Source organism: Lacisediminihabitans profunda (assembly GCF_008040105.1).
GTDB classification, from domain to species: Bacteria; Actinomycetota; Actinomycetes; order Actinomycetales; family Microbacteriaceae; genus Lacisediminihabitans; species Lacisediminihabitans profunda.
This window is the reverse complement of record NZ_VRMG01000004.1, coordinates 1-115343: the sequence shown is the minus strand read 5'-3', so window position 1 is coordinate 115343 and position 115343 is coordinate 1. Positions and strand designations below refer to the sequence as shown.

General features: G+C 67.2%; 110 protein-coding genes and 1 tRNA gene (1 of these 111 running past the window's edge). 55 read left to right on the top strand and 56 right to left on the bottom strand.

Annotated elements, in window-relative coordinates:
* Positions 1-2930, bottom strand: the 5' portion of a protein-coding gene (locus tag FVP33_RS03125; RefSeq protein WP_222706606.1) for a glucodextranase DOMON-like domain-containing protein. 388 nt of this gene lie to the left of the window's left edge; the window shows 2930 of its 3318 coding nt (coding positions 1-2930); it begins with the start codon at positions 2928-2930; the stop codon falls past the left edge of the window.
* A 517-nt stretch (positions 2931-3447) separates the two neighbouring features.
* Here FVP33_RS03125 and FVP33_RS03120 point away from each other — a divergent pair.
* Positions 3448-5091 (top strand): DUF222 domain-containing protein, encoded by a 1644-nt coding sequence (locus tag FVP33_RS03120; RefSeq protein WP_147782177.1) that lies wholly within the window; start codon positions 3448-3450, stop codon positions 5089-5091.
* Positions 5092-5511: 420 nt separating this feature from the next.
* On the opposite strand, the gene FVP33_RS03115 is transcribed toward FVP33_RS03120, so the two are convergent.
* A complete protein-coding gene (locus FVP33_RS03115; protein WP_187270561.1) occupies positions 5512-7620 on the bottom strand; it encodes a transglycosylase domain-containing protein in 2109 nt (702 codons plus the stop codon).
* 54 nt (positions 7621-7674) lie between these two features.
* Entirely contained in the window at positions 7675-8364 is a 690-nt protein-coding gene (locus FVP33_RS03110; protein ID WP_147782175.1) for a phosphoribosyltransferase, read from the bottom strand.
* Between the two features lie 99 nt (positions 8365-8463).
* On the opposite strand from FVP33_RS03110, the gene FVP33_RS03105 reads away from it, so the two are divergent.
* The 4 genes from FVP33_RS03105 (at position 8464) to FVP33_RS03090 (ending at position 14281) form a co-directional block, all read left to right on the top strand.
* Positions 8464-8655, top strand: coding sequence for a DUF1918 domain-containing protein (locus tag FVP33_RS03105; RefSeq protein ID WP_147782174.1), 192 nt, complete (start codon positions 8464-8466; stop codon positions 8653-8655).
* Between the two features lie 38 nt (positions 8656-8693).
* Entirely contained in the window at positions 8694-9719 is a 1026-nt protein-coding gene (gene mgrA / locus FVP33_RS03100) for an L-glyceraldehyde 3-phosphate reductase (protein WP_147782173.1), read from the top strand.
* A gap of 144 nt (positions 9720-9863) precedes the next feature.
* Positions 9864-13286 (top strand): TM0106 family RecB-like putative nuclease, encoded by a 3423-nt coding sequence (locus tag FVP33_RS03095; protein ID WP_147782172.1) that lies wholly within the window; start codon positions 9864-9866, stop codon positions 13284-13286.
* Between the two features lie 68 nt (positions 13287-13354).
* Positions 13355-14281, top strand: a complete 927-nt coding sequence (locus FVP33_RS03090; RefSeq protein ID WP_147782171.1) for an AAA family ATPase — start codon at positions 13355-13357, stop codon at positions 14279-14281.
* A 12-nt stretch (positions 14282-14293) separates the two neighbouring features.
* On the opposite strand, the gene FVP33_RS03085 is transcribed toward FVP33_RS03090, so the two are convergent.
* From FVP33_RS03085 to FVP33_RS03070, 4 genes are read right to left on the bottom strand one after another with little or no spacing between them, the layout of a single operon-like run.
* Complete coding sequence (locus FVP33_RS03085; RefSeq protein ID WP_147782170.1) at positions 14294-15118, bottom strand: carbohydrate ABC transporter permease; 825 nt, start codon at positions 15116-15118, stop codon at positions 14294-14296.
* Positions 15115-16050 carry a carbohydrate ABC transporter permease gene (locus FVP33_RS03080; RefSeq protein ID WP_147782169.1) on the bottom strand — a complete coding sequence of 312 codons (936 nt, stop codon included), beginning with the start codon at positions 16048-16050 and terminating at the stop codon, positions 15115-15117. Before FVP33_RS03080 ends, FVP33_RS03085 begins: the two co-directional genes overlap by 4 nt.
* Position 16051: 1 nt before the next feature.
* A complete protein-coding gene (locus FVP33_RS03075; RefSeq protein WP_147782168.1) occupies positions 16052-17404 on the bottom strand; it encodes an extracellular solute-binding protein in 1353 nt (450 codons plus the stop codon).
* Positions 17401-18504, bottom strand: a complete 1104-nt coding sequence (locus FVP33_RS03070) for a carbohydrate kinase family protein (RefSeq protein ID WP_187270560.1) — start codon at positions 18502-18504, stop codon at positions 17401-17403. Before FVP33_RS03070 ends, FVP33_RS03075 begins: the two co-directional genes overlap by 4 nt.
* Positions 18505-18659: 155 nt before the next feature.
* Between FVP33_RS03070 and FVP33_RS03065 the strand changes: the two genes are divergently transcribed.
* The gene (locus tag FVP33_RS03065) at positions 18660-19436 is read left to right on the top strand and encodes a DeoR/GlpR family DNA-binding transcription regulator (RefSeq protein WP_147782166.1); all 777 of its coding nucleotides are present in this window, start codon (positions 18660-18662) and stop codon (positions 19434-19436) included.
* The gene (locus tag FVP33_RS03060) at positions 19433-20791 is read left to right on the top strand and encodes a 6-phospho-beta-glucosidase (RefSeq protein ID WP_147782165.1); all 1359 of its coding nucleotides are present in this window, start codon (positions 19433-19435) and stop codon (positions 20789-20791) included. The genes FVP33_RS03065 and FVP33_RS03060 overlap by 4 nt, the downstream gene beginning before the upstream one ends.
* On the opposite strand, the gene FVP33_RS03055 is transcribed toward FVP33_RS03060, so the two are convergent.
* Positions 20781-21326 carry a flavodoxin domain-containing protein gene (locus FVP33_RS03055; RefSeq protein WP_147782164.1) on the bottom strand — a complete coding sequence of 182 codons (546 nt, stop codon included), beginning with the start codon at positions 21324-21326 and terminating at the stop codon, positions 20781-20783. The genes FVP33_RS03060 and FVP33_RS03055 overlap by 11 nt on opposite strands.
* Positions 21327-21471: 145 nt before the next feature.
* Between FVP33_RS03055 and FVP33_RS03050 the strand changes: the two genes are divergently transcribed.
* The 4 genes from FVP33_RS03050 (at position 21472) to FVP33_RS03040 (ending at position 24726) form a co-directional block, all read left to right on the top strand.
* Positions 21472-23238, top strand: coding sequence for a DUF2207 domain-containing protein (locus FVP33_RS03050; RefSeq protein WP_147782163.1), 1767 nt, complete (start codon positions 21472-21474; stop codon positions 23236-23238).
* A gap of 148 nt (positions 23239-23386) precedes the next feature.
* The gene (locus FVP33_RS19405) at positions 23387-23542 is read left to right on the top strand and encodes a hypothetical protein (protein WP_187270559.1); all 156 of its coding nucleotides are present in this window, start codon (positions 23387-23389) and stop codon (positions 23540-23542) included.
* Between the two features lie 41 nt (positions 23543-23583).
* Entirely contained in the window at positions 23584-23991 is a 408-nt protein-coding gene (locus FVP33_RS03045; protein WP_281289363.1) for a DUF6264 family protein, read from the top strand.
* A 294-nt stretch (positions 23992-24285) separates the two neighbouring features.
* Positions 24286-24726 carry a hypothetical protein gene (locus FVP33_RS03040; protein WP_147782161.1) on the top strand — a complete coding sequence of 147 codons (441 nt, stop codon included), beginning with the start codon at positions 24286-24288 and terminating at the stop codon, positions 24724-24726.
* A 115-nt stretch (positions 24727-24841) separates the two neighbouring features.
* Here FVP33_RS03040 and FVP33_RS03035 read toward each other — a convergent pair whose 3' ends face one another.
* Together FVP33_RS03035 and FVP33_RS03030 are read right to left on the bottom strand one after the other, a co-directional pair.
* Positions 24842-25324 (bottom strand): glutathione peroxidase, encoded by a 483-nt coding sequence (locus tag FVP33_RS03035; RefSeq protein ID WP_147782160.1) that lies wholly within the window; start codon positions 25322-25324, stop codon positions 24842-24844.
* A 106-nt stretch (positions 25325-25430) separates the two neighbouring features.
* A complete protein-coding gene (locus tag FVP33_RS03030; RefSeq protein WP_147782159.1) occupies positions 25431-25781 on the bottom strand; it encodes a hypothetical protein in 351 nt (116 codons plus the stop codon).
* A 461-nt stretch (positions 25782-26242) separates the two neighbouring features.
* Here FVP33_RS03030 and FVP33_RS03025 point away from each other — a divergent pair, with 461 nt between their 5' ends.
* On the top strand, positions 26243-27196 hold the full coding sequence (locus FVP33_RS03025; RefSeq protein ID WP_147782158.1) for a J domain-containing protein: 954 nt from the start codon (positions 26243-26245) through the stop codon (positions 27194-27196).
* Positions 27197-27512: 316 nt separating this feature from the next.
* Positions 27513-27998 carry a MarR family winged helix-turn-helix transcriptional regulator gene (locus tag FVP33_RS03020; RefSeq protein ID WP_147782157.1) on the top strand — a complete coding sequence of 162 codons (486 nt, stop codon included), beginning with the start codon at positions 27513-27515 and terminating at the stop codon, positions 27996-27998.
* Positions 27999-28004: 6 nt separating this feature from the next.
* Here FVP33_RS03020 and FVP33_RS19400 read toward each other — a convergent pair whose 3' ends face one another.
* Positions 28005-29360 carry a DUF2510 domain-containing protein gene (locus FVP33_RS19400; protein WP_187270558.1) on the bottom strand — a complete coding sequence of 452 codons (1356 nt, stop codon included), beginning with the start codon at positions 29358-29360 and terminating at the stop codon, positions 28005-28007.
* 164 nt (positions 29361-29524) lie between these two features.
* Positions 29525-29809, bottom strand: coding sequence for a hypothetical protein (locus FVP33_RS03010; RefSeq protein WP_147782156.1), 285 nt, complete (start codon positions 29807-29809; stop codon positions 29525-29527).
* 218 nt (positions 29810-30027) lie between these two features.
* On the opposite strand from FVP33_RS03010, the gene FVP33_RS03005 reads away from it, so the two are divergent.
* Positions 30028-30876, top strand: a complete 849-nt coding sequence (locus FVP33_RS03005) for an alpha/beta hydrolase (protein WP_246142149.1) — start codon at positions 30028-30030, stop codon at positions 30874-30876.
* Between the two features lie 18 nt (positions 30877-30894).
* Here the strand turns inward: FVP33_RS03005 and FVP33_RS03000 are convergent, their stop codons facing one another.
* A complete protein-coding gene (locus tag FVP33_RS03000; protein ID WP_187270557.1) occupies positions 30895-32367 on the bottom strand; it encodes an SPFH domain-containing protein in 1473 nt (490 codons plus the stop codon).
* Between the two features lie 181 nt (positions 32368-32548).
* Here FVP33_RS03000 and FVP33_RS02995 point away from each other — a divergent pair, with 181 nt between their 5' ends.
* On the top strand, positions 32549-34939 hold the full coding sequence (locus FVP33_RS02995) for an ATP-binding cassette domain-containing protein (protein ID WP_147782154.1): 2391 nt from the start codon (positions 32549-32551) through the stop codon (positions 34937-34939).
* Between the two features lie 31 nt (positions 34940-34970).
* Here the strand turns inward: FVP33_RS02995 and FVP33_RS02990 are convergent, their stop codons facing one another.
* Entirely contained in the window at positions 34971-36284 is a 1314-nt protein-coding gene (locus tag FVP33_RS02990) for an NAD(P)-binding domain-containing protein (RefSeq protein ID WP_147782153.1), read from the bottom strand.
* Positions 36285-36376: 92 nt separating this feature from the next.
* Here FVP33_RS02990 and FVP33_RS02985 point away from each other — a divergent pair, with 92 nt between their 5' ends.
* On the top strand, positions 36377-36727 hold the full coding sequence (locus tag FVP33_RS02985) for an ArsR/SmtB family transcription factor (RefSeq protein ID WP_147782152.1): 351 nt from the start codon (positions 36377-36379) through the stop codon (positions 36725-36727).
* A gap of 29 nt (positions 36728-36756) precedes the next feature.
* On the opposite strand, the gene FVP33_RS02980 is transcribed toward FVP33_RS02985, so the two are convergent.
* Complete coding sequence (locus tag FVP33_RS02980) at positions 36757-37350, bottom strand: cation efflux transmembrane domain-containing protein (protein WP_147782151.1); 594 nt, start codon at positions 37348-37350, stop codon at positions 36757-36759.
* Positions 37351-37430: 80 nt separating this feature from the next.
* Between FVP33_RS02980 and FVP33_RS02975 the strand changes: the two genes are divergently transcribed.
* The 4 genes from FVP33_RS02975 (at position 37431) to FVP33_RS02960 (ending at position 40326) form a co-directional block, all read left to right on the top strand.
* The gene (locus tag FVP33_RS02975) at positions 37431-37952 is read left to right on the top strand and encodes a DUF2127 domain-containing protein (protein WP_147782150.1); all 522 of its coding nucleotides are present in this window, start codon (positions 37431-37433) and stop codon (positions 37950-37952) included.
* A gap of 47 nt (positions 37953-37999) precedes the next feature.
* On the top strand, positions 38000-39238 hold the full coding sequence (locus FVP33_RS02970; protein WP_246142148.1) for a serine/threonine-protein kinase: 1239 nt from the start codon (positions 38000-38002) through the stop codon (positions 39236-39238).
* Positions 39235-39624, top strand: coding sequence for a hypothetical protein (locus FVP33_RS02965; RefSeq protein WP_147782149.1), 390 nt, complete (start codon positions 39235-39237; stop codon positions 39622-39624). Before FVP33_RS02970 ends, FVP33_RS02965 begins: the two co-directional genes overlap by 4 nt.
* Positions 39625-39768: 144 nt before the next feature.
* Entirely contained in the window at positions 39769-40326 is a 558-nt protein-coding gene (locus FVP33_RS02960; protein ID WP_147782148.1) for a hypothetical protein, read from the top strand.
* Between the two features lie 6 nt (positions 40327-40332).
* Here FVP33_RS02960 and FVP33_RS02955 read toward each other — a convergent pair whose 3' ends face one another.
* The 5 genes from FVP33_RS02955 to FVP33_RS02935 form a co-directional block, all read right to left on the bottom strand.
* Positions 40333-40788, bottom strand: coding sequence for a GyrI-like domain-containing protein (locus tag FVP33_RS02955; protein ID WP_147782147.1), 456 nt, complete (start codon positions 40786-40788; stop codon positions 40333-40335).
* Positions 40789-40915: 127 nt separating this feature from the next.
* Positions 40916-41824: a GAF domain-containing protein gene (locus FVP33_RS02950; protein WP_187270556.1), complete on the bottom strand. Its 909-nt coding sequence runs from the start codon at positions 41822-41824 to the stop codon at positions 40916-40918.
* Between the two features lie 330 nt (positions 41825-42154).
* Positions 42155-42838, bottom strand: a complete 684-nt coding sequence (locus FVP33_RS02945) for a BON domain-containing protein (protein WP_147782145.1) — start codon at positions 42836-42838, stop codon at positions 42155-42157.
* 75 nt (positions 42839-42913) lie between these two features.
* The gene (locus FVP33_RS02940) at positions 42914-43330 is read right to left on the bottom strand and encodes a hypothetical protein (protein ID WP_147782144.1); all 417 of its coding nucleotides are present in this window, start codon (positions 43328-43330) and stop codon (positions 42914-42916) included.
* Positions 43331-43396: 66 nt separating this feature from the next.
* Complete coding sequence (locus FVP33_RS02935) at positions 43397-43990, bottom strand: hypothetical protein (RefSeq protein ID WP_147782143.1); 594 nt, start codon at positions 43988-43990, stop codon at positions 43397-43399.
* 244 nt (positions 43991-44234) lie between these two features.
* On the opposite strand from FVP33_RS02935, the gene FVP33_RS02930 reads away from it, so the two are divergent.
* From FVP33_RS02930 to FVP33_RS02920, 3 genes are all read left to right on the top strand, one after another.
* Complete coding sequence (locus FVP33_RS02930) at positions 44235-44525, top strand: hypothetical protein (RefSeq protein ID WP_147782142.1); 291 nt, start codon at positions 44235-44237, stop codon at positions 44523-44525.
* A gap of 507 nt (positions 44526-45032) precedes the next feature.
* Complete coding sequence (locus tag FVP33_RS02925; RefSeq protein WP_147782141.1) at positions 45033-45299, top strand: hypothetical protein; 267 nt, start codon at positions 45033-45035, stop codon at positions 45297-45299.
* Between the two features lie 24 nt (positions 45300-45323).
* The gene (locus FVP33_RS02920; protein ID WP_147782140.1) at positions 45324-46394 is read left to right on the top strand and encodes a lysylphosphatidylglycerol synthase transmembrane domain-containing protein; all 1071 of its coding nucleotides are present in this window, start codon (positions 45324-45326) and stop codon (positions 46392-46394) included.
* On the opposite strand, the gene ftsH is transcribed toward FVP33_RS02920, so the two are convergent.
* From ftsH to FVP33_RS02860, 12 genes are all read right to left on the bottom strand, one after another.
* Entirely contained in the window at positions 46336-48213 is a 1878-nt protein-coding gene (gene ftsH / locus FVP33_RS02915) for an ATP-dependent zinc metalloprotease FtsH (RefSeq protein ID WP_147782139.1), read from the bottom strand. The genes FVP33_RS02920 and ftsH overlap by 59 nt on opposite strands.
* Positions 48214-48890: 677 nt before the next feature.
* On the bottom strand, positions 48891-49217 hold the full coding sequence (locus FVP33_RS02910) for an antibiotic biosynthesis monooxygenase family protein (RefSeq protein WP_147782138.1): 327 nt from the start codon (positions 49215-49217) through the stop codon (positions 48891-48893).
* Between the two features lie 508 nt (positions 49218-49725).
* Complete coding sequence (locus tag FVP33_RS02905; protein WP_187270555.1) at positions 49726-50937, bottom strand: ABC transporter permease; 1212 nt, start codon at positions 50935-50937, stop codon at positions 49726-49728.
* Between the two features lie 5 nt (positions 50938-50942).
* Positions 50943-51626, bottom strand: a complete 684-nt coding sequence (locus FVP33_RS02900) for an ABC transporter ATP-binding protein (RefSeq protein WP_147782136.1) — start codon at positions 51624-51626, stop codon at positions 50943-50945.
* Between the two features lie 135 nt (positions 51627-51761).
* Positions 51762-53273 carry an APC family permease gene (locus FVP33_RS02895; RefSeq protein WP_246142147.1) on the bottom strand — a complete coding sequence of 504 codons (1512 nt, stop codon included), beginning with the start codon at positions 53271-53273 and terminating at the stop codon, positions 51762-51764.
* Positions 53274-53387: 114 nt separating this feature from the next.
* On the bottom strand, positions 53388-54758 hold the full coding sequence (locus FVP33_RS02890; RefSeq protein WP_147782135.1) for an alpha/beta hydrolase: 1371 nt from the start codon (positions 54756-54758) through the stop codon (positions 53388-53390).
* 215 nt (positions 54759-54973) lie between these two features.
* Positions 54974-56137 (bottom strand): acyl-CoA dehydrogenase family protein, encoded by a 1164-nt coding sequence (locus FVP33_RS02885; protein ID WP_147782134.1) that lies wholly within the window; start codon positions 56135-56137, stop codon positions 54974-54976.
* A gap of 146 nt (positions 56138-56283) precedes the next feature.
* Positions 56284-57420, bottom strand: coding sequence for an FAD-dependent oxidoreductase (locus tag FVP33_RS02880; protein ID WP_281289358.1), 1137 nt, complete (start codon positions 57418-57420; stop codon positions 56284-56286).
* Positions 57421-57502: 82 nt separating this feature from the next.
* A complete protein-coding gene (locus FVP33_RS02875; protein ID WP_246142146.1) occupies positions 57503-58957 on the bottom strand; it encodes an NtaA/DmoA family FMN-dependent monooxygenase in 1455 nt (484 codons plus the stop codon).
* A 210-nt stretch (positions 58958-59167) separates the two neighbouring features.
* A complete protein-coding gene (locus tag FVP33_RS02870; protein WP_147782133.1) occupies positions 59168-60508 on the bottom strand; it encodes an alpha/beta hydrolase in 1341 nt (446 codons plus the stop codon).
* A 210-nt stretch (positions 60509-60718) separates the two neighbouring features.
* A complete protein-coding gene (locus FVP33_RS02865; RefSeq protein WP_147782132.1) occupies positions 60719-61117 on the bottom strand; it encodes a nuclear transport factor 2 family protein in 399 nt (132 codons plus the stop codon).
* Positions 61114-62649: a purine-cytosine permease family protein gene (locus tag FVP33_RS02860; protein WP_222706605.1), complete on the bottom strand. Its 1536-nt coding sequence runs from the start codon at positions 62647-62649 to the stop codon at positions 61114-61116. The genes FVP33_RS02865 and FVP33_RS02860 overlap by 4 nt, the downstream gene beginning before the upstream one ends.
* 122 nt (positions 62650-62771) lie before the next feature.
* Here FVP33_RS02860 and FVP33_RS02855 point away from each other — a divergent pair, with 122 nt between their 5' ends.
* The 4 genes from FVP33_RS02855 to FVP33_RS02840 all read left to right on the top strand — a co-directional run bounded on the left by FVP33_RS02855 (position 62772) and on the right by FVP33_RS02840 (position 66288).
* Complete coding sequence (locus FVP33_RS02855) at positions 62772-63440, top strand: cyclase family protein (protein WP_147782130.1); 669 nt, start codon at positions 62772-62774, stop codon at positions 63438-63440.
* 46 nt (positions 63441-63486) lie between these two features.
* The gene (speB, locus tag FVP33_RS02850; RefSeq protein WP_147782129.1) at positions 63487-64449 is read left to right on the top strand and encodes an agmatinase; all 963 of its coding nucleotides are present in this window, start codon (positions 63487-63489) and stop codon (positions 64447-64449) included.
* 114 nt (positions 64450-64563) lie between these two features.
* Positions 64564-65148 (top strand): helix-turn-helix domain-containing protein, encoded by a 585-nt coding sequence (locus FVP33_RS02845; protein ID WP_147782128.1) that lies wholly within the window; start codon positions 64564-64566, stop codon positions 65146-65148.
* 51 nt (positions 65149-65199) lie between these two features.
* Positions 65200-66288, top strand: coding sequence for an acyltransferase family protein (locus tag FVP33_RS02840; RefSeq protein ID WP_147782127.1), 1089 nt, complete (start codon positions 65200-65202; stop codon positions 66286-66288).
* Between the two features lie 40 nt (positions 66289-66328).
* Here FVP33_RS02840 and FVP33_RS02835 read toward each other — a convergent pair whose 3' ends face one another.
* Both FVP33_RS02835 and FVP33_RS02830 read right to left on the bottom strand, forming a co-directional pair.
* Positions 66329-67231, bottom strand: a complete 903-nt coding sequence (locus FVP33_RS02835; RefSeq protein ID WP_222706604.1) for an alpha/beta hydrolase — start codon at positions 67229-67231, stop codon at positions 66329-66331.
* A 13-nt stretch (positions 67232-67244) separates the two neighbouring features.
* Complete coding sequence (locus FVP33_RS02830) at positions 67245-67775, bottom strand: beta-class carbonic anhydrase (protein ID WP_147782126.1); 531 nt, start codon at positions 67773-67775, stop codon at positions 67245-67247.
* Between the two features lie 220 nt (positions 67776-67995).
* On the opposite strand from FVP33_RS02830, the gene FVP33_RS02825 reads away from it, so the two are divergent.
* A complete protein-coding gene (locus FVP33_RS02825; protein WP_147782125.1) occupies positions 67996-68610 on the top strand; it encodes a GNAT family N-acetyltransferase in 615 nt (204 codons plus the stop codon).
* A 19-nt stretch (positions 68611-68629) separates the two neighbouring features.
* Here FVP33_RS02825 and FVP33_RS02820 read toward each other — a convergent pair whose 3' ends face one another.
* The 4 genes from FVP33_RS02820 to FVP33_RS02805 form a co-directional block, all read right to left on the bottom strand.
* Positions 68630-70531 (bottom strand): APC family permease, encoded by a 1902-nt coding sequence (locus FVP33_RS02820; RefSeq protein WP_147782441.1) that lies wholly within the window; start codon positions 70529-70531, stop codon positions 68630-68632.
* Positions 70532-70639: 108 nt separating this feature from the next.
* Positions 70640-72775, bottom strand: coding sequence for an ABC transporter permease subunit (locus FVP33_RS19395; protein WP_187270553.1), 2136 nt, complete (start codon positions 72773-72775; stop codon positions 70640-70642).
* Positions 72776-72854: 79 nt separating this feature from the next.
* Positions 72855-74123 (bottom strand): sugar ABC transporter substrate-binding protein, encoded by a 1269-nt coding sequence (locus FVP33_RS02810; RefSeq protein WP_147782124.1) that lies wholly within the window; start codon positions 74121-74123, stop codon positions 72855-72857.
* 151 nt (positions 74124-74274) lie between these two features.
* The gene (locus FVP33_RS02805) at positions 74275-75300 is read right to left on the bottom strand and encodes a PrsW family intramembrane metalloprotease (protein WP_147782123.1); all 1026 of its coding nucleotides are present in this window, start codon (positions 75298-75300) and stop codon (positions 74275-74277) included.
* A gap of 324 nt (positions 75301-75624) precedes the next feature.
* Here FVP33_RS02805 and FVP33_RS02800 point away from each other — a divergent pair, with 324 nt between their 5' ends.
* Entirely contained in the window at positions 75625-76203 is a 579-nt protein-coding gene (locus FVP33_RS02800) for a uracil-DNA glycosylase family protein (RefSeq protein WP_147782122.1), read from the top strand.
* 48 nt (positions 76204-76251) lie between these two features.
* On the opposite strand, the gene FVP33_RS02795 is transcribed toward FVP33_RS02800, so the two are convergent.
* Complete coding sequence (locus tag FVP33_RS02795) at positions 76252-77010, bottom strand: succinate dehydrogenase iron-sulfur subunit (RefSeq protein WP_222706603.1); 759 nt, start codon at positions 77008-77010, stop codon at positions 76252-76254.
* A gap of 157 nt (positions 77011-77167) precedes the next feature.
* Positions 77168-77800 (bottom strand): TetR/AcrR family transcriptional regulator, encoded by a 633-nt coding sequence (locus tag FVP33_RS02790; RefSeq protein ID WP_147782121.1) that lies wholly within the window; start codon positions 77798-77800, stop codon positions 77168-77170.
* 131 nt (positions 77801-77931) lie between these two features.
* Between FVP33_RS02790 and pdhA the strand changes: the two genes are divergently transcribed.
* The 3 genes from pdhA to FVP33_RS02775 are packed head-to-tail and all read left to right on the top strand — an operon-like array spanning position 77932 to position 81373.
* Positions 77932-79050, top strand: a complete 1119-nt coding sequence (gene pdhA / locus FVP33_RS02785) for a pyruvate dehydrogenase (acetyl-transferring) E1 component subunit alpha (RefSeq protein WP_147782120.1) — start codon at positions 77932-77934, stop codon at positions 79048-79050.
* Positions 79047-80045: an alpha-ketoacid dehydrogenase subunit beta gene (locus FVP33_RS02780; protein WP_147782119.1), complete on the top strand. Its 999-nt coding sequence runs from the start codon at positions 79047-79049 to the stop codon at positions 80043-80045. Before pdhA ends, FVP33_RS02780 begins: the two co-directional genes overlap by 4 nt.
* 17 nt (positions 80046-80062) lie before the next feature.
* On the top strand, positions 80063-81373 hold the full coding sequence (locus tag FVP33_RS02775; RefSeq protein WP_147782118.1) for a dihydrolipoamide acetyltransferase family protein: 1311 nt from the start codon (positions 80063-80065) through the stop codon (positions 81371-81373).
* 193 nt (positions 81374-81566) lie between these two features.
* Here FVP33_RS02775 and FVP33_RS19740 read toward each other — a convergent pair whose 3' ends face one another.
* On the bottom strand, positions 81567-82091 hold the full coding sequence (locus tag FVP33_RS19740) for a DUF3761 domain-containing protein (RefSeq protein ID WP_246142145.1): 525 nt from the start codon (positions 82089-82091) through the stop codon (positions 81567-81569).
* A 580-nt stretch (positions 82092-82671) separates the two neighbouring features.
* Here FVP33_RS19740 and FVP33_RS02765 point away from each other — a divergent pair.
* Positions 82672-83421 carry a potassium channel family protein gene (locus FVP33_RS02765; protein ID WP_147782117.1) on the top strand — a complete coding sequence of 250 codons (750 nt, stop codon included), beginning with the start codon at positions 82672-82674 and terminating at the stop codon, positions 83419-83421.
* A 137-nt stretch (positions 83422-83558) separates the two neighbouring features.
* Here FVP33_RS02765 and arr read toward each other — a convergent pair whose 3' ends face one another.
* From arr to FVP33_RS02745, 4 genes are all read right to left on the bottom strand, one after another.
* Complete coding sequence (gene arr / locus FVP33_RS02760; RefSeq protein WP_147782116.1) at positions 83559-83981, bottom strand: NAD(+)--rifampin ADP-ribosyltransferase; 423 nt, start codon at positions 83979-83981, stop codon at positions 83559-83561.
* A 229-nt stretch (positions 83982-84210) separates the two neighbouring features.
* Complete coding sequence (locus FVP33_RS02755) at positions 84211-84585, bottom strand: VOC family protein (RefSeq protein ID WP_147782115.1); 375 nt, start codon at positions 84583-84585, stop codon at positions 84211-84213.
* Positions 84586-85155: 570 nt separating this feature from the next.
* A tRNA-Leu gene (locus FVP33_RS02750) sits at positions 85156-85240 on the bottom strand.
* Between the two features lie 86 nt (positions 85241-85326).
* Positions 85327-85803, bottom strand: a complete 477-nt coding sequence (locus FVP33_RS02745; protein ID WP_147782114.1) for a nucleoside deaminase — start codon at positions 85801-85803, stop codon at positions 85327-85329.
* A gap of 108 nt (positions 85804-85911) precedes the next feature.
* Here FVP33_RS02745 and FVP33_RS02740 point away from each other — a divergent pair, with 108 nt between their 5' ends.
* From FVP33_RS02740 to mshC, 5 genes are all read left to right on the top strand, one after another.
* On the top strand, positions 85912-87225 hold the full coding sequence (locus FVP33_RS02740) for a M20/M25/M40 family metallo-hydrolase (protein ID WP_147782113.1): 1314 nt from the start codon (positions 85912-85914) through the stop codon (positions 87223-87225).
* A gap of 22 nt (positions 87226-87247) precedes the next feature.
* Positions 87248-88081: an undecaprenyl-diphosphate phosphatase gene (locus FVP33_RS02735; protein WP_147782112.1), complete on the top strand. Its 834-nt coding sequence runs from the start codon at positions 87248-87250 to the stop codon at positions 88079-88081.
* Between the two features lie 106 nt (positions 88082-88187).
* Positions 88188-88883, top strand: a complete 696-nt coding sequence (locus FVP33_RS02730) for a GAF and ANTAR domain-containing protein (protein ID WP_246142144.1) — start codon at positions 88188-88190, stop codon at positions 88881-88883.
* A gap of 30 nt (positions 88884-88913) precedes the next feature.
* On the top strand, positions 88914-89627 hold the full coding sequence (locus FVP33_RS02725) for a GAF and ANTAR domain-containing protein (RefSeq protein ID WP_147782111.1): 714 nt from the start codon (positions 88914-88916) through the stop codon (positions 89625-89627).
* A gap of 54 nt (positions 89628-89681) precedes the next feature.
* Positions 89682-90971, top strand: coding sequence for a cysteine--1-D-myo-inosityl 2-amino-2-deoxy-alpha-D-glucopyranoside ligase (gene mshC, locus FVP33_RS02720; protein ID WP_147782110.1), 1290 nt, complete (start codon positions 89682-89684; stop codon positions 90969-90971).
* 214 nt (positions 90972-91185) lie between these two features.
* On the opposite strand, the gene FVP33_RS02715 is transcribed toward mshC, so the two are convergent.
* Both FVP33_RS02715 and FVP33_RS02710 read right to left on the bottom strand, forming a co-directional pair.
* A complete protein-coding gene (locus FVP33_RS02715) occupies positions 91186-91479 on the bottom strand; it encodes a hypothetical protein (protein ID WP_147782109.1) in 294 nt (97 codons plus the stop codon).
* Positions 91480-91500: 21 nt separating this feature from the next.
* Entirely contained in the window at positions 91501-92460 is a 960-nt protein-coding gene (locus FVP33_RS02710; RefSeq protein ID WP_147782108.1) for a proteasome assembly chaperone family protein, read from the bottom strand.
* Positions 92461-92546: 86 nt separating this feature from the next.
* Between FVP33_RS02710 and FVP33_RS02705 the strand changes: the two genes are divergently transcribed.
* From FVP33_RS02705 to FVP33_RS02655, 11 genes are all read left to right on the top strand, one after another.
* Complete coding sequence (locus FVP33_RS02705; RefSeq protein ID WP_281289356.1) at positions 92547-93221, top strand: HAD family hydrolase; 675 nt, start codon at positions 92547-92549, stop codon at positions 93219-93221.
* Entirely contained in the window at positions 93218-94210 is a 993-nt protein-coding gene (locus tag FVP33_RS02700; protein ID WP_147782107.1) for a tRNA (adenine-N1)-methyltransferase, read from the top strand. Before FVP33_RS02705 ends, FVP33_RS02700 begins: the two co-directional genes overlap by 4 nt.
* Positions 94211-94265: 55 nt before the next feature.
* Positions 94266-95213 carry an FKBP-type peptidyl-prolyl cis-trans isomerase gene (locus tag FVP33_RS02695; RefSeq protein WP_147782106.1) on the top strand — a complete coding sequence of 316 codons (948 nt, stop codon included), beginning with the start codon at positions 94266-94268 and terminating at the stop codon, positions 95211-95213.
* Between the two features lie 63 nt (positions 95214-95276).
* Complete coding sequence (locus tag FVP33_RS02690; RefSeq protein ID WP_147782105.1) at positions 95277-96296, top strand: helix-turn-helix transcriptional regulator; 1020 nt, start codon at positions 95277-95279, stop codon at positions 96294-96296.
* Positions 96289-97269 carry a helix-turn-helix transcriptional regulator gene (locus tag FVP33_RS02685; protein WP_147782104.1) on the top strand — a complete coding sequence of 327 codons (981 nt, stop codon included), beginning with the start codon at positions 96289-96291 and terminating at the stop codon, positions 97267-97269. The genes FVP33_RS02690 and FVP33_RS02685 overlap by 8 nt, the downstream gene beginning before the upstream one ends.
* A complete protein-coding gene (locus tag FVP33_RS02680) occupies positions 97269-97616 on the top strand; it encodes a hypothetical protein (protein ID WP_147782103.1) in 348 nt (115 codons plus the stop codon). Before FVP33_RS02685 ends, FVP33_RS02680 begins: the two co-directional genes overlap by 1 nt.
* A gap of 67 nt (positions 97617-97683) precedes the next feature.
* Positions 97684-97920, top strand: a complete 237-nt coding sequence (gene tatA, locus FVP33_RS02675; RefSeq protein ID WP_147782102.1) for a twin-arginine translocase TatA/TatE family subunit — start codon at positions 97684-97686, stop codon at positions 97918-97920.
* A gap of 61 nt (positions 97921-97981) precedes the next feature.
* Positions 97982-98740 carry a twin-arginine translocase subunit TatC gene (gene tatC, locus FVP33_RS02670; protein ID WP_147782436.1) on the top strand — a complete coding sequence of 253 codons (759 nt, stop codon included), beginning with the start codon at positions 97982-97984 and terminating at the stop codon, positions 98738-98740.
* Positions 98737-101172 carry a DEAD/DEAH box helicase gene (locus FVP33_RS02665; protein ID WP_147782101.1) on the top strand — a complete coding sequence of 812 codons (2436 nt, stop codon included), beginning with the start codon at positions 98737-98739 and terminating at the stop codon, positions 101170-101172. The genes tatC and FVP33_RS02665 overlap by 4 nt, the downstream gene beginning before the upstream one ends.
* Before the next feature lie 72 nt (positions 101173-101244).
* Entirely contained in the window at positions 101245-102792 is a 1548-nt protein-coding gene (gene lnt / locus FVP33_RS02660) for an apolipoprotein N-acyltransferase (RefSeq protein WP_147782100.1), read from the top strand.
* Positions 102785-103510, top strand: coding sequence for a polyprenol monophosphomannose synthase (locus FVP33_RS02655; RefSeq protein ID WP_147782099.1), 726 nt, complete (start codon positions 102785-102787; stop codon positions 103508-103510). The genes lnt and FVP33_RS02655 overlap by 8 nt, the downstream gene beginning before the upstream one ends.
* Before the next feature lie 66 nt (positions 103511-103576).
* Here the strand turns inward: FVP33_RS02655 and FVP33_RS02650 are convergent, their stop codons facing one another.
* From FVP33_RS02650 to FVP33_RS02635, 4 genes are all read right to left on the bottom strand, one after another.
* Complete coding sequence (locus FVP33_RS02650; RefSeq protein ID WP_147782098.1) at positions 103577-103942, bottom strand: RNA polymerase-binding protein RbpA; 366 nt, start codon at positions 103940-103942, stop codon at positions 103577-103579.
* A gap of 93 nt (positions 103943-104035) precedes the next feature.
* Complete coding sequence (locus FVP33_RS02645) at positions 104036-104848, bottom strand: glycerophosphodiester phosphodiesterase family protein (protein WP_147782097.1); 813 nt, start codon at positions 104846-104848, stop codon at positions 104036-104038.
* Positions 104826-105743, bottom strand: a complete 918-nt coding sequence (locus FVP33_RS02640) for an SPFH domain-containing protein (protein ID WP_425460929.1) — start codon at positions 105741-105743, stop codon at positions 104826-104828. The genes FVP33_RS02645 and FVP33_RS02640 overlap by 23 nt, the downstream gene beginning before the upstream one ends.
* Complete coding sequence (locus FVP33_RS02635) at positions 105740-106216, bottom strand: NfeD family protein (RefSeq protein WP_147782095.1); 477 nt, start codon at positions 106214-106216, stop codon at positions 105740-105742. The genes FVP33_RS02640 and FVP33_RS02635 overlap by 4 nt, the downstream gene beginning before the upstream one ends.
* Before the next feature lie 133 nt (positions 106217-106349).
* Between FVP33_RS02635 and FVP33_RS02630 the strand changes: the two genes are divergently transcribed.
* The 4 genes from FVP33_RS02630 to FVP33_RS02615 all read left to right on the top strand — a co-directional run bounded on the left by FVP33_RS02630 (position 106350) and on the right by FVP33_RS02615 (position 110171).
* Positions 106350-107114 (top strand): SDR family oxidoreductase, encoded by a 765-nt coding sequence (locus FVP33_RS02630; RefSeq protein ID WP_147782094.1) that lies wholly within the window; start codon positions 106350-106352, stop codon positions 107112-107114.
* Positions 107115-107182: 68 nt separating this feature from the next.
* A complete protein-coding gene (locus FVP33_RS02625; protein ID WP_147782093.1) occupies positions 107183-109204 on the top strand; it encodes a S9 family peptidase in 2022 nt (673 codons plus the stop codon).
* A 9-nt stretch (positions 109205-109213) separates the two neighbouring features.
* Positions 109214-109666 carry an NUDIX hydrolase gene (locus FVP33_RS02620; RefSeq protein WP_246142143.1) on the top strand — a complete coding sequence of 151 codons (453 nt, stop codon included), beginning with the start codon at positions 109214-109216 and terminating at the stop codon, positions 109664-109666.
* A gap of 22 nt (positions 109667-109688) precedes the next feature.
* Positions 109689-110171 carry a heme-degrading domain-containing protein gene (locus tag FVP33_RS02615; RefSeq protein WP_147782092.1) on the top strand — a complete coding sequence of 161 codons (483 nt, stop codon included), beginning with the start codon at positions 109689-109691 and terminating at the stop codon, positions 110169-110171.
* A 308-nt stretch (positions 110172-110479) separates the two neighbouring features.
* On the opposite strand, the gene FVP33_RS02610 is transcribed toward FVP33_RS02615, so the two are convergent.
* The 3 genes from FVP33_RS02610 to FVP33_RS02600 all read right to left on the bottom strand — a co-directional run bounded on the left by FVP33_RS02610 (position 110480) and on the right by FVP33_RS02600 (position 112498).
* Positions 110480-111370, bottom strand: a complete 891-nt coding sequence (locus tag FVP33_RS02610) for a patatin-like phospholipase family protein (RefSeq protein WP_147782434.1) — start codon at positions 111368-111370, stop codon at positions 110480-110482.
* 346 nt (positions 111371-111716) lie between these two features.
* Positions 111717-112034, bottom strand: coding sequence for an ArsR/SmtB family transcription factor (locus FVP33_RS02605; protein WP_147782091.1), 318 nt, complete (start codon positions 112032-112034; stop codon positions 111717-111719).
* Positions 112031-112498 (bottom strand): SRPBCC family protein, encoded by a 468-nt coding sequence (locus tag FVP33_RS02600; RefSeq protein ID WP_147782090.1) that lies wholly within the window; start codon positions 112496-112498, stop codon positions 112031-112033. Before FVP33_RS02600 ends, FVP33_RS02605 begins: the two co-directional genes overlap by 4 nt.
* Positions 112499-112662: 164 nt before the next feature.
* On the opposite strand from FVP33_RS02600, the gene FVP33_RS02595 reads away from it, so the two are divergent.
* On the top strand, positions 112663-113070 hold the full coding sequence (locus tag FVP33_RS02595) for a YchJ family protein (RefSeq protein ID WP_187270552.1): 408 nt from the start codon (positions 112663-112665) through the stop codon (positions 113068-113070).
* 10 nt (positions 113071-113080) lie between these two features.
* Here FVP33_RS02595 and FVP33_RS02590 read toward each other — a convergent pair whose 3' ends face one another.
* Together FVP33_RS02590 and dhaM are read right to left on the bottom strand one after the other, a co-directional pair.
* The gene (locus tag FVP33_RS02590) at positions 113081-113461 is read right to left on the bottom strand and encodes a TraR/DksA family transcriptional regulator (protein WP_246142141.1); all 381 of its coding nucleotides are present in this window, start codon (positions 113459-113461) and stop codon (positions 113081-113083) included.
* 10 nt (positions 113462-113471) lie between these two features.
* Positions 113472-114173 (bottom strand): dihydroxyacetone kinase phosphoryl donor subunit DhaM, encoded by a 702-nt coding sequence (gene dhaM / locus FVP33_RS02585; protein ID WP_147782089.1) that lies wholly within the window; start codon positions 114171-114173, stop codon positions 113472-113474.
* 250 nt (positions 114174-114423) lie between these two features.
* Between dhaM and FVP33_RS02580 the strand changes: the two genes are divergently transcribed.
* On the top strand, positions 114424-115182 hold the full coding sequence (locus FVP33_RS02580) for an MIP/aquaporin family protein (protein WP_147782088.1): 759 nt from the start codon (positions 114424-114426) through the stop codon (positions 115180-115182).
* Positions 115183-115343: the final 161 nt, after the last annotated feature.

Sequence of the window (115343 nt, the reverse complement as noted above, 5' to 3'; positions counted from 1 at the left end):
CCCTGCGCCTCGATGAGTCTGCTCCACGGCGACACGGCGTACTTCATGCCGTCGTACGACGAGGCTGTCGACGTGGGCGACGCACCGGGAGCGTGCACATAGACGTCAACGAGCTGGGCCCCGTTCGACGAGCCGAATGTGGGGGTGAGGTCACGGGTCTGCACGCGGAACGTCACCGTCGAGCCGGTGTCGTAGACCTGGAACTTCGTGAGATCGAAGGCACCGGCGTGGAAGTCACCGGCGGTGGGATAGGCGTAGTTGCCCGGCCCGTTGTCGTCGCCGGTCGGGTCGTCCGCGCTGAAGATGAGCGTGCCGTTGACGACGTCGTTCACGACGGAGCGAACGAGTTGCGCGGTGCCGTCCTTGGTCGTGCTCGAAACGACGAACACATTGGTGCCCGCCGCCGATGTCACGTCCACGCTGAACGAGCCGTCCGCGGCGGCGGCGGTCTTCGTAAGCGTCGTGGCGCTGTTGGCGTCGGTCGCGACGTCCGCGATGTCGATGGTCGCCCCGGGCGCCGCAGTGCCCGCCACGGTGGTGGTGGCGCCGGTCGCCGAACCGTCGACGGGGGAGGTGACGGTGAGCGGAGTCGCGCCCTGCGTGTGCGTCACGTAGCGGTCGCGTACCTGGGCCGGCTGCTCGAGGCTGCGGCCGGCCGCGAGGTCAGCGGTGAGCCGCACCTGAGACGCCGAGCCCCAGGTGAGAGGCGAGGCCGAGCCGTCCGCCTTGCCGTTGACGAAGCCGATGGAGGCCGTCGCCGGGTCCGACCCGTAGGGCGAGGCCGGCACATCCGCTCGGTCCCAGACCTGTTCGGGAACGAGCCCCGGGCCCGAGTTCATCCGGTTGATCGACAGCAGAACACCGGAGGCCGCGCTCGCCTGGCCCTGCGCGAGGTACTGCTGGGCACGTTCGGCGCCGAGCACCGGCCACGGGTGCCCGAGGCCCGAGAAATTGTTGGTCCAAGGCGCCCCGGTCACCGCACAGCTCGTGCCCGCCCCGACGAGGCAGTCGCCGTAGCCGTCGCCGTTGTACCGCAGCCAGCCCGCCCCGCTGTCGGTCGGCCGCTGGATGGTGGCATCGGTGACGGTGAGCGAATTGAGCACCACAGGATCGGTCGCGGGAAGTATTCCGAGACGCACATATTCGAGGAAACCGGCATCCGCCACCGCCCGCTGGTCGAGGGTGGGGCCGCCGTTGCCCACGTTGTAGCTGATCGCCGCGTTCGGGTCGCCGGTCTTGGAGAGCCGGATGAAGTACGGATCGGCCGAGAGCGGGCCGTTCGTCGTGACGCCCCAGGCCTTGATCGTGCGCTGGTACTGGTCCGCCGTGGCGCGCCAGACGCGGGCGCTGGCCGGGTCACTGTGCTGATCGGCGATGGTGGCGGCGGCGACGAGACCGGCGATCTCCGCGGCGATCGTCGAGGGGGAGTACCCGGTCTGCTCCTCCCAGCGCTCCACTCCGAAGCTCGGCCCGTGGCTGATCAGGAAGTTCGCGGCGGACCTCACCTTCGGCCAGAGCGCGTTATCGCCGGCGAGGCCCGACTGAAGCGCCATCAGGATGGGATAGGCCGTCTCGTCCAGCTGGTCGTTGAACGCGTCGGCGGCCTTCGTGCCGTCGAGAAGGGAGTTGCGCGGCTGCGACCCGTTCGCCTGCTGGCTCTTCAGAAGCAGGTAGCGCACGGTGTCCCGCGCGGTCTGGGTGTCGCCGTCGGTGTAGAGCGCGGTCCACGCCTCGTAGAGGTCGCGCGCGAACACCTCCTTGTAGCCGCCGACGAACAGGTTGTTGGGGTCGTTGGCCGGGATGGACTGGCCCCACGGGGCATCCAGACCGGCGACGATGGCTCCCGGATACTTCTTGTCCTCGGATGCCTTCACCACATTCGCCGACTGGTAGTAGTTCTTGATGGCGGTGAGACGCTGCGTGCCCGTGAGACCCTTCGCCGTGAGGATCGGGGGAGTGAGGGCCGCGTCGTATCGCGCCCAGCCGGAGAGGTAGCCCGCGGTCAGGCGAGCGACCGAGGTCTTCGCCGTGTCGCTCGCGGTCTTCACCGCATCGACCTGGCTCGTGCCGAAACCGAGGGCGATCGTCGCCCGGCCGTCGCGGTCCAGCCGCACACCCGCCGTTTGTTCGACGTTGCCGTCGGTCGCCGTCGTCGCCACCGGCCCGAGCGCGTGGGCGGAATCGAGCTGGGTGAGACCGTCGCTCGAGGTGCCGACGAATCCGCTGCCGACCGTGTCGAATGGCCGATCGGCCTTCAGCGCGAGATAGGACGGCACGGCGTAGGCGGTGCGGTTGGCCTGGCTCGTGGTCTTCGTGTCGAACGAGACGGGCACCGCGGATCCGGTGGACATGTCGACGACGGCGGTATCCGCCCCGCCGTTCGCCGACCCTCCACCGCCATTGCCGCCGGCATTCGCATCCAGCCGCACGAAGAGCTTGAAGTCTTTCGACCCCTGGGCGAGCCCGACGAGCCTCGTGCTCACCACCACGCTGTTGCGGGAGGGGTCGGTGAGGTAGGTGTTCACCAGCCTGTACTTGCCACTCTTCGCCGTCGACGTCACGGTGCAGACCATGCCCGTCGGATCGGATGACACGGTGTACGTCATGTCTCGGGCCTGCAGATCGGTGAATGTCGACCCGTCGGTGACGAGGAATTGCATCGTCTCCACGTTCGTGGCATCGACCGTCGGGGCGTAGACGTCGGAGAGGATGCCGTTCGCCACGGTGAACCAGATCCTGGATTCGGTGTTGCGGGCGGTGCCCACGCAGTCCTTGCGCGACTGGCCCTGATGACCCACGACGCCGGGGGATCCGACGGCTTCCGTTCCTGCCGCACCGGGCAGCGCCGTGGCAGTGGATGTGCCGAGGGACACTGCCGCAAGGGCGAAGGCGACAATGGCTGCCGGCACAACGAATCCGCGTCGAATCACGATGTCTCCTCTGTGAGAATCCCGTCTTCAAGAACGTACCGAGCCTGCCCGCGACTCACCCTTCGAACCCTACGACTAGCCACAGCACTGGTCAACACCCGATCGGTCTACCCGCGGAGGGGGTACACGTATAGGCACGCTCGCGTGGGGCGGCGTTCCCGGATGGCGCGCCTGTCGGGGTGCGTCGTTCCCGGGTGACGCACCTGTCGTCGTGCGGCGTTGCCGGGTGGCGCACCTGTCGTGGTGCGCCGCTCGCGGGTTGCGCACCCGTAGTGCTGCGCCGCTCCCGGGTTGCGCACCCGTCGTGCTGCGCCGCTCGCGTGCGGGTCCGACTCTCCTGGGTCTCTGGCTTCGCGCCCTCTCGCTGGCGTCCTGCGTTGCCCGTCCTGTGTTGCCCGTCCTGTGTTGCCCGTCCTGCTCTCGCGCCTCCTCTCCTTTCCCGATCTGTGGATAAGACTTCTCCACAGATTTGGGGCGGTCTCGTCGAATCTATGTTCGAATGTGAGAAAATTGGTTCATGGAATTCTCCTCCTCCCACCTGGTTCGAGCGGCCGCCAGCGTCGCCGAGTTGGGGTGGCGCCCGGAGGACTTCGTGGCACTCGACGACGTCACCCTTCTCGAGGTGCAGCGTCGGCACAGCGCGCTGAAACATCAGGTTGATCTCCACGGCGCCTGGATCGCGGGGGAGTTGGCGCGGCGATCCTCACACGGACTCGGCTACCTCGGACTGGCCCAGAAGCAGGGCTTCTTCAGCCCTGAGGAGCTCATCCAGTCCCTGTCCGGGTCGTCGCGCTCCGAGGCGTCAAAGCTGGTCAAGGTGGGTCTGCTGATGGCGGAGAGCCAGGCGGCAGAGGAAGCCGAGGGATCCGCGACCAAACCTGTTCCTGAGCAGGCGGAGCCATCGGGGCCGTCCTGGCACTCGCCGATCGCCCGTGCGGTCTCGGACAGCGCGCTTGCGCTCGACGTCGCGGAAGCCATCCGCACGACACTCGCTGAGATCGCCGATCGCGTTCCTAACTCGGTCGTGAGGGAGGCCTGCGAACGGCTCATCTCGGACGCCGCCACCCGCAACGCCGACCAGATGTTCCGGCGTGCTCGACAGGTCCGCGACCAGATCGACGAGGCAGGCATTTCCGAGCGCGAAGCGCGGCAATATGGCGAGCGCTCCCTGCGGGTATGGAGGCGCCGAGACGGGATGATCCAGACCAGCCTGGTCGCCCATCCCGAAGAGGGCGAACCTCTGCTCGCCTGGTACCACGACGCGCTCGGGCCGCGCCGGGGCGGGCCGCGATTCACCGATCCTGCTGCCCAGCGCGAGGCGACGGCCCTGCTCGCGGACTCACGCACCAACGAACAGATTGCAGCCGACGCCTTCTTCGATCTCTTTCGAAGCGCGCTCGACATCAACCCGGCCACAATGGTCGGTCACCGTCGCCCCAGCGTACGGATCATCGTGACCGACCACGCCGTTCGCGCGGCGGCGGACGATCCTGCGAGGGGCGCGGAGCACACCACGCGGATCTCGCCTTCATCCCCGCAACCGGGCCACGGCCGAATCGAGGGAGTGCTGGATCCGGTTTCGATCGCGACCGTCGAACGGTACCTGTGCGACACGGGCGCGGTCCCCGTCGCGTTCGATGACGAGGGTCAGTGCGTGAATGTCGGGCGTGACCAGCGTCTGTTCACCAGCCGGCAGCGCATAGCTCTAGCCGTGCGCGACGGAGGTTGCCTGTTCCCGAACTGCGGCAGGCCTCCCTCGTTCTGCGAGGCCCACCACATCAACTTCTGGGCTCGAGATCGCGGCAACACCAATGTCGCTGACGGCGTGCTGCTCTGCCGCCGACATCATCTCCTCCTGCACAACAACGGTTGGGAAATAGTTCGTGAGCACGGAAGCTACTGGCTCGTGCCGCCTCGCAGTGTCGACCCACTTCAGGTGAGGATTCCGCTCCCCAGCAAGAATCCCGACCTGTGGGATCTGCCCTCCCGCGCTGCCCAGTCGCGTGCTGTCGACCCACCGGCGGGTCGGGCCGAGGAACGAGGTTTCCGGTCGAGCCAGTCCGGCACAGGCCAATTCGGCGCAGGCCAATCCGGTGCAAGACCCTCCGGCGCAGGCCCATCGTTCTCCACCGAGACATCGCCGGCCGCGGGTGGAGGGTAGGGGTCGGCGGCTGGGCAGTGGCTCGGTCATCGGCTCGACAGGGTCTTGGGCAGGGTCTTGGGCAGGGTCTCGGGCAGGCGCTCGAGAGGGGCCAGGCAGGCTTCTCACCTGGACCGGCACGAGACGTGCCCGGTACTGCCGACCAGCGGATTCGACCACAGCGCCCGCCGCCGGCGCCTACAACTCTCAGGGACTCAACCGGTCCGCTGCAACGTTCTCGGCAAGGCGCGGCGGGGCGTCGCGGGACATTACGGAGGCCGAACACCGTCTCCGAGGGCTGAGCTGATGGCGGCGACCCGAGACCGCCAAGAATCGACCGACTACCGATTGACGACGGTCGAAAGACCCCCGAACACAGGGGGCCTCGGCCCCCTGCCCTAAGTCACTCCACGAGGACGAAGCGCGGACCCGCGAAGACGACTACCGCACAAGAGCGGGATCCGGCCCGGGGAATGCCCCTCCCCGGTATTCCGGGTTCGTATCGAGCGAACGCATAGTGGTGCGGAAAATATTGAACTTGGTGTTGTAGCCGTTGGTGCCCGCGAGAGTGATGTGCCTCAGGTTGCGTTGCCCGCCATCGGTGTTGCCCACCCACACCGCGAGTGCCACCTTGGTGGTGGTGCCGATCAGCCAGTTCTGGTCCGCGTAGTTGGTCGTGCCGGTCTTGCCCACGATCGGTACACCATCCTCCGGGTTTCCTGCCCGCCCGGTCCCGACCTTCATCACCCCGGACAGCGCGTAGGCGACCGTGCTGGCGATGTTCGGCTCCATGGCCTTCGAGCACTGCCGGGGCTGCCCCGAGGCCTCCTTGCCGTCGGGTCCGACGACCTTGTCGACGATCGTCGGCGCGCAGTACGTGCCGTTCGCGCCGATTGTGGCGATCGCCCCCGCCATCGAGAGCGGTGCGATCTCGTTGGTGCCGATCGTCGCCGACGGGTACACGTCGAGTGGCCGCCCGTCGGCGCGATGGACTCCCATCGCCATGGCCGCGGCGCGGATGCGGCACAGGTCGAGCTTCTGGGCCATGGTAATGAAGGCGACGTTGACCGATGCGTTGGTCGCCGCGGCGATCGTCCACGGCCCACCCTCGCCCGGCGAGTCGTTCTTCGGCGAGTACGGCTTGCCCGAGAACCGTGCACAGGAGGCCTTGAAACTCTGCATGGGGAACGGCCGGACCGTGCCATCCACCACCTCGCTGAGGGTGTGCCCCTGCTGGAACCACTCGGTGAGGGTGAAGATCTTGTAGGTCGATCCGGTCGCAAACCCAGACGACCCTCCGAAGTTCCTGTCGGTGTTGTAGTTCACCGCCGTCGCCGTGGAGCCGCTTCCCGCGCCCGAATTGTCGAATTCCTTGTTCTCCGCCATCACCAGGATGCGTCCGGTGCCCGGTTGCACCGAGACGGCGGACGCCCCGAGGGCGAATCGTGTCTCGGTTGCCGGCGCGCTGGCATTCAGGGCCTGCTGGGCGACATCCTGCTGGTTGAGGTCGATGCTCAGGTAGATCTTGTACGCGCCTCTCGCCCAGGCCACCTTGCGAACGGCCTCGGTCGGGCCGAGCGCATCGAGAGTGGGCACCAGCCGTTGCGCGTAATCGCAAGCGAACTTGGCGTCGCTGGCGTAGAGGCAGCCATTGCTCGGCCCCTGCAGCTTGGGTTGGATCGGCGTCGCCACCGCTTCACGGAACTGGGTGGTCGTGATGTACCCCAGGTCACGCATGTCGCCCAGGATGAAGTCCCGCCGCACCTTGTTTGCGGCGTACAGGGTCGGGCTGCTGAGGTTGCGGAGGTTCGGCTGCTGCACCATCGCAATCAGGCTTGCCGCCTGTGGCAGAGTCACGTCTTTCGCGCTCACGCTGAAGTACTTCTGCGCTGCGGCCTCCACTCCATAGGTGGTCCCGCCGAAGCCGGCAATGTTGAGATAGCCGAGCAGGATCTCCTTTTTCGAGTAGCGCTTCTCGAGTCCGATCGCGAGCTTCATTTCCCGGATTTTGCGGTTGAGCGTGTCGTCGATCGCCGCCTGATAGGCGATCTTCTTGATGCGAGGGTCCTCGATCTGCAGGGCCCGCTGGATGAGAGTGTTCTTCACCAATTGCATCGCGATGGTGGAACTGCCGCTCGTGATCCCCTTGTGAACGATGTTGCCGACGGCCGCCCTGACGACCGACTTCAGGTCCACCCCACCGTGCTGGTAGAAGCGACGGTCCTCGCCGGCGACCGTCGCATCCTTGATGTACTGGGAGATCGCGTCCCACCCCACCACCTCGCGGTTCTGGTCGTAGATGCTGGCGATCGGCACCGGCTGGCCATCACGATTGGCGTAGATGGTGTTGCGCTGGGATTGCTGGTCGAGGGTGAGGTAGTCAGGCAGGGAGTCGAAGTAGCCGACGGTGAAATTGGCCCCTCGACTCACCACGATGATGGACGGCACGGCGAGCGAGGCCACGAGCAGACCCGCCAACAGGCTGAAGAACAGGAAGCCCAGCGCGGAGCCGAACACGCCGATCCGCGAGTCGAAGTCGGTGACGGACACCGTCCCGATCGAGGGGGGCAACCGTGAGGGAAGGGCAGGCGCGCTCATCTGATCTCACCGCAACTCGAGGTGCGAGTTCGCTGTCATCTGAGCCCCCGGGGTGTGCTGTTCACCGTGTCCGTATGCTGATTCGCACTGTACGCGCAAGTTGGCCACAGCGGCACTGGCTCGCCCGGATTCTGGCCCGGCGGCCACCAGGCAGGCCGCCACTTCGGCATCCGTGACAGGGTCGAAGCGCGTGTACCACTGGCCAACCGACCAAAACGGATGCGGGGTGGCGACCGCCACGAAGGCATCGGCTTCGCCCGCGAGCATACGAGTCCACTCGGGCGGAGCGACCGGTACGGCGAGCACGACCTCGAGGGCGCCGAGTCGGCGCGCAGTGCGGCAGGCTCGCCGCGCGGTCGCGCCGGTTGCCACGCCATCGTCCACGATGATCACCCGCGCGCCCGTGAGGTCCCGAGCACCGGGGAGGTCCCGAGCACCGGGCAGATCCGGCCCGGCAGCGGGGTCCCGGTGCGGCCCCTCGCCGGGCGTCGGTGTCGCGGTGGACTCCGACGAGCGACGCGGTCCGCGCGTGCCGATGATGTCGAGGGGTGCCCCGAGCGCATCCGCGACACGGCGCGCCACCGGCACCCCACCGCGGGGAATCGCGAGCACGACCGTGTCGGAACCGCGATAGTCCGCCAGGGCGCTGGCAAGACGTGCCCCGGCGTCGGAGCGGTCCTCGAAAATGGCGGCCATGACCCAAGTTTGTGCCTGCGCCGCACGGCCGCAAAGGTCGAAAGGCCCTGTGGATTCGGCCGTCCATCGGCGTACCCTGACAGTCTGGAGGTGTTGGCAATGCAGGCAAAAACAGGTGACCGAATCGTCATTCGCGGACGCACGGTCGAATCACCGGATCGCCACGGCGAGGTCATCGAGGTCCGGGGCGAGGGCGGTGGGCCACCGTATGTGATCCGATTCGACGACGGCCACGAGAGCGTGATCCAGCCCGGGTCGGACTTCGAGATCGCGCACGACCAGCACACCTAGGACGCGCGGCCCGGTCATCGGTCAGGCAGTATGGACTGGTGACCTATCTCGCATCCGACTCCCGCTATGACTTCATGCCGTACCGCCGCACCGGACGAAGCGGGCTTCAGTTGCCCGCCGTGTCGCTCGGGCTCTGGCAGAACTTCGGCCACGACGTTCCGATGGAGCGCCAGCAACAGATCCTGCGTCGCGCCTTCGACCTCGGCGTGACCCACATCGACCTCGCGAACAACTACGGGCCGCCCTACGGCAGCGCCGAGGCCAACTTCGGCGAGCACCTGCGGCGTGACTTCGCGCCCTACCGCGACGAGCTGGTCATCTCCAGCAAGGCGGGCTATGACATGTGGCCTGGTCCGTACGGCAACTTCGGGTCGCGCAAGTACCTCACCGCGAGCCTCGACCAGTCGCTGGCGCGCCTGGGGATCGACTACGTGGACATCTTCTACTCGCACCGCGCCGACCCGAACACCCCGCTCGAAGAGACGATGGGCGCGCTGCACTCCGCCGTGGTCTCGGGCAAGGCGCTCTACGCCGGCATCTCCTCGTACTCGCCGGCGCGTACCAGGGAGGCGGCCGCGATCCTCGCCGAACTCGGCACGCCCCTGCTCATCCACCAGCCCTCCTATTCGATGTTCAACCGTTGGATCGAGGATGACCTGCTCGACACCCTCGGCGAGCTCGGCGTCGGCTGCATCGCGTTCTCGCCGCTCGCGCAGGGCCTGCTCACCGACCGTTACCTCGCGGGAATTCCGCAGAACGCCCGGGCCGCGCGCGCGGGTTCGATGCAGAAGAGCATGATCAACGAAGACACCCTGGCCGCCATCCGGGCCCTCACCGACATCGCCGCGGGCCGCGGCCAGACCCTGGCCCAACTCGCCATCGCCTGGACTCTGCGCAACACCGGCGTGACATCGGCGCTCGTCGGCGCGTCGTCCGTGCAGCAGCTCGAGGCCAATCTCGCGGCCGTGAGCAACCTGGCCTTCACCGCCGAGGAGCTCGCCGCCATCGATGAGCACGCCGTGGACATGGGCATCAACCTGTGGGCGGAGTCGAGCGCGGTGTAGTCGCCCGCACAGCCTCGGTCGGGGGCGCCAGCGGTCGCCCGGCCGGGCGTCGGACCCTCGGGCTAGTCTTCATCCACGGACCTGCTGCAACCACCGCAGCGGCCCGCGCACCGGGCACTCGCTCGACACCAGGGGAGTCTGCGCATGTTCCTGCTCGATGGCACCGTGGTCACGAGCGCGAGCGATCTCACCTCGGCCTCCAGCTGCGAGTTCGCCTTCGCCCGGGCGATCGATGTGCGTCTCGGCCGCATCGAGGCGGCCGAGGTCGAGCCGGATGCGATGCTCGCCCGCACGTCTCGTCTGGGCGACGCGCACGAGCTGCGAGTCCTGGAGGCGTACCGCGAGAGATTCGGTGCGGGAGTCGTCGAGGTGGAGCGACCGGACCTGCGGGACCCCGGGTCGCTCGAGGCTGCGGTCGCCGCCACCGGTGCGGCCTTCGCGAGTGGGGCCGCCGTCGTCTTCCAGGCGACGTTCTTCGACGGCAGCTTCGTCGGGTTCGCGGACTTCATCGTGCGCACAGCCGACGGTCGATACCGTGTGCAGGACACCAAGCTCGCCCGGCACGCCAAGGTCACCGCGCTGTTGCAGCTCGCCGCCTACGCCGAGCAACTTGACCGAATCGGAGTGCGGGTGAGCGACACCGTGGAGCTCCTCCTCGGCGACGGAAGCGTGAGCGAGCACCGGTTGGGCGACATCCTGCCGGTGTATCGCCGTCGCCGCGGGCTTCTCGGCGCGATCATCGAGGAACGCCTCGCCGCCCACGAACCCGTGCGCTGGGGCGACCCGCGCTACGCGGCGTGCGGGCGATGCGACGCCTGCGAGGCCGAGGTGCAGTCGACCCGGGACGTGCTGCTGGTCGCCGGGCTGCGCGTGAGCCAGCGGGCGAGGCTGCGCGCCGCTGGCGTGACCACGATCGACGCGCTGGCCGCGGCATCCGGCGCCGTGGACGGAATCTCGGATTCGACGCTCGCCGCCCTGAGGCAGCAGGCGACGCTGCAGCTCGACACGCACTCGGGTGCCGGGCCCGCCTGGACGGTGATCAACCCGCTCGCCCTCGCGGCGCTTCCCGCGCCGGACGACGGCGACATCTTCTTCGACTTCGAGGGCGACCCGCTCCACCAGGACGGCCCGGTGTGGGGCCTCGACTACCTGTTCGGACTCGTGGAAACCGACACCACCTTCCGCGCGTTCTGGGCGCACGACCTCGCCGAGGAGCGCCGTGCCCTCGACGAATTCCTCGCCTATGTGACCGCGCGGCGGGCCGCTCACCCCGGGATGCACGTCTACCACTACGCCGCCTACGAGCGCACCCACCTGCTCTCGCTCGCCGCGCGCCACGGCGTGGGCGAGGAGGTCGTGGACGACCTGCTTCGCAATAACGTGCTCGTCGACCTCTACCCGGTGGTCAAGCAGTCGCTGAGGATCGGCAGCCGCAGCTATTCGCTCAAGAAGCTCGAGCCCCTCTACATGGACCAAGCCCGTCAAGGTGTTGACAATGCCGCGGACTCGATTGCGGAATACGTGCACTATCAGGAGCTTCGGGATGCGGGCGAGCCGGCAGAGGCCGCCGTCGTTCTCGACGACATAGCCCGCTACAACGCGTATGACTGCGTCTCGACGCTTCGGCTGCGGGACTGGCTTCTCGCCCGCGCCACCGAGAACGCCGTGCCGCTCGCGACCCCTCGCGACCTCGAGTTGGACGTTCCTGCCCGCGAGCCCGACCCGGTGTATCTCGAACTCGTCGAATTGCTCGCCGACACGTCCCCGGTCGACCGCACGACGGATCAGACCGCCCTCGCCCTCGCCTCTGCCGCGATCGACTACCACCGGCGCGAACTCAAGAGCTTCTGGTGGGATCACTTCAACCGCCTGGCCACTCCCGTCGAGGACTGGGCCGACACTCGTGACGTCTTCGTCGTTTCGTCGGCCGGCATCGAACGGGACTGGTATCGCGAGGGCAGGCAGCTCTCCGACCGTCGCCTCCTTCGCCTCACCGGCACGCTCGCTCCTGGCAGCTCCCTCGGGATCGGCGGCAAGCCCTTTCTGCTCTACGACGCGCCCTACCCGCCGATCGCCCGGAGTTCGGCGCCCGGGTCCCGCACGGCCCACAACCGTGCGATCGTCGTCGATGACCTTGGCGGGAGCGGGTTCCTCGTCGAGGAACGGCTCGAGAAGGGCGCACCGCGCTACTCCGAGCTGCCCATGGCTCTCACCCCGGCGACGCCGCCCGACCCCGGCAGCCAGGTCGGCGCCATCTCCGAGTGGGGTCGCGAGGTGCTCGACGCTCTCCCGCGGGCGCTGCCGGATGCAGCGCTCGACATCCTGAGGCGCGTACCGCCCCGAGGCGCGCTCCTTCCCGTCACGGACGGCGACACGGCCTCCGCGATCCGGGACACCCTGCTCGGGCTCGACCGGTCGTACCTCGCCGTGCAGGGGCCGCCGGGCACCGGCAAGACGTTCACCGGGTCGAGGGTCATCGCGGATCTGGTGGCCAACCACGGCTGGCGCGTCGGCGTGGTCGCGCAGTCGCACGCGTCGGTGCAGAACATGCTCGAGGGCGTGGTGAAGGCCGGCCTCGACCCCGAGCTGATCGGCAAGAAGCCCAAGGGCGGCGACGAGCAGGTCGAGGTGCCGTGGACCGGCCCGACCGACGGAACGACCGCCGGCTTCGGCCGCCAGTCCGGCGGCTTCGTGCTCGGCGGCACGGCCTGGACCTTCAGCAACGCCGGCTCGGTGCCGCGCGGCTCGCTGGACCTGCTCGTGGTCGACGAGGCCGGGCAGTATTCGCTGGCCAGCACGATCGCCGCGGCCGTATCCGCGCAGCGTCTTCTGCTGCTCGGCGACCCGCAGCAGCTTCCGCAGGTGAGCCAGGGCACGCATCCAGAACCCGTCGACGTGTCGGCGCTCGGCTGGCTCGCCGACGGTCATCAGGTGCTGCCGCCCGACCTCGGCTACTTCCTCGACACGAGTTGGCGCATGCATCCCGCGGTGTGCGCGCCGGTGTCTGCGCTCTCCTACGAGGGCAAGCTCTTTTCCCACCCGTCTGACCGCCGCCTCCACGGCGTCGAGCCCGGCCTGCACCCGGTGGCCGTGCCCCACGTCGACAACTCGACCTCGTCGACCGAGGAGGCGGATGCCGTGGTCGCTCTCGTGCGGGACGTGATCGGCAGGCCGTGGGCGAGCGGTGGCACGACGGCGCCGCTCGCCCAGGACGACGTGATCGTCGTCGCGCCGTACAACGCCCAGGTAGCGCTCCTGCGAACGGCCCTGACGGCGGCCGGCCTCGGCAAGGTGGCGGTCGGCACTGTCGACCGGTTCCAGGGCAAGGAGGCCGCGGTCTCGATCGTTTCCCTCGCCGCGTCGTCCGCGGACGACGTGCCCCGCGGTCTCGAGTTCCTGCTGCTCGCGAACCGGCTCAACGTGGCCATCTCGCGCGCGCAGTGGGCCGCCTACCTCGTCTATTCGCCGGCGCTCACCGAGTACCTTCCGCCCACGCCGGAGGGCGTGGCCCGACTGAGCGCGTTCATCACCCTCGTGGAGCTGCCGGCCGCGCCGCGGACGGAGTAGCCCGCCGCGCGGGCCGGGACGTGCTCCGCCACCGAGCGGAGGAACCCGGCTCGGCGATACCATCGGGCATGGCTTACCTCACGGACTATGGGCAGACCATCGCCGCCGTCACCGCCGGCATCGCGGACATCATCGCCGGCACGACGGCACCGGCAGAGGTCACGGCCCGCATGCCGGTCACCGCCCGCGCCGGCCAGTCCGGGGCATCCGTCAACCTCTTCCTCTACGAGGACGCTCCCACCCGCTATCGCGTCGGCGGCGAGCCCGCGAGTCCCGGCAGCGTCATCGGCACCGAACTTCGCTACCTGGTCACCGCGTATCCGGCGCATAAGACCGATCCGGACGCCTCGAGCCAGGTACTCTACGGGGCGTCGCGGGGCGCCGTAGAGAACAACCCGGTGATGTCGGTGACCCTGCCGTCGGGGATGGTTCGGCAGGTACGCCTCAGCACCACGTCCCTCGGAATCGTCGAGCACACCGCGCTCTGGATCGCCTCCGACGCGCCCATGCGCCTCTCGTTCGTGATAATCGCGACCGTCGATCTCAGCACGGTCGGTGTGCGGGCTGCCACGGCGTCGATCGCCGACCTCACCGCAGTCGCCGGGCCGGGGGTGATAGCCGTGCTCTCCGGCGCGGATGCCGCAGCCAAGCCGGCGGCGGCAGCCGCGATCGCGACCACTCTCGGGCGCCCACTGCTCGACGTGGATCTGGGCCAGGTCGTGAGCAAGTACATCGGCGAGACGGAGCACAACCTCGCCGGGCTGTTCGAGCGCGCGGATCGGGGCGGCGCCATCCTGTTCTTCGACGAGGCGGATGCCGTCTTCGGCCGGCGGTCTGAGGTGCGGGACGCGCACGACCGTTACGCCGACGCCAACCCCGCCCGAATCCTGGACCTGCTCCGCCGGGCGCCCGGACCCGTGCTGGTGTCGGTCACCGTGGCGGGCGAGGCCCTGCTCGCGCGCCAGGCTATCGATGTGCCGTTCCCGCCGGGCTGACGCCGGTCGGGATCAGCGGCTCGAGATCCCGTTGAGCATGCCGGAGATGAACCGGCGCTGCAGGAAGAAGTAGAGCAGCACGATCGGCAATGCCACGATGGTTCCCGCCGCGGCGAGCAGAGAGTATTCGGTGATGTGCTGACCCTGGAAGAAGGCGAGCCCGAGGGGCGCGGTGCGCAAGTTCTCGCTCGAGACCATGATGAGCGGGATCAGGAACTCATTCCACGTCCACATCGCCACGAGCAGGCACATCGTCGTGATCGCCGGCACCGACGGCGGAACCACGATGCGCCAGAGCACGCGCAGGTCGCTCGCGCCATCCATCTTTCCGGCCTCCATGATCTCGCCGGGGAAGGTGCGGAACTGGTTGCGCATCCAGAACACTCCGAAGGCGAGCGACTGGGCGGTCTGCGGGAGGATCAGTGCCCAGTAGCTGTCGGTGAGGCCGGCCCCGCGCAGGTCGTAGTAGAGCGGGATGATGAACGCCTCGGCGGGGAGCATCAGCCCGGCGAGCAGCAGGAAGAACAGCACGTTCTTGCCCGGGAAGTGCAGGCGGGCGAAGGCGAAGCCGGCGAAGATGCTCAGGATGCTCGTGAGGATCACGACGGAGATCGTCACGGTGAGGCTCGAGCGGAGGTAGGTCGAGAATTGGCCGCGGTTCCACGCCTCGACGAAGTTGCCCAGGTCGAAGCTCGAGGGCAGGTGGAAGCCGGCCTGCGGATCGGTGGTCGGGGTGACCGCCGACAGCAGCACGCCGACCATCGGCACGACGGCGAAGAGGCTGAAGACACCGAGTACGAGGTAGTTGAGCGCGGCCTCCCGCCGGGCGATTCTCATTCGACATCCTCCGGCTGGATCTTCTGGATGACGGCGGTGATCACGAGGATGAGCACGCTCAGCCCGATCGCCACGGCCGCCGCCGAGCCGACCTGCCCGGTGGTGAATGCCCGGTTGTAGGCCTCGAAGGCGGGCAGCGATGTGCTGTTTCCCGGTCCGCCCCTGGTGGTCACGTAGACGAGGTCGAAGGTCTTGAGGGCCGCGACCACGGTGAGCGTGAGAGCCACGGCGATCTGGCCACGCAGAGCGGGGAGGGTGATGCCGAAGAACTCGCGAAGGGCGCCAGCGCCGTCCATGCGTGCGGCCTCGAACAGTTCCCGGGGGATGTTGGCGACGCCGCTCAGAAACAGCACCAGGCACAGCCCGATGCCGAGCCAGCTGCCGATGAGGCCGATCGCCGGCAGCGCGGTGTCGAAGTCGCCGAGCCACGCCCGGGTGATCGAGCCGAGGCCGATGGCGCGCAGCACCTGGTTGGCGAGACCCTCGGGGGAGTAGATCGAGATCCACGTCGTGGCAACCACGACCGAGGAGACCACCTGGGGCAGGAAGAGCAGGGTGCGGAATACGGACATGCCCCGCAGGTGGGCGGCGCGGGAGATGACGGCGGTGAGCACGAGCGCCAGGGTGACCGGCACGACCGAGTAGAAGAAGATCATCACCCCGGCGTGCAGGAAGGAGTCCCGCAACTTCACGTCGGTGAAGAGAGCGACGTAGTTCTGCAGGCCCACCCAGGTGGATGGCCCGATTCCGTTCCACTCGAAGAGCGAATACTGCGCCGTCTGCACGACGGGGATGCCGAGGAAGACCGCGAACACGACGAAGGCCGGCAGCACGTAGAGGTAGGCCTTCCACTGCACGCGCGGTCGACGGCCCGACCGGGCGCGAGTGGTGCTCGCGCCCGGTATGGTGCGGTTCGTGGTCGCCAGGCGCATGTCAGCGACCGGTGAATGCCGCGTAGTCGGCCTGGAGCGTCGTGGCAAACTGCTGCGGCGTCGCCTTCCCGGCGGTGAGCTCCTGCACGGCGGCGGTCAGCGTGTCGTAGAAGGTGGGCGTGGAGTAGTCGAGATACGGCACCAGGCCGGAGCTCGCATTGACGCGCTTCCACTCGCTCGCGACGTCCGCCGCGAGGGTGCCCTTGGCGGGCGCCCAGTCGGCCGGCGGCACTGTGGGGAGGTTCCCGGTGTCGACGAGAACCTGGCTGGCCTTCGCGTTGCTGACGAAGTCGATGTACGCGGCGGCGACATCCGGATGCTTCGTCGCCGAGGTCATCGCCCAGGCCAGGCCCTCGCCTCCCGTGGTCACGGGAGTGGTCGAGCCGTTCGGCCCGAGCGCGAGGAAGCCGGCGTCGGCCCCGAGCCCCTCGGTCACTGTCTGAAGCTGCCAGGTTCCCGTGATGGTGAACGCTGCCTTGCCCGCCATGAAGGCGGCGAGGGCGTCGTCGCGCGAGATCCCGTTGGCGTCCGGCGTGAGGTAGCCCTTGTCGACCCAGTTCGTGAGAATCGTGGCCGCCTCGACCGAACTCGTGTCGGTCCACGCGCCGCTCTTGGCGCGCACGAGGTTGTTCACGGCCTTCGAGCCGGCGATCGCGGCCTGCACGACCCCGTAGAGGTGGATGCCCGGGCTCTTCTCCACGTCGCCGTAGGCGATCGGCAGAATGCCGGCCTTCTTCACCGCGGCGAGGTCGGTCTCGAAATCGCCGATCGTCTTCGGCGGGGTGAGGCCGAGCGAGGAGAGGATCTTCTTGTTGTAGTACACGCCCACGATCTCGCCGGTCTGAGAGACCCCGTAGAGGTGGCCGGTCTGCCAATCCTTGCCGTTGGCGGAGAAGGTGTTGAGGTCGAGAAGTTGCTTCGGAAAGTACTTGTCCCAGCCATAGAGGGTCGAGTAGTCGTCCACCGGGCGCAGCAGCCCGCCGCCGACGAACGCGCCCATGTCCGGGTAACCCTGGTTCGCCTGCACGACGTCCGGGGCATCCTTCGAGGTCAGCGCGAGCTTGAGGGTGGTCTTGAGGTCGGCGAAGGAGCGGCTCACCCGGTCGATCGTCACGTTCGGGTACTTCTTCTCGAACTGGGCGTTGAGCTTCTTCTGGGCCACGTCGATGCCACCGTCGGTGTTCTGGTCCCACACCGTGATCGACACCTTTCCGGCACCCGCGACGTCCTTCGAGACCGGGCCGGTCGAGCCGGTCGTGGTCGCGGAACTCCCTGGGGCGCACGCGCTCAGGGTGAGAGCGATGGCGACTGCTGCCGCCAGCGCGACCGTCAGTTTCTTCGGATGGCGGATCATAGGTTCTCCTCGGGGGTGTGAATGGGTCCGGCATGGTGAGTGGAGTGGTGGAGCTCGGGGGAGGGCGATTGCACGGATGCCGCCGACACGTCGGCCGCGGCCTCGGCCCACCGGCGGATCATCGACCAGTCGCCGACCGGAGCCTCGGCGTCGAGGAAGCGCAGTATCTCGGCCGGGCGGGGCGCACTGGCCGCGCCACCGAGTGTGCGCACCGAGAGCGAGGCGCAGAGGCAGGCGAGCCTGAGTCGCACGTCGAGCGGCCAACCGAACCGTTCGGTCGCCATGAGCGAGGCCACGAAGACGTCACCGGCCCCGGTCGGGTCGATCGTGTCGACCACGATCGTGTCCACCTCGGTGAGCGTGCCGGTCGCGCGTTCGAAGGCGACCACGCCTCGGGCGCCTCGGGTGACGACGGCCAGGTCGACGTACTCGCCGAGCGCCCGTGCCGCATCCTCGGCGCTGTCGGTCTGGGTGTACCGCATCGCCTCGAGGTCGTTGGGCACGAAGACGTCGATCTCCCGCAGCCTTCGCAGCACAGACGGCGACCACTCACCGCTCGAATCCCAGCCGACGCCGCCGAAGACGACGGTTCCCTCCGCCCGGATCCGCCGCACCCAGGCGGGAAGCTCCGCCTGCACTCCCACGTGGGTCGCACCCACGGTGGGCCCGTCCTCCGGCCAGTCGAGCGGCAGCGCATCCTCCTCGTAGGTGATGAAGCTGCGCTCGTGCTGCCCGGTGAGCGACACCGAGACCGGGCTCTGGAATCCGGGGACCCTTCTCAGCCAGGTGAGGTCGAGTTCCGGCTCGGCGGAGAGGATGTCATCGACCCGGCTGCCGAGGGCGTCGTCGCCGAGTTGCGAGAGCAGGGCGGTGGATGCTCCGAGCCGGGAGGCGGCGACGGCCCGGTTGGCAGTGCCGCCCGGGGTGAGCATGAACGCGTCGGCGAACACCTCCGCCCCTGGCTCCGGCAACGGCACACCGGCGAAGACGAGATCGCAGAAGACCGACCCTGCGAAGAGCAGGTCGAGGTGTGGCGTCGCGGCGGTTGCCGAGTCTTCACTGAGCACGAGACTCCAGAGGTATGAGATCGGCGCAATCATCGGTGATCGAGTTTGCGCAGGTTTTATCCAGTCTGCGGATCTGATGTGACGATCGTACGTCGAAACTGCGTCAAGTTTGTAAAGTTTGACCATCTTGGCCCAGAAACTCGATCATGAACGAGCAAACTCCTTCATCCGTCCCGTAGGCTGATCCCATGATCGGCAAACAGCGGCAGGACCGGATTGTCAAGGCGCTTCGCTCCGGCGGCGGTGCCTCGGTGAGTGAACTCGCCCGCGCGCTCGATGTGAGCGAATCCACCATCCGCCGCGATCTCGACATGCTGGACCGCAACGGCGAACTCACCCGCACCTACGGCGGAGCGGTGCTGCGCCCGGGCGAGACCGTGCGCGAACCGGGGGAGGACCCGCTCGAGGGCACCTTCGCGATCGACACCGACCTCCAGCTCAAGAAGGCGATCGCCCGGGAGGCGGCGGCCCTCGTCGAAGACGAGAGCGTCATCATCCTGGATATCGGAACCACCACGCCGCTCGTCGCGCGTGAGCTGCGCGGTCGGCCGGTCACCATCATCACCAGCAACCTCGCCGTTCTCGACGAGTTGAGGGACGACACGACCGTGAGACTCGTGATGCTCGGGGGTGTTCTCCGACGCAACTATCGCTCCTTCGTGGGCTCTCTCACGGAACTCGCCCTCGCCCAGGTGAGCGCGGACATCGTGTTCCTCAGCTGCACCGGCGTGCGGGCCTCCGGCCATGTCGTCGACAACATGGCGGTCGAGGCACCGATCAAACACTTGATGATCAAATCGGCCGACAAGGTCGTCCTGCTCGCCTCCGAAGCCAAGTTCCCGGGCAACGGCGCCCTTCGGCTGTGCTCCCTTGCCGACGTCGACGTGGTCATCACCACCGCCGGCGCGAACGAGCAGACCCTGAACAAATGCCGCGAAGCCGGTGGAAAGGTGATCATCGCATGAAACTGTGCATCCTCGGCGGCGGAGGTTTCCGCACCCCGTACGTCTACCAGGCCCTGCTTCGCGACCGCGGCTTTCCGCGGGTGACCGAGGTGGCGCTCTACGATGTCGACGAGCACCGGCTCCGGTCGATGACGGCGATCCTCGAACAGTTCGCGGCCGGATTCGAGGACGCCCCGCGGCTCGTCCCCACGCTGTCGCTCGAGAAAGCGATCGAGGGCAGCGACTTCGTCTTCGCCGCGATCCGGGTCGGGGGACTCGAGGCCCGCCGCTGCGACGAGCACGTCGCACTCGATCTCAACCTGCTCGGTCAGGAGACGACGGGACCGGGCGGACTCGCCTACGCGATCCGCACCATCCCGGTCATGATGAACATCGCCCGGGTCGTGCGCGAGCTCGCGCCGAACGCCTACGTGATGAACTTCACCAACCCGGCCGGCATCATCACCGAGGCCATGCAGTCGGTGCTGGGCGACCGGGTACTCGGCATCTGCGACACGCCATCCGGGCTCGGCCGCCGCGTCGCCGGGCTCCTCGGCCTCGACCACACCCGTGTGCAGATGGACTACGTGGGCCTCAACCACCTCGGCTGGATGCGCCGCGTGATGTACAACGGCGAGGACGTGCTGCCCGGACTGCTCGCCGATGACGCCAAACTCGGTCTGATGGAAGAGGGGCACGTCTTCGGCACGGACTGGATCCGCAGCCTGGGCGCGATCCCCAACGAATACCTGTACTACTACTACTTCAACCGCGACGCCGTGCGGAACATCGTGGACTCGAAGATCACGCGCGGAGACTTCCTGGCGAAGACCCAGGGCGAATTCTTCGACCGCGCCATCGCGGCGGGCAACGGGGCGGCTGAGCTGTGGCGGGAGACCGTCGAGACGCGCAGTGCCAGTTACATGGCCGAGGCGAAGGGCGGCGTGCAGGGCGCACCGACGAGCTCGCGCGAACACGAGACGGACCCCAGCCACCAGGGCTACGCGGGCGTGGCGCTCGGCGTGATGGCCGCGATCACCCGCAACGAGCGGGCGACCATGATCCTCAACGTGCGCAACGGCACGACCATCCAGGGGCTTCCGGCGGATGCCGTGATCGAGGTGCCGACGACGGTGGACGCCAACGGCGTGCATCCGCAGACCACCGCGCAGCCGGAACTCGCCCAGATCGGTCTCATGCAGCAGGTGAAGGCGGTCGAGCGGCACACGATCTCCGCCGCCATCACGGGGTCGTGTGATGAGGCCCTCAAGGCCTTCGCCCTGCACCCGCTGGTGGACTCCGTGACGGTGGCGCGAAGCCTGCTCGCCGGCTACATCGACCGCATCCCCGAGGTCGCCGCAGTGCTCACTCGGTAGACGACGGTGTGGACCGGGCGAGCTCGTCGGCGATCGAGGTCGCCCATGCATCCACCTCGTCCCAGTTGCGGAAGTCGCCCTCGGGCAGGATCTCTCGCACGGGCGGCAACCGCCGCATGAGCCGGTCCCGCCCCGCGAGCTTCTCTGGATCGAGCACGCCGAAGAAGACGTGCGATCCCCGCGGGGAGATCTCGCTCTCGAACTCATCGATCTCCTTGGGCCTGGCCTCGACCTCGAGGTCCTTGCCGTTGATGTCCGTGGTTTCCGTGCCGAGCGGCCCGCTGCTGAACAGCCAGACGGGGCGAGCGGACAGGGTCGCGCGGTTGTGCCGCACGAAGTCGGTGGCTTCCTTGCGCCAGGAGCCCAGATAGACCGCGCTGCCGACGATGATCGCGTCGTAGGCGGTCGGGTCGCCGGCCGCCTCGGCGGGCACGGCGAGCGCGTTCTGGCCGAGATCGCAGAGCTTCCCCGCGATGCGCTCGGCGATCTCCGCCGTCGAACCGTACTTGCTCGCGTAGGCGATGAGAACTGACATTGCTCCTCCTCAGGCTCGGTGCACGGGCCGCTCGACCCTTCCCTACCCTGACAGCGCCCGGCACCGCGTCGTGGGCCGAAAGTCACCCGTGGATCATGAGCCGTAAGGCCTGTCGCCGTCCGCGAACGCCGTTACGCTGGCAGCCATGAAGCGACTCATTGTCACGGCGATGCTCGCGGCGGCGATCCTGCTCGGGGTCGCGGCCCCCGCCTCCGCCGGAGTCGACGACTTCTCGTTCTCGAGCTTCGATGGCCAGTACACACTCGGTCGGGACGACGCTGGACGCTCGGTGCTCACTGTCGTCGAGACCCTCGTGGCGGTCTTCCCGCAGACCGATCAGAACCACGGCATCCGCCGGGAGCTCGTCGACACCTACGACGGGCACCCCACCGACCTCGCGATCGCGTCGGTGACCGACGGCAACGGCAGGCCGCGCGGCTTCACGACGAAGAGCAACAACGAGTTCCTCGACGTGACGATCGCCGCCGACTCATTCGTGCACGGCTCGCAGACCTATGTGATCACCTACACCCAGCACAACGTGACCCGCTACTTCGCCGACACCAAGGCCGACGAGTTCTACTGGGACACCAACGGTACCGGCTGGGCACAGCCGTTCGGGGAGGTCACCGCCACGGTGCACCTGGCGCCGTCGCTCCTGCCCAGACTCACGGGCAAGGCGGATGCCGCCTCCGGCGTCGCGGGCGCAACCGGCCCGGCGACGATCGCCAGGACCGACGACGGATTCGCCTTCACGGCGAAGAACCTCGGACCGCGGCAGAATCTCACCTTCGCAATCGGCTTCGCCCCCGGCACCTTCACCCCGCGTGACAGCGGGTTCTTCGCCGCCCCCTGGCCGAGCCTGTCGCTGCTGGGCGCCCTCGGTGCGATCGCTGCGGCGATCGGGGCCATCGTGCTGAGGCTCACCCGCCTGCGCGATGCACCCGGCCGGGGCATCATCATTCCCGAGTACCTTCCGCCGAAGGGAGTGCCGCTGCTTCTGTCTTCCACGATCGCGGGCAAGGCGGCGAAGGCGAACCCGGCCCAGATCCTCGACCTCGCGGTGTCTGGCAGGCTGCGCGTGCTGGAGGTGGAGCCCACCGGCTTCAGTAGCAAGCCGGGATTCGCGCTCGAGTTCATCACTGCCAAGGGGGCCAACCCCGACGAGACGGAATTCCTGCATGCGCTCTTCGGGGATTCGCTCACCCCGGGCGAGCAGCGAACTCTGAAGAAGCCCGACCAGCGGGCTGTGAAACGCATCACGGCCCTCATGCGCAGGGTGCGTTCGGATGCGACATCCGACGGGTACCGTCGACGACTCCCCGCCGCGCGCATGTTCCTGGTCGTCGCGGCCTCCGTCGCCGCTGGCGCCGTCAGCTTCCTCTTCGGTGCCCTGGCCCTCGGCGACGCCGTGGGAGGCATCGCGCCCGGCGTGTTCATCGGCGTCGGCATCCTCGGTTTCGTCGTCACGGTCGTCGCCGTCTCCCACGTTCCGCTCGAGCCGCGAGGCGCGGAACTGCGCGAGTACCTCAAGGGCCTGGACATGTACATCTCGCTCGCCGAGGCCGACCGGCTGCGCTACCTCCAGTCCCCGCAGGGCGCAGAGCGGGCGCCGATAGCCACCGACGACAAGGCCCAGCTCGTGAAGCTCAACGAGAGGCTGCTTCCCTATGCCGTCCTGTTCGGCAACGAGAAGGAGTGGGCCAGGGAGCTCGGCCGCTACTACGAGGAGCTCGGCCAGCAGCCCACCTGGTACGCGGGCCGAAGCGCCTTCAACGCCGCGCTCTTCGCCAACAGCATCGGCTCGGTTTCGGTGAGCGCCTCATCCGCCTACAGTGCGTCGAGCGGCGGATCGGGTGGCGGTGCGGTGTCTGGCGGCGGGGGAGGCGGCGGGGGCGGAGGCGGCGTCTGAGCCGGTCTTGGTAGCACCGAATCCCCTCCGAATTCACCCCGTGTTCATGTGACAACCGTTGCGGCAACAGGGCCCAGTGGCGCAGGGTGCAATGACCAGCAGAATTGTTGCCGCCGAGAGCGGTCAACCCCAGTGAGAGACGAGAGCCATGGGCAAGCATTTCGACGACGCTCCGACGCCGCTCCTCCAGGTGCCGACGACGACGGCACAATTCGAGGCGATCGTGGGCGCGTACGTGCCGGACGGGGCCCTGGAATCGGAGGATCGCGAGGCGGACGATCCCTCTTGGTACTCCACGGACTGATCCGACGACGCCTGTCGTAGGGTGGAGCATCCGGCCGCCAGATCCGACCGGCACCGTCGAGCGGAAGTGAGCGTCAACCAGAAGTGAGTGTCATCGTTCCCGCCCTGCGTCGCCCCATCATCGTCTGGGACCTCGTGCTGTCGATCCTGCTCACGCTGCTCGGGCTCGGGATCGGCGCGCTCGTCTCGCTGTCGTCGATCTTCCTCGTGATGGCCGCCGACTCGTGCGGAGGCAGCAGGGAGTGCAACCTGCCGCAGCTCACCGGCGGCTGGCTCATCGCCATGATCGGGCCGAGCGTCGTCATGCTCGTCACCCTCGTGCTCACGGTCGTTCGCCTGGTGCGACGACGGATGACCTGGTGGCTGCCCCTGACCGGCATCGTGGTCGAGCTGCTCGTCTGGTGGGGCGCCGTGTCCCTCGTCTTCGCGAGCGTCCCCGGCCCGAACTGACCGAGCGCCCGGCGACGGACGGGATCGCCTCGCGCCCGCACCGGGGGCGCCGCGGTCGTCGCCCTCGTCACCCACGCCTCATCCGTCGGACGCGACGACGCGAGGAAGCTCTCCGCCCCGCTCCGCTGCCGCTCAAACGCACGACGCTGCTGACGCTTCGCGACGGGAATCAGATCGACGGTCCTCGGCTGCGTGCAGGCGGCCTCCTCCTCCCAGTTACGCTTTGGGCGCTGCCCGTGCACCGATCCCGCCCGGGAGCCTCCGCCGTGTCACCGCGGCGACCATCATTGCGCCATGAAGCCACCGACCTACAACGAGTCGCTCCTGCAGCCGCTCACCACCGACGCCCTTGTCGAGCAGAGGGTCTCCGCTCTCGTGGGGCGCGCCTGCCGGAGGCAGCTCTGGTTCCTCTTCCTCGACGAGCATCAGGTCCAACTGCCGCTCATCATCCCCGTCGGAGATCCGCCGACTCGTCCGGACGCATCGGTCAGCACCCTCGCTGAGGGCATCTCCGCCGCCATGGAGTCTGTGGCCGCGTCCTCGGTCATCGTCGTGATCGAGCGGTTCGCCGACCAGGCCGTCACCCCGGCCGACACGGCGTGGGCACGGGCCATCGACGAACAATTCGGCGAAACGGGCGTGCGGGTGCGCGGCTTCCTTCTCAGCCATCGCCGCGGTGTGCGCTGGCTGGCACCCGATGACTACAGGTTTCCGGTGCGGGGGAGCGACCGATGATCGGGCGTGCGCGTCCGTGACTTGACACACCTTGTGCGGGGTCCCCCCGCCGCTCCGCGCGAGCGCAGGGACAGCCCGGCTCGCTACTGAGCCCGGCTCGCTACAGCCCGGCTCGCTACTGAGGGAGCGATTCCTCGATCAGTCCCACGATGGCCGGGTCGTCCGGCTCCGTGGCCGAACGGAAGCGGTGCACGTCCCCGGACGGGGTAACGACGAACTTCTCGAAATTCCACTTGACCTTGCCCGCGTGGCCGTCAGCATCCGCGGTCTTGACGAGTTCCGCGTAAAGCGGGTGCTGCGAGCGGCCGTTCACCTTGATTTTTTCGAACATCGGGAAGGTGACACCCCACGTGGTGGAGCAATACTCCTTGATGGCGTCCTCGCTGCTCAGCTCCTGCAGGAACTGGTTGCTGGGGAAGCCCAGCACGGTGAAACCCTTCTCGCCATACTTCTTCTGCAAGGCCTCGAGCTTCTCGTACTGCGGGGCAAGCCCGCACCGGGAGGCGACGTTCACGATGAGCAACACCTTGTCCTGATAGGCGCCAAGCGAGGTGGTCTGTCCGTCGATGGTGGTGATGGGGATGTCGTTGATGGCCATGCGATAGCGAACGGCCGCGCCTCGGCCGGTATTCCCAGAATTCGAGATATCCGAGTGTTCGGGAGATGCCGGTCTGACGCGGCCGTTCGGCCGTGCGACCCTTCGGTCAGGCGATCTCGAGTGCGCGGAGGCGACGTATCGCCCTCACCGCGGCGACGGACTGCCACACCACGAACACTTCAACTACGAGGGAGAGAAGTCCGAGCGGCTCGAGCCAGTTGCCGATGTCGTCCGTCGCGCCCGGCATCCCGACCGTGCGATTGATCACGAATGCCACGATGACCGCGGCCGCGAGGGCCCCGGCCGCGAGGTAGTCGAGCTTCGTCGCGACGGTGAACAGCCGTTCCGCGATCACGAGCGCCGCCACAATGAGAACAATGTAGAGGTACCCGAGGTACGGCGTTTCCTTGAGCTTGCCCGGAAGGTCGAGAACGTGGATCGCCGCTATCGCGGCCACCCCGATCCCCATCGCCGCGCGCCGACTTTCCAATTGGAGGCGAAGCGCTCTGGCGTGCAGTTGCGTGGTTACGTGCTCGCTCGATGCTTCCTGTGCCGATAAGGTTTCGGCGGTCGTTCGTTCTGCGGTTTCAGTACTCGATGTCATTGTTTCCCCTGACTCAGCGAATCTCTGTACATTCCGATGTGGTTACTTACCCTTTCGACGCTAATCGCACGCCCGGGGGCAGGAAAAGGGCACGCGCCATTCGTGTGAGGACTCCAATGTTGAGGATGCTTTCTCTCGGGTAACTGTGATATCCCCGTGAGCGGTTCGGAACTATGATCCGGTCGCGCGGGCGGGGAGACCGCAATCGAATGCCCTACGCTGGGACCGCTCCCCGCCATCCGGGTCACAGGGTCGGTTCGATATTCTCGACAGCGTTCCCGGCGCGACCGACGCGCCCCGGCCAGAAAGAACCCATGCCAGACAGCCCAATCTCGGCAACGCCGTACGAGGTGCTCGGGGTGAGCCCCTCCGCGAGCGAGGACGACCTCCGGCGCGCGTATCGAAGGCTGCTGCGGGAGTCCCACCCGGACACCGGGGGGAGTACGGCACGCTTCGTCGCCGTACAGCTGGCCTGGGAGCGGATCGGCACGCCGGCCGATCGCGAGGCCTACGATCGCGGCGGCTTCTCACGAACCACGACGGTCGACCAGGACGCGGAGGGGGACGGCTCGTTCACCTGGGCACCCCGATCTGCACCGAAGCAGCGGGACACCCGTCCGCGTGCTCGCGCCTACGGACATCCCGGGGGCTGGCGACGCGAACGCTACCTTGCCCTCATGCGCGAATGGGTGGGCCGCGGCGAAGAACTCGCGAACCCCTACGACCCGGCCCTCGTCAGGGGCGCGCCGCGAGAGATCCGCCACATTCTCGCCGACGCTCTCGCCGAGGAGGCCACGGCCCGCACTCTCTCGTTGCTCGGTATCGGCTATACGATCTGGCACGACGTGGCCACCGGCGACCCGGAGAACAAGATCGATCACGTCGTGCTGGGCCCGACAGGGCTCTTCGCGATCCTCTCCGAGGACTACGGCGCCCCGGTGCGCGTGCGGCGCGGCGAGCTGGTCGGCGCCGTCGACACCTTCGACCTCACCGAGGATCGCCCCATGCACCAGCTCGGCCTTCGAGCCAAGGCCCTCGTCCGCGCTGTTCGTGTGCGCTTCACCGCCCTTGTGATTGTGCTCCCCGACGACGAACTGGACGCGCCGATCGTCTCCCTGGGCAATGTGCGCGGGGCCGCGGGGGTCGCCGTGCAGCGGTCGTACCTCTCGGCGCTCCTCCGCGATGGCCTGCCTGGTCGCGCACTCGCCGGGGGAGCCGAATTGTTCGAGGTCCGCGCCAAGCTCCAGGAGAAGATCCGCTTCGTCTGAGCCGCCACACCGTCGAAGACGTTCAGTCGGCCAACGCTTCTCCGGAGGTCTTGCGTCGAATGCGGGATTCTGGGCCGAAACGGCTCAATGGAACGTGCAAGTCGAGCTCGGGATGCGAAACCTCCGGAGAAAACGATGGCCAGAGAAACGATGGCCAGACAAACGATGGCCGGAGAAACGATGGCCGGAGAAACGATGGCCGGACAAACGAGGGCCGGAGAAACGAGGGCCGGAGAAGCGAGGGGCCGGACGAACGGGGCGCACCAGTGTGCTCCAGTTTAGTTGTAGCGTCAAGTGATTCCGCTAGGATGGGCAGATGGAAGACACCGTCTGGCTCACCGCCCCCCAGCTCGACGCGTGGAGGAAGTTCATCTCCGTTGTCGAGCTGCTTCCCGGAGCGCTCGATTCTCAGCTGCAGCGGGACGCCGAACTGAGCCACTTTGAGTACTTCGTGCTCGCGATGCTCTCCGAGGCACCCGGGCGAACGCTCCGGATGACGCAGCTGGCCGGCGAGACGAACGCGACCCTGCCGCGCCTGTCGCACGTCGTCTCGCGACTCGAGACCCGCGGTTACCTCGACCGCGTCCCATGTCCGGAGGACCGTCGCGCGACGAACGCCGTGCTCTCGGAGGCGGGTTGGGAGAAGGTGGTCGCCACGGCCCCCGGCCACGTGCGCACCGTGCGCGAAAACGTGATCGACGTTCTCGATGACGACGACGTGGCGGATCTCGACCGCATCATGGCGAGGATGCTCGCCCGTCTCGACCCGGACAATCGGTTCGGGTCGGTCTCGGGCAGGTAGCCGCCGTCACGCCCCGGTCGAGGGCGACGGCGTGAAGCGGTAGGCGAACCTGCCGTTCGCGCCAATGATCTTCACCGATACCGTGCCGACCGTTCCCGCGGCGTCGGAGGCGACGCAATCGAACGTCGAGCCGACCACGAAAATGGTCAAGGACGCCGGGCAGACCACCGAATAGTTGTGGCCCTGGGCGTGGAGTGCGCCCTCGGTCTGCTGTTCTATCGCCGCGGTGCCCCGGGCGGCGACGCTCGCCCCGAGGCCGACGCCCGCGCCGACAGCGAGCGCCGAGATGAGCACCGAATTGATGATGAACAGCCACAGCGGGAACGACCCCCGGCGAACCCGCTGGTGGACCCGAACCGTGCGAGCGATGAGGTAGGCGAGCGGGCCGAGAAAGAGCCAGCCCAGGCTTGCCCGCGCCTCGTAGCCCCACACGTCCAGCTTGTTGCGGTCCCGCAACGCGAAGGCGATCGACCAGAGCAGTGGCAGAAGCGCGGCTCCGATGAGCCACCACCACGCTCCGGAGCCCAGAAGGGTGAGCACAACAAGACCCACCGAGGCCATCAGGCCCACCCACGGAGTGAAGCCGACAGCGATGGCGCCCGGGGTATTCCACCTGGTCGGTGCCGTCACGATCGGCGGCACGTGGGCCTGCCAGGAGCGGTGGTCGCCGAACGGCACGTAGGCGTGGGTCAGATCCTGGGGGAGCGTTTCGATCTCGGGCGCGCGGGGGCGGAAGGCCGTGGCGGGCGATTCGGCAGCGACCGGCTCGGCAGCGACCGGCTCGGCAGCGACCGGCTCGGCCGGTTTCGGCGCCGTGTGCTCGGTCCACTCGATTCCATTCCACCATCGGTTCAATTCGAGACCCGTCGGGTCGTCGTACCAGCCCGCCGGGACACTCAGCGGGCGTCGCTCGAGGGGCGGTACCTCCGGATCGGGCGGCGTGGGAGGCCGCGACTCATCAGTGGGAGGAACCGGCCCCTGCGGACCGGTCGCCTCCGGCTCTTCCGCCGACTCCGTGGTGAGTGGACCGTTCTTCTCCCGCAGTTGCCGACGGCTGAGAAATACCCCCGCCCCGGCTATGGCGTCCGGTACGGCGTCCGGCAGATCCTCGTGCACGGCGGCCGGTACGGCCTCCTGCGAGGTCTCGGGCGGGGTCTCGGGCTCGGCATCCGGCACGATCCTTGACGGATCCACCGGCACGGCGTCCGGCCGAGTCTCCGGCGCGGCCTCAGGAATCGCCACCGCCGCCGCGATGACGTCGGCCGTCCAGGCGGCGCCGTTCCACCAGCGCAGCCGACCGACGTCCTCGGGGTCGGCGTACCAGCCAGCCGACACCGCCTCGGACTGCACATTCGTTGACACGCTGACATCCCCCGATAACAAAGCCCCATACGGACCCTTTCAGGAGTTTACGGGCATTGCTCATGGCACAGCGATGCCCGTCTTACCCCAGAACGCGGGACTCTGCCGCCCCCTCGTCGAGCCGCTCACGGGCAGCGAACGACCATCGTGCAGACACGGCGGTGTCAGTCCTGCCGGTCTTTGCGCTCCTTCTCGCCCTCGCGAGTCTCCGATTCCGTGTAGCTGCCCATGTCGGGCTCGGTCTGCTCTTCGCGAGTGCGGGAGCCATCCCGCAACTCTTCGTCGGTGTAGGCCCCGCGCTCGTCGGTGGAGGTGCTGCGCGATCCATCGGGCAGCTGTTCGTCGGTGTACATGCCTTCTCCACCGGATGAGGTCGAGCGGGTTCCGTCGGGCAATTGCTCGTCCTGGTACCCGCCCTTGGCGTCGCGTTCGCCAGTGCTTTCAGCCATCAGCTTCTTCTCCTGCTCTCGTCGTCGAGTTGTCGGCAGTCGAACTCCGCACCTCGGTTCGGGCCGCTATTCGTCACGATAGACGCCTCGGGGGCGGTAAGGAACCCCCGGGCGGGCACGTCGGGCCGGCTCCGGATCTGCGACGCAGCAGACATCCTTGACCCGGAGGCCCCGGTGCGAGGACGATCGAGGTATCCCATTCGTTTGGAGGTGTGGCCGTGGCGACGATCACCGACCAGGAACTGAAACAGATCGACCGAGCGAATTCGACGGGACTCACTCCCGTGGTCTTCGTTCACGGCCTCTGGCTCCTGCCGAGCAGTTGGGACGAGTGGCGCGCGCTCTTCGAAGAGAACGGCTTCGCCACGATCGCTCCCGGGTGGCCGGACGACCCGGAGACCGTGGGGGAGGCCCGCGAGCATCCGGAGGTCTTCGCCAGGAAGTCGATCGGCGCCGTCACCAGCCACTATCTCGAGGCCATCGCGAAGCTCAACTCCAAGCCGGCGATCGTGGGCCACTCGTTCGGCGGGGTGATCGCCCAGAAACTCGCCGGTGACGGCGCATCGCGCGCCACCGTCGCTATCGACCCCGCCCCGTTCCAGGGGGTGCTTCCGCTGCCGGTGTCCTCCCTCAGGTCATCGTCCGCGGTGCTGGCCAATCCGGCCAACTTCGACCGGGCGGTCACCCTCACCTTCGAGCAATTCGCCTACGGCTGGGCCAACGCGCTCGAGGAGGACGAGGCGAGGGAGATCTACGAGCGGTACCACGTCGCCGCCCCCGGCCGCCCCCTCTTCTCGGCCGCCACCGCCAACTTCAACCCGTGGTCCGACGACAAGGTGGACACCACCAACCCCGACCGCGGGCCGCTTCTTCTCATCTCTGGCGCCGACGACCACACCGTGCCGTGGGCGATCGTCAACGCCTCGTACAACCGGCAGAAGCGAAGCGTGGGAGTGACGGAGATCGTCTCCGTCCCGCACCGCGGCCACTCGCTCACTATCGACAGCGGATGGGAAGAGGTCGCCAAGATCGCCCTCGACTTCGTGAACGAACACACCGCCGGGTAGCGGTCGGGCCCAGGGCGTCTACTCCTCCACAGAGGTGGTCGGCACCGCCAGGGCCGACTCGAGCCGAATCTTCGGCAGTTCCACGCTCACCTCGCTCGGAATGGTGACCGTTGCGGTGGGCCGCGCGGCGTGGGCCGCGACCGTGCCGGCCGCCGCCCCGCCGACGAAGCTCCCGAGGAGGCTCCGGATGTCGAGTCCCGTGGTCGACTTCAACACCGCGTCGATCTCGGAGAATCCGCCGGCCACGTTCTTGCTGAGTTGGCTCGCGCCGTCCGTGGACACGACCGTCAGCTGGTCGATATTGCCCAGCGGCGCGGCGAGCTCGTGCGCGATCTGCGGGAGCATTTCGACCAGGCGAAGCTGGATGAGCGCCTCCGAACGCTGCGCGACGGCGGCCGCCGCAAGCTTGGTCGCCTCTGCCTCGGCCGTGCCCTTGGCGAGAATCGCGTCGGCGGTCGCCTGGCCTTCGGCGCGGATGGCGTCGGCGTTCGCAATGCGGCTGTCGCGCTCGGCGTTGGCCGCGATGACGCGCGCCTGAGCCTCTGCGGTTGCCGCCACCTTCACCTTGTATGCGTCGGCGTCGGCCACCGCGTTGACCTCGGACGCGAGTTCCGCGGTGCGGAGCTTGGCGGCCGCCTGCGCGGTGACCTCCTGCTCGTGCACGATGTTCTGCCGCGTCTTGGCCTCGGCCAGCGGCTTTGCTCCCGCGGCCTCCGCCGTGGCCTTGTCCGTGTCAAGCTGGAGTGCGGCACGCTTGAGGGCCAACGTGTTCTGGGCGATGGCCACGGCCTGCTCGGCGGCGATCGCCGCCTCCTGGGACGCCTGCCCGGCCTGGGCCTCCGCCACCTCGGCTGCCCTCAACACCGCGGCCTGCTCGGCGCGCCCCATGTTGCGGATGTAGTCGTTGTCGTCGGAGATGCCCTTGATTTCGAAGGAGTCGACGTCGAGTCCCTGGCTGAGCAGCGACTCGCGGGCGGTGGAGAGAACCGCGGCGCCGAGTTCGTCCCGCTTCTGGATGATGGTCTGCACGTCCGTGCCGCCGATCGACGAGCGAAGAGATCCGGACAGCACCTCGAGGGCGAAGCCATCGATGTTCTTGTCGTTGCCGATGAAGCGCTGGCCGGCCGCGAGGATCGCGGAGTGAGTGTCGCCGACCTTCACGATGGCGACGGCCTCGACCGTGAGGGTGATCCCGCGGGCATCCTGCGCGACGGCGGCGAGCTCGATGGCCCGTGAGCGGAGGCTGATCTTGAAGGCCTTCTGAAAGAACGGCGTGATGAACACGCCCGAGCCCACGACGATGCGGATGCCGGACTCCTCGGTAGCGACACCGCCGACGGTCTTCACCTTCGAGCGCTTTCCGGTGATCAGGATCGCCTCGTCCGGGCCGGCGTTTTTGTAGACGGACTTCGCGTAGATGAGAACGACGAAGAAGAGGACGATGACACCGAGAATGATCGCCGGCACGGGGGAGAACAGAAAGTCGAACACGGATTGCCCTTCGTGCGCACGCGGCGCGGCTTCGGCGGAGCGTGTTCCGGCGCATCCACCGGGCGTAGAGCTGATCCCTCGCGCCCCCAGCTTAAGCGCGGAATGAGGATCCTTCGTTACCGCGATTGTCGAGCAGGCGGGGAGAAGCGCCGGCCCGTGCCCAAGGCTTAGCCTGAAGACCATGAGCATGACCTCCGGCACGACCACGAGGGCGCAGGCGCAGAGGCCCGCCGACAGCCACGATCTGATCCGCGTTCAGGGCGCTCGCGCCAACAACCTCAAGGACATCACGGTCGAGCTTCCGAAGCGGCGGTTGACGGCGTTCACCGGCGTCTCCGGATCCGGCAAGAGTTCGCTGGTGTTCGGCACGATCGCGGCGGAGTCGCAGCGCCTGATCAACGAGACCTACAGCGCATTCGTGCAGGGCTTCATGCCGACGCTGGCGCGGCCCGAGGTGGACGTGCTGGACGGGCTGACCACGGCGATCATCGTCGACCAGGAGCGGATGGGTGCCAATCCGCGCTCCACCGTCGGCACCGTCACCGACGCGTATGCGATGCTCCGGATCGTGTTCAGCCGCCTCGGCCGCCCGCACATCGGCTCGCCCCAGGCGTTCTCCTTCAACGTCGCGTCGGCGAGCGGGGCGGGTGCCGTCACCCTCGAGCGTCACGGACAGACCGTCAGGGAACGTCGCACCTTCAGCGTCACCGGGGGAATGTGTCCACGCTGCGAGGGGATGGGCAGTGTCACCGACCTCGATCTGACCCAGCTCTATGACGACAGCAAGTCCCTCAACGACGGCGCCCTCACCATCCCCGGCTACAGCATGGATGGCTGGTTCGGGCGAATCTTCAGTGGCGCTGGCTTCTTCGACCCGGACAAGCCGATCAGTTCCTTCACCAAGCGAGAACTCCACGACCTGTTGTACAAGGAGCCGACCAAGATCAAGGTCGACAACATCAACCTGACCTATGAGGGCCTGATCCCGAAGATCCAGAAGTCGATGCTCTCCAAGGACAGGGAGGCGATGCAGCCGCACATCCGTGCCTTCGTCGACCGGGCCGTCACCTTCACCACCTGCCCGGAATGCGGCGGGACCAGGCTCAACGAGGCCGCGCGCTCGTCCAAGATCGCCGGCATCAGCATCGCGGATGCCTCGGCAATGCAGATCAGCGACCTGGCCGGATGGGTGCGTGGCCTCGACGAGCCGACCGTGGCACCGCTTCTCGAGGCACTGCAGCAGACCCTCGAGTCGTTCGTGGAGATCGGCCTGGGCTACCTCTCACTCGACCGACCGACCGGCACGCTCTCGGGCGGCGAGGCTCAGCGCACCAAGATGATCCGCCACCTCAGCTCTCCTCTCACCGACATCACCTACGTCTTCGACGAGCCAACCGTCGGGCTGCATCCGCACGACATCGACCGCATGAACACGCTTCTGCTGAAGCTTCGGGACAAGGGAAACACGGTTCTCGTCGTGGAGCACAAGCCGCAGACGATTGCGATCGCCGATCATGTGGTGGACCTCGGCCCGGGTGCCGGCACCGCGGGCGGTGAAGTCTGCTTCGAGGGCACGTTCGAGGGGCTGCGGGCCAGCGACACCCTGACCGGTCGCCACCTCGACGACCGTGCCTCCCTCAAGAACGCGGTGCGCCCGGCGACGGGAACGCTGGAGATCCGCGGCGCATCGGAACACAATCTGCGGAGCGTGGATGTCGACATCCCGCTGGGCATGCTGGTCGTCGTCACCGGGGTGGCCGGCTCGGGCAAGAGCTCGCTGATCCACGGTTCGGTGTCGGGGCTGGGCGGCGTCGTCACGGTCGATCAGAGCGCCATTCGCGGCTCGCGCCGGAGCAACCCGGCCACCTACAGCGGGCTTCTCGACCCGATCCGCAAGGCTTTCGCGAAGGCGAACGGCGTGAAGCCGGCCCTGTTCAGCGCCAACTCGGAGGGCGCCTGCCCCAATTGCAACGGCGCGGGAGTCATCTTCACCGACCTGGCGATGATGGCCGGCGTCGCCACCACCTGCGAGGTGTGCGAGGGCAAGCGGTTCGAAGCGTCGGTGCTCGAGTACCGACTCGGCGGACGCGACATCAGCCAGGTGCTCGCGATGCCGGTGAGCGAGGCCAGGGAATTCTTCGGCGCGGGCGAGGCACACACGCCCGCCGCCCGTGTCGTGCTCGACCGGCTCGCCGACGTCGGGCTCGGCTACCTCAGCCTCGGCCAGCCGCTCACCACCCTCTCCGGCGGCGAGCGCCAACGACTCAAACTGGCCATCCACATGGGCGAGAAGGGCGAGGTCTACGTTCTCGACGAGCCCACGAACGGTCTCCACCTCGCCGACGTCGAACAGCTCCTCGGACTGCTCGATCGGCTGGTCGACTCCGGCAAGTCGGTGATCGTCGTCGAGCACCACCAGTCGGTCATGGCGCACGCCGACTGGATCATCGACCTCGGCCCCGGTGCCGGCCACGACGGTGGGCGGGTCGTCTTCGCCGGCACACCAGCCGACCTCGTCGCCGCGCGCTCCACGCTCACCGGCCAGTACCTTGCGTCCTACGTGGGGGCGTGACCCCCGCTCTGGCGCTCCGCCGGCGGCTCCACTAGCAGCAGGACTGCGAGCTCGCGTCTCCGGTGGAGCACACACCCGTCGCGGGGAGCACGAGCTTCACCGCGGATGCGCCGGCGAAGTCTCCATCGAGCCAGGCCACGATCGAGCGCACCTGTTCGTACCCCGTCGCGAGAAGGAAGGTTGGCGCCCTGCCGTAGCTCTTCATTCCGGCGATGAAGAAGTTGGGCTCCGGGTGCTGAAGCTCGGCGAAGCCGTGCGGCTCGACCGTGCCGCAACTATGCACGTTGGGGTCGATCAGTGGGGCGAGGCGTCGAGGTGCCTCCACGATGTCGTCGAGGTCGAGACGGATCTCGCTCAGCATCCCGAGGTCGGGCCTGAAGCCCGTCGCCGCGACAATCTCGTCCGCCTCCACCGTGGCGGTCGTACCGTGGCGACTGCCCCCGATGGCGACTCCGCGCGGTGTGCGGGCGACCCGATCGATCTCGAAGCCGTCGACCACACCGATCGCGCCCGCGTCGATGAGGCGTCGCACCCGATCGGCCAGTGAGGCGCGTCCGGGGAGCTCATCGCCTACGGTGGCCGACACGCGCGCGGCCGTGTCGTTGCGAATGAGCCAGGTGATGGTCGTGCCGTCTTCCTCTCGGGCGAGTTTGGCGAGGGCGATGAGCGTGTTCGCCGCTGAGTGCCCGGCACCGACCACAACGGTGTGGCGGCCGGCAAAGCGCGCGCGGTCCCGACCGAGCACATCGGGGAGGGCGGAACTGATCCAATCGGCGACGTCGACGAGCCCGAGCGGGGCGAGTCCGTTCGAGCCGAGCGGTTTCGGCGTCGAGTAAGTCCCTGATGCGTCGATCACGGCGCGCGCGAGGACCTCGGAGGCCTCCCCGGAGTCGTGCTGCAGCCGAAGCGCGAAGGGCACCGACGATCGCCCGGCCGAACGCGTGCGATCCATTCCCTGCCTGGTCACCGCCTGCACCCTCGACCCGAAGCGAATCCGCGACCGGATCTCGGGCAGGGCCGCCAGGGGGGCGAGGTACAGGTCAATGAGCTGGGCGGCGTACGGAGCGACGTCGGGATCGGGTTCTGTCCATCCCGTGGCGCCCAGCAGCCGACGCGCTGCCGGGTCGATGAGGTGCCGCCAGGGCGAGAAGAGGCGGATGTGGCCCCACGCGGCGAGGCTGCTCGCGGCCGCGCCCCCGGCCTCGTAGACCACGAAGTCGATCCCGCGTTCGACGAGGTTCGCTGCCGCGGCCAGCCCGATCGGACCGGAGCCGATGATGGCCACGGGAAGGCCATCCAGACGCGGCGAGCGCAGCACGGTGGGGGAGAGGTCTATCAGAGTCATCGGGGTGCAATCCATCCTTGTATCGATGATGGTCGATATTCGAGTATGCGCGACTATATCGACCTCTGTCAATATAAGGCTAGGATTGCTGCGTGACCACGACAACCCTGCTCCCCGTCGTCGACGTGACGGCGTGCTGTTCGCCCCTCACCCGGCAGACTCTTCCTGCCGAGAACGCGGAAGACCTCGCCCGGTCGCTCAAGGCACTCGCCGATCCCACGAGACTGCGACTCATCTCGATCGTCGCCGCTTCCGAGGGGCAGGAGGCATGCGCGTGCGACCTCACCGCGCCGGTCGGACTGAGCCAGCCCACCGTGTCGCACCACCTCAAGGTGCTCACCGATGCGGGCTTTCTCAGCCGCACCCAGCGCGGCACGTGGGCGTATTTCGCCCTCGTGCCCGGCGCACTCGACTCGGTCGCCCGGCTGCTCGTGAGCGCCTAGTTCGCCCTGTCCGCTGCCCTCCGGATACCTCAGCGCAGCAGGTGGGCCGCCTCGCGCAGCGCGTAGAAGACGATCACGAGCCCGGCGGCCGGATCGGCCCACCACCATCCGGCGAGTTGGTTGAGCGCGAGGCCCACGAGCACGGCGACCGCCAGCAGCCCGTCGATGAAGGTGACCGAGCCCTCGCTCACGAGCACCGGATTGCCCAGGGCCAGGCCCGTGCGTCGCTTGGCGAAGGCCAGAGTGAACATGACCACCGCGGTCACCCCGGTCCAGGCGATTCCGCCCACGCTGGGTGTCGCGTGGTGCCGGGCCAGGATGGCGACAAGCGACTGCACCAGCAGATAGGCGGCCAGGCAGACGAAGGCGATGCCGATGATGCGCAGGGCCCGGCGCTGTCGAGCCTCCCCGGTTCCCCTGAGCTCCCAGATCACGACGGTGCTCGCGCCGATCTCGATCAGGCTGTCGAGCCCGAACCCGGCCAGCGCCACCGACGAGGCGCGAATGGCCAGCACCGCGAGCACCGCAAGACCGACGACGTTCCAGGCCAGCGTCGCCCATTCCAGCCCGAGGCCGCGACGGCGCAGCGCGCTCGTCGTCACGGTCGGGCTGGAGTCTCGCATCCGCCGATTCTGCCAGCTTCACGACCCGCCCGGTCACCGCTTCCTCGCGCCGAGCCGCAAGGAGCGTTAGTGTCACTGCCATGATGGCCAACCGCACCCGGCGATTCATCGATGCCGCCTACACGATCGGCGTCATCGTCAAGGGAATCGACGGCGCGATTGAATTCGTGGTGGGGACCCTGTTGCTGGTGGCGCCCGGCCTCGTCCATTCCGCCCTGTCTGCGGTGGCATCCGAGGCGAGAGAGGGCAGCTCGGCAACCACCGCCCTCGTCAGCGACTACGTGGCCAGACTCGATGCGCAGCTGGCCCGCAGCGGCCTGGCGTTCCTCATCGCGTTTCTCCTCATCCACGGGGTCGTGAAGCTCGTGCTCGTCTACTGCCTGCTTCGCAAATTCCATCGGGTGTATCCGATCGCGATCGGCGTGCTCGGGGTGTTCCTCGTCTATCAGGCCTATGCGTTCGTGACCGCGCCGAGCATCGGGCTGGCCCTCTTCACGGTCCTCGACGCACTGATCATCTTCTTCGTCTACCGGGAGTACCGCCAGATCAGGCCGCCGAAGCGCCGCACCGGATCGGAGCCCACCGCCCGGCCCGTGAATTAGCATGGGGGCGGCGACGACTCGCAGTGAGATCGTCGCGAAGGAGCAGTGTGCCAGAGAACCACGGACGAGACGCGGCCCTCCGAGGCACCCTCGTCGGCGATCGCTATCGCATCGAGGGCCTGATCGGCCGCGGTGGAATGGCGTCGGTCTACCGGGCGCGGGACGAGTCGCTCGGTCGCACGGTAGCGCTCAAACTCTTCGACAGCAATGCCACGGATGCCGAGGCCCTCAGGCGGGAGACCTCCGAAATCCGGCTGCTCGCCTCGCTGAACCACCACGCCCTGGTCACGCTGTTCGACGCCAACGTCGAAGATGACAGGTCGGACCAACGTGCCTACCTGGCGATGGAACTTGTGGACGGACCGACCCTCCAGGCGAGGATCGAACGTGGCCCGGTTGCCGAATCGGATGTCGCGGCCATGGCCGCGGACCTCGCCGAAGCGTTGCACGTCGTTCACGCTCGGGGCGTCGTTCACCGGGACATCAAGCCGGCCAACATCCTCCTCGCCCCGTCCCCGGTGTCGAACCGGGAATTCCGGGCAAAGCTCGCGGACTTCGGCATCGCCCACCTCATCGACTCGACGCGGCTCACGACCCCGGGCACCGTCGTGGGCACGGCGGCGTACGTCAGCCCGGAGCAGGCCAAGGGAGAGGCGCCCGGCGCCCCCACCGACATCTACGCCCTCGGTCTGGTGCTGCTCGAGACGCTCACGGGTACCCGCGAGTTCCCCGGCTCCATGGTCGAGTCGCTCGGTGCTCGGCTGGCCAGGGATCCGGTGGTACCGGCGAGCCTCGGAACCGACTGGGTTCAGCTGCTCACGGCAATGACGGCCCAGAGCCCGGCGGAGCGCCCTTCCGCGCTCGAGGTCGCCGAGTCGGCCCATGCCATCGAGCGCAGCGCGGGATCCCAGCTCGACCGCAGCGACACCGTGGCCTTCGCCACGCCCGATGACGGCCAGGACAACGCACCGACAGCACTGATGACGGATGCGCCGACCGCCGTTCTCGGCGGCCACACCGCGCCGGCGGCCGCCGTCCGACCCTCCGGCGACACCGGCCAGCGCACCGAGGTCTTCGGTCACGAAGAGATGCCGCGCCCTCGACGACGCCTCCCTCGACGCGTCCTGGCGGTGGGGCTCACCGTGCTCGCGCTGGCGGCCGTCGTGGTCGTGCTCGTGCTGTTCGCCCACGGCAATCCCGCTCCGGCTCCGACCGCCTCCCTGCCCTCGGTGGGCGGCCAACTCGACGCGCACCTTCGCCAGCTTCTCGCGAGCGTGACCAAGTGATGGGCCCCCGCCGCACGCGGATCCCGGTTCTCGCGGCGGTGATCACCGTCGGCGTGATGCTCGCCGGATGTGCGCCGACCACCGATCTGAGCAGGGACGCCGCGACGTCCCTCCAGAGTTCCGTGCGTCTCGTGGCCGAGCAAGCCGCCTCGAGGGACTACTCGGCCGCCCTGGCATCGCTCGATTCGCTTCAGAGCCAACTCGAGGGGGACATGGCGGCCGGACTCGTGAGCCGCGATCGCGGCGCGCGCATCCAGGCCGCCATCGATCTGGTGCGTTCGGACCTCGGGCCGAAGGCCACCCCCACACCGACCCCCACTCCGACTCCCTCGCCCACTCCGACCAAGCCCAAGGGGAGAGACAAGGGACACGGCAAAGACGGGTAACGCCGCATTCGGCGGGGGACCTATGGCACTGTCAGCACGCCACGGTGGTGCCACGGTGGCCCCATGGAGTTCATTGCCGCGGTCCAGGACTGGCCACCGGCATCCCGTCAGCGGGCACCGAAAGAATTGCGGTCACGTTCCCGGATGCTCAAGGTTTTCGCCACCCGACTCGCCTCCTGTAACGCCTCGGCTCTGCGGCAGGCGGCAGCCCAGATCTTCCTGCTCGAGAGCGACATGGCCCGGAATGTGGAGGGGGCTCTGCGCGTCGACGGGGAGGCCATCGAGGCAGTCGACGTCCACCCCCTCGGGCGAGTGATGATCGTCGCAGGACCCGAGGTCGCCGCGCTGCGAATCGCCCTGCACGTTGCGGCCTGCGCCGCCGCGGGCAACTCGGTCTCGCTTGCGCTCACGACCACTCCGAACGAGCAGACCCGGGAACTGATCGACAACCTCCGAGCCCTCGGCTTCGACGCCCTCGACTGGGCGAGCCCGGATGCCGACGGGCGGTGGACGGCGCTCCCGGACGACCTGCAGGTGGCGATCCTCACGAGCACCCATCTGACGGTCGAGAACCAGCGACCGGTGAGCTGCCCGGGGGACTGCGCAGAGTCTCATTCGCGCGCCGCCTTGATTCGCCTGTACAGCGGCTTGCTCAGCTACCGGGTGCCCATCATCGTGTGCGCGCCGGCCGACTGCTCGTGACCGCCGTCAGGCCAGCGGGAACACGATTCGGGTGCGCCAGTTCGCCGGATCGGATTCGCCATCCGGACCCACCAGATACTCCTCGAACATGTCCTCGGCGGGAGTGAGTTTCTGATCCGCGATCCACGCGCTGATCTCGCCGTACGTCTCTGCGAGGGTGTCGTACGGTCCGGCATGCGTGGCCTCCACCGCGCTGCCGCCGGGCAGGGTCGCCACGACGACTCTGCCGGCCGGAGCCACCGCCCGCGAGACCGGGAAGCCGGCGGTCACGTCGATCGTGTCTGTCGGCATCCCGTGGTACAGGGCGACGGGAGGCCCGCCGGGGAATGCGCCCTGCTTGCCCATTTCGGCGGCTGCCTCGGCGAGGGCGCGGCCGAAGAAGTCGGTCAGCTCACTCATCGGAATGACCTCGTGCACCCCGTAGATTGTGCGCGGCTCAAGCTCGACTCGTTGGACGTTCATGGTGATGCTCCGCTTCTCGGTCACCCGCGGCACGGCATCGATCGACGCCGATGCCCTCAAACCTAGGCCGTTCGGCCGGGAACCACGAGGGACCTTCGGCCCCGGAACTGCCGGCTCGAGTGTCTGCTCAGAGGGCCGCGTGCGGTGTCGCGAGCGCGAGTGCCACCGTGGCAAGCTCGGCGAAGTCGGCCGTCATCTCGAGATCGGTACCGCCGAACGGTGGCGCCCCGGATGAACGCGCCACCAGCAGGATCGACACCGCCCGACTGGGAGCAGTGAGTGGTATCACCATGCCCGGCCCGAGCGCACCCTCCCGCAGGATGCTGAGTCCGACCTCCACACAATCGTCGATCAGGATCGGATGCCGACCCTCGAAGATGCCGCGCGCCCGTGTGCCGGGCACCGCGAGCACCGCCGCATCCAGGTCCTCCTCTTCGAGCCCGCGAACGGCGCTCACCACGAGCGAACCGGTGACCTGGCTCACCTGGAGCAACGCCACGAAGTCCGCGCCGGTCAGGCCGAGCAGCCGGTCGGTGAACAGGTCCATCGCCTCGCTGTCCGTACTCGTCACGAGGGCGGACGCCACCTCCGCCGAGATCGCCGTCCAGTCACGTCGGCGACGCACCTCCGCGAGCACGCGACCATGGTCAGCGGCGAGTGCGGCGGCCAGTGCCCATTCCTCGAGAATCCTCTCGTCGCGGTCGCTGAACAGACCGGACTCGTGGTTGCAGAGGTACAGACAGCCGAGAACCTCGTCGCCCACCGCGACCGGCACCCCCAAGATGCTCTCGACGGTGCGAAGCTCGGGGACGCTGCCTGACGCGTTGCCCGGCACGCTGAGCCTGATCGGCCGTGGATTGTCGAGAACGAGGTCCACGATGCCGAGCGGCGAGTCGAGAGTGCCGGTTGTATCAACCTGCTCGGGTCGGCCGACAGACACGAAGTTGGTGACAGCACCCTTCGGCGAAAACAGCGCGAGGGCACCGGAATCTGCGCCCCCTGCATCCACCGCAGCGGTCACGAGTCGTCTCAGCACGACGTGCAACGGAGCACCATCATCCGATGCAGCATCGATCCTCGTCGAATCGAACCGCCTGGCATCGGCAGCCGCAATAGCAGCAGCTCCAACGGCGGATCGACGACGCGCTCTGTCATCGGTCAGGGCCAACTGGTTAGACACGACTACTCCCGCCACTGGGCACACGGCGCCCCCGACGGTTCGGAGCCACCGGGGTCTTGGGTTACTCCCTTCCAGAGTACGTCCCACCTTGGGGAGACACCAGTGCCACATTTTGGCCCCGCTTCGAATTCACCTCGACCTTACGATTCCAGTGAGGCAGAAGCGATGTGCCTGCGCGGACTTCTCTCAGTAGCTCGGCTTGACCTTGATCTCGTTGTGAACGGACGTGACATGCGGCGACCGCCAGGCGGAGAGCGACGCCTGCCTCTTCTCCGCCCAGGACCTCACCTCCCCGGTGATCGTGGCCACCGTTCCGTCGATCGAGACGTGGATGTGGCTGGCGTCCAATTGAGCGTTGCGCACGATGGCACGGCGGATGCGTTCCTCCGTGTCGGATGCCGACGGCCGTCTGCTCAGCTCGATGCGGCTGTCGAGAAAGCGCACACCCGGCAGGTGTTCGACGTCTCGCCGCGCGCCTTCCCGCTGGTGATTCCACTCGACCTCGCCCTTGAGAGTGACGGTGCCGTCCCGCACCTCGACGGTGATCGCTCCCGCGGGGATCGCGGTGTCCCGTGCGAGCGCGTCCAACACGGCGTGAGCGACGTGCGTGTCGCTCTGCGCCGCCTCGTCCGCGAGATCCACGGTGAGGTCGTCAGCCACGCTCAGGACCCCACGGACCGCCATCGCGGCCTCGGTGGCCGCGATTCTCTCGGCAAATGTGCGCACCTCGCCGGTGAGAGTCACTACGCCGTCGTGCACGGAGACGCCGATACGGGCGGGATCCACCTCCGGATTCCACAACAGTTCCTCTTCGACCTCCTCTTTCACCGTGAGATCGTCGTTGCTCGGGGAGTTGGGTGATGTATTCATGCCGCAATGATGCGCGCGACCGGGCAGGCGGCGTAGGGAACAAAGACCCAAGCTTCCCGCTTCACCGGTAGGGGATCATCGCCGGTTTCGCTCGAGCGACCCAACCAGTCGCACGATGTAGAGCACCCCGCCGGCCAGGGTGCTGAGAACGCCGAGGCGGTAGACCCAGAGCAGCCCGAGGATTACCCCAGAGACCGGCGACGCCACGGTGCCCCCTACAGCCGGCTGAGGGCGCGCGGTCACGGCGAGGACAATGGTGAGAGCGCCGACGGCCACCGTGGCGATGATGGAGATCCAGGCCAGTCGAGGAACGCGAACCTTCGAGAGGAGACGCACGGCGACGCCGAGCACGACCACGCCCACCAGGGCGAGGCCGCCCTCGAGCGGGTCGATCAACCCGAGCACCAGAAGGGGAATGGCCACGGCCGCGAGCACCAAGGCGATGATTATCCGTGATCTGCTGGTCGAGGACGCGCTCGTCGGTGGGGTCATCTGCCAAGACTCGCACCCGCCAGGAGAGCCCCGGAGAGTCGAAGGTCCCGCCCCTGAGATGCGGGATCAGGAGCGGGGTGGCGCGATGGACCGCACCTCCGGATGCTCCTCGGGGAGGGCATGGCGTTCGCCGCCCCTCAGCAACGCCAGGTTTCGGGCCTCCCAGTCGCGAAGAGTCCGGCGTTGCGGCTCGACCGCCTTCCATTCCGCGCAGGTCGCCGTGGTCTTGCCGCAGGTGCACGAGTTGCCTCCGCTGTCCGCGTCCCGGTGCAGGCGTTCGACCCGCCAGAGCGCGGCCATGATCCGATCGTTCTGGCGCTGGGCGAGTTCGGTCTTTCTTTCGGACCGCCTGATGACCTCGGTCTCGACAAGATTGCGCGCGCCGCCGAGGTCTGAGCCCTCGAACGAGTCGGCAACGGATCGGGTGAGTTCGGCCACCCGCGCTCGGAGCTCTGCAATCGTGGCCTCGGCGGTACGCAGCTCGGAGGTTGTCTCGGCGACGTACCCAGCGTGTTGCTCCATCGCCTCGCCGTAAAGCTCGGACCACATCGCCAGGTGATCCGCATCGCGCTTTTCCGCCTTGTCCCCGCCGACGTGCCGCGCACAGAAGGCGCAGACGACCTGGTCGGTCGGCGAGGCGAACCTGAAGGGCTGAACCATGCGGCAGCAGCGACACTCCGCGTCGATTGCCACATGGAGTGGGTAGGGATGAGGCACATGGGCTCCTGCCGGCGTGGGTCGCTGGGAGAAGCGTATCGAGCGCGGGGGACGAGTGCCTCACGTCCTGGGGCCGCGCCGGCTCGACTGGCCGGACCAAAGTCCCGGAGGGCATCCCCCCTGTGGTCATACGGTGTGACTGAGCCGGCGCGTCGCGTCGCCTTCTCGACCCGAGACGGGAGTGGCGATGACTGCCGTGGCCGGCGAATGGATGCTCGAGGGTGTTGCCGTCGTCGAGGTCTCGAACATCCTCTGGAACATCCATGATCTGCACGGAACGGCCGACGCGCCACGCCAGCTGATGGGGAACGTCCGCAAGATCGGCAACCTCTACGGCGCGAACTCGGTCCGTTTCCCGTCCGAGCGCCCATACTTTGACGACTTCGACAGTGCGATCCGCTATGTTGTGCGGCTCGCCTCACTCGACGTCACCGTGCTGGAGGACGCTGGGCCGGATTCCGCCACCGCTCGTGCCTAGCCGTGTGAGCCATGCGCCCTCCGCCGGTGGGTCAACGGATGCGGCACGAGGCGAGCGTTCTGGAGAGAGCGCTGTATCTGATCGATGAGCTGCGAGGAGACCACGCGGAGCGTGGGCGCCGACAGGGCCGGCACGGGGGCAAACGGATACTCTGGATCGGGCAATTCGGCACTTCCCGGTGAAAAGACGTCGGGTTCGTCTCTCATGGTCACTGACCTCCTTATCGGAAATTCGTCAACGTGTGACGGCCATCGTGCCACCGGGGTCGGTCCTGCGACAGGGACTTAGGACACCGTGCCGGGCCGAGCGGGCCGCCGACCCGAACGACGCCGGCCGGCCGCGGAACCACCGTCGGTTCGCCCCCGTCCCCTTCGAGGGGGACCTAAGCCCCTAATCGGCCGGAGGATGTCCGGCAGGATCGAAGGTGCACGGCGGAGTGAGCATTTGCGTCCGCTCGGCCACATCTCCCCAGACACTCGGAGTGGAGCGAACCATGGACGTGGACTCGTGATCGGCTTGGCAGCAGCGACGCTCGGCGACACAGTACAGGAGCGCACCCCGGCGACCAGGAACACCCGGCCCGTCTGCATCCATCACGGCGGACGCAAGTTCGTCGCCTCAGCGGAGATGGCGGGGATCTTCTTGCATCACGCCCAACGGCTCATCGACGACGGTGACGCGCAACTCGTGCCGCTGTTGCATCGTGAGGGCGTTGAATTGCTCTTGATCACGGCCACCACTCCGCTCTCCGTTCATTTCGCCTCGCCGAGATAGCCCTGCCGCCGCCGAGAGTCCGCGATGAGGATACCGTCGGTTCGACTGGCAGCGCGGCAAGGTCAGGGCAGGTTACGGATTCCGATCTGGCTGCGGATCGGTGCTCCGACGGTGCTGCTGGTGATCGTCGTCTGGTTCATCGTCGTGCCGCAGTTCATCGCCGCGGAAGGCGCTCTGGACTCGCTAGCGCACGTCTCCCTGCCGCTCTCCGCGACCGCCGTGACGCTCGAACTCGCCTCGCTGCTGGTCTATAGTGCCCTCACCTCGTCCCTGCTCGGTGCGGAATCACCTCGCTACTTCACCCTGCTTCGCATCGACGTGACGGCGCTCGGTGTGAACCATGTCCTGCCCGGCGGCAGCGCCACTTCGGCGGCGACGCGGTTTCGGCTTCTCGGCAAGGCGGGAGTGCGCCCGGCAGACGCCCTCACCGCTGCCACGATCGAGACGACCGGCTCGAACATCGTGCTCGGTGTTGTGTTCGCGACCGGGATCGCGTTGTCCCTGAGGGAATTCGCCGAAAACGACTACTACGTCGCGGCCGCCTCCACCGTGCTCGCGCTCCTTGTCGCGGCGGCAATCGCGGTGTGGGCGCTCACGAGGCACACCGATCGATCAGTCCTCGCCGCGCGGTGGGTCGCCCGACGGATGCCGATCGTCACCGAGGATGCCGCGGAGCGATTTGTGCGCACGATGGCCCGCCGGGTGCGCGAACTGCTCACCGACCCAAGGCGGATGGCCGTCGTTCTCTCACTGGCGGTGGCCAATTGGCTCCTCGACGCCGCCGCGCTGGGGGTGCTTTTCGTGGCATTCGGGCATCCGCTCGGGCTCGGGCCTCTGCTCACGGTGTACGGGGTCGGCAGCATTCTCGCCCTGTTGCCCATCACACCCGGCGGGCTGGGGATCGTCGAGGGGGTACTCGTTCCGGCGACGGTCGCGTTCGGTGCCCCGCGTTCAACGGCTCTCCTCGCAGTGATCGGATGGCGCCTGCTCCAGTACTGGCTTCCGATCCCGCTGTCCTTTCTTGCCTACCTCTCGCTCACGCTCGACGGCGCTGGTCGCCGGCGCCGGTCACGGTCGAGCTCTCCGCCGCAATGAGGTCGTAGACGACGCTGCCGTCGACCGTTTCGCGCTCGACGAGCAGAGACGACAGCAGGTCGAGAACCCGGCGATGGTCGGTGATGAGCTGGATCGCGCGGGCCTCGGCCTCCCGCAGCAGTCGGGCCACCTCGCTGTCGACGGTTGCCTGCGTCTCATCGGAATACGGCCGGTCGAAGACCGAACCGCTTCCGTTGTCGGCTCGTGAGTAGCTCACCGGACCAAGGCGCGGTGACAGGCCGAACTCCCGCACCATCCTCGTCGCCAGGGCAGTCGCCCCCAGCAGGTCGTTGCTCGCGCCGGACGAGCCCTGGCCGAAGGCCACAATCTCCGCGGCCCGACCGCCGAGCCGCACGGCCAGGTCGTCGGCGAGGTAGTCCTGACCGTAGAGGTGGCGCTCGACCTCGGGCAACTGATGCGTGGCGCCCAGGCTCTCGCCGGCCGGCAGGATGGTGATCTTGGAGACGGGGTCGGCCCGGGGGCACAGCGCGGCCACGAGGGCGTGTCCGGACTCGTGAACGGCGATGGCCTCCTTCTCCTCGGGAAGCAGCACCGTCGAGTTGTCCCGGCGTCCCAACACCAAACGATCGCGGGCGGCGTCGAAATCGGCCTGGGTGATGCTGTCGCGGGAGTTTCGCACGGCCTCAATCGCAGCCTCGTTCGCGAGATTGGCCAGGTCGGCACCCGAGAAGCCGGGAGTGCCGCGCGCGATCACGTCGAAGTCCACGCCCGTCTCGATCGGCTTGCCCAGGCAGTGGACCAGGAGGATGGCGCGCCGTTCGGAGACCATCGGAAGCGGCACGCTGATCCTGCGGTCGAAGCGCCCCGGGCGCAGGAGGGCGGCATCGAGCAGATCCGGCCGGTTCGTGGCGGCGAGCACCACGACGCCGCTGGCGGCGTCGAAGCCATCCATCTCGGCCAACAGTTGGTTGAGCGTCTGCTCGCGCTCGTCGTTCGACACGAACGACGTCGTGCCGGATCGCCGCTGACCGATGGAGTCGATCTCGTCGATGAAGACGATTGCCGGAGCCCGGCTGCGCGCCTCCTTGAACAGGTCGCGAACGCGTGAGGCCCCGACGCCGACGAACATCTCGACGAAACTCGATCCGTCGACCGAGAAGAACGGCACTCCCGCTTCGCCGGCCACCGCGCGCGCCAGCAGCGTCTTGCCGGTGCCCGGCGGACCGACCATGAGGGCACCGCGGGGGATCTTCGCCCCCAGTCTGCGAAAACGATCGGGCGTCCGGAGAAAATCGACGATCTCCGTAACCTCGGCCTTCACCCCCTCGTATCCCGCGACATCCGCGAAAGTGGTCCTCGGTCCGGTCGATTCGAACAGCTTGCCCTTCGAGCGGGCGAACCCGAACAGTCCCTGGGCGTCTCCCTGTGCCCTGGACATGCGCCACCACAGCCAACCGAGCAGCACAAAGGGAAGCAGCGTGAAGGCCCAACCGGCGAGGGTCGACCAGATCGACGAGGTCGCGGCCGGAACGGCGGTCACATCCACCTTCTGCGCCTTGAGCGTCTCGAGTAGGGGCTCGTCGATGACCGGGATTGCAGTGGTGAACAACGTGCCGGACACGTATTTGCCCGCGGCCGCGCCGTCCGTCGAGATCGACACCTCGGAAACCTTGCCTGCCTCGACGGCCGTGATGAACTTGGAGTAGCTCAGGTTCTCGGCGGAGGACCCGGGCAGAGCGATCGAGAAAAGGTAGACACCGGCGGCGATCAACAATACGGAGAGCGCCACCCAGCGGATCCACTGGTGCCTGCCGAAGAAGCCCGGCTTTCGCTGGTCATTCGAGTCGGGGGCATCCATTGTTCAAGACTGGCGGCAGGCGTGCGACGGCGTACGGTCCAAAGTCCCTCGAATGCGCCGGACCGCGCACGCTGCCAGCGGAAGAATTCTCCGCGCGGTCCGTCGTCACCGAGCGTGCATTCGATGCCCCGGGCGCCCTCCTCGACCGTCCACCAACACGCGTTTCTCCGGAGGTTCGGTTCACGGCGGCCCGAATTGCCGCCTACAAGCCCGAATCCGGCCGGCCGAGCGCCGAAGCTCCGGAGAAGCGCGTGGGCAGCACGCGGGGCGCAGGGTGGGCGCGACGGGGCGCGCGGTGCGACCACGGCACCCGGCTCCGCCGCGCGCGGAAGCCCCCCGCGGACGCATCCAACACGCGTTTCTCCGGAGGTTCGGTTCACGGCGGCCCGAATTGCCGCCTAAAAGCCCGATTCCGGCCGGCCGAGCACCGAAGCTCCGGAGAAGCGCGTGGGGCGCGACGGGGCGCGCGGTGCGACCACGGCACCCGGCTCCGCCGCGCGCGGAAGCCCCCCGCGGACGCATCCAACACGCGTTTCTCCGGAGGTTCGGTTCACCGCGGCCCCGAATTGCCGCCTACAAGCCCGATTCCGGCCTGCAGAACGTGGATGCTCCGGAGCAGCGCGTGGGCAGCACGGGGCCGCCGCGGGGCGCGAGGGGCGCGGGGCGCGACCGGGACGTCAGCGCGATGTGCCGCCGGCGGTCTCGTACGACCACAGTTCGCTGCTGACGCCGACGTGCGCCGGAGCCGACCCGCCGGATCGCTCGGCCTCGCTGCGATGACCGTGGCCGAACGCGGGCGAATTCACCCAGGACTGGAACGATTCCTCGTCCGACCAGCGAGTCACGACCAGCCAGGTGGTCCGGTCGTCGGTGGGCTTGAGGAGTTCGAAGCCCTCGAAGCCCGGTTGATCGTCGACCGCGCCGGCACGGGCGGCGAACCGTTGCGCCAACTCGTCGCCGCTGTCGCTGGGAACCGTTATGGCGTTGATCTTGATGACAGTCATGGGGCTTCTTTCTTGCGTCGGTTCGGGGTGTTAGACCACTCTGGCATCGCCCGCTGCGAGTTTGGTGGCGACGACCGCCTCCATTGGGCCCTGTCCATTGACAATTGGTCGGGTTCAGCGCGATACTCAGCAGTATTCGGGGGAGGGGGTTTCCTCCGGACCGCGCCCACCACTGTCGCGACCGCACGTCCGTCGCGACGCCGCAGCATCCGTTTGCCATTGGTAGTGAAGGGGATCACTGTGCAGGCTGCATTCTTCGGGGAGACCGGGCCCATTCGCACGCCGGTGCGAGGCGGGGTCCGGGACGCGGATGCCCAGCCGACCGACGACGAGGGAATTCCCGCACACGCGGAGGCTCGAATGCGGGCTCGGTCAGTGACCGAGCCCGCACCCGTCCTCCACGAGGACACGCCGTGACAGACCCGAACTGGCTCGGCGTGCACCAGTATTCAGCATCTGTTCACCTCCACGCAACCACCGCGTGACGTCTTCCGCCGAACGGCGGTAATCAGGTGCCCCAGATCGCGTCGAGGATCTTCATCCGCATCGCCCGCACCGCCGGGATCAACACCGAAACGACGGCAACGGCGACGAGCACGCCCATGTTCCTGGCGGCCTCCTGGGCATCCAGAACGAGGGTGACCGGTCCATTGGGGAACTGGAACGGGTGGCTCTGCACGAATGGCGTGAGGGCGAACACGAACACCGCGAGGCCGACGAGGGTGCCGACGATCGCGTTCACGACGGTCTTGATCACGTAGCTGCCGACCATCGCCGTGGCGGTGATCCCGATGGCCCGTTCGATGCCGATCTGCCTCCGCCGATTGACGAGATCGACATAGGTGATGATGAAGACGGTGATGGCGGCGACAAGGAGAGACATCGCTCTCATAATGTTGTTGATCAGGTCGAAGGTGTCGATCTGATCCTGGATGGCCGCCGTCAGTTGCTCGGGAGTCTGGAGGTTCACCCCGGTTCTCAGCGGCTCGAGGCGCACCTTCAGCGCGCCGGACGAGACCCCGGCGTCGGCCTTCACGTAGATCGCCGTCGCACGATCCGGCGCTCCCGGAAGGATCGCCGCCGCCGCGGCATCGCTGATGAACGCCCCCTGGTCCGAAAGCGGGAACCGGTTCTGGTAAATGCCCCGCACGGTGAACGGGCGGGTCACCCCGCCCGCGAGGGTGACGGTCACGACGTCGCCAGCGTGCACGGTCTTGAGGGAACGCGAGTACGTGCGCTCGTGAGTCCTGTCTGCGCCCGCGACATCCACCCCGAGCACGATGCCGGTCGTGTCGGCGCTGCGGAGGAAGGAGCCCTCGATGAGGTGGCCGGGAGTTGTGAATACACGGCGATAGCTGGACGGGTCGATCGCATCGACCGACCACGCGTTCGACTCGCTGCCGTGGCTGATCTGGGTGCCCACCCGCGTCGTGGCCGTCGCCGCTCGCACGCCATTCGTCCGCTCGATTTCGGCGAGCAGCGCTCCCGGATTGTCGATGGTGCCGGCTCCCGCAGAGGCCGTGATCACGAGGTCGCTCGTGACGGTGTTGATCACCTGGTCGTCGATGGTGCGCACCGCGCCCCGGATGAGCGCGGGCAGAAAGAGCACGTCGACGAAGATGAGGGCCATCAACAGGATCGTCATGGCCGTGACACCGAAATTGCCGCGAATGAGTCCCTTGAACGCCAGGAAGACGGCAACCCTGAGGGAACGCCCCACCCGCGTCATCCGGCCGGCTCCGGCTCGTCCACGAGCTCGCCGTCACGCAGGTGGATCATCCGCGACGCGTACTGGCCGTCGTCCGGATCGTGGGACACGAAGAGGATGGTGACGCCCAGTTCGGCGTTCAGTCTCGTGAGAGTCTGCATGACCTCCTGCCCGGAGAACGAGTCGAGGTTCGCCGTCGGCTCGTCCGCGTAGATCGCCGACGGCTCGTTCACGAGTGCTCTCGCGATGGCGACGCGTTGCTGTTCGCCGCCGGACAGCTCCTTCGGACGGTGGGCGACGCGCGCATCCAGGCCGACGAGCTCGAGCAGACTGCGCGCTCGGGCGTGATAGTCCCGGGACCTGCCCCCGCGCATCATCGCCGGGAGAAAGACGTTCTCCTCGGCAGTGAGCTCCGGGATGAGGGCGTACTCCTGGAACACGTAGCCGAGGCGGTCGAGACGAAGCGCGGATCGTCGCGACTCGGAGAGCGACACCACATCAAGACCGTCGAAGATCACGCGACCGGCGGTCGGCTTGTCGATCAGGCTGAGTTGGCGCAGGAGCGTGCTCTTGCCCGACCCGCTCCGACCGCTGATGCACACCATCTCGCCGTCGTCCACGGCGAACGAGACGTCTCGCAGGGCGGTCACCTTCACCGTGCCGAGGGTATAGATCTTCGAGACGTTCTCGACTCGAATCATCTCTCATCCCCTCACGCCGGCCGCGGCGGGATCCCCTGAGCGACGCCCGATGCCGCTAGGTTACGAGCGCGCGGCGCTGGCTGCCCAGTGCCGAAAGTCCCCGCCGGGTGGCGCGAGCGAGTCGCCCGACCGGGCCTAGTCGCCCTCCACCACGGGGATGCTGCCGGTCAGTTCGTCCGGCAGTTCGAGAGGCCGTCGGCTGAAGTACCGGCTGCCCTTGCGCCAGAACACGATGATGGGCACGATGCCCAGGGCGAGAGCGCCGAGACCGATGACGATGACGATCGTGGGCAAGGAGGGAATCGAGACCCCGAAGATCCAGGCCATGAAGAGGGCACCGATCGCGGGCCACAGTCCGATGAAGATGAAGTTCTTCACCGACTTGAAGATCACGTTGCGGTAGGCGACCACGACCGCGATTCCGGCCAGGGCGTAGTAGAAGGCGATCTGCAGCCCGATGGAGCTGATCGCGTCGCTGAGGATCGTGCCGATGCTGCCGAGGAAGTTCGAGCCGATGAACAGGATGAGCGACACCCCCGTCACCACGACAGTGGCGAACGCCGGGGTGCGCCAGGTCTTGTGGGACCGGCCGAATGCCTTCGGGATCGTGTGGTCGCGGCCCATCGCGAACAGGGTGCGGGTGACCTGGATGAGCGTCGTCTCCAGCGTCGCAATGGTCGACAGCATGACCGCGAGGATGAGGAGTTTGCCCCCGATGCCCGGCCAGATCTCGTCCCCGAGCACGCCGAGCACGTTGCCGCTGTTGGCCTGGATCGTCTTCGCCGGGAGCACCTCGAGGATCGCGACGGTGAAGACCTCGAAGAGCAGGAAGACGATGATCACGCCGACGATGCCGCCGACGCCAGAACTCTTGTGGCCGTTCTTCGTTTCCTCACCCAGGTTGGAGCTCACGTCCCAGCCCCAGTAATAGAACGCCGCGATCAGGGCGGCCGCCACGAAGGCCCCCGTGCCCTGGAAGTGGCCGAATCCGAGCCAGCTCCAGGAGAAGGAGGGACCGGCATGCGAGCCGGTGGCGGCGTGCACGATCGCGACCACGGCGAAGATCGCGAGAATCGCCACCTCCACGGTCGACATGATCCACTGGGCCCTGGCTGTGATCCGCACCCCTACGAGCACGCACGCGGCCATGATGAGGAACCAGATCGCGCCCACCCCGGTGACCAGGGGCACATTGCTGGTGCTCTCCGGGCTGAACAGGGAGACTGTCGCCGCACCGGCGGGCAGGGCGCCCGCCACCATGAAGATCGTCGCTGATACCACGACCGCCCAGCCGGAAAGAAAGCCGAGAATCGGGTGCAGTGCACGACCAACCCACGAATACGCCGCGCCGGCGTGCACGTCCGCCCTGCCCAGATAGGCGAACGCCCAGGCGATGCCGAGCATTGGCAGTCCGCACCACAGCAGCGCGGCCGGACTCGCAAGACCGGCCGCCGCCACAAGGGCGGCGGTGGTCGCCGCGATGGAGTACGCCGGGGCACTCCCCGCGACTGCCATCACAATTGAACCGGCTGCGGAAACTCCGTCGGCCAGAAGGGTGTGCTCCGGGGTGTGCTCCGGTTCGGCCACCTCAGTGGGGCTGTTCTTCGTCATGTGATTCTCCGTCACGTCGTCGGGATTGAGATCCATCGTGAGGAGACGATATCAGGCCTAATGCGCACCGACGGGGACGTTCGACCTCCAAAAAAGCAAGCCTGTGAGGGCTCTCAGAAAGGCGCCGGGTTTGGGAAGAAGGCCCAGCATTCACTGGGTCTGAGGCGGGACCACCACCGGTTCGAGCCCCCATCGCGGGTAGAGCAGCGGCAACGCCATCGGCAGGCCATAGATGATGGCATCCGACCGGTGGCCGATCCCCTGTCCGACGAAACGTGCTGTCGTCATCCCGGCCGTCTTCGCCGCCGCTTCGGCCGTCGCGCCCTCCGGCCCGTAGTAGGAGTCGGCCGACCCGTCGGTGAATACGGCGAGAGTGTCTGTGTAGTGGTTCGCCTTCATGATGGTGAGCGGTTGTTCAGCGGTGTACGCCGCCGCATCGCCGCCGAAGCCCAGGCGGATCGTCGTGGCCACTCCGCCGAGCGATGGGCCGATCTCACCGGAGATATCGACGATGGATCCGAAGACGTCGGGATGCTTCGCCCCGAAAGAGAGAGCACACTCGCCTCCGTTGGAGTAGCCGCCGACCGCCCAATTGACTCGGCCGCTCGCCACGTGGAGGGTTGAGCGAACGTAGTCCACCACGTCGGTCATGACGTAGGTGTGCACCTTTCCCGCCGGAGAGTCGATGCACAACGGATTCTTGGTGGGACTGCCGATCTGGTCGATGGTGAGAACGATCGGGCCGAGTCCGTGGTGGGCGGCGGCGAACTGGTTGAGGGTCGGGAGATAGCGGGTGCTGCTGTCCGGGCCGCCTGGTTGCCCCATCATCAGGATGAGTACGGGAAGCGGCGGGGGATTGGCGACGAGCGCCGCGGGCGGCAGGTAGAGGTAGGCCGGGCGGGCGACGAATCCGGAGGCAGTGGCCGGAATCACCACTGTGCCCATCTTGCCGACGGCCGGCATGTCGGCCGGCGCCCGCCAGATCTGCCACAGGAATTTCGGTGGACCGGGCGTCACGGATGCCCGAGGCGTCGGCGCAGAACTGGGCACCGCGAGGGCGGGTGCCGTCTGCACCCCGAGCAGGGATGCGAGCGTCGGGTTGAGCCCGTAACCCGCGTTGATCCCCACGGCGGCGGTCACCATGAACAGGGCGATGGAGCAGCCCGCGATCACCTTCCGCCACCATCGCCCCCTGCCGAAGTTGACGACCGCGACGCCGATCCCGGCGAAGGCCCCGACCACCCAGGCCCGCGTGTCGGGGTCGAGCGGCAGTCCGAAGACGTTGAAAACGACCTCGGTGAGAACGAGAACAATGATCCCGACCGCCGCGCCGCTGGCCGTTCCGATGGCCACGATGATGGCCCAGCGACGCACGGGGTGGGCCCGCGGCATCCGCTGGCCGAGGGGAATCGCCCGCGACACTCGGCGGAACACCAGATACCCGAGTGCGAGCACGCTCGCGACGACGAAGGAGACGACGACCGGTCCGTCGATGATGTTGGTATCGAGAAACGAACCCATTCGAGAGAATTGCCCTTCGTTCGGCCACGGAGATTCAGCGTTGAATTATCCGTCCCCGAGGCGAGCGCACGAGAATCGACCCGCTGCCGCACAGCTTTTTCTCAGCGGCTCCCATTGCGCGCCCGGAACCGCGTGCCCGTTCGGGACGCGGGGCGCGCCTCGGCCCATTGCGCTCGCGAGGCCGACCGGCCGAGCGGGGCCCGACTGGTCGTGCTTTACAACCCGAGGTCCCGGGCGATGAGCATGAGCTGCACCTCCGTGGTGCCCTCGCCGATCTCGAGGATCTTGCTGTCCCGGTAGTGTCGGGCCACGAGGTAGTCGTTCATGAAGCCGTAGCCGCCGTGGATCTGGGTGGCATCCCGCGCGTTGTCCATCGCGGCCTCCGAGCCGACGAGCTTCGCGATCGACGCCTGCTTCTTGAAGGGTTTTCCGGCGAGCATGAGCGCGGCCGCGTCGTAGTAAGCCGTTCTGGCGACGTGCGCGCGCGCCTCCATCCTCGCGATCTTGAAGGCGATGCCCTGGTTGGCCCCGATGGGACGACCGAACGCTTCGCGCTCCTTGGCATACCTGACGCTCTCATCGACGCAACCCTGCGCGGCCCCGACGCTCAGCGCGGCGATCGCGATTCGTCCCTCGTCGAGAATCTGCAGGAAGTTGGCATAGCCGCGGCCGCGTTCACCGAGCAGGTTCGCCTCCGGCACTCTCGCGTCGACGAAGCTGAGGGGATGGGTGTCGGACGCATTCCAGCCCAGCTTGTTGTATGCCGGCTCGGCCGTGAATCCCGGGGTCGACGTCGGCACGAGGAGCGTGGAGATTTCCTTCTTGCCTCGGGCGTCCACCCCCGTGACGGCGGTCACGGTCACGAGTTTCGAAATCGTGGTTCCCGAGTTGGTGATGAACTGCTTGTTGCCGTTGATCACCCAATCGCCGCCCGCCAGCTCCGCGCGGGTCCGCGTGCCGCCGGCATCGCTCCCCGCGTCGGGCTCGGTGAGGCCGAAGGCCGCGAGGGCCTCGCCACTGGTGAGCTGCGGCAGCCACTCTTCCTTCTGCTCGGCGTTGCCGAATCGGAAGATGGGCATCGCGCCGAGCGACACGCCTGCCTCGAGGGTGATCGCCACGCTCTGGTCGATCTTGGCGAGTTCCTCGAGCGCGAGGCACAGCGCAAAGTAGTCGCCGTCCATTCCGCCGAACTCCTCCGGGAATGGCAGCCCGAAGAGGCCCATCTCGGCCATTCCGGCGACAACCTCGTAGGGGAAGCTGTGCTCCTCGTCGTGCTGCGCTGCGACGGGCGCGACCACGGTCCTCGCGAAGTCCGCGACGCTGTCGATAAGTTGCTGGTACTCGTCGGGGAGATTCCCCGTCGTCAGGCCTTCGGTCATCGTTGACCTCTCATGGATGTGTTTCTCGTGAGACTTCAGTTAGGAAGCGTTAACTGTAATGCACAGGTTAGCAAGCATTAACTGAAAAGCCCAGCGGTCGCGACTACCCGTCGGGCGCTGCGGCGCAAACGACCCAGATCGGTGAGTCAGCGCCGCGCGTCGAGGGCGAAGGGTCTGGGTGCCGAGGAGACACCATCGGCAAGGTCGGCGAGGATCCGGCCGACTGTCGGCGTGAACTTGAACCCGTGACCGGAGAAGCCCGCTCCGACGACGACGGGGCCGACGGCATCCAGCACGAAGTTCGAGTCGAGGCTCGTCGTGTAGGTGCAGCTGATGGGCACGAGATCGTGCGGATCAACGCCCGGGAGCCACTCCTGCGCGTAGCGCTGCAGGGCGGCGAGCTGCACCGGCTCGGGCGAGAAGGTGCGGGAATCCGGGTCGGTTTGCGGGCCGACCCCGTGCCAGCCGGCCTTCACCCCCTGTCCTGGTGTGAACATGCCGTAGATCGGCGACGGCCAGAAGGCGTAGTCGGCGTCCTCGGGATCGGGTGAGTGGTTGAAGCCGGGCCAGTCGAGGGTGTCGTCCAGTACGCGGAAGTGTGCAGGTTGCTCCTGGGTGACCACGAGCCGGGGGAGGGGAAGGATGCCGGTAAGCAGCTTCGTGGTCCAGGCGCCGACGGTGACGACGACCCGGCGCGCGGTGATGGTTTCGACCGCACCGCTGACGGTGTCCTCCACGCGGAGACGGACCTCGTCGTCACCCAGCACCGTGAGCTCCAGCACCCGGCGGCCGTGCAGCACCTCGGCGCTGTGATCGACCGCTGACCGCTGCAGGGCGGCGACCGAGCGCTCGGCGTGCAGCCGACCCGCCTGCGGGGTGAACAGCACCTCGCGGTCGAATCGAATTCCCGGCCAGCGTCGCCCGGCCTCCCCGGGCGGCAGGAACTCCGCGGGGATGCCAGCGCCGTCGAGCGCCCGCTTCACCTCGGCGAATGCCGGATTCGCGCCGTGGTTGACGATTCCGACGAGATCGAGCAGGTCGTCGCCGGTCTCCGTCTCCAGCTCTCGCCAGGCGGGCAGGGCCTCGGCGAGCATGGCGACATACGTGGGGTCGGCATAGGAGACGTTGAAGTTGCGGGATGCCCCGTGCGAGGCTCCGTTCAGGTGACCCGGCGAAAAGCGCTCGAGGAGCGTGACCTGCCGGCCGCGGCGGGCAAGCTCTCGGGCGGTGGCGGAGCCCATGGCGCCGCCGCCGACGACCACGACATCCGCGGGGTATGGCACTCGTCAGGCCTGCCGTGCCGCGCGCGCGGTGGCGGTGATGGGGGAGTCGGCGGACATCGCGGCCTTTCGTGGTGGGCGAAACCTAGCGTTTGCGGAGTAACGGCGAGCGCTCACTCCCGAACGCGGCCGACCTCAGGGTGTTGGCGGGGCGAGGAAGGCCGAGATTTTCCCTGAGCGTCGCCCCAGCATAGTTCTCGGGGAAGACGCCGCGGCGTTTGAGTTCGGGGATGACGAGCGCGGTGAAGGCCTCGAATTGGCCGCCGAGGTAGGCGGAGAGGACCGTGAATCCGTCGGTTGCCGAGGCGAGGAACCAGGATTCCAGGTAGTCCGCGACGTCGATGCCCGATCCGACCAGCACGGGCGCGGCGACGGCGTGCGCCACGAGGAGGTGCCGGTAGGTCACCGGGCGATACCCTCCGATGGTGCGACCGGAGCGCGAGTTGACGAGCGCGACGAGTTCGGCGCCGAGCGGGCTGAACCTCGCCGCGATTGTGGCAGGCACGGCCTCGTCGATGATCACCCCGTTGAGGGACACTCCGAGCACGCCGGCGAGGCGGCGGATCGTGCGATTCGCGGGGAGGGCAACTCCCGCGTCCACGCCCGCGGCCGTCTCGACCGGTACCAGGCCCACCAGGTCGTCGTAGATCTTCCAGGCCTCCTCCCGCGTCTCGGCCACGATGGGCAGAATCGGTGTAATCAGGAGGAAGTGGGCGGGGTCGCGCCCGAGATACCGCGCCTGCTCCTTGGTGGCCCGATAGACGTCGATCGCCTCGGCCAGGGAGTTCGGCGCGAGGAAGGAGATGTCGGCCTGACGCGCGGCGAGGGCACGGGCGCCGGGCGCACTGCCGACCACCGAGACGATCGGGTGACCCTGCGGCGGCCGCGCGACGTTCAGCGGGCCCGCGGAGGAGAAGTGCCGCCCGACATAGCCGAGCTGGCGCACGCCCTCGTGGTCGATCAGCCGGCCGGTGGCGGCATCCGCGACGAATGCGTCGTCGTCCCAACTGTCCCAGAGACCGCGAAGAATCTCGATGAATTCGCCGGCGGCCTCGATGCGGTCCTCGTCCGGATGCACGTTCGTCCGGCCGAAGTTCGCCGCCGAGCGCGGCTCGGCGCCGCTGGACAGCGAGAGTCCGGCACGCCCGCCGCTGAGGAGGTCGATCGACGCGGATGCCCGAGCCGTCGAATACGGCTCGGAGTGTGCCGACGTCACGGTCGCGATCAGTCCGATCCGTTCCGTGACCGCGGAAAGGTAGCTGATGGCCGCCAGCGGCTCGATCCGTGCGAGCAGATACGGATCCGTCAGTTCGAATTCCGGCCCGGTCGCGAGCCAGTCACCGAAGTAGAGAAAGTGGAGCCCGGCCGACTCGGCGGTCAGCGCCAGGGAACGGAGCACGCGCGGATCGCCCGCCGGATCCCGGTGCGCGTCCGGATGCCGCCAGCCCGAGGGCCACGCCCCGAGGGTGCGCACCGTGGCCCCGACGACCATGGTTGCACGACGTACCGGAGCATCCCTTCTGCTGTCACTCTGACTCATCCTCCGACCGTAGACACCGGGCAGTCGCGATGCTCGCCACGGGTCACATTCGGTAAACCACCGACTCAATTCGCAACAGGGCTGGACAGGACTGCCATTCAATCGCCATCGGTTGACGACCGGCGCACCCGCGAACGGCTCAGCCGGTAGCAGGCTCAGCCGGTTTAGCAGCCGCATGCCCCTGCCCCTCGAGGAGGCCGTGATCGGTGCTCACGGCGCCTGGAGATCCCATCGCGGGTAGAGAAGGGGAAGTCCCTTGGGGAGGCCGAACAGAATGGCGTCCGCCCGGTGTCCGACGCCCGGTCCGATGAATCGCGCGGTAGTCATCCCCGCCGCCTTGGCCGCCGCCTCGGCCGCAGCCCCCTGGGGCGTGTAGACGGTGTCCTTCGAGCCGCTCGTGAAGATCGCGAGCATGTCGGTGTAGTGGGTGGCCATCATGATGGTGAGTGGTTGCTCGGCGTCGTATGCCGCCTTGTTGCCGCCGAAACCGAGCCTGAGCGTCGCGCTTGGTGACCCTAGTGATGGACCGATCTCACCGGAGATGTCCAGAATAGATCCGAAGACGTCCGGGTGTTTCGCCCCGAAGGACAGGGCGCACTCACCGCCGTTCGAGTAGCCGCCCACTGCCCAGTACCGCCGCTCGGTTGCGACGTGCAGGTTCGTGCGGATGAAATTGACGACGTCGGTCATCACGTAGGTGTGCACTCTGCCCGCCGGGGAATCGATGCACAAAGGATTCTTCGTCGGACTGCCGATCTGGTCGATCGTGAGCACGATCGGTCCTAGGCCCTTGTTGGCGGCCGCCATCGCGTTGAGGGTAGGCACGAAAAGTGCGCTGCTTTCGGGGCCGCCCGGCTGTCCCATCATCATGACAAGCACCGGCAGAGCGGGCGGGTTGGGCACGAGAGCGGCAGGGGGCAGGTACAGATAGGCGGGTCGTGCCGCGAAGCCGGATGCCGTGTTGGGGATCTTCACGGTTCCCAGTTGTCCACTCGCCGGCATTCCCGCCGGCGGCTTCCAGGTCTGCCACAACGGCTGAGGTGGCGTCGACGGGCTCGACGTCGGGGTGTTCGCCGGGCGAGGGACCGCCAGGGCCTGCCCGGTGTTGAGGTTGAGCAGTGAGCCGAGCGTCAGGTTGAGCCCGTAGCCGGCGTTGATGCCGAGGGTGGCGGTGGCGGCGAAGAGCAGAATCGCAACCGCGGCAATCGCCTTGCGCCACCACCGCGAGTTCCACAGATTGACGACCGCGACGCCGACGGCCGCGAATGCGCCAATCACCCAGGCTCGAGTGTCGGGGTCCAGTGGCAGACCGAAGACGTTGAAGACCACTTCGCACAGGATCAGGGTCACGACGGCCAGCACCGCGCCCGCTCCGGCCCCGGCGAGCACGGTCACCACCCACCGTCGGCTCGGATGCCGCACGGCCCGGTGCGCGTTCTGCCGCCGCGAGGGTCGACGGACCAGGAGATAGCCCAGAACGGCCACGCTCAGGGCACTGCAGATGATGATCACCGTGCCGTCGACGATGTTGAGCGCAAGTATCGAACTCAACGTGGTTCCGCCTTCCCGAGACAAGTGGCGACGCTCCCGGCCGGTTCGGTCAGCGGCTCTTCGCGCAAGCCGTCAATTCCGCGGACGGAGATGTCGGGCGCCACTCCCACAGGCCTGAGCGCCGGTGACAATTATTATGTGCCGCCGACCGCAACGTCTGCCGTGAACGGGCGCAGACACCCGGCGATATCGCGGTGCGATCAGTTAAGATCAGTCCATCACCGACAGGTGTTCGTGCACGCCGAGCCAGAGGCCGGCGGTCTGCACGAGCACGATCGTTTCGCGCTCGTGCGTGACTGCGGTGACGCCCCCGAGCTCGGCCTCGGTCTCGACGTCGTGGCTGAAGACCGCCATGTCACCAAAGAGCTGTACGCGACGGTTCTGCGAGAGGCAACGGTGAACCCGGAAACCCTGGTCTTCCCACTCTGCCCAGAGCCGTTCGTAGGCGGCGCGGGACTCGAGCCGGTGATCGACGTTGTGAAACAGGAATGTGGCATCCGGAGAGAAGCCAGCGAAGTAGGCGTCTCGGCGGTGATTGCCGAAGTCGTCGATGATGCGGGCCGCGGCGGCGAGGGCACTCGCCTCGGTCGCTGCGCCGAGCCCGGTCATGAGGTGGCGCCGGCTCGACGGGCCGCGACCCGGGCGGCGGTGGAGGAGTGGTCGGTCTCGATCGGCCGGGGTTCGCCCGGTCGGCTAGGCACTCCGCGCGGCCCCTCGTCGCCGAAGACGTAGCGAGGCTCGGGGAACAACCAGAGGGCGCCGAGGTACAGCACTGCGCCGGCAACCACGGCCACCGCGAGGCTCAGGTCGATGCCGCCGCCGACGTTGATGAACGGTCCGATGATGATCGGTGGGTAGTTCGCGAAGAGCAGGCCGAGGGCGGCGGCACCGAGCCACGCGACCATCCCACGCCAGTTGACACCGTTGCGGAACCAGTAGGTTCCGCCGATCTCACCGCGGTTGAACACCTGCAGGTCGCGCGGACGGAAGCTTCCGCGACGCACGATGTAGCCGATCGCCATGATCACCATCCACGGTGTCGTCGTCACGATGATGGCGCCGACGAAGGCGTTCACGGCGCCGAGCAGGTCGAAGAAGATACGCCCGGTGAGAATGAACAGGAACGCCACGACACCGATGCCGATGGTGGCCTGCACCCGGCTGAACTTGGGGAACACCGAGGAGAAGTCGAGGCCGGTGCCGTAGAGCGAGGTGGTGCCGGTGGAGAGGCCGCCGATGAAGGCGACGACCATGAGCAGCACCGCGTACCAGATCGGTGAGGCCTGGATCAGCGCCACCACGTAGTCGCTCTTGCCTGCGACGATCGTGGCGGTCGCCACGCCGAAGAGGAACGGGATGAGGGTGAGCAGCTGCCCGAACAGGGTCGCGGCGAGGAGCTTGCGCGGCGGCGTGTTGCGCGGGATGTACCGGGCCCAGTCGCCGAGGAAGGCCCCGAAGGAGATCGGGTTCGAGGCGACGATGAGGGCGGCGGCGACGAACGTGGCCCAGAACCCTCCGAGCGCGAAGCCCTTCGGTCCTGGATCGTACGAGGCGTCAAAAGTGCCGCTGAAGGCGACGATGGCGAGCAGGATCAGGATCGTGTTGGCGATCACCGCTGTCTTGTTCACGAGGAGCATGAACTGGAAGCCGAAGACCACGACGACGATGACGATCACGCCGATCACGCCGTAGACGAGAGTGCGCAGGCCGAGGGAGTCTGGGATGCCGCCGAGCCTGGTGAGTGCTCCCACCAGCGCGTCACCGCTGACCCAGACGGAGATCGAGTAGAACGCAATGGCGGTGAGGAGCGAGAGGAAGGATCCGACGATGCGGCCGCGCACCCCGAAGAAGGCGGCGGACGAGACGGCGTTGTTGGTTCCGGTCTTCGGACCGAACAGGCCCATCGGCATGAGGAAGATCGTGCCGATCAGTACTCCCGAGATGGTGGCGAGCACCGCTTGCCAGAACGAGAGCCCGAGCACGATCGGAAAGGTCCCAAGCAGCACGGTGGCGAAGGTGTTTGCTCCGCCGAATTGGATGCGCAGCAGATCCAGCCAGTTCGAGGTTCGGTCGGCGTCCGGAATGGTGTCGACCCCGTGGGCCTCGATTTCGGTGATCTTCGGTCGTGCGTTGACGGTCACGGGTTCATCAGCAACGGCTCTGTTGTGTGACATTGATTCGCTCTCGGTCGGACGTGGCTCACCCACTTCGGATTTGCAAGACACTAGTGCAAATAGTGACCTGCATGCAATAGTTGTTGACTATGAGGATACAAGCCATCGTGGACCTCTCGGTTGTGGTCAACGGGGACACCCAGACCTACACCGGGGACCCGACACCGCGATTCGAGCGCCACAGCACCATCTCGCGGGATGGATTCAATCTGATGTCCGTGAGCATGGGATCCCAGACTGGCACGCACGTCGACGCGCCCTTCCACTTCGACGACTCCGCCCCGAAACTCGACGAACTGCCCCTCGAGCGATTCGTCGGCACCGGTGTCGTCGTCGATGCGCGAGCGGCCGGCCAGCGGGGGCGCATCACCTGGGACTACTTCGAATCCGTCGAGAAGTCGCTCGTTCCGGGCGCCATCGTGCTGCTGCACACCGGGTGGAGCGCTCATTACGGAACACCCCGGTACTTCGAGAACCCGTTCCTGGACGCCGGGGCGTGCGCCCAGCTGATCTCGCGCGGCATCCGCACGTTCGGCATCGATGCGCTCAACATTGACGAGACCCCGGATGGTGATCACCCGGGCGAGGGATTCCCCGTGCATCACCTCGTCGCCGACGCGGCGGGGGTCATCAGCGAGAACCTGACCAACCTCGAATCCATCCGGTTCGCGGACCCGTTCATCTCCCTCCTCCCGCTCGCCTTCGAGGCGGCCGACGGTGCACCGGTGCGCGCCGTGGCGTTGCAGCTGATCCCCTGACGTCCGCCCGACCAGACCTCCAGACCTCCAGACCGAAAGCATCCCCATGACCTCACCCTTCATCGGTCCATCCGACGCGAGCATCTCCCCGCGGTACGCGGGCATCGCCACCTTCGCCCGGCTTCCCCGCATCGAGGACGTGCCGAAGGCCGACATCGCCGTCGTCGGCGTGCCGTTCGACAGCGGAGTCAGCTACCGGCCGGGCGCCCGGTTCGGTCCGGCCCACGTGCGCGAGGCGTCCCGGCTGCTGCGCCCATACAACCCGGTCCAGGATGTCGAACCGTTCAACGCACAGCAGATCGTGGACGCCGGGGACATCGCCGCCAACCCGTTCAGCATCGATGAGGCCGTGCAGCAGATCGAGACCGCCGCGACCGCGCTCGGGGCGGACGGCACCCGACTCCTCACGATCGGCGGCGACCACACGATCGCGTTGCCGCTGCTCCGTGCCGTCACCAGGCGCACCGGGCCGGTCGCCGTGCTGCACTTCGACGCTCACCTCGACACTTGGGACACCTACTTCGGTGCCCCAGTCACCCACGGCACCCCGTTCCGACGCGCGTCGGAGGAGGGGCTCATCAATCTCGACGCGAGCCTGCACATCGGCATCCGCGGCCCGCTCTACAGCCGCCAGGACCTGAAGGACGACGCCCGTCTCGGGTTCGCGGTGATCGCCGCTCACGAGTTCGAAACGGATGGGCTCGCCCGCGTGATCGAACGGATGCTCGCGCGACTCGGCGATCGTCCGGTCTACGTCTCCGTCGACATCGATGTGCTGGACCCGTCCCACGCCCCGGGCACCGGCACACCGGAGGCCGGCGGCCTGACCAGCCGGGAGCTGCTCGCCATCATCCGCGCACTCGCCGCCGTCACCATCGTGGGCGCGGATGTGGTGGAGGTCGCTCCGGCCTACGACCACGCCCAGGTCACCGCCGTCGCCGCCTCGCACGTCGCTTACGAGATCCTGTCCGCCATGACTCCGCGACCAGCGCCCGCGCCGAGCAGTTAGGAATCCGCCAGCGCGGGCACCGTCCTGCGCGCCTGTCGAGCACTCGTGCCGGATACTGGCAGGGCGGCATCGCGCCGTCAGAACACACCTGGTCGCACCGACAAAGAGGGAAGCATGCGAGCCGTACACCCGACTCCTTCGGGAACCCCCCTGGCGATCGGGGCTAAGCTCCGGTCCACCCGGCTGGCGCAGTCGCTGACCATCGCCGACATCGCAACGGCGACCGGTCTCAGCACGGGATTCATCAGCCGGGTGGAACGCGACGAGACCTCGCCGAGTGTCACGTCCCTCGTGACCCTCTGCCAGGTGCTCTCGCTGCCCCTCGGCACGCTGTTCGAGGCGCCGGAGAACGAGGTGATCGCCCTCGCCGATGCGCCCCTCATCAACATGGGAGGCAGCAACGCGATCGAGCGGCTGTTGACACCGCGCGCGGAGTCTCGGGTGCAGGTGCTCCGCTCCCGGCTCGAGCCGGGCGCGACCGGTGGTCTCGAGCTCTACACGATCAATTGCGACGTCGAGATCGTGCACGTGCTCAGCGGCTCGCTGCACGTGCGACTGGTCACCGGAATCGTCGAGCTCGCGACGGGGGACACCATGACACTCGCCGGCCGCGAGCCGCACTCCTGGGACAACGTCACGGATGGCGTCACGGAAATCATCTGGACCATCGTTCCGGCGGCCTGGAGCGGTTCCTCGTAGAACCTGCTCGGCACGGAGGTGCGCCTCAGGTGCCTCGGCTAACGTCGGCGAATGTCTCCTCCCCGGGTCGAAGCCGCGAATGAGCCGGTCGGGCACGCATACAACCCGGCCCTGGACGGCCTGCGGGCCGTAGCGATCCTTGCCGTTGTCGCTCAGCACGCCGGGATTCCCGGTCTCGACGGCTACCACGGGGTGACACTGTTCTTCGTGATCAGCGGCTATCTGATCACGGGTCTTCTGCTGAAGGAGCACGACAGGAGCGGCGGCATCCGGCTTGCCCGCTTCTACGGTCGCCGGTTCGCACGCCTCGCGCCCGCACTCATCGTCGTGGTTGCCGCGACCTGCCTCTGGCTGGTCGTCACGAGGGAGCCGATCGCGTCGTATTGGGGCGGCATCCTCGGCAGCCTCACCTTCACCACGGATCTCATCCAGCCATTCTTCGGCAACGGCAGCGTTGGCCATTACTTCCAATGGTCCTGGTCGCTCGGAGTCGAGGAACTCTTCTACCTCGTCTGGCCGATGTCCTTGATCCTGTTGGCCAGGTGGCACCGCTTCGCGGCGGCCGTGACAGTCCTCGTCGCGGGAGTGGTGGGCTGCTGGGCCCTGCGGGCGTTCCTGATCTCAGACGGGATGAGCCACAATCGCTTCTACTTCGCCCCAGACACCAACGCCGACGCCCTCCTCCTGGGCGCACTCCTGGCCCTCGTGCTCCTCCGTTGGCCGCGAAGTCGGGCCTTGCGTCTCGCCGGTCGCATCGCCGGGCCCCTCGGTCTGCTCGCTCTCGTCGCCCTCGTCTGGCCGTATTCCGGCGACGCCATGGTCCACATCGACAAGGGGGCGTTCGGCCAGGCGGCCCTTGCCTCCGCGGCGCTCGTTCTCTGGATGGCCACGTCTCCGGCGGGCCGCGTGGGGGCCATCCTCTCCTGGCCCCCGGTCGTCCTGGTCGGAAAGCTGTCCTATGGCATCTACCTCTGGAACCTGCTCACCATCTTCGTTCTCGCGTCCATCGTGCACCACAGCCCCATCCACAGTTGGTGGGGCATCGCCTGGTTCGCGGTGCTCATCGGCGTCGCGTACCTGTCCTGGCGATTCGTCGAGACCCCGCTGAGAACTCGATGGGCGCCCGTCGCATCACCGTGAGGGCACCGGCGGGTCTCGTTCGCGGCACCTGCCGGGGGAGTCAGTGCACCCGTTCCCTGAGGAACGTCCCGATCCGCTCGGTCGCCTCGGCCGCCTCGGGGGTTCCGAGCATCAACTGGTAGACGTGGGGGAGTCCATCGCCGACCTCCAGCCGCACCTCGACCCCCGCCTTGGTCGCGGCCTGGGCGAGACGTTCCGAATCGCTGAGGAGGAGGTCGGCCGTTCCCACCTGCACGAGTAGCGGCGGGAGACCGGACAGTGAGGCGAACAGCGGCGACGCCAGGGGCGTCCTGGGGTCGGCGCCGGCCAGGTAGTCGGAGGCCAACTGGCGCAGCAGGGCCGGTGTGGAGATCGGATCCTGGTCCACCCGCTCGATCATGGACGCGCCCGAGCTGGTGAGATCCACCGTCGGGGACATTAAGACGGCGGCCGCGGGCAGTGCCTCACCGGCATCCCGCGTGGCCACGAGCAGGGCGACGGCGAGACCGCCTCCCGCCGAATCGCCGGCGACGGCCAGCGAGTGCGCGTCCAGTTGCTGGTCGGTTCGCAGCCACCGCCACACCCCCCGCACGTCGTCGATGGCTGCAGGAAACGGATGCTCGGGGGCCAGCCGATACTCGGGGAACAGCACCCGCATCCCGCCGGCCCGGCCGAGCCTGGCGGCCAGCTCGCCGTCGCTGAGCAGGGACCCGAGTTGATAGCCGCCGCCGTGCAGAAAGAGAAGAACCTTCTCGCTGTCCACCCCCGGGGCATCGAGCCAGTGCGACCTCACACCGCCGGCCGTCACCTCGCGAACCAGCACGTCGTCGGGCATCGGGTGAACGGGTCCGGCCGGGGCGAAGGCGGTGCGAGCCTCCGCCAGCGTCGGCTGAGCCACGTCGGCGGCGGCGCTCTGCCGCCGCGTCAATTCCTCCATCAGACGCCGCATCGCCTGGCTCGGCATCAGGGCCTCTCCGCTAACGCGAGTGGCCGGCGAGCGTCGCTTCCTGCGGCACCACCTCGCTCAGCCGGCCGGTGTCCAGGTCGTAGACGAATCCCCTGACCGGAACGTCGGGGGAGATCCAGGGATGTGACCGAACCTTCTGCACCTGCTCCCGCGTGTTCTGCTCGGTGTCGGTGAAGCTGTAGAACCTGGCCGGGGCAATCGGTGACATCCCCGTCTCGCGGCGAAGCCGATCCTCCAGCTCACCGTCGGTGAACCGGAGCATCCCGCAGTCGTTGTGGTTGATGATCATGATTTCCCGGGTGCCCAGCACCCGTGTGGAGATGACGAGGGACCGCACCGAGTCGTCATCGATCACGGAACCGACGTTCCTGATCATGTCCACGTCGGCATCGCTCAGCCCCAGCATCCGCACGATGCCGGAGAGCCGGGGATCCGCACAGGTGACGATCGCGATTCGAGGCGCGGGCGGCCCTCCGAGGCCGGAATCGTAGTCGTTGGCGATGGTCGCATTGGCGCTCAGCGCCTCGTCGATGAGGCTCATGACACTGTATCTCCTGTCTTGACCGATCACTTCCCAGCCGGGAGGTGGGGCTCCTGCCGTGCCCAGAATCGACGATAGGACCGGAGCAGTGGGGCGGGAACGCCGGTTTTCCGCCAACCCGCTGTCGGAAAGACGACGTTCTCGACTCGGCCGGAAACCGGCTCCCCTGACCGCGGAGCTGTACGCTGGCCGAAATGGCACCCAGGGTTGGAGTCAGTGCATGCCCGCAGAAGTCGCCGGTCCCCGTGTCGCGACCCCGCAGGACCGGGATGTTGTCGTCGCGATCCTTGTCAGCGCGTTCTACGACGACCCGACGTGGAGCTGGGCGTTTCCGAATCCGGCCCTGAGGTCCGAGCAGCACGCCCGGCTGTGGGGGTTGTTCGTGGACGGCGCCTTGCGCTACCCGTGGGTGTGGCTCGGCCAGGGCGACACCGCAGCGTCGGTGTGGATCCCGCCGGACGGAACAGACCTGTCGCACGAACAGGAGGCGACACTGGAGCCGAGCATCGTCGAGATGCTGGGCGCGGATGCGGCTCCCGTGCTCGAGGCACTGGGGTTGTTCGAGCGGGCCCACCCCCGAGATGTGCCGCACTTCTTCCTGAGTCTCTTGGGCACCAGAGTGGAGCACCGGGGGAGAGGACACGGCCTCGCCCTCCTGGCGGCGAACCTGCGCCGGATCGACGAACTCGGGATGCCGGCCTATCTGGAGGCCAGCAACCCGGCGAACGTCGCGTTGTACGCACGATACGGATTCGACGTGATTGGTTCGTTCGAATTACCCGGCGACGGGCCCACGATCTTCACGATGTGGAGGGATGCAACGCCCCTCGGATGAGCTGCCGAACTCGAGTTGCTCAGCTCACGTGCACTGCGGGGCGGCGTTTGGGATTGCGCTCGGTGGTGCGGAGCACTTCGCGCGTCACGGGCCCGACTTCGCCGACGCCGACGATCAGGAATCGGAACATGTTCGAGAGAGGGTTGCCTTCCGTCCACTGGAAATAGATTTCGGGCACAATTCCGGTTTGATCCCGGATTTCCAGAAGCACCGCCGCAATGGTATTCGGCACGTTCGCGCTGACGACTTCGAGCACACGGTATCCGTGTCTGGCGACCCCGTGCACGACCAGGTCCTCTTCGAAGTCGGAGGAGTCTGCCGGATGCACCTCCAGAAAGATGATGGGGGAGCGTTCGGGGATGTGGTCGTAGACCCGCATAGAGCGGCTCTTCTTCTGGTATTCGTCGTCGGTATCGCCGTCCGGCTCGTGGGAGATGATCCGGATGGCGGCGTGTTCTTCGGCATCCTGACTGACGAAATCGAGTGCGTTCTCGTCAAGGACGACGGAGGTTGCGCGAAGTTGGAACGAGCGGCGCACACGGGAGATGATCGACACGATCAGGATGCCGAGGATGAACAACCCGGCGATGCGAACTCCGTCTGGTCGTTCGATCACGTTCACTACCGTCGTGTAGAGGAGGATGAGTGAGATCACTGCGAACCCGATGGCGTGCCAGATTTGCCGCTTGCGACGGGCCGAAAGTGTAACGGCGATGGCGGCGGACGTCATCAGAACCAGCACGCCCGTGGCGTACGCGCCGCCTTGCGCGTCGACGCTGGCGTCGAAGACGATCGTGATGAGAAACGCGATTCCCGTGAAGACGAGCACGAGCGGACGGACCGCCCTGGTCCACTGGGGCGCCATGCCGTAGCGGGGGAGGTACCGCGGGACCAGGTTCAACAGGCCCGCCATCGCCGAAGCGCCGGCAAACCAAAGGATGCAGATCGTACTGATGTCATACACGGTGCCGAAGGCGGGCCCGAGGTATTCGTGGGCGAGATAGGCGAGTGCGCGACCGTTGGCGGGCCCTCCCGCCTGAAACGCTTTCTGGGGGATGAGCAGGGTGGTCACCGTGCTGGTGGCGATGAGGAAGCAGCTCATGATGACTGCCGCGGTCGTCAGCAGTCGCTTTGTCCCGTGGATGCGACCCGCCGGGTTCTCCTCGGTGTCCTCCGGGCGGCCGGTGACTTGCGGCATCACGGCGACGCCTGTCTCGAACCCCGAGAGGCCCAGGGCAAGCTTGGGGAAGACGAGAAGCGCGATACCGACCATGATCAGAGGATTGCCGTGTTGGGCGGTGAGCGCACCCCACCAATCGGTGATGACCGCCACGTGCCCGGCGATACGGGCGACCGCGACGATGACCACGACGAGGTTCATCCCCAGGTAGGTGCCAACGAGGATCACGGCGATCCCGATGGCTTCCTTGAAGCCCCGCAGGAACACCACCCCCAGCAACGCGACAAGCAGGAGTGTGACGAGAAGCTCGTTCCCGTGCAGCCACGCGGGGACCAAGGGGTTCTCGACCGCGTGCGCCGCGGCATCCGCGGCCGACAGGGTGATGGTGATGATGAAATCGGTGGCCGCGAACCCGAGCAGCACCAACACGAACAGTTTGCCGCTCCACCATGGCAGCAACCGTTCGAGCATGTGGATGGAACCTGATCCGTGGGAACTCTCCTCGGCGACCCGGCGATACACGGGAAGGACCCCGGCGAGGGTCAGCACGACCAACACGACCGTGGCAATGGGGGACAGCAGGCCGGCAGCCAGCGCCGCGATCGCCGGCTGGTACCCGAGGGTGGAGAAGTAGTCCATCCCGGTCAAACACATCACCCGCCACCACGAATGCGTCTTCTCGACCGTTTTCGCATACGGCCCCACGTGCTCACCGCTCTGATCGACAAGGCCCAGGAGCATCCAGGCCCGAAACCGCCTCGTCCGCGAAGAGTCCACATGCTCACAGTAATGCCGGCCGCGACGCGCCGAGCCCCCACCATCTACCGCTTTAGACGGCGACCGGGCTGGTCAGGTTCGGGCTCGTCCTCGGTGCGCCACTGCGTCGATCGTGACAGCGGCGACGAGTACCAGCGCGGTAACCACGTATTTCGCCGGCGCGCTGTACCCCTGCAGGCCCATGCCGTTGTCGATCGCCGCGATCACGAGTCCGCCGAGCACGGCATGCAGCGCCTTCCCGCGACCACCGAACAGACTGGTGCCGCCGATCACGGCGGCCGCGATCGCATACAGCACAAGAGTCCCGCCGTCGAAAGATGTGGAAACGGAACGCAGCCGAGAGGCGTAGACGATACCGCCGATACCCGCGGTGAATGACGCGAGCATGAAGGCGAGCGTGCGGATCCGCGAGAGGCTCACACCACCCCGGCGCGCGGCTTCGGCGTTTCCGCCGATCGCGTAGACGTAGCGGCCGAACTTCGTGCGGCCGAGCAGAACGGTCCACGCGGCGAGCACGCCGAGAACAATCAGCAGCACCCAAGGAACGCCGCTGATCTCAATCAACGAGCCGCGGTTCGCGTTGCAGAGCAACACCACGCCGATACCCGCCGCGAACACCCCGGCGATCTTCACGGCGCTCAGGCTCGCCGGAGGGGCCACCAACCCGCTCCGACGACGTCGGGAGTCCCGCAGCCACGTCATGGCGCTGAACGCGCCGGCGATCACCACCATGACGATCCAGCTCGCGAGGGGGCTGAGGTTGCCGCTCGCGATGTTGTTGATCACGGGGTCGTTGATCGGAACCACACCGCCGTTGCCGAGGATGATCAGCATCACGCCGAGCCAGCCGAGCTGCCCGCCCAGTGTGACGACGAAGGACGGCAGCCCGATGCGGGTGATGATCGTGCCCTGAAGTACTCCGATGACGGCGCAGCTGGCCAGCGCGATGGCGATGGCCGCCCACCACGGCCACCCGGTCGACTGCTGCACGAACTCGGCCATCACCACGCCGCCGATGCCCCCCACGTAGCCAATCGAGAGATCGATTTCGCCGAGCAGCAACACGAACACCTCGCCCATGGCGAGCAGCATGAACACCGAGCCCTGCACCAGCAGGTTGACCAGGTTGCCGGGGGTCAGGAAGTACTGATTCAACGACTCGAACAGCACCGAGATCAGGATGAGGCCACCGATCACCGGCAGCACGCCGCTTTCGCCGCCCCGAATTCGGGCCAGTGCGGCGCGTAGATATTCGCGAAGGGAGGTGGCGACGATCGCGGGGTTCATGGCGAGGGCAGCCTTGCTCGCTGCAGCCTCGGTGATCGGCTCCTCGCCGGCTTCGACCATGGCGGGCGGAAGGGGTCCGGCGGCACGAACCTGGGGCTGTCTGTGCTCCGATTCACTAGGTTCCGGCCTGACCCGGTCGGAGACACCGGTGGTCATCAGGTCCACTACGATCTGCCGGTCGAGTTCGGCGGCCGGGCGCACTTCGACGAGCCGGCCGAGCCTGAGAACAGCGATGCGGTCGGCGACTTGGAACACGTCGTTCATGTTGTGCGAGATGACGATCACGGCCACCCCCCGCTCGACGAGTTGGCGGATCAGGTTGAGCACCACCTCGGTCTGCGCGACGCCGAGGGCGGCGGTCGGCTCATCCATGATCACGAGTCTCGAGTTCCACAGCACCGACTTGGCGATGGCCACGGATTGGCGCTGCCCGCCGGAGAGCGACGCGACGGGCTGCCGGATCGAACGCACGCTCGTCACCGCCAGGCTGCGCAGTGTCTCGCGGGCCGCGATCTCCATGCTCTCTTCGTCGAGGATGAACCGCCGCGAGCGTTCCCGGCCGAGAAACATGTTCTGCACGATATCGAGGTTGTCGCACAGGGCAAGGTCCTGATAGACGGTTTCGATGCCGAGGGCGGCGGCCTCGTGGGGGGAGTGCAACCGTACGGGTTCGCCCTCCCAGTACAGCTGTCCGTCATCCGGCGTGTAGATTCCCGCGATGCACTTGATGAGCACCGACTTTCCCGCGCCGTTGTCTCCAGCGAGGGCCGTGACCTGCCCTGCTGGCACCTCGAGGGTGACATCGACGAGCGACTGCACCGGCCCGAAGTTCTTGTCGATGTCGAACAGACGCAACAGCACCGGGCTCGAGCTTCCGGGCTCTGCGGAATCACTCTGCGCTGGTTGAGGGGCCGGGTTCACGATTCTTCCTTAGGGACGTTGAGACGACCGAATCCCGGACCGTGCCCTGTCAGGCACGGTCCGGGACACCAGGTGAGGCCTAGCCGATTCCAGCTGCCGTGCACGCGTCCTTCACCTGCGTGACGCACAGGTTGGCAACCGTCACGGCACCATCCTTGACGACTGTCGCCGCCATGTTCTTTGTGGTGACCCACAGCGGCGTCAGGAGGCTCGAGTCGACATCGGTCCCCGCCGTATCGTCGTGCGTCTTGCCGTTGACCAGAGCGGCAGGCACCGTCTTGCCAGCCCGCAGGTAGATCGCCACTGCGGCAGCGGCCTGAGCCTCGAAGTAGATCGGCTTATACACCGTCCCGCACTGGTAGCCCTTCAGGATGTTCTGCAGGCCGGACAGCGACGCATCCTGACCTGTCGTCGGGAAGGTCTTCGCCGGGATCTGCTTGCTCTGCAGATAGGCAATCACCGCGTTGGCATTGTCATCGTTCGGCGTGACGACCGCGTTGATGTTCGGATGCGCGGTGAGCTGCTGGGCGAAGGTGGTTTGCGCCACCGAAGGCGTCCAGGTGCCGGCCGGTTCGCCGACATTCACATACTCTCCACTGTCGAAGTGGGGCTTCAGCACCGCGTTATAGCCCTGCGCGAACAGTTTCGCGTTGTTGTCCGTCGGGTCGCCATCCATGATCAGGATGTTGGGCTTGCTGACCTTCCAGTCGGCGATGCAACTCACTTCGCCGTTGCCGATCAGTGTGCCGACCTTCACGTTGTCGAAGCTGACGTACACGCGACCCGCCGCGCCGCCCTTGACGAGCCGGTCGTAGTCGATCACCTTCACGCCTCGTGCCGTCGCAGTCGCCTCGATCGCCGCCCCAGAGCCGGAGTCGAGGGCATCAACGAGAAGCACCGATGCGCCGGCGGTGATGTCAGCCTCTGCCTGGGTTTGCATGGTGCTCGCGCTGCCCTGGGCATTGTCGACCTTGAACTGTGACGAGCTGAGTCCCGCGGCCTGGAATGCCTTCGCCAGGTACGGTGCATCGAAGGTCACATAGCGCGCCGACGTCGTGGTGTCGGGCAAAAGCACACCGATGAGACCCTTTCCCTGCGACGCGAGAGACTTGAGCTTGGCCATGACCGAGAAATCGGCTGTGAAGTCCGAAGCGGAGACCGTCGGGACGGCTCCGCCCGAACTGGTACTGGTTGGCGTCGTCGTGCCGCCCGTGTTCGAGCACGCAGCAAGCGCCGTGATTGTCATCGCGACCACGAAGGTGAGACCGCCACCTCGCCGTGTCATTCGTCCGACTTTAGACATCTTGACCACCTGTAACCTTCCCTTGGTTCCCCGCACCAGCTTCATCGACCATCGCTCAAGTCAGGCAGGGTCCAAGGTCCCGAAACCGCTAACGATGTGGTATTGTCGGCGGCCGCACTTGCGGCCGACACTCACTCCACCAAACTCAGCGGCTGATTCGTCTGGCACGCGCGTCGCCCGTGAACGTTGCGCGTCGCTAGCGAATTTCAGGGAGCGGTCGTGGAACCATGAGGGTCTCCGACTCGATGATCGATTGGGTTCTGCGGAAGTGCCGCAGCGTGAGCCAGAGGGCCAGCACTCCCAGCGTCGAGGACACCGTGAGGGCGACGACGTACAGTGTCGTCGACAGCGCCGAGATGGAGCTGAGGACGGCACTCATTTGATAGGGGGAACTGACCACGGTATTTCCCTGCCCGGTCAGGAGAAGCGCAGCGTACGTTGCGAGCATGCCCGATGCGTCCCAGAGACTGTGCAGCAAGGCGGCCGTCAGGAGTGCGGCCGGTATCCACCACGACCAGCGGTAGCGCGAGCGCACGCGGGCCGAGCCGAAGAGCACGGCACCGAGGAGTGCGGTCCAGAGCACGTGATCGACAGGTGCGAGGATCGCACGAATCACCTCGGTCTGCACCAGAGAGATGATGTCGATGCCCTGGTTTGTGATGGCAGCGTTGAACGCGTAGCCGGCCGATTCGAAGGCCGCGAACCCGGCTCCGATCGTCGCTCCGAGCAACGCGCCTTGACTCGCGGTTTTCGGTACCACCCGCCACCCGATGATGACGAGGAGAATGCCCTTGACGGCCTCCTCGATGAGGCCGACGAGGGCGTAAGACCACCAGTTGGCGGTGAGGTCGGCCTCAAGGAGGGAAGCGCCGAGTACTCCGAGAATGCCGCCGAAGAAGAAGGCGAGGATCAGCTGGAGACTGCTGATCGACCCGGTCACGCGTTCGATCACGAAGAGCACGACCGCGAACGGGACGAGGAAGCTCCCGAGCAAGATCAGGGTCGGAACGAGGTTCGTGTTCTGGGTGACCACCGTGACCACGATCGTGACGACCCAGAGTGCAAGTCCGGCGAGGAGTGTCTTCCACCACCAGCCGTGGTGGTGATGAGGGTGCTGTTTCGCCTCGGCCTCATGGGTGTGGAGTGCCGCGGTGGACTGCGGAGAGGAGACTGCACGGTCGCCGATTGCCACGGGTATTTCGGTTCTCAGGTGCTCGTTCATCACTGCCTCCTCGTGGCTCGTTGCGCATTCACGATGTTGAGCGCCGGTGAATCCCACGCCGGATGAGCTTCGTCTCACCTTTCAGGCACCGCCGCGACATCCGACAGGGTCGATGGTCCTCTTCTTCGAGTTGTTGGATGCGCTCCGGACGGGAGTGAAGCGATTCGAGAGCGCCCGCGCCGCCGGAAGCCTGTCGCGCGGCGCGACCACGACGGGGACCAGGGCCGGCGACTATGTCATCAGCGGACCCTGCTCGTCTCCTGTTATTGTCTGCGGAATGCTGCAATCGTCCTTGAGACCGGCCAGTCGAGTCCGGGGTGACACGTGACCATTGACGCGATCCGGAAGGCCATCGACGCTGATCCCGCGAACGCGGCCTGGGCGAAGCGAGGCGAGGGACCCTTGTTTGTTGCGGATCCTGCCGCTCGGATCGCGATCATCGGTCAGGCTCCCGGACAGAAGGCGCAAGCCTCCGGAATCCCCTGGGACGATGCAAGCGGCGCGAAACTCATGCTGTGGCTTGGCGTGACGGAGGATCAGTTCCGAGACCCCTCTCTGTTCGCGATCCTCCCCATGGACTTCTATTACCCGGGCAAAGGGACCAGCGGAGACCTGCCCCCGCGAAGGGACTTTGCGCCACGATGGCATCCGCCCATCCTGGGCCAACTCTCGGGGATTCGTTTGACGTTGCTTGTCGGCAAGTACGCGCAAGATCACTATCTGGTCGCCAGTACCAGGAGCAACCTCACCGAGACCGTTCGGGCCTTCCGCGAGTACTTACCCGACGTGTTTCCCGTGGTGCACCCGTCGCCGCTTAACTTTCGTTGGCAAGCGCGCAATCCATGGTTCGAGACCGACTTGGTGCCCGCACTGAGAGCCGCGGTCGCCGACGCGATCGTGTGAGCCTGTCTTCTGGCAGCAGGACAGCGTTGATGGCAGCGCCCTGACCTGTTACGGTTTGCCGCGCATGATCGCTTGTTTCACTTCTGAGATCGCATGGGTGACTTGGATGCCCCGCGGGCACGCTTCGGTGCAATTGAAGACCGTGCGGCAACGCCACACTCCTTCTTTGTCATTCAGGATGTCCATATGCACCTGGGCGCCGGTGTCGCGCGAATCGAAAATAAACCGATGCGCATTGACGATCGCAGCAGGACCAAAATATTGCCCGTCCGTCCAAAACACCGGACACGATGCGGTGCAGGCCGCACAGAGGATGCATTTGGTGGTGTCATCGAAACGTTCCCGTTGCTGCGGTGACTGTAGGTACTCCCTGCCATCGGAAGGAGTCGGTGCCGGTGTGACAAACGGTTGGATTGCACGATAACTGTCGAAGAACGGCTCCATGTCCACGATGAGGTCCTTCTCCAACGGCAGGGCTTTCAGCGCTTCGATGTAGATCGGCTTGGAGATGTCGAGGTCTTTGATCAGAGTCTTGCAGACCAGACGGTTGCGGCCGTTGATGCGCATCGCATCCGAACCGCACACCCCGTGCGCGCAGGAGCGGCGGAAGGTCAGTGATCCGTCTTGTTCCCACTTGATCTTGTGCAGCGCATCCAGGACGCGATCCGTCGGATACATCTCGACATCAAAATCCTGCCAATGCGGCTCATCATCCATTTCCGGATCGAACCGGCGGATGATCAGAGTCGCCGTAAACGTCGAGACTGAGTCCTTTTCGTCCGACAGGTCCGTCCTGATTGTGCTCACAGGTATCTCCAACCGTGCAACGGCGAATACCAGGCGTGCTCAAATAACTTTCCGCGCCCGACCTTTGTGACAAAAGCAACCCTGGAGCACCCCAGTGTCGAGCAAACTCGACACGGCCTCAACGGCGCAGCATGAACGAAGGCTCCTCGCGCTTCGGCTACTCGGCCTGGGTCGGAACTGTTGTCTTGGAAGACTGCAACCCCAGCAGGGCAAGCGCCCGGCGCGCGTGGTCCTCCGCCTCGGCCAGGCTCACCGGGGGCAGCAGCCCCAGCAGCCGTTTCCGGTGCTCCTCGCCAAGCAACAACGTAAACAACGGCTGGGCTCGAGGGACCGCGACCTGGCCGAATTCTGCACGAATATGGTCCGCGAGTCGCGCGATATGCCTCGCGTCGCCGTTGTCATGGAGCGTCTGGGCGAGTTCGGGAAACCGCGTGGACTCGGCGATCACCAGCCGGTGCAGCCCGATCAAGTCTGCGGAGTTCAACCGGTAGACAATTCGCGTGCAAAGCGATTCGAGCGTGTCCTGATCCGGAGCGTCGCTGCTGACGGTCGTGGCGAGGCTGCGGACCATCGCGGTGAAGACGCCCGCCTTGTCATCGAAGTAGCTGTAGATGGTGCGTTTGGTCACCCGGGCAGCTGTCGCGAGCTGGTCGAAGGTGACATTCCCGTAGCCGTGCTCGAGGAAGATGGGCAGGGCGGCCTCGAGGATCTGCGCGCGGCGCTCAACCCGTTCGCTTGCAGTGGGCCGACCGCGCTTGCGCACCCGGTGGGCCGGATCGTGGGCGGTCATCCGTTCCTCTCCTAATGAAGAAATGATGCGCGCACCGCACCCTCAGGGATATAATGATACTTGTTAGTGTCATTCATAACCACATACGGACGACGTCCGGCCCCAGAAGGGCCGACGAAGGGAGTTCCCCGATGACCGCTCAGACGCGGACGCCGCGGAAGAAGCAGAACGCCGCCGCTCGCATCTCGCCAGTGACGGCGGCTGGTCGCACCGTCGAAGACGGCGAGCGGCTGATCGACTTCTACCGCCGGATGGTGCTCATCCGCCGGTTCGAAGAACGCGCGGCGCGCGGATACACGCAAGCACTCATCGGTGGCTACTGCCACTTGAACCTCGGCGAGGAGGCCGCGGTCGTCGGCCTGCTGTCGGCATTGCAGCCAACCGACTACCTGTTCACGAACTATCGCGAGCACGGCTACGCGATCACCCGCGGCATTGACCCGAATCGCGTGATGGCCGAGTTATACGGCCGGGTCGACGGGGTCTCGAAGGGGTGGGGTGGCTCGATGCACATGTTCGACATCGACAAGCGGATGCTCGGCGGCTACGGCATCGTCGGCGGGCAGATTCCGCTCGCGACGGGGGTCGCGCTCGCGATCGATTACCGCGGCGGACACGAGGTCGTCCTGTGCACGATGGGCGACGGAACGACGAACATCGGGGCGTTCCACGAATCGCTGAACATCGCGGCACTCTGGAACCTGCCCATCGTGTACGTCATCATCAACAACGGGCTGGGGATGGGCACGACCGTGGAGAAGTCATCGGCGGAACCGGAGCTCTACAAGCGCGGATCCGCGTATCGGATGGCGTCCGAGCGCGTCGACGGACTCGATCCGGTCGCGGTCGCCGAGGCGGCGGGGCGGGCGATCGACTCGGCGCGCAGCGGCAAACCGTTCCTGCTCGAGGTCGTGACCGAGCGACTGCGCGGACACTCCGTCGTCGATCCGGCCAAATACCGTTCGGCAGAAGAAGTCGCCGAGCTCAAGGAGAACGATCCGGTCCAGACCTTTGGCGCGCGCCTGGTCGACGAAGGCCTGCTCGACGCCGACTCCCTCGCGAAGATCGACGAGCAAGCCACGGCACGGGTCGCGGAGGCCGCCGCCTTCGCGGAAGCCAGCGCCTTCCCCGACGTATCGACGCTCTTCGACTACACCTACGCGACGCCGGTGCCCAACGACTCCCGTCGATTGCCCGGCCAGCCGCTCTTCGAGCCGGCACCGATTCCAGAGCAGGGAGCGGCGCGATGAGCATCATGACCTACCGGCAGGCGCTGCACGACACGCTGAGAGCCGAGATGCTGCGGGATCAGAACGTCTTCCTGATGGGCGAAGAGATCGGGGTATTCGACGGCTCGTACAAGATCACGGCCGGTCTTCTCGCGGAGTTCGGCGAGAAACGCGTACGGGACACCCCGATCGCCGAGGAAGGGTTCACCGGCGCGGCCATCGGCGCGGCGATGCTCGGACTGCGCCCTGTGGTCGAGATCATGACGATCAACTTCTCCCTGCTGGCGCTCGACCAGATCGTCAATCACGCGGCCAAGATCTATGGAATGTTCGGCGGCCAGGCCAAAGTTCCCCTGGTCATCCGGACTCCGGGCGGAGGCGGCCAGCAACTCGGTGCGACACATTCGCAGAACATCGAGCTGTACTACGCGTTCGTCCCGGGGATGAAGGTCGTCGCCCCGAGCACCCCGGCGGATGCCAAGGCGCTCCTGCTCGCGGCGATCAGAGACGACGACCCCGTGCTGTTCCTGGAGAACCTGTCCCTCTACAACACCAAGGGCGAAGTCCCGGATGACGATACCCCCGCCGAGATCGGAAAGGCCGCGGTCACGCGCGAAGGCCGCGACATCACGCTCATCGGCTACTCCCGGATGGCCCACGTCGCGTCGCAGGTCGCGGAACAGCTCGCGGCCTCCGACGGCCTCGACATCGAGGTCATCGACCTGCGAAGCCTGAGGCCGCTGGACCGCGGGACGCTGATCGAGTCCGTGAAGAAGACGCACGCGGCCGTTGTCCTCGAGGACGATTGGCTGACCTATGGAATCGGCGCCGAAATAGCCGCGACCATTTCCGACGGCGCATTCGATTACCTGGATGCACCTGTACGACGCGTGGCGATGGCCGAAGTGCCGCTGCCATATTCGAAACCACTGGAGACCGCTGCGCTGCCGTCGGCGGATGACGTCATCGGCGCCATCCGCCAGACCCTCGACGCCGTCGGCCACCGCCGCCGTTAAACGAGGGGCGAAGATTCATGATCGAAATCACCATGCCGCGTCTGTCCGACACGATGGAGGAAGGCGCGATCACGACCTGGCTCAAGAAGCCGGGGGACCGTGTCGACATCGGCGACGTGCTCGTCGAGATCGAGACCGACAAGGCCAACATGGAGTTGGAGGCCTACGAGGCGGGCACTCTCTCGAAGATCCTCGTGCCAGAGGGCGAACTCGTACCGATCGGCACCCCGATTGCCTTGCTGGACGATGGCAAGCCGGGCGACTCGACCACGCCAATCGCCGCGCCACTCGCCCTCGCCGTGGATTCCGTCGCGGAGCCGGCCGAGGCGGCCGCTGCCACTCCCGAAGCGCCCGGCCGAGGGTCCGAGGCAGATCTCGAGGTCCCCAGCGGCGATCGGCTGTTCGCGTCACCGTTCGTTCGCAAACTCGCCCGGGAGAATCACCTCGACCTGGGCGGGATTCGTGGCACGGGCCCCGGCGGACGAATCATCCGTGCCGACCTGGACGAGGTGCTCCCGCATTCCGCCGAAACAGGTCCGTCGGCCGCGGAAGCTCCCGCGGCCGTTCCGCCGCCGAGCGCGGTGGCAAGCCCCGCGAATCGAGCCACCCAACAGGGAGACGAGAAGCGCGGATCCGAGGCGGTTTCGATCAGCAATACGCGCCGGGTCATTGCGCGGCGACTGGGCGAGAGTGCCCGCAGCATCCCGCACTTCTACGTCACCGCGGTCGCGGACGCCGAAGCGCTCGTGGGGCTGCGCACCGAGCTCAACGAGCAACTCACGGCGGCCGGGCGGACGAAGGTGAGCATCAACGACCTGCTCATCCGGGCGAGCGCGCTCGCGCTTCGCGAGAATCCGCTCGTCAACGTGTCCTATGTGGACGACGCAAGCACGACCATGCTCCTGCACCACCGGATCAACGTCGGCGTTGCTGTCGCCTCTGAGAACGGCCTCGTCGTTCCTGTGATCGAGAACGCCGACCAGAAATCCGTCAGCCAACTCGGCTTGGAGAGCAGAACCCTGGTGGCCCTCGCCAATGCGAAGAAGCTCACGAGCGAGCAGATGTCCGGCGGCACGTTCACGATCAGCAACCTGGGCATGTTCGGGGTCGAACACTTCACCGCGATCATCAACCCGCCCGAAGGGGCGATTCTCGCGGTTGGGGGCACCACGCGCGAGCCGGTCGTGGTTGGCGATGAGATCGTTCCCCGCTACCGCATGCGCTTTACGCTCTCGGCAGACCACCGAATCATCGACGGGGCACTGGCCGCGCAGTTCCTGCAGACGCTCACCCGACTGATCGAGAATCCGGGGACCATCATCGCCTGACCTCCGGCAATCGGGCAGTGGCTAGTGCTTTGGGAAGCCCGGACAAGGGCGGGGTCGAGGATCTCGATCTTCTCGCGTTGGCACGCCAGGTCGATTGTGCGGTGCAGCGGCTGCACACACCGGGTGCCGTGAGAGTACCAGTGCGGCTCCACTGCGCACAGGAAATACGCCCACGTTTCCCTGGCCTTGATACTCAACGGTAGAAGACGGCCACACCACCGTGACTCGAACAGGCTCCTTGATGATGGGCGGCAAAGGAATAGCTGCCGTCTTTGCAAAGAGCGAGCGCGACGGCCGGGGCTCCAGTACCTGGCACTGGCACTGGCACTGGTGCAGGTGCAGTCCCGGTGGTTCCCGTGACATACAGCTGGTAAGCGCTCCACCAGTCGGTTGCGATCGCGGTCTGCGCTGCAGCCAGAGAGATCGAGCCCGAGCAAATCATCGCGTGAAGCTTGTTCTCGACCTGGTCCTTCACACGTGCCCCTTCCGCCACATTGTAGGGTTCGGGCCACAGGTTAGCTTCGGCCGATGCTGCACCGCCGAGCTCAAGGCTGATCAGGTGGTCTTCCTCATAGTCCGCGGTTGAGGTATCGCCGTTGTACGAGTACCCCGTGGACAGTTGACGCACTTTGAGCGCCGTGGTGACCGAGGAGGATGGCCGCATCGTTGATGTCCAGCCTGAAACGCAAATCGTCTGCGAAATCGTGGCCTGTGTCACGGACGGATTCACTGCCCCGGGCGTCCTGCCGCGATCTGGTAGCACCACACCCGCGGCAGAAACTACCTCGCCTGTCGAGCCGGAAACAGGGGGAGCGTCTGGGGTGGGCTCGTCGTAGGCGTCACGCTCGGCGTCGCGCCAGCGGATACCGACGGGCGCTGCGGGGCCTGAACGGTGTCAGTTGCAGAACTGCTGGAGGTCCCCTCGACCGAGGGAGCCTGCGGGTGATTCGAGAACGCAAAAGGGAGCAGCAGTACCAGCAGAAATGCGCTGGCGATCGGACCGAACCTGAGCCAAAAATACGACCGAGGCTTCGACATCGTCAGGGATCTTGCGTGCAACCGCTTGGTAGCGCCAACCGCAGCACCAATCGCCCTCGCCACAAGCTTTGCACCGCCGACGAACGCATAGAGCAAACCCTTGAAAAATGTGGCTAACAGGGCCATGGCATCCTCGTTCACAAGCCCGCATGATCCGGGGTCGCACTCACCCTACTTGTTTCCGAACGAATCTCACGAAGACACGGGATCGACGCGATTCTGACGTATCGAACGTTCTTCTCTGCTCCTAGAATTCGGGCATGACTCAGCAACGCTGGCAACGAATCTCCGAATGGCCGCTCACCCTCGCCGCCGTCCTGTTCCTTGCCGCCTACGCGTGGGAAGTGATCGGAAACCTTGCCGGGCCCAGTTCAGCACTCGCCGAAGTAATCATGGCCGCGACCTGGACTGTCTTCCTTGTCGACTACGTCGCGAACTTGGTGCTGGCACCCGAACGGTGGCAATGGTTCAGCAGGCACATCCTCGACCTGCTGATCGTGGTCCTGCCTCTGCTGCGTCCGCTGCGCCTCCTCCGGCTAGTCACGCTACTGAACATCCTCCAACGAACTGCGGGCACTGCGTTTCGAGGGCGCGTCATTCTCTACGCTGCGGGAGCATCAATCCTTCTCATCTTCGTCGCCGCGCTGGCCGTCCTGGATGTCGAACAAGCAAATCCCGGGTCAAGTATCGTGACGTTCGAAGATGCCCTCTGGTGGGCCTTTGTCACCATCACGACCGTCGGATACGGAGACTTCACACCCCTCACAGTCATGGGCAGACTGATTGCCGGCGCCCTGATGCTCGGCGGCATCGCCCTCCTCGGTGTCGTAACCGCAACCATTGCCTCATGGATCGTGGAACGCGTCGCGATCAAAGAAGAAGACGCCCAAGCCGCCACACGCGGCGAGATCAGGGCGCTTGAGCACCAAGTCACCAAACTGCAAGAGACCCTTGACCGGATGGACCAACGAACACAAGTCCTGGCTGATAGGGGCGTCTCTCCGAAGTAAGCCGACGCTCTCCCAGCGCTGCCCGTTAGCGGAACCTTGGGTTCTTGCGCGCAGAGGGGAGGGCCCGGCTACCGGGCGATGGCCAGCCGTCTCGCCACGAGCGGCACGCTCCGTCACGAAGACGACGTCTTCGTGGTTCAGTTGATGATCTCGCCACGCTCCTCCGGCGGGACACCGGTGAGTCGGTCGCGCCACAGCTGCAGCGCTTCGGATGTGAGCCTGGTCCAGTCGGTGACCTCGGCAACCACACGAAGGGGCTCAGCGCTGCGGTAAGAGCGGGTGGGGTTGCCCGGGAACTTCTTGTCCGTGACGTTCGGGTCGTCCTCGAAGCCGCCCGTCGGCTCTACGAGATAGACCCGTGGCTCGCGGACATCTGGCGCCAGCTCTGCGGCAAGTTCTGCCGCGAGGCCGGCACCATCCCGCAGCGCGGTGAAGTAGATGTGGTTCATGACGATGTCGGGCCGGTAATTGGATCGGAACCCCGGGGAGAGGAAATCCCCGGCCCGAACATCTGCGGTGGTGCCGTGGTAAAACGGGCCTGACTCCTCTGCTGCGTTCACAAGGAAATTCTAGTAAGGGCCGCCTGGTGGGCGGGTTGCGAGGAAGGCCCCGACCCCTCGGCATCCGCGCCCAGCGACCCGCCATGAAACGGCGGCAGAGCCCTCCGCGTAGAACCGCTCCCCGAGACGTATCCGGCCCTAAGCTGCTGCGGCTGGCGATGATCTCTTGACCGACCGCCCATAAACCGAACCCTGACTGCACGCCCAAGACTGGACGCGAATCTTATGTTCACGCGGTTGCCGTGATCGAGAAGGCGTTGCCGTCCGGGTCGCGGAAGGCAAACATGGCGGGAATTCCCGGCCAGCGCAGGATGTCGTCGGTGTCGACATCCCTCTCAAGCAGGGCAGAGTGGGCGGCATCGATATTGTCCGTGGTGAAGCGGATGCCGATGCTGCCCCGCGCGATGTTCGGCGCAGCGGGTTCGAGCGTGAGGATAATGCTCGCTGTCGGGGCAATCTCGATCCACCGGCCGCCATTGGGTATAGGCACGTCTCGCAGCAGGGCGAACCCGAGAGTGCCCAGGTAGAACTGCAACGCGGCGTCCTGGTTCTCGACAGGGATGCTGACAGAGCGGACACCGTTGATCTGAGTGATGGTCGACATGAGCGTTCTCCTTCGTCGTGCTCCCCAAATACGGGGTGTACAAACATGACGACTAACCCCCAGTGTGATCGACACCTTCGGGATATCTTTGCGCCCAATCGCCGGACCTCAAGCGGGTCATACGATTTGGGTGAGATAGCTCTGGCCTGATCCAAAGCGGTTGGGAGATACGCCCTAACTACCTGCCCCAGTAACGATCGCATGAGCGATCTGATAGATCGCCAAGGCTGCGCCGAACGGCGTCATGATGACGAAGGGCCATGCCCCCCACAGGATGTTCCTTGGCGTGGAGACACGATCGGAGGTCCTTTTCCCGTACATCCGGACGACCCAACCCCCAGGCTAGGTCTCGCCCGCATCACCCAACTCCCAATTACGTTCGACCGAACAATTCGGCCTGCCAGAAAACACTCTGGCGGGCCGATCATGCGCTAAGCCAGGGAGTGCCGCGAGCCCGACCGCCAAAATCAGACCCTCGGGAGCACAAAAAATGGGCCGGACAACCGTTGACCGGTTGTCGCGACCCATTTTCCGAACTGGCACGGCCTAAAAGACCGAACCACCCCTCTGTGCGCGAAGGGGGACTTGAACCCCCACGCCCTATACGGGCACTAGCACCTCAAGCTAGCGCGTCTGCCATTTCCGCCATCCGCGCGCATCCGAAAGTCCCTTGCAGAACCTCCGACACACGAGAATAGCACGCGCGAAGCACCCCGTTGCGCCGACCCCGGAGTCGGGGCGTCAGGACCAGAATCCGGCGTGCACCTCGGCGGCGTGCGCGCTCGGGATCGGCCCGATGACCTCGATCACCCGACCGCCGCGCGCGAATACCTCCCGGCAGGGGAGGTCCAGCGTCGGCTCGTCGCCGCCCGAGGTGAACTCGGCGAGCGCGCTCTCCGCGAGCGCGAAAACGATGCGCGAGACGCCCGCCCAGTAGATCGCCCCGGCGCACATGGCACACGGCTCGGTGCTCGTGTAGAGGGTGCTGGAGCGGAGCTGGGCCGGCGTGAGTCGCGCCGACGCGCGACGCACGAGGTTCGTCTCGGCGTGGCCGGTCGGGTCGTTCTCGGTGAGAACGGTGTTCCACCCCTCCACCACGACTCCCTCGGCCACGAGGATCGCCCCGAACGGATGATCGCCTCGCGCCCGCGACTCGGCGGCGAGGTCGATCGCGTGGTCGAGGTGGGTGACCTCGTCTGGGGTGAGCTGGTGGGGCATCGGTCTCCTCGGCTGGGTGCTTGCGATATGGCCAACTAACCACATCGGGCTGGCCGCGGCGAGCGCCTCGCGCGATTGGCCGCCGTCGATCGCCGCTAGCGTTGACCCATGACCGGCCACGCCTCCGACGCGTTACTCGACGACACCGCCCGCATCGCGCGGGACCTCATCCGATTCGACACCAGCAATTATGGGGAGGGGCGCTCGAACGGCGAGACGGATGCCGCGGAGTACGTCGCCGCGCACCTCACGAGGCTCGGCCTCGACGCCCAGATGTTCGAATCCGAGCCGGGTCGGGTGAGCGTCGTCGCCCGGGTCGAGGGCACCGATCGCAGCAAGCCCGCCCTCGTCGTGCACGGGCACACCGACGTGGTTCCCGCCCAGCCGGACAACTGGTCGGTCGATCCGTTCGGCGGTGAGATCAGGGACGGGATGCTGTGGGGCCGCGGGGCGGTCGACATGAAGAACATGGACGCGATGATGCTCACCGCGCTCGACGACATCCTGGGGGCGGGCATGCGACCGGCCCGGGATCTCGTGATCGCATTCTTCGCGGACGAGGAGGCCGGGGGAGTGCTCGGCTCCCACTACCTTGTCGAGACCCACCCGGAGCTCTTCGCCGGCGCTACCGAGGCGATCAGCGAGGTGGGCGGCTATTCGATCACCCTCAACGGCAGCCGCGCCTACCTCTTGCAGACCGGGGAGAAGTCTCTCGTCTGGGTCAAGCTCATCGCCCGCGGAACCGCGGCGCACGGCTCACACGTGATGCGCGACAACGCCGTCACCAAGCTCGCCGAGGCGGTGGCGAAGGTCGGGCGCCGCGAGTGGCCGATCCGCCTCACCAACACCACCACGGAACTGCTCGGCGAACTGGCCCGCATCCTCGACGTCGACCCGCTCACCGTCGGCCCGGACGAGCTCGCCCTCGCCACGGGCTCGGCGAGCCGCTTCATCCAGGCCTCGCTGCGCACCACCACCAACCCCACCGCTCTCACCGCCGGCTACAAGCACAACGTGATCCCCGACAGGGCGGAGGCGCTCATCGACATCCGATCCCTTCCGGGCGAAGAGGATGCCGTGCTCGCCGAGCTGGCGGAGATCGTGGGGCCGGACATCGAGATCGTGGTGATGCACCGCGACATCGGGCTCGAGACGGAGTTCGCCGGCCCTCTCGTGGATGCCATCACCGGAACCCTCGCCCGGCACGACCCCGGTGCCCCGGTGCTGCCGTACCTGCTGTCCGGTGGCACAGACAACAAGGCGCTCGCCACGCTCGGCATCAAGGGCTACGGCTTCGCGCCGCTCAAGCTCCCGCCCGAATTGGATTTCGCGGCGATGTTCCATGGCGTTGACGAGCGCGTGCCGCTCGACGCGTTAGTGTTTGGCAGGCGAGTCCTCAGCGACCTGCTGTTGAACTACTGACCAGGCGATTGGATCGACCCCCGTGAGCTTCATCAACGCGATCATCCTGGGAATCGTGCAGGGCCTCACCGAGTTCCTGCCGATCTCCTCGAACGCCCACGTGCGCATCGTGGGCGAACTCATCGGCATCGGCGCGGACCCGGGTGCGAGGTTCACCGCGATCATCCAGCTCGGCACAGAGGCCGCCGTGGTGGTCTACTTCGCCGCGGATCTCTGGCGCATCATCTCGCGCTGGTTCCTTGCCCTGTTCGGGCGGATTCCGCGCAACGATCCTGACGCGAAGATGGGCTGGTTCATCATCCTCGGCTCGCTGCCGATCGTGATTCTCGGCGTGATCTTCCAGACCGCGATCGAAACCACGCTGCGCTCCCTGTGGGTGATCGCGATCTCGCTCATCGTGTTCGGCATCCTGCTCGGCGTCGCGGACCGCGTCGGCGAGAAGAAGCGCCGGCTCAAGGACCTCACCGTGCCGCACGCCGCCATCTACGGTGGGGCGCAGGCTCTCGCCCTGATCCCCGGCGTCTCGCGCTCCGGCGGCACCATCACTGCCGGCCTCTTCCTGGGCTACGAGCGGCGCGCCGCCGCACGCTATTCGTTCCTGCTCGCGATTCCCGCGGTGCTCGGGAGCGGCTTCTACGAGCTCTACAAGAGCATCAAGGATCCGACGAAGGAGGTTTTCGGCCCGGCCGAGACCGCGTTGTCGACGGGAATCGCCTTCGTGGTGGGCCTGCTCGTGATCGTGTTCTTCATGAACTACATCTCGAAGCGATCGTTCCTGCCCTTCGTCATTTACCGTCTGCTGCTCGGCGCAGTGCTCATCGTGTTGTTGGTGACGGGTGTGCTGCAGCCTGTGTAGAACCTGCATTGCGGTGGCGCACGGCGGTAGACTGGGGCGAGCGACTCGCTCTAGCGCTCGAGCTCCGCAGACGAGAGCGAGGCATGATGGTGCGCGAGGTTCAATCGTGGCGGTGACACGCGAGACTTTTGAAGAGGCGAAGCGGGCGATCATCTATTCACTCGATCGCGATACCAGCCTGTGCGCTCCCTTCCTCTCGGTCGTTCCCGTCACGGGTGTCAGCGTGTCGGTGCTGGTGACCCGCGCGACGCAGGCGACGATCTGTTCGAGCAATGCCACCGCATCCCATCTCGACGAGTTGCAGTTCGACCTCGGCGAGGGACCCTGCTGGGAGGCACTTTCCTCGCGGCGGCCGGCCCTCCACTCGGACGTGCAGGGGGAGGACCAGTCGACCTGGCCCGCCTTCGCCAACGCCGTCCGCGGCAGTGACGTGCACGGCATGTTCGCCTTTCCCCTCGTGGTCGGATCTCTCGACATCGGCGCGGTCGATCTCTACTCGTCGAGCGTGGGCGGCCTCACCGCCGAGCAGGTGGCAGACGCCTCGGCTCTCGCCCAACTCACCGGCTGGCAGGTTCTGCGGCGCCTCCTCAACCAGAATCCCGATGACGAGGAGGGCTCGAGCCACTCTCGCCGCGAGGTGCACCAGGCCACCGGCATGGTGCTCGCCCAACTCGGCATCAACGCCGAAGAGGCGTCACTTCTTCTGCGCGCGCACGCCTTTTCGAGCGGACGTTCGGTGCGGGAGATCTCGAACGACGTCGTCGAGAGACGGCTCGATTTTTCCACGGGTGCTTCGCAGTGATTCGCCTCGACGCGGAGGTAAACTGATCTGATGGTGGCCGAGACACGCGAGAGGCGACTCGTTGACACCTTTGTCACCCTCGCAGACACACTCGTCGCAGGATACGACGTCGTCGATCTATTGCAGACGCTGGTAGAGGCGTGCGCCGATCTGCTCGACGCGTCGGCCGCCGGCCTCATGCTCGCCGACGACGGCGGCAATCTCGCCGTGGTCGCCTCGACGAGCGAGCGCAGCCGCCTTGTGGAAATCATGCAGCTCAGGTCGGGGCACGGCCCGTGCGTCGAGGCGTTCACCACCGGTGTGGTTGTCGAGGTGGACGACCTCGTGGCGCAGCGCAATCGCTGGCCGGAGTTCCGCGAGGAGGCGCTCTCTCAGGGCTTCCGATCCGTGCACGCGATTCCGCTCCGTCTGCGCGGATCCGTGATCGGCACCCTCAATCTCTTCCGCAACGAGCCGGGGCTCCTGACTCCCGAGGATGCATCCGTGGCCCAGGGTCTCGCCGACGTCGCGACCATCGGCATCCTGCACGAGCGCACGCTCCGCGAGAACAGCGTGGCCAAGGAGCAGCTGCAGCATGCCCTCGACAGCCGCGTGGTGATCGAGCAGGCCAAGGGCGTGATCGCCCAGACCCGCAGCGTCGACATGGACCAGGCATTCCGCCTTCTTCGTGCCTACGCGCGTAGCAACAACCTCAACCTGCACGACGTCGCGGCAAGGGTCGTCGCGAGGACGGTGTCCCCGTAGCGCTCAACGGCGCTCGACTTCGACGGCGGCCCGGCTCTCGCCTAGACTGCTGAAGTGAGAGCCTGGACCCGACCCGAGGTGCCGCGGCTGCCCGGCACCGGCTCCGCCCCCCGACTCTACGACTCGGCATCCCGCTCCCTCGTGACCGCTCGACCAGACGGCCGCGCGGCAATCTACGTGTGCGGCATCACCCCGTACGACACGACTCATCTGGGTCACGCGGCGACTTACCTCGCCTACGACACCCTGATCAGGGTGTGGCTCGACGCCGGCTATCCGGTCGACTTCGTGCAGAACACCACGGACGTGGATGACCCGCTCCTCGAACGCGCCGCCCGGGATGGGGTGGACTGGCGCGAGCTTGCCGCCGGCCAGACCGACCTGTTCCGTGCCGATATGGAGCGGCTGCAGATCATTCCGCCGGACCACTACGTCGCAGTCACCGAGGTCGTGACCGAGGTCGCCGAGGCGGTGCGAGAGCTTCTCGACCGCGGAATCGCTTACCCGGTCGACAGTCCGGATGCCGCCCCCGACCTCTACTTCGACAGCGCGGCGGCCGAGGCCGCCGGTGCCCATCAGCCCGGAGTTCCCCCGCCGTGGCACCTCGGTGCGGAAAGCAACCTCGACCGGGCCACGATGCTCGAGCTGAGCGCCCAACGCGGGGGAGACCCGCAGCGCCCGGGCAAGCACGACGCCCTGGACCCGATTCTCTGGCGCTCCAGACGGCCGGGCGAGCCACACTGGGACACCGTGCTCGGCCGCGGGCGCCCCGGCTGGCACATCGAATGCGCCGTGATCGCCGCGAAGTACCTGCCGACACCCATCACCGTCAACGGCGGCGGATCCGACCTGATCTTTCCGCACCATGAGTTCAGCGCGGGTCACGTCGCGGCCCTCACCGGTCACGCCCTCGCGCAGATCTACTCGCACGCGGGGCTCGTGGCCTATCGCGGCGAGAAGATGAGCAAGTCTCTCGGCAACCTGGTGCTGGTGTCGAAGCTCGTCGCCGAGGGAACCGATCCGCGCGCGATCCGCCTCGCGCTGCTCTCCGACCACTACCGCTCGGACTGGGAGTGGACGGATGCGCACCTCAGCACGGCCGAGGCCCGCCTCGCCGCCTGGGACGACTGGGCAGCCAGCGCCGGTACCGACCAGGCCGAGAGCGGCACCGTGGACGAGGGAACGACCGAGCTCCGCGAACTGCTCGCCGACGACCTCGACTCGCCGTCCGCCCTCCGGGCCATCGACGCCCGGATCGCGAGCGGAGCGCACTGCACGGTGACGCTCGTCACCGCGATTCACGCCCTGCTGGGCATCCGGCTGCGGTCCCTGCCCGCCGACTGATCCGCCCGGCCGATCCCGCCGGAATCCGCCCGACCCCTCGCGGCGGGACTCGTGACGCCTCGCGGCGGGAGTCGTGACGCCTCGCGGCGGGGTAACGTGCTCGCGGCGGGAGTCGTGACCCCCCGCGGCGGGGAAATGTGCTCGCGGCGGGAGTCGCGCCTCCCTCCGCCACTACATTTCCCCGCCGCGAGGGATCGGGACGGGTGCGGCCGCGTCAGGGCGTGACCGGGTACCAGCGACCGCCGACGCGCCGGGTGACCCGCCAGGACACCACCTCGGCCCGCTCCCGGGTGCGCTCGACGGCATGCCGGCCGATCCGCAGCGCCTGCGCATCATCCTCGCCGGTGAAACGCACGGTGACCCGCGCGCTACCGCTCACGACCGCGAGATCCTGGGCCTCCACCGTCGCGAGCTCGGCCACGGCCGCCGCGGCCGCCGGAACGACGGTCGGTGGCGCGGTGCCGGCGGCAAGCGCGCCGATCGACATGGTGACCCGGAACGAGGGCATGCGGAGGGGCGCCGGGCCGGGTCAGTCCTTGGGGCGGCGGTCGTCCGGGCCGTTGGGGCCGGATCCGGCCGGCCCGCGGGAATCGCCCTTGCCGTCGCGGCGGCGCAGGTAACGTTCGAACTCCTGCGCGATCGCCTCCCCGCTCGCCTCCGGCGAATCGACCGTGTCGCGAGCCTGCTCGAGCTGCGAGATGTAGGAGGCCATCTCCTCGTCCTCGCTCGCGAGCGCGTCGATGCCGCTCTCCCACGCCGCGGACTCGTCGACGAGGTCGCCGCGCGGGATGACCACGTCGATGATCTCCTCGAGCTTGTCGATGATCGAGAGGGTCGCCTTGGGCGACGGGGCGTTGTGCACGTAGTGCGGCACGGAGGCCCAGATCGAGACGGTGGGGATCCCCGCCTTCTCCGCGGCCTCGCTGAGCACGGAGAGGATGCCGACCGGCCCCTCGTATGTGCTGCGCTCGATGCCCAGCTCGCGCCGGACATCCGCGTTCTCGCTGCTCACGAAGACCGAGATCGGTCGGGTGTGCGGAACGTCGGCGAGCATCGCGCCGAGCAACACCACCCCGGAGATCTCGTTCTGCGAGATCGTGTCCATGATCTGCGCGGTGAAGCTCTTCCAGTTGCGCGACGGCTCTGTGCCGAGCAGCACGTAGATGTTCGAGCCGTTGTTGGCGCTCACGCGCAGCTCGGCGTCGTCGGCGAGGCCCTCCACGGGGAGGCGCTGCGCGAGCACGGATCTCGGGCCGTAGGTGACGACGCTCGGCCAGACCAGGGCGCGGTTGCCCTCGTCGTCCTGCGCCACGGTCGGCCGGTTGAACTGGTAGTCGAAGAACCGCTCCGCGTCGATCTCGGCGATCGGGTACAGGTCGAGGAGGTCCTTGAGCGTGCGCACGGCACCGCTCGCGGCCTCCCCGGCGTCGTTCCAGCCCTCGAACGCGACGACCAGAAGCCGCCCTTTCAGCATTCCCGCGTCAGACAATCGCTACCTTCACTGGGTCGGCACTGGTGTTGGCCGACTTCCTTAGAGTCAAGGATAGGACGCTCCCGCGGCTAAACTCGGATTCCGTGACTGAACTCCTCCCCGCCGCCGTCCTCTGGGACATGGACGGCACCCTCGTCGACACCGAGCCGTACTGGTTGAGCGCGGAGGCGGATCTCGTCGCGTCTTTCGGCGGAAACTGGACCCAGGAGGACGGCCTCACCCTCGTCGGGTCCGGCCTCTGGCACTCCGCCGCCGTGCTTCAGGGCAGGGGAGTGGAACTCAGCGCGGACGAGATCGTGCAGCATCTCACCGACCGCGTGCTCGACCAGATTCGCGTGAGTGTGCCGTGGCGCCCCGGCGCGCAGGAGCTCCTCGCCGCCGTGCGCGAGGCCGGCATCCCCACCGCACTCGTGACCATGTCCATCCGGCGGATGGCGGAGCATGTGGTCTCCACGATTCCGTTCGACGCGTTCGACCACATCGTGGCGGGTGATGACGTCACCCACAGCAAACCGCATCCCGAGCCGTACCTGCGCGGTGCCGAGCTCATCGGCGTTGACCCGGCGATGTGCATGGCGATCGAGGACTCGACGACGGGACTCGCGTCCGCCGTCGCCTCCGGCGCGGTGTCCATCGGCGTGCCGCTGCACTCGGCGCTCGAGCACGGCCTCGGCTACACGATCTGGCCCAGCCTCGAAGGCAAGACCTTCGCCGACCTCACCACCGTCTTCCGCCTCCTCCAGACGAGCGTCGCGTGAGCGGCGAACGCCGGCAGAGCGGGCCGTTCCGCGCCGGCGACCGAGTGCAGCTCACCGGGCCGAAGGGTCGTCTCAACACGATCACCCTCGAGGCGGGCAAGGTGTTCCACACCCACCGCGGAATGGTGGAGCACGACTCGCTCATCGGCCTGCCGGATGCCTCGGTGATCACCGCATCCAACGGTGACGAGTACCTCGCCCTCCGTCCCCTCCTCAGCGACTTCGTCATGTCGATGCCGCGGGGCGCCGCGATCATCTACCCCAAGGATGCGGCGCAGATCCTGAGCCTCGGCGATATCTTCCCCGGTGCGAAGGTCGTGGAAGCCGGCGTCGGTTCCGGCGCGCTGAGCCTGTGGCTGCTGCGCGGGATCGGGCCCACCGGCTCCCTCACCTCCTTCGAGCGGCGGGACGAGTTCGCCCAGGTGGCGCGGGGCAACGTCGTGAGCTTCCTCGGCGCCGAGCCGACCAACTGGACGGTGAAGGTCGGCGACCTCGTCGAGTCGTTGCCGACCGCGGTCGAGAACGGCTCGGTCGACCGGGTCGTTCTCGACATGCTCGCGCCGTGGGAGTGCCTCGACGTCGTTGCCGACGCGCTCACGCCCGGGGGAGTGCTGCTCTGCTACATCGCCACCGTCACCCAGCTCTCCCGAGTCGCCGAGGCGATCCGCGGCACCGGCCTGTTCACCGACCCCGACTCGTCGGAGACGATGATCCGAGGCTGGCACGTCGAGGGCCTCGCGGTGCGCCCAGACCACCGCATGGTGGCGCACACCGGCTTCCTGCTCACCGCGCGTCGGCTGGCTCCGAACACGATCCTCCCGCAGCTCAAGCGCCGGCCGTCGAAGACGGACTTCAGCGACGAGGACGTCGAGGCCTGGACCCCCGGCGCCCTCGGCGAGCGGGTGGTCACCGACAAGCGCCTGCGCAAGACCGCGCGGGCCGCCCAGGCCACGGCCGAGCACGCCGTCGCGGCCTCGGACAACCCGTGACCGGGCGTGACCCTAGAATTGTGACATCCCACGAGCTCGATCGAAATGAGGATTCGTGCGCAAGACCACAGCGCTGATCGCTGCCTTCGGCATCCTGGCCAGCCTCACGGCGTGTGCGGGCGGTGCCGGCTCGAACGGCTGTGACCCCCTCGTGTCGTCCGGTGACGCGTCATCGGCGGTCTCGGCTCCCGGTGACTTCGGCACGGCCCCCACCGTGGACTTCCCGCTGCCGCTGCGCACGAAGACGACCCAGAGTTCCCAGATCATCGCCGGCAAGGGCGCGCCCATCCAGGACGGCCAACCGGTGATCGTCGACGTGACCGTGCTCAACGGCACGGACGGCAGCGTTCTGCAGAAGACGAGCTACGCCAAGAGCGGCGGCAGCGTCATCACGATCGGCAAGTCCAGCCTGCCCGCGGTGAGCAAGGGACTGCAGTGCGCCACGGTCGGCTCCCGCGTGGCGATCGTCGGCTCGCCGAAGGACAGCCACGGCGGCCAGGCCTCCTCCGGCCTCGCGAAGGACGACGCCGTCGTCTACGTGATCGACGTGAAGAACGCGTTCCCCGCTCGGGCGGATGGCGCGGACCAGCTCCCGATCAACGGCCTGCCCGCGGTGGTGCTGGCCCCGAACGGCGCCCCGGGCATCACGTTGCCGCACACGACACCGCCCAAGGACTTCAGCGCCACCCTGCTCAAGAAGGGCGACGGCGCGAAGGTCGCGAACGGCGACTTCGTGATCATCAAGGACACGGGAATCAACTGGGCGGACAACTCCGTGTTCACCTCGAGCTGGAAGACCGGCCAGGCCTCCGCGATCGGCGTCGGCGCCTCGAGCGTGGTCGCCGGACTCTCCAAGGGCCTCATCGGCCAACGCGTCGGCTCCCAGGTGCTGATCGTCGTTCCGCCGAAGCTCGCGACGAGCGACGGCTCGGACACCAGCGCCACGGTGCCCACCGACGCGACACTCGTCTACGTCGTGGATATTCTGGGTGTAGCGAAGTAGTCCACCCACTCCGCAGACACAGGCCGAGTGTCTCCAAGTTCATTCCAAACTAGGGTTTCTCTCGTGTCAGCATCCAGCACCCAGAAGGTCCCGGTCGAAGAGCGTCTCTTCAGCCTCGTTCTCGCCTTACTCGCGACCGAGACGGGGCTCACGAAGAACGAAGTGCTGTCCACCGTGCAGGGCTATCGCCAGCGGTTCAGAGCCGGGGGAGACAACGCCAACCTCGAGCGGCAGTTCGAGCGCGACAAGGACGACATCCGCGACCTCGGCGTGCCGCTCGAGACGGTGGAATCGCCCGGCCAGCCCGGCAACAACCAGAACCTGCGCTACCGAATCCCGCGCGGTGCCTACGAGCTCCCGAGCGACATCACCTTCTCGGCCGAGGAGACGACGCTGCTCAACCTCGCCGCCATGGTGTGGCGGGAGGGCTCCCTCTCGGGCGAATCGCGTCGCGCCGTGATGAAGCTCAAGGGTCTCGGGCTGGTCTCCGACGAGCCTGTGCTCGGCTACGCCCCGCGCCTGCGGGTGCGGGATGCGGCGTTCGAGCCGCTGCGCGCCGCGCTCGAGCGCAACGCCGTCGTTCGATTCGCCTACCTCAAGCCCGGGGAGGAGCAGGCGCGGGTGCGCACGGTGGCACCGCTCGCCCTCGTGCAGCACCAGGGCCGCTGGCATCTGCACGCGCTGGAACCGGACACCCAGCGCACCAAGACGTTCCTGCTGCGCCGGATCGTGAGCCAGGTGACGACGACCGGCGCCACCTTCCCGGCGCCCCTGGTCGACCAGACGAAGGCCGCGCTGAGCGAGCTGGAGCAGGTGTGGGAGTCGCACACCGCCGAGATCGAGGTGGTGCCGGACTCGGATGCGGCGACTCGCCTGCACAAGCGCCGCGGCACCGAGACCCTCGCGAATGGCGTGCTGCGACTCCACTACTCCGACGCCAACATCTTCGCGGACGAGCTCGCCGGCTACGGGCCGGAGGTGCTCGTCCTGTCACCGCCGGTGTTGCGGGCTGCCGTGCACACCCGGCTGCTGAGGACGGCAGCCGAACACTCCGACGCCGACGAGGGAGCCGATCGTGGCTGAACGCCAGGCTCCACTCCACGCGCAGGACAAACTCGCCTTCCTGCTCTCGCTCGTGCCGTTCCTCATGGAACACGAACGCATCAGCGTGCAGCAGGCCGCCGAGCACTTCGGTGTTCCGGCACAGCAGATCAGGGAGGCCGTGAAGCTCATCGCGGTGTCCGGCATCCCGGGCGAGACCGGCCAGTACCAGCACGGCGACCTGTTCGACCTGGCCTGGGACGACTTCGAAGAGAACGACCAGATCGTGCTCACCAACCTCGTCGCGATCGATGACGCCCCACGGTTCTCCGGCCGGGAGGCCGCCGCGCTGATCGCCGGGCTCCAGTACCTCTCCGCCCTGCCGGAGAACGCCGACCGCGGCGCGATCGCGACGCTCATGACCAAACTCTCCCGGGGTGCCTCCGGGGTGCCGAGCCAGGTCGCGGTCGAGGCTTCGGAGTCCGACGCCACCCTCGCTCTCATCCGCGAGTCGGTGGCCACCGGAGTCCAGCTGGAATTCGACTACCTCAATGCGCGGGGCGAACACGAGCGCCGCCGGGTGGACCCGCTTCGAGTCGAGTCCGTCGATGCGGACTGGTACCTGCGCGGCTGGTGCCACCTGCGCGAGGCGGTGCGCACGTTCCGGCTCGACCGCATCGGCAATCCCCAGATCACGACCGCGCCGATAGCCTTCCACCCCGCCGACGTGTTGCTCCCCGATGTGCTCTTCGAGGGGTCGGCCGACGACCTCATCGTGACGCTCGACGTCGCCCCGGCGGCCGCGCCGCTGCTCGCCGACTACATCCCGGACGACGCCGTGTCCACCGAGGTGAACGGACGCCTCCGCACGGCGGTGCGGGTGTCGCACTACCACGGGCTCAAACGGCTCGTCGCCGGGATGCCCGGGGTCGTCACGGTCGTCGGCCCGCCGGAGGCCAGGCGAGCGGTCGCCGAGTGGGCCGCGGCCGGCGCCGCGCGCTACGAGGCCGACTGATGCCCTGGTGGTCGTGGCTCATCATCTGGGTGGTGCTCGGGCTTGCCCTGCTCGTAATGCTCGGGCTCTTCGGCTGGCAGTTGTTCCGCAAGGTGCTGGCCGTCTTCGGGGCGCTCGAGGCACTCGCCGCCAAGACGGAGCTTCTCGAGTCGGCGGGCGAGACGCTCGACGAGCAGCACGCCACCCTCGCGCTGCTGCAGAAGAGGTCCGAAGTCGTCGCGCGCCGGGACCGGGTTCGGCAACAGGCGGCGGACCGCCGCCAGGCCCGGCACGATGCCCGGCTCGACCGCGCCCGCCGGATCACGGCGGTCGATGCGAACACTCGCCGCTGGTTCGAAGACAACTGAGAGGTATTCGGCCTCCGGGGCGGTAAACTGATCGTCACGGCAATTTCGACTCGTAAGGATGTCGCCCATGTTCCAAGGATTCACCGGCTGGCACGCACTCATCCTGCTGGTCATCATCGTTCTCCTCTTCGGAGCCACCAAGCTTCCCGGCCTCGCCAAGAGCGTCGGACAGTCGATGAAGATCTTCAAGAACGAGGTCAAGAGCGAGGACCCTGCGAAGCCGCTCGACGGACCGCAGCTGAACCAGACTTCGCCCGAGGTGCAGCAGACGACGGACGCCACCAAGTCCGACAGCAAGCCGTAGCCCGACCGTCGACGTTCCGATGGCAACGCGCACAAGGCGAGGCGCGAACAACGAAGGCCGGATGTCGCTCGGCCAGCACCTCATCGAACTTCGCAAGCGACTCTTCATTTCCGCGATCGCGATCGTGGTGGGCGGAATCGGCGGCTGGTTCGTCTCCGACTTCGTCTGGGACGGTCTTCGCCTGCCGATCTCGACCATCGCGAAGGCCCACAACGCGATCATCAACTACTCGGGGCTGACCTCCGCGTTCGACCTGCGCCTGCAGATCGCGGTGACCGTGGGCATCGTGGTGTCGAGTCCGGTCTGGCTGTACCAGGTCTTCGCGTTCCTCGTGCCCGGGCTCACGAAGAAGGAGAAGCGCTACACCTTCGGGTTCTTCTTCTCCGCGATTCCGCTGTTCCTGGCCGGCTGCGCCGCCGGCTGGTTCGTGTTGCCCCACATCGTGGTGATCCTCACCTCGTTTGTGCCGAAGGAGGACGCGAGTTTCATCGAGGCCAAGGACTACCTCAGCTTCGTGCTCAAGCTCGTGCTCGCCGTCGGTGTCGCCTTCGTGCTTCCGGTCTTCCTCGTGCTGCTCAACTTCATCGGGGTGATCTCGGCCCGCGCCATCATCAAGAGCTGGCGGGTCGCCATCCTCCTCATCTTCGTGTTCTGCGCGATCGCGACGCCGTCTGCCGATGTCGGCTCCATGTTCCTCCTCGCGGTCCCGATGATCCTGCTCTACCTGGTTGCCGCGGCGATCGCCTGGTGGCATGACCGCGTGGTGGCCAAGCGGGCGGACGCCCTGACCGCCGAGCTCGGTGGCCCGGCAACCGTATGACCGACCAGCTCTCTCCCGCCGAACGTTTCGCCGCATCCAGGTCCCGCCAGGGCTCCCCGAGGCTCGAACGATTTCGGGCGAACCTCGCCTTCGACCTCGACCCGTTCCAGATCGCGTCCTGCGTTGCGCTCGAGAACGGCGACAGCGTTCTCGTCGCCGCGCCCACCGGGGCCGGCAAGACGATCGTCGCCGAGTTCGCGGTCTTCCTGGCGATGCAGGATCCCCGGGCCAAGGTGTTCTACACGGCCCCGATGAAGGCCCTGAGCAATCAGAAGTTCCAGGAGTTCGTCGCCGAGTACGGTGCTCAGGATGTGGGACTGCTCACCGGCGACACCAACATCAACTCGGGTGCCCGGGTCGTCGTGATGACGACCGAGGTGCTGCGCAACATGCTCTATGCCGAGTCCGACCTGCTCACCGACCTCTCGTTCGTGATCATGGACGAGGTGCACTACCTCGCCGACCGCTTCCGCGGAGCCGTCTGGGAAGAGGTCATCATCCACCTCCCGCAGAACGTGCGGCTGGTGTCGTTGAGTGCGACGGTGTCGAACGCCGAGGAGTTCGGCGACTGGCTGCAGGCTGTGCGCGGCGAGACCGCGGTGATCGTTTCCGAGGAGCGCCCGGTTCCCCTCGACCAGCACGTGATCATGCGCACCAAGCTCATCGACCTGTTCGACTCGTCCGGGCTCGCGGCGACGAACCGGGTCAATCCGGAGCTCGTGCAGATGGCCCGCTACGGCGGACGCACGATCAACTCCCGCCAGATGAAGGATGTGGGGCGCTACCATTCGCGCGGCGGCCGGCCGGAGCAGCTCAAGATGGACCGAGCCGCGGTGGTGAAGATGCTCGGCGAACGCAACCTGCTGCCGGCGATCTTCTTCATCTTCAGCCGTCTCGGCTGCGACCAGGCAGTGAAGCAGGTGCTTCGCGCCGGCGTGCGTCTGACGACCGCGCCGGAGCGCGACGAGATCCGGGCGATCGTGGAGGAACGCTGCCGCACCATCCTCGACGAGGACCTCGCGGTGCTCGGCTACTGGGAGTGGCTCGAGGGCCTGCAACGTGGCGTGGCCGCCCACCACGCCGGGATGCTCCCCGCCTTCAAGGAGGTGGTGGAGGAACTCTTCCAAAAGAAGCTCGTGAAGGCGGTCTTCGCCACCGAGACCCTCGCGCTCGGCATCAACATGCCCGCGCGTACGGTCGTGCTGGAGAAGCTCGAGAAGTTCAACGGCGAGGCCAGGGTGCCGATCACGCCGGGGGAGTACACCCAGTTGACCGGCCGCGCCGGACGTCGCGGCATCGACGTGGAGGGTCACTCCGTGATCCAGTGGCAGGACGGTCTCGACCCGCAGGCGGTCGCCTCCCTCGCCTCCCGGCGCACCTATCCGCTCAACTCGAGCTTCTCGCCCACCTACAACATGGCGGTGAACCTCATCGAGCAGTTCGGTCGCGAACGCACCCGCGACATTCTCGAGTCCTCGTTCGCGCAGTTCCAGGCGGACCGCGCCGTCGTGGACCTCGCCCGCAAGGTGCGCAGCCAGGAGGAGTCGCTCGCGGGCTACGAGGAGGCGATGCGGTGCCACCTCGGCGACTTCCGCGAGTATTCCGGCATCCGACGCGAACTGACAGACGTCGAACGCAAGGGCGCCGCCCGGGCGGACACCCAGAGCCGGGCCGAACGGGAGAAGCGCCAACACCAGCTCACCGCGCTTCGCCGAAAGCTCAAGCAGCACCCGTGCAACTCCTGCAACGACCGCGAGGCGCACGCGCGCTGGGCCGAGCGGTGGTGGCGCCTCAAGAAGCAGACGGATGAGCTGAGCCAGCAGATCCGGAGCCGCACCGGTGCCGTCGCGAGGATCTTCGATCGCGTCTCCGACGTGCTGCTCGAGCTCGGCTACCTGGAGCGGTCTGACCGCGGTGTCGTCACCGCGACCGTGCACGGTCGCACCCTGCGCCGCATCTACGGCGAACGCGACCTGCTCGTCGCCGAGTGCCTGAGGCGCGGCGTCTGGAAGGACCTCGACCCGGCCGGGCTCGCCGCGATGGCCGCCGCGCTGGTCTACGAGCCCCGCCGGGACGAGGGGCAGGCCTCGGACCGCTACCTTCCGAAGGGTGCCTTCCGGCCCGCCTTCGACAAGACCACCGACCTGTGGGCGCGGCTCGACGACATAGAGCGCGACCACAAGCTGCCGGGTAGCAATCCGCTCTCCACCGGGCTGTCCCTCGCCATGAACCGCTGGGCGCAGGGGGTGTCGCTCGACGCGGTGCTGAGCGAGGCGGACCTGGCGGCCGGCGACTTCGTGCGGATGACCAAGCAGACGATCGACCTGCTCGACCAGCTCTCGGTCGTGGCGGACGGCCAGGTCGGGCGCACGGCGCGCACGGCACTCGACGCGATCCGCCGCGGCATCGTCGCGTACTCCTCGGTCGCCTGAGGCTCGGTGCCCGACGCTCGGCGCGTGAGATCGCTGTCAGTCAGCGTGTTCGCGGCAATCTAGGCTTATCCAGTGCGACCGAGGCCCCTGAGACCGCTGCCCCTCTGGGCCGCCGTCGTGCTCGCCGCCCTCTCCGGTTTCGTCAACTCGTTCGCCTTTCCCGGGCGCGGCTGGTGGCCGCTCGTCTTCGTCGGCACCGCGATGCTTCTCCTGTCGCTTCGCAGACGGCGGTTCTGGCCGTCTGTGCTCGTCGGGCTGGCGGGCGGCTTCGCGTTCTTCGGCAACCACATCCTCTGGCTCACGGTGTACCTCGGCCCGATTCCGTGGCTCGCTCTCGCGGGTCTCGAATCGGTGTTCTTCGCGTTCGGCGCCTCCCTCCTCGCACTCGCCTGGCGCTTCGTGCCGCACTACTGGCCGGGCCTGAGCGGCCGCCTGCTCGGCCTGCCCCTGGCACTCGCCGGGCTCTGGGTGGCGCGCGAGGCCTTCACCAGCGTCTGGCCATACGGCGGCTTCTCCTGGGGCCGGCTCGCCTTCTCCCAGTCCGACAGCCCGTTCGCCCCGCTCGTGGCGTGGGTCGGCATCTCCGGCCTGAGCTTCACGATCGCCTTCCTCAGCGCGGTGCTGGTGCAGGCGTTCCTCGAGGTGAGCGTGCCCTGGACGGTGCGCGGCACGGTCGCGGGATTCGCCTTCCTGCTGGCCGCCGCCATCCCCGCCTGGCCCGTGATCTCCACCGGCTCGATCAGAGTGGCGGCGGTGCAGGGCAATTCCAACTCCGGGCTCTTCGCCCAGATCCAGCCGGGCGACAGCCTCAACGACCACCTGCAGGCGACCCTTCCCCTCATCGGGCAGAGCGTGGATGTCGTGGTCTGGCCCGAGAACGCCTCGGACCTTAACCCGCTCGAGAACAAACGGGCCGCCCAGACCCTCGACTACGTGACGGGAGCGATGAAGGCGCCGCTCGTCACCGGCACCATCACCGAGGACTCGGAAGGGCGCACCTTCAACAGCCTCCTGCTCTGGGAGCACGGCAAGGGAGCGGTGGACCAGTACGACAAGATCCATCCGGTGCCCTTCGCCGAATACCTCCCGGATCGCGCGTTCTGGTACCCCCTCGCCCCGAGCCTGTTCGACCTGGTTCCGAGGGACTATTCGTTCGGCACCCGCGACAACGTCTTCTCGATCAAGGGCGCCGTGGCGGGGCTCGCCATCTGCTTCGACATCGTCGACGACGAACTCATCAGCCAGATGCTGCGCGACGGTGCTGACTTCATCATCGCCCCGACCAACAATGCCGACTTCGGCCACACGGACGAGAGCGCCCAGCAGGTCGGCATCGCCCGGCTCAGAGCGATCGAGACCGGCCGCAGCGTCGTCAACGCCTCCACCGTCGGCGTGAGCGCGATGTTCGCGCCCGACGGCCGCGTCATCTCCCAGCTGCCGACCTTCGAGGCCGGATCGATGGTCGAGGACGTGCCGCTCAGCCATACCACGACGCCGGCGACGCTCATCGGCCGCGGCATCGAATGGCTCGTCTCGGGCCTCGGCATCGCAATCCTGGCGCTCGCCATGATCTTCACCCCGCTCGCACGTCGCGCCCCCCGGAAGGAAGCCCGTGGCTGAGACTCTCGTGATCCTTCCCACCTACAACGAGATCGAGAGCCTCGCCTCGGTGATCGGGCGCATCAGGCAGTCGCTGCCCCTCGCCGACGTCCTGGTCGTTGACGACTCGAGCCCGGATGGCACCGGGGAGTTGGCGGAGACGCTCGCCGCGGGAGACCCCGGTCTCTCCGTGCTACACCGGGCTGCGAAGGATGGCCTGGGTCGCGCCTACCTCGCCGGCTTCCGCCGGGCCCTCGAGCGCGACTACCTCTATGTCGTGGAGATCGACGCGGACGGATCGCACGACCCGGCCGAACTGCCGGCCATGCTCGAACTCGCGCGGCACGGCGCGGATCTCGTGATCGGCTCGCGTTGGGTTGCCGGCGGGTCGGTGCGCAACTGGCCGTGGCTTCGGCAGGCCATCTCCCGCCTCGGCAACGCCTATGCGCGCGCGGTGCTCCGGTCCGACATCCGGGACATCACCGCCGGATTCCGGGTGTTCCGGGCGGACGCCCTGCGCTGCCTCGACCTCTCCGCCGTGTCGTCGCAGGGCTACTGCTTCCAGGTGGAACTGGCGTGGCGACTCGAAAGGTCCGGGGGAGTGGTGGTCGAGCACCCCATCACCTTCGTCGAGCGCGCCGCCGGCCGGTCCAAGATGCATCTCGGAATCGTGGTCGAGGCGCTGTTGCGGGTGACGGTGTGGGGGATCACCGCCCGCGGGGCGCGCCGAAGGTCCTGACCGTTAAACGACAAACGCGCCGCAACCGAAGCTGCGACGCGTTCACACGCGGGCGACCGACCGAGGTCAGGCGCCGATCTTGTGCTGGCCCTTGCGCGCCCGAAGGAAGTCGAGGCGCTCTTGGAGCAACTCCTCGAGCTCCGGGCGGGTGCGCCTCTCGAGCAGCATGTCCCAGTGGGTACGGGGAATCTTCGCGTCTGACGGCTCCGGCTCGACCTGCACTCCGGCTGCGTCGAGCAAGCGACCCTCTTGACCGCTCTTCGGCGACTCCCACACGGTGGGAACTTCGGCATCCGCCGAGAACGTCACCTCGAAGGTCGACCCGTCAGCGGCTTGGTACGTGCTCTTCTTTCGCGGGGAGAAGGTAACGCCTTCTTCACTCTGAAGACTCTGGGATCCGAGCCTCATTCCGCGCAAACTGCGATCCGCCATTGTGTGGTCCTCTCTCGCGATGCATTCCCAGTTATAAACCCCGAAGCTGGACGTATCCTTTCCATCGCCGAGTCTTCCCAGCTGTTTCTCAGGTTATTCGCGGATTATTAAGCGTTTTTTGACTATTTGCAGGGCGAGATCCGACCTGTCGGTGACGATCCCATCGACACCCAGATCGAGAAGACGCTCGATATCGCTCGCCTCGTTGACCGTCCAGACGTGGACCTCGACGCCGGCGTCGTGAAACGCCCGGATCGTGCGCGGCGTCACGACCCGAATCCCGAGCATCGCCTCGGGCACCTGCACGGCATGCACCGCGGCGAGCGCACGGCGCACCAGCGGTCGAACACCCAGCTTCGCGGCGGCGAGGGCCAGGATCATCGTCGCGGCGGATGCGGACGTCGCCACTCCGGGAAGCTCCCGAATCGCGGCGCGACGCCGGGATTCGCTGAACGAGGTGACGAGCACCCTGGGCGTGGCGTCGGCCGCCAGGATCGCCGCCACCGCCGGACCCACCGATCCGGGCGCCTTCAGATCGATGTTGAAACACGCCTCGGGGAACGTGTCCAGTGCCTCGGCAAGCGTCGCAAACGTCTGCCCGGCGCCGAGGTCGATGAGCTTCAGTTCGGCCACGGTGAGGTCCGAGATTCGACTCGCTCGCCCGACGAGCCTGGCCAGGTCCACGTCGTGGGCCAGCACGGCGACCCCGTCCCTGGAGACCTGCACGTCGGTCTCGAGATGGGTCAGGCCGAGAGCCAGCGCCGAGAGGAACGCGAGCAGAGTGTTCTCCGGTGCCGCCAACGCCAGACCGCGGTGCGCGAGAATCCGTGGAGGCGCCGATGCGAAGTACTCGCTGGTGGCGGCCCCGCCGTCTCCGCGACTCCTACGCGGTGGGCGGCGTGCCACCCTGGTTTCCTAGGAATCCCGCGCTGATGCTCTTGACGGCCTCGGTGAACTCGGACGGGATGATCCAGAGCTTGTTCGAGTCACCCTGCGCGATCTTCGGCAGCATCTGCAGGTACTGGTAGGCGAGCAGCTTGCTGTCCGGGTCGCCCTTGTGGATGGCTCCGAAGACGGTGGTGATGGCCTGCGCCTCGCCCTCGGCCCGCAGCACCTGCGCCTTGGCCCAGCCCTCCGCCTCGAGGATCGCGGCCTGGCGGGAGCCCTCGGCCTGCAGGATGGCGGCCTGCTTGGTGCCCTCGGCGGTGAGGATCTGCGCCCGGCGGTCGCGCTCGGCGCGCATCTGCTTCTCCATCGAGTCCTGGATCGAGAGGGGCGGGTCGATCGCCTTGAGCTCGACCCGGCCCACCCGGATGCCCCACTTGCCGGTCGCCTCGTCCAGCACGATGCGCAGCTGGCCGTTGATGTTGTCGCGGCTGGTGAGCGCTTCCTCGAGGTTCAACCCGCCGACGACGTTTCGCAGTGTGGTGGTGGTGAGCTGCTCGACCGCGCCCAGATAGTTGGCGATCTCGTAGGTCGCGGCGCGCGCGTCGGTGACCTGGAAGTAGACGACGGTGTCGATGGACACCACGAGGTTGTCCTCGGTGATCACGGGCTGCGGCGGAAACGAGACGACCTGCTCGCGCATGTCGATGAGCGGCCGAACCCGGTCGATGAAGGGCACGAGGATGTTGAGGCCGGGCATCAGCGTCTTGTGATATTTTCCGAGACGCTCGACCACACCCGCTCTGGCCTGCGGGATGATCTTCACCGCCCGGAACAGGATCACCAGGACGAAGATCGCGATGATCACCAGCACGATCACCAGAACGATCTGGCCGACCAGTTCAGCGGTAGTCACAATGCATTCCTTTCAGCGGGCACGACCAGGGCGGTCGCCCCCTCGATTGCCGTCACGACGACGCGTTCGCCGGACTCGACCGGGTGATTGTCGGTGGTCAGGGAGAGCCTGGCCGTCCAGATCTCGCCGTTGGCGAGCCGCACCTGACCGTGCCCCTCGACGAAGTCCTTCAGCACCGTGCCGCTGAGGCCGAGAAGGGCCTCGACGTTGGTGGGAGTTCGGTCGGACCCTCGGCGCAGGGCCCGCTGGAGGGGCGGTCGAACAAGAAAGAGGAGAATCAGCGAGAGCGGACCGGCGACGACGATCTGCGCCCACCACGGCAGACCGAAGAGCCCGGAGACGAGTCCGCCGACGCTTCCGATCGCGATCATGAGGAAGGTGAAGTCGACGGTCGACACTTCGATGATCACAAAGATGAGGATCAGGCCCAGCCAGAAGATCCAGGCGTAGGTGTTGAGAAAGTCAGTGGCCATCGCGGGCACCCCTTGAGCATCGTGTTGTACCGAAACTATCACCACGAGAGAACCTCCACTTGCGGGTTATTGGTATTCTCATGAGCCGAAGCCGGCACGTCGCGCGGCCGCCCACGACATCAGGAGCTCTCCCGTGACCAACCCCCTAGCCGCCGGTTCCCTCGACGGACTTCGCGCCCTCGTCACCGGCTCGTCCCGCGGAATCGGCGCCGACACCGCCACCTACCTCGCCGAGGCCGGCGCGAGCGTCGTGATCAACTTCCGCAACAAGGAGGCCCGCGCCCTCAAGCTGGTGGACAAGATCGTCGCGGCCGGCGGTTCGGCGATCGCCATCGGCGCGGACCTCACCGATCCGGCCTCCGTCGCGACGCTCTTCGACACCATCCAGAGCGAGTGGGGCGGCCTCGACATCCTCGTGCTGAACGCCAGCGGAGGCATGGAGTCCGGCATGGCCGCCGACTACGCCATGCAGCTCAACCGGGACGCCCAGGTGGCGCTCCTGAATGCCGCCCTGCCGCTGCTCGCCCCCGGCTCTCGCGTGGTCTTTATCACCAGCCACCAGGCGCATTTCATCGCCACAACGCCGACCATGCCGGAGTACCTCCCGGTCGCCCTGAGCAAGCGGGCGGGCGAGGACGCGCTGCGCGCCATGATCCCGATCCTGGACGAGGCGGGCATCGAATTCGTCGTCGTGTCCGGCGACATGATCGAGGGCACCATCACTGCCACCCTGCTCGAGCGAGCCAACCCGGGCGCCATCAGCGCCCGCAAGGATTCGGCGGGCAAGCTGTACAACGTGAGCGAGTTCGCCGCGGAGATCGCCCTCGCGGTGGTCGATCCGATCCCGGCCGACCACACGCGGCTCGTCGGCGACGTGAGCGGCTTCGTCGGCGCCTGAGCCGTCGTTCCCGCACGGGACGCCCGGCCGCGACCGCCCGCGGCGGCCGGTCCGTACACTCGTAAGGGATGAAAGCCACCGACCTGCCCCTGCTGTCCAGCGTTTCCCGACCCACCGTTCATCCGGATGGCTCACGGGCCGTGATCGCGGTGTCACGGCCCGACCTCGCCGCCGACCGCTACGTCGGCCAACTCTGGAGTGTGCCGTTCGACGGCGGAGCCCCCCGCCGCGCCAGCCGGGGCCTCAACGACTCGAGCCCGCGGTTCTCGCCGGACGGGGCGCAGCTCGCCTTCCTTCGCGTGGTCGGTGATGCGCCGGCCCAGGTCTTCGTGATGGATGCCGCCGGCGGCGAGCCGGTGCAGGTCACCGACCAGCCGCTCGGCGTCGCCGGCTACCAGTGGTCGCCGGACTCCGCCTGCCTCGCCTTCGTCTCGCGGGTGCCCGAGGCCGGCCGGTACGGCACGGTCAAGCTGCTCGGCCCCTCCGCGGAGCCGGCGCGGCGCATCACGACCCTCAAGTTCCGGTCCAACGGGGTCGGCTACACCATCGACCGTCGGTCGCAGGTGTTCCTCGTGCCGGTGCCGGCGCCGGCCGGCGAGCCGGACTACCCGGCCGCGCCATCCGTCGCCCAGCCGTCGCCCGAGGCGCCCGCCGCCGCCCCGAAGGCCAGGCAACTCACCAGCGGCGACTTCGAGCACGGCGCGATCGCCTTCTCCCCGGACGGGTCGCGCCTGGCCGTCGTTTCCGCCTGGCACGCGAACCGCGACCTCGATCTCGTCTCGGAGATCTTCGCCATCGCGCTCGACACGGATGCCCCGGGCGACCCCGTGCGCATTTCCCCCGAGGGCGCGAACCTCGACGTAAGGTCGCTCGCGTTCGCCGCCGACGGGTCGCTCTACTTCCTCGCCGGCGAACTCGGCGAATCCGGTCGCGACTTCATCGGACGACCGGTCTCGCTCTACCTTCTCGACCCGTCGGGCACCGCGCGGCGCCTCACCGACGAGACCCTCGACCTCGGCGAGGCGGGCACGGAGATCACCGTCGCCGGCGACTCGGCTCTCGTGCGGCTGCGCACCCGCGGCCGCGTTCACCTGCTCGAGGTTGAACGCGATGGAACATCAACTCTTCTGACGAGCGGTGACCTCGAGATCACCGGACACGACGCCGTGGGGGAGCGCACCCTCGTGAGCTTCCGCGGCCCGGCCACCCAGGGCGATCTCGGTCTGGTGGCCGGGGGAGAGCTGGCGGCGATCACCGACTTCTCGTCCGGACTCCGCGAGACGGGCGTCATCGGTGCCCACGAGATCACCGTCCCGGCCCGGGACGGTTACCCGGTGCACGGCTGGGTGCTGAAGCCTGCGGGGGAGGGGCCGCATCCGGTGCTGCTCACCATCCACGGCGGACCCTTCGCCCAATACGAGAGCTCCTTCCTCGACGAGTCCCAGGTCTATGCGGATGCGGGCTACGCGGTCGTTCTCTGCAACCCGCGCGGTTCCGCCGGCTACGGCGAGGAGCACGGCCGGGCGATCCGACAGCAGATGGGCACCCTGGACTACACCGACGTGATCGACTTCCTGGATGGCGCGATCGCACGGACGCCCGGCCTCGACCCCGACCGGGTCGGCATCATGGGCGGTTCATACGGCGGCTACCTGACCGCGTGGACTATCGCCCACGACCACCGCTTCGCGGCGGCGATCGTGGAGCGTGGCTACCTCGACCCCGAACAGTTCATCGGCACCTCGGACATCGGCTCGTTCTTCAGCGACGAGTACACCGGTCTGGACCCGGACCGCATCCGCGCGCAGAGCCCCCAGGCCGTCGTGCGGCAGGTGACCACGCCCACGCTCGTGATCCACTCGGCCGACGACCTCCGTTGCCCGCTGCCGCAGGGAGAGCGCTACTACGCCGAGCTCGCCAGGAACGGGGTGGAGGCGGAGCTGCTCGTGTTCCCGGGCGAGAACCACGAGCTGAGCCGCAGCGGGCGCCCGAGGCATCGGCTGCAGCGGTTCGAGGCGATTCTCGACTGGTGGGCGAAGCACCTCCCGTCGACCGCCAATCCTCGCAACCAGACCGGTCCGCCCGAATAGAGTGGACGCGTGATCGATCGCCACCGGCTCACCTCGCGCATCCTCGTGTTCGACGAGCGAGACCGCATTCTGCTCTTTCTCACCAGGGGGTCCGCTCCGGCGCAACCGACGCGCTGGATCACCCCCGGCGGGGGAGTCGAGCCGGGGGAGAGCCACGCCGACGGCGCCCGTCGCGAGCTGTACGAGGAGACCGGTCTCGACCTGGCCGATCTCGGCGACCCGGTCTGGGCCCTCGACTTCACCGTCGACTTCGAGGGCGGCGACCACGACACGGGGCACGCCGAGTACTACGTGACGCGCACCCTGGCGTTCGAGCCATCGCGGGCGAACTGGACGCCGGAGGAGCACGTCGACGTGCTCGAGCACCGCTGGTGGACGGTCGACGAACTCCTCAGCACGACCGAACCGTACGAACCCCACCAGCTGGTCGAGCTCATCCGCAGCCAGCTTCCCTCCCGCTGAATCGCACCCGAAAGGCACCGTCATGACCGAGACCACCGACCAGATCGCCGAGATCGAAGCCCAGGAGGCGCGACTGCTCTTCACGCGCTTCACCCACGACGACGCCTGGGAGCTGGGAAGCCTGCTCGTCTCGATCGCGAGCGAGCGATCCCTCCCGGTGACGATAGACATCACCCGGGGCGACCAGCAGCTCTTCCACGCCGCCCTGGCCGGCACGGCGGCCGACAATGACCAGTGGGTGGCGCGCAAGGTGCGCACCGTCCGCCGGTTCGGCAACAGTTCGTTCCTGGTCGGACTGCGGCACCGGGCCACCGGCACCCCGTTCGAGGAGCGCGCCTGGAACGATCTCACCGTATACGCGGCCCACGGCGGATCGTTCCCCATCGCCATCCGCGACGCAGGCCCGATCGGCACGGTCACGGTGTCCGGACTGGCCCAGGCCGCCGATCACGCCCTCGTCGTCGAGGCCATCGAGATCTTCCTGGGGCTCACCGAGGGGCAATAGCATCGCATTATGTCAAGTAATGCGCCCGTTCTCCCCTTCCGAAATCCATGCATTTCTCTGCCGTCGCGGCGTGTCGACGTCTCAGGGCGGCGTGTCGGTCAGGAATGCATGGATTTCGGAAGGGAATGCCGCCGGATCGGGCCGTGAGGACGGATGCCGCGGCCAACCGAGGCGCGCCCGGACAGATCCGCCTGGCCTGCGTCGCCCGGCATAGTCGGGCGCTGATAATGCCCATTATGTCAAGTAGCGGGCTCAGGGTGACGTAGTGACTCCGTCTCGAAGTACTCCGGCGACGCGTTCCGTTCGCGTCACCGCCAGAATTCGATGAGCCGCTCGGCCAGGGATGCGCCGTGGTCGTAGCCGGCTCGAGCGGCCGGTGGGCGCGTCGACAGGTCCATCATGTTGTCTCCAAAGGCGTCGAGGGCATTGCTGTCCGGAAAGATCGTTTCCACCAGGCTGCCGCCGGCCCGTAGCTCGTCGAGCTGCGACTCCAGGTGCATCCCCCAGTCCAGCGGATGCCGCGACCTGCCGCCGAACGGTGACAGCACCAGCACCCGCGAGTATCCGGCCGCCAGATCGGCGTTCTCGTTTCTTCGATATCCGCCGTCGATGTAGCGGCCCGCGCCGATGGCGTACGCCGCGCCGCTGGAGGTGCTGGCAGCGACGGCATCCACGAGGTCGACTCCGCTGTGGCGGTCGAACACGACCTGCTCGCCGGTGTAGGCATCGACCGCCGTGATGAGCATGGTCTGATGCGGCCAGTGGTGGCTGGGAAGACGAGCCGCGACGGTGTCGCGCCAGCGCGTGCCGGTTGAAGTCCCCATCTCGAGCGCGGCGGCGCCCATCCTGCGCCGCATGTCTGCGGCATCTGCGGCGGCAGCGATGATCCGGCTCGTTCTTTCCATGTGGTCAGCCACCGGCGCCACGCCCACGCGCGCACCGACGGATCCACCGGGAGCGGGACGAGGTTGGGGCGCGGCGCCCAGGATGGCGGAATACAACTCGGCCGGCCCTGGGCCACCGGTGATCTGGGCAGCCACCGTCGATCCTGCCGATGTCCCGATGATCAGGTCGGCGCCGGTCACGTCCAACCCGGCCCAAGACAGGCCGGCGATGAGTCCGAGTTCCCAGGCATTGCCCGCCGCTCCCCCGCCCCCGAGAACAAGGGCGGTGCGCGAGTGAACTTCCGAGACGTGCATAGGGGTCTTCGGGGCGAACTGAAGTGAATCATTCATGGTCGTAGCTTTCTGAGAGTGTGTGCAGCGCTCCCCGCGACGGCTACGTCAGTCGCGCGATCGTGAACTCGAAGGAGCGCCCGGAATGGACGGTGTGTGCATCGGGCTCACCTCCTCGAATCGTGTCACGTTCGCCGAGCATGCTACTGCGTTCGTGGTCAACGAGCCAGTGCGCGCGGTGTGGTTCGGACGAGGCCCACCGCATCTCATCCTCCAGTTGGAGTTTCTCAACCGGCAGGATGCGGGGGTCTGCTCGACATCTGCCTGACCTGGATGCGATGGAACCGACAGAGCCGCACTCCCCCACCCGCTAGAGCCCCTCCGCGATCCGCTTGATCGCCGCCAGTCGGCGCTCCCACTCCACACCGATCTGATCCAGGCGTCGGGCGGTCTCGGTGAGCTGCGCCCCGAGAACTCGGTAGCGCAGCTCGCGCCCCACCCGCACCGGCTCGACGAGACCGGCCTGCTGCAGCACCGCGAGGTGCTTCGCGATGGCCTGGCGGGTGACCGGGAGCCGCCCGGCGAGGGCGGACGCCGACGCGTCGCCCCCGCCGAGGGCCACCAGGATGCTCCACCGGGTCTCGTCGCCGAGCGCGGCGAACACCGGCACGAGAGTGTTCGCGGTCACGAGCCGCCCTCGAGGTAGGCCACAAGCTCGTCGAGCTCGGAGTCCCAGCCACCGCGGTTGCTCTCCATGCTGGCAGCCGGATCGGCGAGCGTGTTGAAACCCGACTCGACTACCGTGAGCCGAGTTCCCTCCCCCTGGGGTTCGAGGGTGAAGCGGAAGACCGTCGAGTGGTCGCGGTCGAGCGCGGAGCCGCTCTGGTTTCCCCAGCGGTAGGCGATCATCCGCGGCGCGTCAAGCTCCTCGATCCGCACCGGGAAGTCGCCCCACCCGTCGAAGGAGAAGACTCCATCTGCGCCGACGGCCACCGCCTCGAGCGTCGCGCCTTGGCCGAACCACCCCACGATGTGCTCGGGTTCGGTGATCGCGGCCCAGACCTTCTCGGGCGGTGCGGCGATCGTGATGGTGCGTCGCACGCTGAAGTCGCCGCTGTCGACGACGGACGGTTCATTGGATGTCATGGTCATTATCTTGTTCCTTTCGGTCGATTAGTGCAACTAAATAGTTGCATTAACTGACCGTTTAAAGCAACCCTTTAGTTGCAGTCGAGTAGTCACCGACCTCCATCGTCAGACTCATCGGGCCCAGGCGGCGAATCCCTGCCCAGGCAGGTGGGGAAGATAATTGACGGGTGACTCCACCCGATCGACGTGCCACCCTGAGCCCGGCCGGCCGCTGCCCGTGCCTGAGCGGCGAGACCTTCGGCGCGTGCTGCGCGCCGTTCCACCGCGGGGACTCCGCAGCACCCACCGCCGAGCGCCTGATGCGGTCCAGGTTCTCCGCTTTTGCGGTGGGCGACGCCGAGTACCTGCTGCGCACGTGGCATCCGTCCACCGCACCGGGTGAGCTGGAACTCGATCCGGCTCGCCGCTGGACCAGGCTCGACATTCTCGGAACCGTCCGAGGGTCGATGCTCGACACCGAGGGCATCGTCGAGTTCCGGGCCTGGTTCCGCTCGCCGGACGGGGCAGGAGACCAGCACGAGTCGAGCCGTTTCGTGCGCGAAGGCGGGCGCTGGTACTACCTCGACGCGCTCTGACCCGCCAGCACTAGCGAGACATCTCGCGCGCGCACTCGATGCAGAGGTCGGCGGCGGGTCTGGCGCCGAGACGCGCCCGTCCGATGGGTCTGCCACATCGTGCACATGCGCCGTAGGTCCCCGAGTCGATGCGCTCGAGCGCGCGCTCGACCCCCGCTCGCCGTTCGCCCAACGCGGCCGCCAAACCCGAGATCCGCGACCAGTCGGATGACAGGGTCGAGCCGTCCGGATCGTGTTCGTCGTCCGCCGAGGAGTCGCCTCTCGCCACCCGTACGGCAGCCAACTCCCCCGCCGCCGAATCCAGCTGGCGGCGCAGATCCTCGAGTTCCGCCCACAGCGCGGCTCGCTGGCGGGAGAGCTCGTTCCCCGACAATCCGCGCGCGGGCACCACGGTGTCCGCGCTATTCCCCGAAACCGGAGAGCACGAGGGCGTTCAGCCCGTCCACGGCCTTCCGGGCGTCGGTGCCGGTGGCCTCGATCGTCACCTCGCTGCCCATCGCGAGCCCGAGCGACATGATGCGCAGGAGGCTCTTGGCATCGACCCCGTTCACCGTCACCCGCGCATCGAAGGTGCTGGCGAGCTTCACGAACTCGGCGGCGGGCCGCGCATGGAGTCCGTCCTTGTTCACCAGCACGGCATGCGCCGAGACCGGAGCGTCGGCCCCGGCGGCCGGCGGCTCGGATGACGCGGGCGCCGAGGGAGCGGACCGCGGCTCGTGCGCGGAGTTCGCCGATTCCGCCGCTGCGAACACCGCGGCGAGCGACTCCCCGGATTCCGCCGCCACGGCGGCGGCCACCGCTCCCTCCACGAGGGGGGCATCGGCGATTCGCACCCGCGACCTCACCTCGTCGTCGAGGAATTCGAGCGCGGTCTCGGCCGTGAGCACGGCCGAACCGAGGTCGCACAGGATCACGACGCCGGCCCCGGAATCCGCCGACGCGATCGCTTCGGTCACCTTGTCGAAGCTGGTTCCGATGCCGCCGTAGTCCGTGCCCCCCGCCCCGCGAATGGTGGTTGTCGCGGCCATCTGGCCCGCCAATTCCACGAGTCCGGTTGCGATCTTGTCGCTGTGAGAGACGACGACTATTCCGACTTTGGCCATGCCTCAGGCTACGCCGGCCACGCTCCGATCGAGAAGCGCGACGCCGCCCGGAGCACGCGCTCGTGGCCGGTTTTGTATCGCTACGTAGCATAAAAAGCAACGCGATTACGAACTATCGATAATTTCTCGCCCGATTCCCCGCCTCGCGAAATACGCGAGCGAGAATCGAGACCCAACCGTTATCGTTGGAATCGGACGCACCCGCGGCCCGCTGCTTTTCGCAGATGTCGAGCAATCTTGGAAGGTCAATGTGGACAATCTCGGAACCATATTTCTCTCGGAGATAGTGGGCACGTTCCTCCTGCTTCTCCTCGGAACAGGTGTCGTCGCAAACGTCGCTCTGGCAAAGACCAAGGGCAACGGCGGCGGGTTCCTGCTCGTCAACTTCGGATGGGGCCTCGCGGTCTTCGCCGGTGTGACGGCGGCGTACTCGTCGGGTGCACACCTCAACCCGGCGGTCACCGTCGGGCTCGCGGTCAACGACCCCGGCAGCTATCCCATCGGCAAGGTGCTCGTGTACATCGCCGGACAGTTGATCGGTGCCTTCCTCGGTGCCGTCGGCACCTGGCTCGCGTACAAGCAGCATTTCGATGACGAGCCGAACCCGGCGAATAAGCTCGGGGTGTTCTCTACCGGACCGGCCATCCGCAGCTACGGCTGGAACCTGATCACGGAGATCCTCGGCACGTTCGTGCTGGTCTTCGTCGTGATCGCCTTCGGCCGAGGCGGAAGCGCCGACGCGGCAACGCCCGCGGGACTCGCTGCCCTCGGCGCCATTCCTGTGGCCCTGCTGGTCGTCGGGATCGGTGCCTCCCTCGGTGGCCCGACCGGATACGCCATCAACCCGACCCGTGACCTCGGTCCGCGCATCGCCCACTTCGTTCTGCCGATCAAGGGCAAGGGGTCGAGCGACTGGGCGTACTCCTGGGTACCCGTGGTCGGGCCGCTCGTCGGCGGTGCGATCGCCGGACTGGTCGCGCACCCGCTCCTGCCCCTCATCACCAAATAGTCCCTGCGGTCGGCCCGGATCCGTTCGGGTCGACTCCTACATCAGCGTCACCACGTTTGTTTTAGTTCAATGGAGAATAATCATGACGGATTACATTTTGTCGATTGATCAGGGCACGACGAGTACCCGGGCGATCGTTTTCGATCACGCGGGTTCGATTG

Bases quoted from the DNA above. Each gene is read 5' to 3' on its own strand.
- FVP33_RS02865 (WP_147782132.1), bottom strand. From the start codon at position 61,117: ATGACCGGGCTCGGCGCAGCGACCGAGGCGAGTGCCCTCGCCGCCGCG.
- FVP33_RS02635 (WP_147782095.1), bottom strand. From the start codon at position 106,216: ATGGCCACTGACTTTCTCAACACCTACGCCTGGATCTTCTGGCTGGGC.
- FVP33_RS02910 (WP_147782138.1), bottom strand. From the start codon at position 49,217: ATGACTGTCATCAAGATCAACGCCATAACGGTTCCCAGCGACAGCGGC.
- FVP33_RS02990 (WP_147782153.1), bottom strand. From the start codon at position 36,284: ATGACTCTGATAGACCTCTCCCCCACCGTGCTGCGCTCGCCGCGTCTG.
- FVP33_RS02665 (WP_147782101.1), top strand. From the start codon at position 98,737: ATGACCGACCAGCTCTCTCCCGCCGAACGTTTCGCCGCATCCAGGTCC.
- FVP33_RS03105 (WP_147782174.1), top strand. From the start codon at position 8,464: ATGCAGGCAAAAACAGGTGACCGAATCGTCATTCGCGGACGCACGGTC.
- FVP33_RS02805 (WP_147782123.1), bottom strand. From the start codon at position 75,300: ATGAACGAGCACCTGAGAACCGAAATACCCGTGGCAATCGGCGACCGT.
- FVP33_RS02610 (WP_147782434.1), bottom strand. From the start codon at position 111,370: ATGCACGTCTCGGAAGTTCACTCGCGCACCGCCCTTGTTCTCGGGGGC.
- FVP33_RS02885 (WP_147782134.1), bottom strand. From the start codon at position 56,137: ATGACCGAAGGCCTGACGACGGGGAATCTCCCCGACGAGTACCAGCAA.
- FVP33_RS02900 (WP_147782136.1), bottom strand. From the start codon at position 51,626: ATGATTCGAGTCGAGAACGTCTCGAAGATCTATACCCTCGGCACGGTG.
- FVP33_RS02680 (WP_147782103.1), top strand. From the start codon at position 97,269: ATGCCCTGGTGGTCGTGGCTCATCATCTGGGTGGTGCTCGGGCTTGCC.
- tatC (WP_147782436.1), top strand. From the start codon at position 97,982: ATGTCGCTCGGCCAGCACCTCATCGAACTTCGCAAGCGACTCTTCATT.
- FVP33_RS02765 (WP_147782117.1), top strand. From the start codon at position 82,672: ATGACTCAGCAACGCTGGCAACGAATCTCCGAATGGCCGCTCACCCTC.
- FVP33_RS03010 (WP_147782156.1), bottom strand. From the start codon at position 29,809: ATGGCTGAAAGCACTGGCGAACGCGACGCCAAGGGCGGGTACCAGGAC.
- FVP33_RS02845 (WP_147782128.1), top strand. From the start codon at position 64,564: ATGCGAGCCGTACACCCGACTCCTTCGGGAACCCCCCTGGCGATCGGG.
- ftsH (WP_147782139.1), bottom strand. From the start codon at position 48,213: ATGGATGCCCCCGACTCGAATGACCAGCGAAAGCCGGGCTTCTTCGGC.
- FVP33_RS02615 (WP_147782092.1), top strand. From the start codon at position 109,689: ATGACCGAGACCACCGACCAGATCGCCGAGATCGAAGCCCAGGAGGCG.
- FVP33_RS03070 (WP_187270560.1), bottom strand. From the start codon at position 18,504: ATGATTGCGCCGATCTCATACCTCTGGAGTCTCGTGCTCAGTGAAGAC.
- FVP33_RS02895 (WP_246142147.1), bottom strand. From the start codon at position 53,273: ATGGATCTCAATCCCGACGACGTGACGGAGAATCACATGACGAAGAAC.
- FVP33_RS03085 (WP_147782170.1), bottom strand. From the start codon at position 15,118: ATGAGAATCGCCCGGCGGGAGGCCGCGCTCAACTACCTCGTACTCGGT.
- FVP33_RS02725 (WP_147782111.1), top strand. From the start codon at position 88,914: ATGGTGGCCGAGACACGCGAGAGGCGACTCGTTGACACCTTTGTCACC.
- FVP33_RS03095 (WP_147782172.1), top strand. From the start codon at position 9,864: ATGTTCCTGCTCGATGGCACCGTGGTCACGAGCGCGAGCGATCTCACC.
- FVP33_RS02855 (WP_147782130.1), top strand. From the start codon at position 62,772: ATGAGGATACAAGCCATCGTGGACCTCTCGGTTGTGGTCAACGGGGAC.
- FVP33_RS03020 (WP_147782157.1), top strand. From the start codon at position 27,513: ATGGAAGACACCGTCTGGCTCACCGCCCCCCAGCTCGACGCGTGGAGG.
- pdhA (WP_147782120.1), top strand. From the start codon at position 77,932: ATGACCGCTCAGACGCGGACGCCGCGGAAGAAGCAGAACGCCGCCGCT.
- FVP33_RS02775 (WP_147782118.1), top strand. From the start codon at position 80,063: ATGATCGAAATCACCATGCCGCGTCTGTCCGACACGATGGAGGAAGGC.
- FVP33_RS02830 (WP_147782126.1), bottom strand. From the start codon at position 67,775: ATGAGCCTCATCGACGAGGCGCTGAGCGCCAATGCGACCATCGCCAAC.
- FVP33_RS02625 (WP_147782093.1), top strand. From the start codon at position 107,183: ATGAAAGCCACCGACCTGCCCCTGCTGTCCAGCGTTTCCCGACCCACC.
- FVP33_RS19405 (WP_187270559.1), top strand. From the start codon at position 23,387: ATGGGCAAGCATTTCGACGACGCTCCGACGCCGCTCCTCCAGGTGCCG.
- FVP33_RS03055 (WP_147782164.1), bottom strand. From the start codon at position 21,326: ATGTCAGTTCTCATCGCCTACGCGAGCAAGTACGGTTCGACGGCGGAG.
- FVP33_RS02940 (WP_147782144.1), bottom strand. From the start codon at position 43,330: ATGACCCCACCGACGAGCGCGTCCTCGACCAGCAGATCACGGATAATC.
- FVP33_RS02995 (WP_147782154.1), top strand. From the start codon at position 32,549: ATGAGCATGACCTCCGGCACGACCACGAGGGCGCAGGCGCAGAGGCCC.
- FVP33_RS03090 (WP_147782171.1), top strand. From the start codon at position 13,355: ATGGCTTACCTCACGGACTATGGGCAGACCATCGCCGCCGTCACCGCC.
- FVP33_RS02875 (WP_246142146.1), bottom strand. From the start codon at position 58,957: ATGAGTCAGAGTGACAGCAGAAGGGATGCTCCGGTACGTCGTGCAACC.
- FVP33_RS02780 (WP_147782119.1), top strand. From the start codon at position 79,047: ATGAGCATCATGACCTACCGGCAGGCGCTGCACGACACGCTGAGAGCC.
- FVP33_RS03050 (WP_147782163.1), top strand. From the start codon at position 21,472: ATGAAGCGACTCATTGTCACGGCGATGCTCGCGGCGGCGATCCTGCTC.
- FVP33_RS03110 (WP_147782175.1), bottom strand. From the start codon at position 8,364: ATGGCCGCCATTTTCGAGGACCGCTCCGACGCCGGGGCACGTCTTGCC.
- FVP33_RS02835 (WP_222706604.1), bottom strand. From the start codon at position 67,231: ATGCCGAGCCAGGCGATGCGGCGTCTGATGGAGGAATTGACGCGGCGG.
- FVP33_RS02930 (WP_147782142.1), top strand. From the start codon at position 44,235: ATGACTGCCGTGGCCGGCGAATGGATGCTCGAGGGTGTTGCCGTCGTC.
- FVP33_RS02715 (WP_147782109.1), bottom strand. From the start codon at position 91,479: ATGCCCTCGTTCCGGGTCACCATGTCGATCGGCGCGCTTGCCGCCGGC.
- FVP33_RS02755 (WP_147782115.1), bottom strand. From the start codon at position 84,585: ATGTCGACCATCACTCAGATCAACGGTGTCCGCTCTGTCAGCATCCCT.
- FVP33_RS03065 (WP_147782166.1), top strand. From the start codon at position 18,660: ATGATCGGCAAACAGCGGCAGGACCGGATTGTCAAGGCGCTTCGCTCC.
- FVP33_RS03025 (WP_147782158.1), top strand. From the start codon at position 26,243: ATGCCAGACAGCCCAATCTCGGCAACGCCGTACGAGGTGCTCGGGGTG.
- FVP33_RS02820 (WP_147782441.1), bottom strand. From the start codon at position 70,531: ATGCTCCTGGGCCTTGTCGATCAGAGCGGTGAGCACGTGGGGCCGTAT.
- FVP33_RS02825 (WP_147782125.1), top strand. From the start codon at position 67,996: ATGCCCGCAGAAGTCGCCGGTCCCCGTGTCGCGACCCCGCAGGACCGG.
- FVP33_RS03080 (WP_147782169.1), bottom strand. From the start codon at position 16,050: ATGCGCCTGGCGACCACGAACCGCACCATACCGGGCGCGAGCACCACT.
- FVP33_RS02810 (WP_147782124.1), bottom strand. From the start codon at position 74,123: ATGAAGCTGGTGCGGGGAACCAAGGGAAGGTTACAGGTGGTCAAGATG.
- FVP33_RS02975 (WP_147782150.1), top strand. From the start codon at position 37,431: ATGATGGCCAACCGCACCCGGCGATTCATCGATGCCGCCTACACGATC.
- tatA (WP_147782102.1), top strand. From the start codon at position 97,684: ATGTTCCAAGGATTCACCGGCTGGCACGCACTCATCCTGCTGGTCATC.
- dhaM (WP_147782089.1), bottom strand. From the start codon at position 114,173: ATGGCCAAAGTCGGAATAGTCGTCGTCTCTCACAGCGACAAGATCGCA.
- FVP33_RS02920 (WP_147782140.1), top strand. From the start codon at position 45,324: ATGAGGATACCGTCGGTTCGACTGGCAGCGCGGCAAGGTCAGGGCAGG.
- FVP33_RS02955 (WP_147782147.1), bottom strand. From the start codon at position 40,788: ATGAACGTCCAACGAGTCGAGCTTGAGCCGCGCACAATCTACGGGGTG.
- FVP33_RS02745 (WP_147782114.1), bottom strand. From the start codon at position 85,803: ATGCCCCACCAGCTCACCCCAGACGAGGTCACCCACCTCGACCACGCG.
- FVP33_RS02960 (WP_147782148.1), top strand. From the start codon at position 39,769: ATGCTCAAGGTTTTCGCCACCCGACTCGCCTCCTGTAACGCCTCGGCT.
- FVP33_RS02935 (WP_147782143.1), bottom strand. From the start codon at position 43,990: ATGGTTCAGCCCTTCAGGTTCGCCTCGCCGACCGACCAGGTCGTCTGC.
- FVP33_RS03075 (WP_147782168.1), bottom strand. From the start codon at position 17,404: ATGATCCGCCATCCGAAGAAACTGACGGTCGCGCTGGCGGCAGCAGTC.
- FVP33_RS03120 (WP_147782177.1), top strand. From the start codon at position 3,448: ATGGAATTCTCCTCCTCCCACCTGGTTCGAGCGGCCGCCAGCGTCGCC.
- FVP33_RS02790 (WP_147782121.1), bottom strand. From the start codon at position 77,800: ATGACCGCCCACGATCCGGCCCACCGGGTGCGCAAGCGCGGTCGGCCC.
- FVP33_RS03040 (WP_147782161.1), top strand. From the start codon at position 24,286: ATGAAGCCACCGACCTACAACGAGTCGCTCCTGCAGCCGCTCACCACC.
- FVP33_RS02945 (WP_147782145.1), bottom strand. From the start codon at position 42,838: ATGAATACATCACCCAACTCCCCGAGCAACGACGATCTCACGGTGAAA.
- FVP33_RS02650 (WP_147782098.1), bottom strand. From the start codon at position 103,942: ATGGCGGATCGCAGTTTGCGCGGAATGAGGCTCGGATCCCAGAGTCTT.
- FVP33_RS03035 (WP_147782160.1), bottom strand. From the start codon at position 25,324: ATGGCCATCAACGACATCCCCATCACCACCATCGACGGACAGACCACC.
- FVP33_RS02890 (WP_147782135.1), bottom strand. From the start codon at position 54,758: ATGGGTTCGTTTCTCGATACCAACATCATCGACGGACCGGTCGTCGTC.
- FVP33_RS02980 (WP_147782151.1), bottom strand. From the start codon at position 37,350: ATGCGAGACTCCAGCCCGACCGTGACGACGAGCGCGCTGCGCCGTCGC.
- FVP33_RS02840 (WP_147782127.1), top strand. From the start codon at position 65,200: ATGTCTCCTCCCCGGGTCGAAGCCGCGAATGAGCCGGTCGGGCACGCA.
- FVP33_RS02740 (WP_147782113.1), top strand. From the start codon at position 85,912: ATGACCGGCCACGCCTCCGACGCGTTACTCGACGACACCGCCCGCATC.
- FVP33_RS02600 (WP_147782090.1), bottom strand. From the start codon at position 112,498: ATGACCATGACATCCAATGAACCGTCCGTCGTCGACAGCGGCGACTTC.
- speB (WP_147782129.1), top strand. From the start codon at position 63,487: ATGACCTCACCCTTCATCGGTCCATCCGACGCGAGCATCTCCCCGCGG.
- FVP33_RS03060 (WP_147782165.1), top strand. From the start codon at position 19,433: ATGAAACTGTGCATCCTCGGCGGCGGAGGTTTCCGCACCCCGTACGTC.